The organism is Streptomyces sp. NPDC053560 (genome assembly GCF_044544605.1).
Lineage (GTDB): Bacteria > Actinomycetota > Actinomycetes > Streptomycetales > Streptomycetaceae > Streptomyces.
In genome coordinates this window covers 708,568-789,446 of sequence record NZ_JBITXI010000002.1, presented here as the reverse complement: position 1 = coordinate 789,446, position 80,879 = coordinate 708,568, and the positions used below count along the sequence as shown (strand labels likewise).

At 72.6% G+C, this 80,879-nt stretch carries 69 protein-coding genes, 2 rRNA genes and 3 pseudogenes (1 of these 74 running past the window's edge); 51 read left to right on the top strand and 23 right to left on the bottom strand.

The annotated features are described in order from the left end of the window. From ACIGQF_RS06780 to ACIGQF_RS06765, 4 genes are all read left to right on the top strand, one after another. Nucleotides 1-74 (top strand): 23S ribosomal RNA (locus ACIGQF_RS06780); the annotation flags it as partial. A 120-nt stretch (nt 75-194) separates the two neighbouring features. Further along, nucleotides 195-311 (top strand): 5S ribosomal RNA (gene rrf, locus ACIGQF_RS06775). 178 nt (nt 312-489) lie between these two features. Beyond that, nucleotides 490-1,746 carry a hypothetical protein gene (locus ACIGQF_RS06770; RefSeq protein WP_399706333.1) on the top strand — a complete coding sequence of 419 codons (1,257 nt, stop codon included), beginning with the start codon at nt 490-492 and terminating at the stop codon, nt 1,744-1,746. Next, nucleotides 1,728-2,672 carry a tetratricopeptide repeat protein gene (locus tag ACIGQF_RS06765; RefSeq protein WP_399706331.1) on the top strand — a complete coding sequence of 315 codons (945 nt, stop codon included), beginning with the start codon at nt 1,728-1,730 and terminating at the stop codon, nt 2,670-2,672. The genes ACIGQF_RS06770 and ACIGQF_RS06765 overlap by 19 nt, the downstream gene beginning before the upstream one ends. A 141-nt stretch (nt 2,673-2,813) precedes the next feature. On the opposite strand, the gene ACIGQF_RS06760 is transcribed toward ACIGQF_RS06765, so the two are convergent. The 5 genes from ACIGQF_RS06760 to ACIGQF_RS06740 all read right to left on the bottom strand — a co-directional run bounded on the left by ACIGQF_RS06760 (nt 2,814) and on the right by ACIGQF_RS06740 (nt 9,559). Beyond that, a complete protein-coding gene (locus tag ACIGQF_RS06760; protein WP_399706328.1) occupies nt 2,814-4,646 on the bottom strand; it encodes an IucA/IucC family protein in 1,833 nt (610 codons plus the stop codon). Further along, complete coding sequence (locus tag ACIGQF_RS06755; RefSeq protein WP_399706325.1) at nt 4,643-5,239, bottom strand: GNAT family N-acetyltransferase; 597 nt, start codon at nt 5,237-5,239, stop codon at nt 4,643-4,645. Before ACIGQF_RS06755 ends, ACIGQF_RS06760 begins: the two co-directional genes overlap by 4 nt. Then, nucleotides 5,236-6,558, bottom strand: a complete 1,323-nt coding sequence (locus ACIGQF_RS06750; RefSeq protein ID WP_399706323.1) for a lysine N(6)-hydroxylase/L-ornithine N(5)-oxygenase family protein — start codon at nt 6,556-6,558, stop codon at nt 5,236-5,238. The genes ACIGQF_RS06755 and ACIGQF_RS06750 overlap by 4 nt, the downstream gene beginning before the upstream one ends. Nucleotides 6,559-6,579: 21 nt before the next feature. Beyond that, the gene (locus ACIGQF_RS06745) at nt 6,580-8,133 is read right to left on the bottom strand and encodes a pyridoxal phosphate-dependent decarboxylase family protein (protein ID WP_399706321.1); all 1,554 of its coding nucleotides are present in this window, start codon (nt 8,131-8,133) and stop codon (nt 6,580-6,582) included. Between the two features lie 166 nt (nt 8,134-8,299). After that, nucleotides 8,300-9,559: a DUF1015 family protein gene (locus ACIGQF_RS06740; RefSeq protein WP_399706319.1), complete on the bottom strand. Its 1,260-nt coding sequence runs from the start codon at nt 9,557-9,559 to the stop codon at nt 8,300-8,302. Nucleotides 9,560-9,668: 109 nt separating this feature from the next. On the opposite strand from ACIGQF_RS06740, the gene ACIGQF_RS06735 reads away from it, so the two are divergent. After that, on the top strand, nt 9,669-10,694 hold the full coding sequence (locus ACIGQF_RS06735; RefSeq protein ID WP_399706318.1) for an HAD-IIA family hydrolase: 1,026 nt from the start codon (nt 9,669-9,671) through the stop codon (nt 10,692-10,694). A 50-nt stretch (nt 10,695-10,744) separates the two neighbouring features. On the opposite strand, the gene ACIGQF_RS06730 is transcribed toward ACIGQF_RS06735, so the two are convergent. Beyond that, nucleotides 10,745-11,626, bottom strand: a complete 882-nt coding sequence (locus ACIGQF_RS06730; protein ID WP_399706316.1) for a siderophore-interacting protein — start codon at nt 11,624-11,626, stop codon at nt 10,745-10,747. A 64-nt stretch (nt 11,627-11,690) separates the two neighbouring features. Beyond that, nucleotides 11,691-12,719, bottom strand: a complete 1,029-nt coding sequence (locus ACIGQF_RS06725; RefSeq protein WP_399706315.1) for an ABC transporter substrate-binding protein — start codon at nt 12,717-12,719, stop codon at nt 11,691-11,693. Nucleotides 12,720-12,784: 65 nt separating this feature from the next. On the opposite strand from ACIGQF_RS06725, the gene ACIGQF_RS06720 reads away from it, so the two are divergent. Genes ACIGQF_RS06720 through ACIGQF_RS06710 form a run of 3 tightly spaced genes read left to right on the top strand, consistent with a single transcriptional unit; the run spans nt 12,785 to nt 15,752 of the window. Next, entirely contained in the window at nt 12,785-13,828 is a 1,044-nt protein-coding gene (locus tag ACIGQF_RS06720) for a FecCD family ABC transporter permease (RefSeq protein ID WP_399706312.1), read from the top strand. Then, nucleotides 13,825-14,892 (top strand): FecCD family ABC transporter permease, encoded by a 1,068-nt coding sequence (locus ACIGQF_RS06715; RefSeq protein ID WP_399706309.1) that lies wholly within the window; start codon nt 13,825-13,827, stop codon nt 14,890-14,892. The genes ACIGQF_RS06720 and ACIGQF_RS06715 overlap by 4 nt, the downstream gene beginning before the upstream one ends. Next, nucleotides 14,889-15,752 carry an ABC transporter ATP-binding protein gene (locus tag ACIGQF_RS06710; protein WP_399706306.1) on the top strand — a complete coding sequence of 288 codons (864 nt, stop codon included), beginning with the start codon at nt 14,889-14,891 and terminating at the stop codon, nt 15,750-15,752. Before ACIGQF_RS06715 ends, ACIGQF_RS06710 begins: the two co-directional genes overlap by 4 nt. Nucleotides 15,753-15,783: 31 nt before the next feature. Here the strand turns inward: ACIGQF_RS06710 and ACIGQF_RS06705 are convergent, their stop codons facing one another. Next, the gene (locus ACIGQF_RS06705; RefSeq protein WP_361563183.1) at nt 15,784-16,134 is read right to left on the bottom strand and encodes a sterol-binding protein; all 351 of its coding nucleotides are present in this window, start codon (nt 16,132-16,134) and stop codon (nt 15,784-15,786) included. A gap of 73 nt (nt 16,135-16,207) precedes the next feature. On the opposite strand from ACIGQF_RS06705, the gene ACIGQF_RS06700 reads away from it, so the two are divergent. The 6 genes from ACIGQF_RS06700 to ACIGQF_RS06675 all read left to right on the top strand — a co-directional run bounded on the left by ACIGQF_RS06700 (nt 16,208) and on the right by ACIGQF_RS06675 (nt 22,765). After that, nucleotides 16,208-16,690 carry a hypothetical protein gene (locus ACIGQF_RS06700; protein WP_399706303.1) on the top strand — a complete coding sequence of 161 codons (483 nt, stop codon included), beginning with the start codon at nt 16,208-16,210 and terminating at the stop codon, nt 16,688-16,690. A 7-nt stretch (nt 16,691-16,697) separates the two neighbouring features. Beyond that, nucleotides 16,698-17,513 carry a TlyA family RNA methyltransferase gene (locus tag ACIGQF_RS06695; protein WP_399706301.1) on the top strand — a complete coding sequence of 272 codons (816 nt, stop codon included), beginning with the start codon at nt 16,698-16,700 and terminating at the stop codon, nt 17,511-17,513. A 53-nt stretch (nt 17,514-17,566) separates the two neighbouring features. Then, nucleotides 17,567-18,484, top strand: coding sequence for an NAD kinase (locus ACIGQF_RS06690; RefSeq protein ID WP_361563191.1), 918 nt, complete (start codon nt 17,567-17,569; stop codon nt 18,482-18,484). A 393-nt stretch (nt 18,485-18,877) separates the two neighbouring features. Beyond that, nucleotides 18,878-20,629, top strand: a complete 1,752-nt coding sequence (gene recN, locus ACIGQF_RS06685) for a DNA repair protein RecN (RefSeq protein WP_399706298.1) — start codon at nt 18,878-18,880, stop codon at nt 20,627-20,629. Continuing rightward, nucleotides 20,626-21,420 (top strand): hypothetical protein, encoded by a 795-nt coding sequence (locus ACIGQF_RS06680; protein ID WP_399706295.1) that lies wholly within the window; start codon nt 20,626-20,628, stop codon nt 21,418-21,420. Before recN ends, ACIGQF_RS06680 begins: the two co-directional genes overlap by 4 nt. A 220-nt stretch (nt 21,421-21,640) precedes the next feature. Then, nucleotides 21,641-22,765 (top strand): glycosyltransferase family 4 protein, encoded by a 1,125-nt coding sequence (locus ACIGQF_RS06675; RefSeq protein WP_399706293.1) that lies wholly within the window; start codon nt 21,641-21,643, stop codon nt 22,763-22,765. Nucleotides 22,766-22,865: 100 nt separating this feature from the next. Here the strand turns inward: ACIGQF_RS06675 and ACIGQF_RS06670 are convergent, their stop codons facing one another. From ACIGQF_RS06670 to ACIGQF_RS06660, 3 genes are all read right to left on the bottom strand, one after another. Continuing rightward, nucleotides 22,866-23,324: a DUF6234 family protein gene (locus tag ACIGQF_RS06670; RefSeq protein WP_399706290.1), complete on the bottom strand. Its 459-nt coding sequence runs from the start codon at nt 23,322-23,324 to the stop codon at nt 22,866-22,868. Nucleotides 23,325-23,418: 94 nt separating this feature from the next. Continuing rightward, entirely contained in the window at nt 23,419-25,044 is a 1,626-nt protein-coding gene (locus ACIGQF_RS06665) for a PucR family transcriptional regulator (RefSeq protein ID WP_399706287.1), read from the bottom strand. 75 nt (nt 25,045-25,119) lie between these two features. Beyond that, nucleotides 25,120-26,163, bottom strand: a complete 1,044-nt coding sequence (locus ACIGQF_RS06660; RefSeq protein WP_399706284.1) for a LacI family DNA-binding transcriptional regulator — start codon at nt 26,161-26,163, stop codon at nt 25,120-25,122. A gap of 110 nt (nt 26,164-26,273) precedes the next feature. On the opposite strand from ACIGQF_RS06660, the gene ACIGQF_RS06655 reads away from it, so the two are divergent. Beyond that, the gene (locus ACIGQF_RS06655; protein ID WP_399706282.1) at nt 26,274-27,443 is read left to right on the top strand and encodes a beta-1,3-glucanase family protein; all 1,170 of its coding nucleotides are present in this window, start codon (nt 26,274-26,276) and stop codon (nt 27,441-27,443) included. An 81-nt stretch (nt 27,444-27,524) separates the two neighbouring features. Here the strand turns inward: ACIGQF_RS06655 and ACIGQF_RS06650 are convergent, their stop codons facing one another. Further along, nucleotides 27,525-29,333: a glycoside hydrolase family 15 protein gene (locus ACIGQF_RS06650; protein ID WP_399706279.1), complete on the bottom strand. Its 1,809-nt coding sequence runs from the start codon at nt 29,331-29,333 to the stop codon at nt 27,525-27,527. Nucleotides 29,334-29,761: 428 nt separating this feature from the next. Between ACIGQF_RS06650 and ACIGQF_RS06645 the strand changes: the two genes are divergently transcribed. The 15 genes from ACIGQF_RS06645 to der all read left to right on the top strand — a co-directional run bounded on the left by ACIGQF_RS06645 (nt 29,762) and on the right by der (nt 46,821). Then, on the top strand, nt 29,762-31,438 hold the full coding sequence (locus tag ACIGQF_RS06645) for a CTP synthase (RefSeq protein WP_399706277.1): 1,677 nt from the start codon (nt 29,762-29,764) through the stop codon (nt 31,436-31,438). A gap of 80 nt (nt 31,439-31,518) precedes the next feature. Beyond that, nucleotides 31,519-32,145 carry an NUDIX domain-containing protein gene (locus ACIGQF_RS06640; protein WP_399706275.1) on the top strand — a complete coding sequence of 209 codons (627 nt, stop codon included), beginning with the start codon at nt 31,519-31,521 and terminating at the stop codon, nt 32,143-32,145. A 206-nt stretch (nt 32,146-32,351) separates the two neighbouring features. After that, nucleotides 32,352-34,463 (top strand): tetratricopeptide repeat protein, encoded by a 2,112-nt coding sequence (locus ACIGQF_RS06635; protein ID WP_399706272.1) that lies wholly within the window; start codon nt 32,352-32,354, stop codon nt 34,461-34,463. A 167-nt stretch (nt 34,464-34,630) separates the two neighbouring features. After that, a complete protein-coding gene (ald, locus tag ACIGQF_RS06630) occupies nt 34,631-35,746 on the top strand; it encodes an alanine dehydrogenase (protein WP_361563597.1) in 1,116 nt (371 codons plus the stop codon). A gap of 501 nt (nt 35,747-36,247) precedes the next feature. Next, nucleotides 36,248-37,264 carry a ParA family protein gene (locus ACIGQF_RS06625; RefSeq protein WP_399706418.1) on the top strand — a complete coding sequence of 339 codons (1,017 nt, stop codon included), beginning with the start codon at nt 36,248-36,250 and terminating at the stop codon, nt 37,262-37,264. After that, nucleotides 37,249-37,833 carry a hypothetical protein gene (locus ACIGQF_RS06620; protein WP_399706270.1) on the top strand — a complete coding sequence of 195 codons (585 nt, stop codon included), beginning with the start codon at nt 37,249-37,251 and terminating at the stop codon, nt 37,831-37,833. Before ACIGQF_RS06625 ends, ACIGQF_RS06620 begins: the two co-directional genes overlap by 16 nt. Nucleotides 37,834-37,993: 160 nt before the next feature. After that, nucleotides 37,994-39,148 (top strand): segregation and condensation protein A, encoded by a 1,155-nt coding sequence (locus ACIGQF_RS06615; protein WP_399706267.1) that lies wholly within the window; start codon nt 37,994-37,996, stop codon nt 39,146-39,148. Beyond that, nucleotides 39,145-39,879 (top strand): SMC-Scp complex subunit ScpB, encoded by a 735-nt coding sequence (gene scpB / locus ACIGQF_RS06610; RefSeq protein ID WP_399706265.1) that lies wholly within the window; start codon nt 39,145-39,147, stop codon nt 39,877-39,879. The genes ACIGQF_RS06615 and scpB overlap by 4 nt, the downstream gene beginning before the upstream one ends. Beyond that, on the top strand, nt 39,879-40,976 hold the full coding sequence (locus tag ACIGQF_RS06605; RefSeq protein WP_399706262.1) for a pseudouridine synthase: 1,098 nt from the start codon (nt 39,879-39,881) through the stop codon (nt 40,974-40,976). The genes scpB and ACIGQF_RS06605 overlap by 1 nt, the downstream gene beginning before the upstream one ends. An 89-nt stretch (nt 40,977-41,065) precedes the next feature. After that, nucleotides 41,066-42,082: an ADP-ribosylglycohydrolase family protein gene (locus ACIGQF_RS06600; protein WP_399706259.1), complete on the top strand. Its 1,017-nt coding sequence runs from the start codon at nt 41,066-41,068 to the stop codon at nt 42,080-42,082. A gap of 138 nt (nt 42,083-42,220) precedes the next feature. Further along, the gene (aroH, locus tag ACIGQF_RS06595; protein WP_361563263.1) at nt 42,221-42,583 is read left to right on the top strand and encodes a chorismate mutase; all 363 of its coding nucleotides are present in this window, start codon (nt 42,221-42,223) and stop codon (nt 42,581-42,583) included. Continuing rightward, entirely contained in the window at nt 42,580-43,665 is a 1,086-nt protein-coding gene (locus ACIGQF_RS06590) for a prephenate dehydrogenase (RefSeq protein WP_399706256.1), read from the top strand. Before aroH ends, ACIGQF_RS06590 begins: the two co-directional genes overlap by 4 nt. A 132-nt stretch (nt 43,666-43,797) precedes the next feature. Beyond that, nucleotides 43,798-44,541 carry a (d)CMP kinase gene (gene cmk / locus ACIGQF_RS06585; protein ID WP_399706253.1) on the top strand — a complete coding sequence of 248 codons (744 nt, stop codon included), beginning with the start codon at nt 43,798-43,800 and terminating at the stop codon, nt 44,539-44,541. Between the two features lie 65 nt (nt 44,542-44,606). Next, complete coding sequence (locus ACIGQF_RS06580; RefSeq protein ID WP_399706416.1) at nt 44,607-45,242, top strand: lysophospholipid acyltransferase family protein; 636 nt, start codon at nt 44,607-44,609, stop codon at nt 45,240-45,242. A gap of 109 nt (nt 45,243-45,351) precedes the next feature. After that, nucleotides 45,352-46,821, top strand: coding sequence for a ribosome biogenesis GTPase Der (gene der, locus ACIGQF_RS06575; protein ID WP_399706250.1), 1,470 nt, complete (start codon nt 45,352-45,354; stop codon nt 46,819-46,821). 111 nt (nt 46,822-46,932) lie between these two features. On the opposite strand, the gene ACIGQF_RS06570 is transcribed toward der, so the two are convergent. Then, on the bottom strand, nt 46,933-47,268 hold the full coding sequence (locus tag ACIGQF_RS06570) for a hypothetical protein (protein ID WP_399706248.1): 336 nt from the start codon (nt 47,266-47,268) through the stop codon (nt 46,933-46,935). Nucleotides 47,269-47,476: 208 nt separating this feature from the next. Next, nucleotides 47,477-48,295 carry a hypothetical protein gene (locus ACIGQF_RS06565; RefSeq protein ID WP_399706246.1) on the bottom strand — a complete coding sequence of 273 codons (819 nt, stop codon included), beginning with the start codon at nt 48,293-48,295 and terminating at the stop codon, nt 47,477-47,479. 585 nt (nt 48,296-48,880) lie between these two features. Here ACIGQF_RS06565 and ACIGQF_RS06560 point away from each other — a divergent pair. The 6 genes from ACIGQF_RS06560 (at nt 48,881) to ACIGQF_RS06535 (ending at nt 53,784) form a co-directional block, all read left to right on the top strand. Further along, entirely contained in the window at nt 48,881-49,468 is a 588-nt protein-coding gene (locus ACIGQF_RS06560) for a transglycosylase family protein (RefSeq protein ID WP_399706243.1), read from the top strand. A gap of 152 nt (nt 49,469-49,620) precedes the next feature. Next, nucleotides 49,621-50,214, top strand: a complete 594-nt coding sequence (locus ACIGQF_RS06555) for a transglycosylase family protein (protein ID WP_399706241.1) — start codon at nt 49,621-49,623, stop codon at nt 50,212-50,214. 97 nt (nt 50,215-50,311) lie between these two features. Continuing rightward, nucleotides 50,312-51,571 carry a glycosyltransferase family 4 protein gene (locus tag ACIGQF_RS06550; RefSeq protein ID WP_399706239.1) on the top strand — a complete coding sequence of 420 codons (1,260 nt, stop codon included), beginning with the start codon at nt 50,312-50,314 and terminating at the stop codon, nt 51,569-51,571. Next, complete coding sequence (locus ACIGQF_RS06545) at nt 51,568-52,461, top strand: hypothetical protein (protein ID WP_399706237.1); 894 nt, start codon at nt 51,568-51,570, stop codon at nt 52,459-52,461. The genes ACIGQF_RS06550 and ACIGQF_RS06545 overlap by 4 nt, the downstream gene beginning before the upstream one ends. Before the next feature lie 91 nt (nt 52,462-52,552). After that, on the top strand, nt 52,553-52,723 hold the full coding sequence (locus ACIGQF_RS06540; RefSeq protein ID WP_030624574.1) for a hypothetical protein: 171 nt from the start codon (nt 52,553-52,555) through the stop codon (nt 52,721-52,723). Between the two features lie 83 nt (nt 52,724-52,806). Beyond that, nucleotides 52,807-53,784 (top strand): helix-turn-helix transcriptional regulator, encoded by a 978-nt coding sequence (locus ACIGQF_RS06535; RefSeq protein WP_399706234.1) that lies wholly within the window; start codon nt 52,807-52,809, stop codon nt 53,782-53,784. On the opposite strand, the gene ctaD is transcribed toward ACIGQF_RS06535, so the two are convergent. Further along, nucleotides 53,711-55,429 (bottom strand): cytochrome c oxidase subunit I, encoded by a 1,719-nt coding sequence (ctaD, locus tag ACIGQF_RS06530; protein WP_399706232.1) that lies wholly within the window; start codon nt 55,427-55,429, stop codon nt 53,711-53,713. The genes ACIGQF_RS06535 and ctaD overlap by 74 nt on opposite strands. 529 nt (nt 55,430-55,958) lie before the next feature. Between ctaD and ACIGQF_RS06525 the strand changes: the two genes are divergently transcribed. Next, complete coding sequence (locus ACIGQF_RS06525) at nt 55,959-56,174, top strand: I78 family peptidase inhibitor (RefSeq protein ID WP_361563301.1); 216 nt, start codon at nt 55,959-55,961, stop codon at nt 56,172-56,174. A gap of 123 nt (nt 56,175-56,297) precedes the next feature. Here the strand turns inward: ACIGQF_RS06525 and ACIGQF_RS06520 are convergent, their stop codons facing one another. Together ACIGQF_RS06520 and ACIGQF_RS06515 are read right to left on the bottom strand one after the other, a co-directional pair. Beyond that, nucleotides 56,298-57,323: a phosphatase PAP2 family protein gene (locus ACIGQF_RS06520; RefSeq protein WP_399706229.1), complete on the bottom strand. Its 1,026-nt coding sequence runs from the start codon at nt 57,321-57,323 to the stop codon at nt 56,298-56,300. A gap of 296 nt (nt 57,324-57,619) precedes the next feature. Continuing rightward, nucleotides 57,620-58,804 carry a hypothetical protein gene (locus ACIGQF_RS06515; protein ID WP_399706227.1) on the bottom strand — a complete coding sequence of 395 codons (1,185 nt, stop codon included), beginning with the start codon at nt 58,802-58,804 and terminating at the stop codon, nt 57,620-57,622. Nucleotides 58,805-59,122: 318 nt separating this feature from the next. On the opposite strand from ACIGQF_RS06515, the gene ACIGQF_RS06510 reads away from it, so the two are divergent. Next, the gene (locus ACIGQF_RS06510; RefSeq protein WP_399706226.1) at nt 59,123-60,748 is read left to right on the top strand and encodes an MFS transporter; all 1,626 of its coding nucleotides are present in this window, start codon (nt 59,123-59,125) and stop codon (nt 60,746-60,748) included. Nucleotides 60,749-60,870: 122 nt separating this feature from the next. Next, entirely contained in the window at nt 60,871-62,058 is a 1,188-nt protein-coding gene (locus tag ACIGQF_RS06505) for an acyl-CoA dehydrogenase family protein (RefSeq protein WP_399706223.1), read from the top strand. 51 nt (nt 62,059-62,109) lie between these two features. On the opposite strand, the gene ACIGQF_RS06500 is transcribed toward ACIGQF_RS06505, so the two are convergent. The 4 genes from ACIGQF_RS06500 to ACIGQF_RS06485 form a co-directional block, all read right to left on the bottom strand. Next, the gene (locus ACIGQF_RS06500; protein ID WP_399706220.1) at nt 62,110-62,565 is read right to left on the bottom strand and encodes a cell division protein SepF; all 456 of its coding nucleotides are present in this window, start codon (nt 62,563-62,565) and stop codon (nt 62,110-62,112) included. 311 nt (nt 62,566-62,876) lie between these two features. Beyond that, on the bottom strand, nt 62,877-63,821 hold the full coding sequence (locus tag ACIGQF_RS06495; RefSeq protein WP_399706218.1) for an ABC transporter substrate-binding protein: 945 nt from the start codon (nt 63,819-63,821) through the stop codon (nt 62,877-62,879). Continuing rightward, nucleotides 63,818-64,078 (bottom strand): hypothetical protein, encoded by a 261-nt coding sequence (locus ACIGQF_RS06490; protein ID WP_399706215.1) that lies wholly within the window; start codon nt 64,076-64,078, stop codon nt 63,818-63,820. The genes ACIGQF_RS06495 and ACIGQF_RS06490 overlap by 4 nt, the downstream gene beginning before the upstream one ends. Then, complete coding sequence (locus ACIGQF_RS06485; RefSeq protein ID WP_399706212.1) at nt 64,075-65,121, bottom strand: LLM class flavin-dependent oxidoreductase; 1,047 nt, start codon at nt 65,119-65,121, stop codon at nt 64,075-64,077. The genes ACIGQF_RS06490 and ACIGQF_RS06485 overlap by 4 nt, the downstream gene beginning before the upstream one ends. Nucleotides 65,122-65,562: 441 nt before the next feature. Here ACIGQF_RS06485 and ACIGQF_RS06480 point away from each other — a divergent pair, with 441 nt between their 5' ends. The 8 genes and pseudogenes from ACIGQF_RS06480 (at nt 65,563) to ACIGQF_RS06445 (ending at nt 75,549) form a co-directional block, all read left to right on the top strand. Continuing rightward, on the top strand, nt 65,563-66,441 hold the full coding sequence (locus ACIGQF_RS06480; RefSeq protein WP_399706209.1) for an amino acid ABC transporter permease: 879 nt from the start codon (nt 65,563-65,565) through the stop codon (nt 66,439-66,441). After that, the gene (locus tag ACIGQF_RS06475) at nt 66,438-68,282 is read left to right on the top strand and encodes an FAD/NAD(P)-binding protein (RefSeq protein ID WP_399706208.1); all 1,845 of its coding nucleotides are present in this window, start codon (nt 66,438-66,440) and stop codon (nt 68,280-68,282) included. The genes ACIGQF_RS06480 and ACIGQF_RS06475 overlap by 4 nt, the downstream gene beginning before the upstream one ends. Next, nucleotides 68,266-69,125 (top strand): annotated as a pseudogene (locus ACIGQF_RS06470) (amino acid ABC transporter permease); the annotation flags it as partial. The gene ACIGQF_RS06475 and the pseudogene ACIGQF_RS06470, both read left to right, overlap by 17 nt. Before the next feature lie 386 nt (nt 69,126-69,511). Beyond that, a pseudogene (locus ACIGQF_RS06465) lies at nt 69,512-70,699 on the top strand (LLM class flavin-dependent oxidoreductase). Nucleotides 70,700-70,704: 5 nt separating this feature from the next. Then, complete coding sequence (locus ACIGQF_RS06460; RefSeq protein ID WP_399706206.1) at nt 70,705-71,493, top strand: DUF1684 domain-containing protein; 789 nt, start codon at nt 70,705-70,707, stop codon at nt 71,491-71,493. Nucleotides 71,494-71,766: 273 nt separating this feature from the next. Continuing rightward, nucleotides 71,767-72,666, top strand: a complete 900-nt coding sequence (locus ACIGQF_RS06455; protein ID WP_399706203.1) for a S1 family peptidase — start codon at nt 71,767-71,769, stop codon at nt 72,664-72,666. A 294-nt stretch (nt 72,667-72,960) separates the two neighbouring features. Further along, the gene (locus ACIGQF_RS06450; RefSeq protein ID WP_399706199.1) at nt 72,961-74,016 is read left to right on the top strand and encodes a slipin family protein; all 1,056 of its coding nucleotides are present in this window, start codon (nt 72,961-72,963) and stop codon (nt 74,014-74,016) included. 465 nt (nt 74,017-74,481) lie between these two features. Beyond that, a complete protein-coding gene (locus ACIGQF_RS06445; protein ID WP_399706197.1) occupies nt 74,482-75,549 on the top strand; it encodes a S1 family peptidase in 1,068 nt (355 codons plus the stop codon). 117 nt (nt 75,550-75,666) lie between these two features. Here ACIGQF_RS06445 and ACIGQF_RS06440 read toward each other — a convergent pair whose 3' ends face one another. After that, nucleotides 75,667-76,431 carry a metallophosphoesterase family protein gene (locus ACIGQF_RS06440; protein WP_399706194.1) on the bottom strand — a complete coding sequence of 255 codons (765 nt, stop codon included), beginning with the start codon at nt 76,429-76,431 and terminating at the stop codon, nt 75,667-75,669. A 259-nt stretch (nt 76,432-76,690) separates the two neighbouring features. Here ACIGQF_RS06440 and ACIGQF_RS06435 point away from each other — a divergent pair, with 259 nt between their 5' ends. After that, nucleotides 76,691-77,203, top strand: coding sequence for a hypothetical protein (locus ACIGQF_RS06435; protein ID WP_399706191.1), 513 nt, complete (start codon nt 76,691-76,693; stop codon nt 77,201-77,203). Between the two features lie 148 nt (nt 77,204-77,351). Here ACIGQF_RS06435 and ACIGQF_RS06430 read toward each other — a convergent pair whose 3' ends face one another. Beyond that, entirely contained in the window at nt 77,352-77,945 is a 594-nt protein-coding gene (locus tag ACIGQF_RS06430; RefSeq protein ID WP_399706189.1) for a TetR/AcrR family transcriptional regulator, read from the bottom strand. A gap of 216 nt (nt 77,946-78,161) precedes the next feature. Here ACIGQF_RS06430 and ACIGQF_RS06425 point away from each other — a divergent pair, with 216 nt between their 5' ends. The 3 genes and pseudogenes from ACIGQF_RS06425 to ACIGQF_RS06415 all read left to right on the top strand — a co-directional run. Further along, on the top strand, nt 78,162-79,562 hold the full coding sequence (locus ACIGQF_RS06425) for a purine-cytosine permease family protein (protein ID WP_399706186.1): 1,401 nt from the start codon (nt 78,162-78,164) through the stop codon (nt 79,560-79,562). Nucleotides 79,563-79,646: 84 nt separating this feature from the next. Continuing rightward, nucleotides 79,647-80,693, top strand: a pseudogene (locus tag ACIGQF_RS06420) (amidohydrolase); the annotation flags it as partial. Continuing rightward, nucleotides 80,687-80,879, top strand: partial view of an amidohydrolase family protein gene (locus ACIGQF_RS06415; protein WP_399706414.1) — the beginning only. The gene runs 626 nt beyond the window's last position; 193 of the gene's 819 nt are visible here — the first part of the coding sequence; it begins with the start codon at nt 80,687-80,689; its stop codon lies off the right edge, out of view. The pseudogene ACIGQF_RS06420 and the gene ACIGQF_RS06415, both read left to right, overlap by 7 nt.

The following is an 80,879-nucleotide window of genomic DNA, read 5'->3' as shown; positions in this document are numbered from 1 at the left end:
GGTTGATAGGCCAGATATGGAAGCCCGGTAACGGGTGGAGTTGACTGGTACTAATAGGCCGAGGGCTTGTCCTCAGTTGCTCGCGTCCACTGTGTGGTTCCCGGGTTGCGAACAGTCGCAGCGTCGGTTGAACCAAGTTTCATGCTTCATTACTTAACTGAAGAGTGTGCTTGTTCGCTCGAACCCGATAGGGTTTCGGTGGTCATAGCGTTAGGGAAACGCCCGGTTACATTTCGAACCCGGAAGCTAAGCCTTTCAGCGCCGATGGTACTGCAGGGGGGACCCTGTGGGAGAGTAGGACGCCGCCGAACAATCTTTCAGGACCCCTGGTCCCAGCGACATGCTGGGACCAGGGGTCTTTTTGTTTTTTGCCGAAGCGCGCCGTACTGATCGGTGCGTGAGAATGATGAGCAGTACCGAAGACAGGAGTCACGTCGATGTCCACCAACTCTCCCGACGACCGATCGGAGCGCCGGCCGCGCTGGCGCGATGGTGGCGAGCGGCGCGACGGTGGCGGCTTCCGCCGCGATGACCGACGTGACGACCGTGGTGGGGACCGTCCGCGCGGCCCGCGTCGCGACGATCGTGGCGGTGAGCGCGGCGGCGACCGTGGCGGTTTCCGTCGCGATGACCGCGGCGGTGCGGGCGGCGGTTTCCGCCGTGACGACCGACCCCGTGGCCCGCGTCGAGATGACGACCGCGGCAATGACCGTGGCGGGTTCCGCCGCGATGACCGCGGCAGCGACCGCGGTGGCTTCCGCCGGGACGACCGGCGCGATGACCGCCGGGACGGCAACCGTGGCGGCTTCCGGCGTGATGACCGTGGTGGCGACCGGGGTGGCTTCCGCCGGGATGATCGCGGTGGCGACCGCGGTGGGTTCCGGCGCGACGACCGCCGTGACGGGGACCGTGGTGACTTCCGTCGCGATGACCGTCCTCGCGGTCCGCGTCGTGAGGACGACCGTGGCGGGTTCCGGCGTGACGACCGTCCCCGCGGCCCGCGTCGGGACGACGACCGTGGCAACGACCGCGGTGGCTTCCGCCGTGACGATCGCCGCGATGGTGACCGTGGTGACTTCCGCCGTGATGACCGTCCCCGCGGTCCCCGTCGGGATGACGACCGTGGCAACGACCGCGGCGGGTTCCGCCGTGATGACCGCGGCGGCTTCCGTCGCGATGACCGCGGCAGCGACCGCCGTGACGACCGCGGTGGCGAGCGTCGCGACTTCCGTCGTGACGACCGGGGCGACTTCCGTCGGGACGACCGCCCCCGCGGCCCCCGTCGCGACGACGACCGCGGCAACGACCGCGGCGGGTTCCGCCGTGATGACCGCGGCGGCGACCGCGGCGGCTTCCGTCGTGACGACCGGGGCGACTTCCGTCGGGACGACCGCCCCCGCGGCCCCCGTCGCGACGACGACCGCGGCAACGACCGCGGTGGCTTCCGCCGGGACGACCGCCGGGACGGCGACCGCGGTGGCTTCCGGCGCGATGACCGCGGTGGCGAGCGCCGTGACGACCGGGGTGGTCGTCGGCCGTACGGGCAGGGCGGCGGCCGGGGCCGGGACGACCGTGGCGGCTTCCGGCGTGATGACCGGGGCGGCGACCGTGGCGGCTTCCGGCGTGACGACCGTGGCGGCGACCGTCGGGACGACCGCCGGGACCGGGAGCCGATCAAGCGGCTGCCGATTCCGGACGACGTCACCGGTGACGAGATCGACAAGGACGTGCGGCAGGAGCTGCTGAGCCTGCCGAAGACCCTCGCCGAGGACGTCGCGCGGAACCTCGTGATGGTGGCGAAGCTGCTGGACGAGGACCCCGAGAAGGCGTACGGCTACTCGCGCGTGGCCCTGCGGCTCGCGTCCCGCGTCGCCGCCGTCCGTGAGGCCGCCGGCTTCGCCGCGTACGCCTTCGGCAAGTACAGCGAGGCGCTGGCGGAGTTCCGTGCCGCGCGTCGGATGACCGGCAGCGCCGAGCTGTGGCCGGTCATGGCCGACTGCGAGCGTGGCATCGGGCGTCCGGAGAAGGCCCTGGCCATGGCCGGCGAGCCCGAGGTGCAGCGGCTGGACAAGTCCGGGCAGGTCGAGATGCGGCTGGTCGCGGCGGGTGCCCGGCGCGACATGGGCCAGGCGGACGCCGCCGTCGTGACGCTGCAGAGCCCGGAGCTCGCGTCCCACGCGGTGCACCCGTGGACCGCGCGGCTGCGCTACGCGTACGCCGACGCGCTGCTGGCAGTCGGCCGCGAGGACGAGGCACGCGAGTGGTTCGCCAAGGCGCTGGAGGCCGACCAGGGTGGTACGACGGACGCCTCGGACCGGCTGGCCGAGCTGGACGGCGTCGAGTTCACGGACGCGCTGTCCGAGGACGACGAGGAGCAGGAGCAGGAGCAGGAGCAGGAGCAGGAGCAGGGCCGGGACGACGTCCAGGACCTGACCGAGGCCGAGGTCGAGGACAAGGTCGAGGACAAGGCGGGCGACCAGGTCGAGACCGAGGTCGAGACCGACGCCGATGCCGACGACCAGGTCAACGACCGGGACGCGGCCGAGGTCGGGACCGACGCCGACGAGGCCGAGACCGAGCCCGCCGCCCCCGTCGTGCCGACGTTCTCCGACGCGGGTGAGTCCGCGGGTGGGTCCGCCGGTGAGGCCGGCTCGCCGGAAGCCGGTAAGTAAGGGCTGTAGCAGGTAAAGGAAGAGGGCGGGAACCCATCGGGTTCCCGCCCTCTTCGTGTTCCGTGCCGCCCGCCCCGGACCGTCGGGGCGGGCGGCAGTTCGGCCGGACGCTGTCAGCAGGCGCCCGGCCGTACCGCGGTGTCACGCCACCGCGGTCGTCTCCACCGCGTCGCCCGGGACGGTGCCGGGGGCGAAGCGGGCGATCGGGTTCTTCAGGTTGCCGATGAGCTGGAGGGCGCCCGCCGGGTCCTGGAGGTTGACCATCTCCTTGTTGTTGCGCAGCTGGAGACGGTTCAGGCAGGAGAGCGCGAACTCCCCGGCGAACATGTCGTACTGGGCGAACTTGTCCGCGAGCTGGGGCGTCGCCTCCTGGTACTCGGTCACGCACTCGGCGACCGTGCGCCAGAAGGTCTCCTCGTCGAGGACGCCCTCGGTGACGAGGATGCCGTTGAGGAAGCGGAAGAAGCAGTCGAAGACATCGGTGAAGATCGACAGCAGCTTCTTGTCCTCGGGCACCTCGGCGCGGATGCGCTCGACGGCCGGCGGGAGGACCGCGTCCGGGTCCATCACCGCTATCTCCTCGGCGATGTCCTTGTAGATCGCGCGCTGCACGACGCCGTTCTCGATGACCAGGATGACGTTCTCGCCGTGCGGCATGAACACCAGGTCGTAGGCGTAGAAGCTGTGCAGGAGGGGTGTGAAGTACGCGTTGAGGTACTTGCGCAGCCACTCGACGGCGCTCAGGCCGGACTCGCGGATCAGCGCGCCCACGAAGGAGGCGCCGTCGCGGTCGGTGTGCAGCAGCGAGGCCATGGTGGCGAGGCGCTGGCCGGGGGCCAGGGACGGCACCGGGCTCTCGCGCCACAGCGCGGCGAGCATCTTGCGGTACGGGGAGCCCTTGGTGGTGGCCTCCTCGTACTGGCGGTGGTGGTAGCCGATGGCGGCGCGCTCGCGGATGATCGACAGGCCGGTGCCGCTGAGGACCGGGTCGCTCTCGATGAGGCCGGCCAGCCAGTCGTTGATGGCGGGCGTGGCCTCCATGTACGCGGCGGAGAGGCCGCGCATGAAGCCCATGTTGAGGACGGAGAGCGCCGTCTTGACGTAGTGCCGCTCGGGGTTGCTGTTGTTGAAGAAGGTCCGGATGGACTGCTGCGCGAGGTACTCGTCCTCGCCCTCGCCGAGGCACACCAGGCGCTGCTGGGCGACCTCGGCGGCGAAGGTGACGGCGAGCTTGTTCCACCACTGCCAGGGGTGGACGGGGAGCAGGTGGTAGTCGGCGAGGTCCAGGCCCTGGGCCGACATGGTCTCCGCGAAGCGGGCCAGCGTCTTCTCGCCCAGCTCGGCGCGCATGAGGGAGTCGTAGTCCAGGCCGGCGCCGGAGGTGAAGGTGGCGCGGTCGCGGCGGGCGGCGAGCCAGAGGAGCCGGACGGGGGCCGCGGTCTCCGGGGCGTACGCGCGGTACTCGTGGACGCCGAAGCCGAGGCGGCCGTTGTTGGCCACGAAGCAGGGGTGGCCCTCGGTCATGCCGGTCTCGATGTCCTGGAAGCCGGACTTGGCGAGCTCGTCGGCGGGGACATGCTCCTTGGTGAGCTTGTACGCGGTGCCGGCGAGGGTGGAGCTGATCTCCTCCAGGTAGACCGGGAGGATCTCGTCGCTCAGGCCGAGGGCGTCGCGCAGCTCGATGAAGAACTCGACGGCGTCGAGAGGCAGGTCGGTGTCCTCGCGGTGGCGGGTGATCGAGTCGGGGTCGATCTGCCAGTGGTCGAGGGAGAGGACCTGGGCGTCGAAGCGGTACTCCACGGTGCCGTCGTCGCTGCGGACGGAGTAGCGGCCGTCCAGCAGGGGGCGGGGGGCGAGCAGCCGTTCGTGGGTGAACTCCGCGAGGGCCTTGCGGACGAGGAGGCGGCCCGCCCGGTCCCACAGCTCGGGGGTGAGGTGGGAGACGGCGTCGCGGGGGTCGGTGGCGGCGTTCATCGGGTGGTCACTCCTATCGCCGCAAGGTACTGCTCGCGGGTGCAGGTGCTGAGGTAGGCGTCCTTCTCCGGCTTGGCGATCTTCCGGACGATCTCGAAGCCGACGGCTTCGTTGAGGGCGTGGACGGCCTTGTTGTGCACGTCGGGCTCGACGACGACGCGGGCGGTCGCCGGGTCGTCGAAGAGCATCGCCATGACGGTGGTGATGACGGCTCGGGTGAAGCCGTGGACGGGGGTGTCGCTCGGCGCGGTGAGGAAGTGCATGCCGACGTCGCCGGCCTGCGGCTCGTAGAGGCCGACCAGCTCGACGTGGGCGGGGTTGTAGCGCTCCATGAGGAAGGCGGGACGGCCGTTGTGCAGGCCGATGTACGCCTCGTGGTGCTCGTTCGCCGCGATGGACCTGTACTCCCGCTCCACGTCGGCGAGGGAGGCGTCCTGCATCATCCAGAAGGAGGCTTTGGGGTGGGTGACCCAGCCGTGCAGCAGCTCGATGTCCTGCGTGAGGTCGAGCGGGCGTACGGCGAAGTCGCCGAGCGCGGGGTCGGTACGGGTGAAGAGGGCGCCGGCGGTGGTGCCGGTGTTCGTGTTGCTCATCGGACGATGCCTTCCGGTGCTCCGAATTCCTGGAACGCGATGGTCTTCTCGACCGCGTAGGGCTGGCGGCCGAGCATCTCCGCAATGATGTACGCGTTGCGGTAGGGACCCATGCCCAGGTCGGGCGAGGTGATGCTGTGCGTGTGCACGCCGGCGTTCTGCAGGAAGACGCCCTGTCCGCCGTGGTCGATGCTGTAGTTGCGGGCGACGTCGAAGCGGCCCCGGCCGTCCAGGCGGATGCGGTCCTTGATCCCGGTGAGGAAGTCGGGGATGGCGTAGCGGTAGCCGGTGGCGAGGACCAGGCCCTGGGTCTCCAGGGAGAAGTCCTTCTCCTGCTCCTCGTGGCGCAGGCCGAGGGTGTAGGTGCCGGCGGCCTCGTCGTAGGAGGCGTCGTTCAGCGCGGTGTTGGTGAAGAGCCGGGTGGTGACCGGGCCCTTGAGGTTCTTCTGGTAGAGCAGGTCGAAGATCGCGTCGATCAGCTCCGAGTCGATGCCCTTGAAGAGGCCCTTCTGCTGCGACTCCAGGCGGTAGCGGGTGGCCTCGGGGAGCGAGTGGAAGTAGTCCACGTACTCGGGGGAGGTCATCTCCAGCGTGAGCTTGGTGTACTCCAGCGGGAAGAAGCGCGGGGAGCGGGTGACCCAGTTCAGCTTGTAGCCGTGGACGTCGATCTCGGAGAGCAGGTCGTAGTAGATCTCCGCGGCGCTCTGGCCGCTGCCGACCAGAGTGATGGAGTCCTTGGCCTGGAGCGCTTCCTTGTTCTGCAGGTAGCGCGAGTTGTGGGTGAGGTCGCCGCCGAGGTCCTGGCAGGACTCGGGGAGGTACGGCGGGGTGCCGGTGCCCAGCACGAGGCGGCGGGCGCGGTCGGTGCGCTGCTCGCCGGTGAGCACGTCGGCGCCGTGGACGAGGTAGACCTCGGCGTTCTCGTCGTACTCGACGGAGGTGACCGTGTAGCTGAAGCGGACACTGGTCAGCTTGGCGGCGGCCCAGCGGCAGTAGTCGTTGTACTCCTCGCGCAGCGGATAGAAGTTCTCGCGTATGTAGAAGGAGTACAGCCGGCCGGACTCCTTCAGGTAGTTCAGGAAGGAGAACTCGGAGGTCGGGTCGGCGAGGGTGACCAGGTCGGCCATGAACGGCGTCTGGAGGTGGGCGCCTTCGAGGAACATCCCCGAGTGCCACTCGAAGTCGGGCTTGGACTCCAGGAAGAGGCCGTTCAGTTCGGCGAGGGGCTCGGTCAGGCAGGCCAGACCGAGGTTGAAGGGCCCGAGGCCGATGGCGATGAAGTCGTGTTCGGTCGGGGCGTGCGGGGCGTTGGAAGGCACGGGGGTCTCCGGTGGGGACGGTCAGTGAGCGCTGGTGAGTTCCGGCGTGGCCTCGCGGGCGAGGCGGGAGCCGGCGTGCTCGGCGATCAGATCGAGGACCGTGGCGATGTCGCCGAGGGTCGTCTCGGGGTTGAGCAGGGTGAACTTCAGGTAGTGGCGGCCGTCCACGACGGTGGAGGCGATGACCGCCTCGCCGGAGGCGGCGAGGGCCTCGCGGGCGTAGAGGTTGACGCGGTCGGCGGTCTCGGGGTCGGTGGCGTCGCCCTCGGGGAGGTAGCGGAAGACCAGGGTGGACAGCTGCGGCCGGGTGACGACCTCGTAGCGGTCGTCGGTGTCGAGGAGCTTCCAGCCGTCGTCGGCGCGGTCGACGACGTCGTCGAAGAGCGCGCCGAGCTGGTCGGCGCCCATGATGCGGAGCGTCATCCAGAGCTTGAGCGCGTCGAAGCGGCGGGTGGTCTGGAGCGACTTGTCGACCTGGTTGGGGATGCGCTTCCGCGCCATCCGCTCCGGGTTGAGGTAGTCGGCGTGGTACGTGACGTGCCGCAGGGTGGCGCGGTCGCGGACGATGACGGCGCTGGAGCTGACCGGCTGGAAGAAGGACTTGTGGTAGTCCACGGTGACCGAGTCGGCGTTCTCGATGCCGTCGAGGTAGGAGCGGCGCCGGGATATCAGCAGTCCGCAGCCGTACGCGGCGTCGACGTGCATCCAGACGCCCTCGCGGGCGCAGAGCGCGGCGACCTCGGGGAGGGGGTCGATGGAGCCGAAGTCGGTGGTGCCGGCGGTGGCGACGACGGCCATCGGGATGAGGCCCTCCTCGGCGCAGCGCGTCAGCTCCTTCTCCAGGGCGTCGGTGCGCATCCGCTTGCCGGCGTCGACCGGGATCGCGATGACCGCCTCGGGGGTGAGGCCCAGGAGGGTGGCGGCCTTCTCGATGCTGAAGTGGCTGACCTCGGAGGTGAGGATGCGCAGCCGGGTGCGGATCCCGGTGTCGTCCAGGTGCGGGTGCTGCTCGCGGGCGATGAGGCGGGCCTCGTCCCGGGCGAGCAGCATGGCCTGCAGGTTGGACTGGGTGCCGCCGCTGGTGAAGACGCCGTCGGAGCTGTCGCCGAAGCCGATGCGGCCCGCGGTCCACTCGATGAGGCGCTGCTCGATGAGGGTGCCGCCGGCGCTCTGGTCCCAGGTGTCCAGGGAGGAGTTGACGGCGGAGAGCACGGCCTCGCCGACCACGGCGGGGATGACCACCGGGCAGTTGAGGTGGGCGAGGTAGCGCGGGTGGTGGAAGTAGACGGCGTCGCGGAGGTAGATGTCCTCCAGCTCGTCCAGGGCCGCCGTCGCGTCGCCGAGCGGGGTCTCCAGGTCGATCCCCCGTACGGAGGGGCCGAGCCGGTCCGCGGTCATGCCGGTGAAGGGACGGTCCGTGGCCGCGAGTTTGGCGGCCACGCGGTCGACTCCGTCCCGCACTGCGTCGCGGTAGTACTGAACCGTGGCGTCGTTTAGCAGGTGGTCCTTGGCCTCGGTGGGGACGGAGGCAAGGGCCTGCGACGGGTCCCCGGCGTGCTGCGCGAGGAAAGTCATGAACGTGTCCTCCCTGGTACGGGCGTGGCCCGCGCTGGACGGGTGGGGAAGACCCCCGTCCCGTCGACTTGGTGAGGTAAGCCTAACCTAACCAGAATGTGTCATGGTCAGGGGGTGCCCCAGGGAGGTGCGCGTGAGCTGTGGCGAGGTGGTCGGGAGGGGCGTCTCAGGCGTCGTCGTCGAGCATGCGCAGCACGAGCCCGGTTGCCGGCTTCGGGCCGAAGGAGGTCGACTTCCGCGGCATCGTCACGCCCTGCGCGGCCAGTTGACGGACCGTCTCCTCGTCCACGGCCCGCATCAGGACCGCCGTACCGCCGTGCTTGGCCGCCTGGCCGAGCGCCGCCTCGGTGTCGTGGATGTAGCGGATGCCCTCCGGGTGGTCCGGAATCCGCCACACCTCGTCCAGCAGAACGGAGTGCAGAACGGTGGCATCCAGCCGCCGCCACGCCTCCGGCCGGTCCTTGCGCACCGCCCGCTCCAGCAACTCCGGATCGGGCCGGTCCAGCAGCCGGAAGGCGTCCGGGCCGGAGGCGAGCAGGAACGCGCTGCCTTCCGCTTCCGCCAGCGCCTCCAGCGCCTCCGGAAGCGCCCCGGGCACCTCGCGCACGCGGAACGATCCGTTCAGCTCCGCGACCGCCCGCTCCAGGGGCAGGTGCGGCAGCACCCGGTGAATCGCCCGTACCCGCAAGGGATAGCGGGCGGTGTCGACCAGCAGCACCAGGCCGCTGGACCACGGCGAGCCGGGTACGCTGCCGTGCTCCTCGGCGAGTCGCTGGTAGGTGGCCCAGCGGTGATGCCCGTCGGCGATCAGCGCCTGCCGGGCCGACAGGTCCGTGTGCACCGCAGCCAGCTCGGCCGGGTCGGTCACCGCCCACAGCCGGTGCGCGAAGCCGTCCTCGGTCGTGGTGGCCAGCAGCGGCGGCCGCTGCGTGGCACGCTCGATCACCGCGGTGGCACCGCTCGCCGTGCCCTCGCCGCGGTACGACAGCAAAAGCGGCTCGAAGTTTGCGGCCGCCGCACGCATCAGCGCGGCCCGGTCCTCGACGACCTCGGGGATCACACCCTCGTGCGGCAGCACCGGGCCGTCCAGCGCCAGCGCCCCGATGATGCCCCGCTGGAGCACGTCCTCCTTGCGCTGCTCGTACACGTACAGCGCCGGCCGCGGGTCGGGCGTCAGGACCCCCTCCGCACGCCAGCGGGCGAGCGTGTCGGCGGCCTTGCGGTGCCGGGTCGCCGGGTCGATGGCGTGCGGCAGGATCAACCGGACGATGTTGTACGGATCGGCGGTCTCCAGATGCCGGACCCCGTCGGGCCGGACCACCACGTCGTACGGGGGCGAGGTGACCGCGGTGAGACTGCTCACCCGGTGGGGTGCGTAGCGCAGTCCGCGAAAGGTGTGCAGGCTCAGGCCGTCGGTGCTGGTCATTGCCAAATGCTATGCCGGTCGGGGCGGTGCGGGATGATCGGGGGAGAAGCGCAATGCGGCGGGAAAATGCCTTTTGCGCGCGGTATGGATCGTGAAGGAGCTGGACGGCATGGACGAGCGGGTTCGCACCCGGCCCGAGGGCAGCGCACAGGCGCTGAACGAGGCGTACGACACGGCGCTGCTGGACCTGGACGGCGTCGTGTACGCGGGCGGGTCGGCCATCCCGCACGCCGTGGAGTCGCTGACCACCGTGCGGGACGGCGGGATGCACCTGGCGTATGTGACCAACAACGCCGCGCGCACCCCCGACACGGTCGCGGCGCAGCTGTCCGGGTACGGCCTGCCGACGGATGCCGGCGATGTCGTCACCTCCGCGCAGGCGGTCGCCCGGCTGATCGCCGGACAGGTGCCGGCGGGCGCGAAGGTGCTGGCGATCGGCGGTGAGGGGCTGAAGGTCGCGCTGCGCGAACGGGGCCTGGAACCCGTGGAGTCGGCCGACGACGAGCCCGCCGCCGTGGTGCAGGGGTACGACCCGAAGCAGAACTGGGAGCAGCTGGCGGAGGCGGCGTACGCGGTCGGCCGCGGCGTGCCGTGGTTCGCGTCCAACACCGATCTGACGATCCCGAAGGAGCGCGGCATCGCCCCCGGCAACGGCGCGCTGGTGGAGGTCGTCCGGATCGCCACGGGCGGCACCCCGCAGGTCGCGGGCAAGCCGCAGCCCCCGATGCACCGCGAGACGGTGCTGCGCACGGGGGCGAAGCGGCCGCTGGTGGTCGGCGACCGGCTGGACACCGACATCGAGGGCGCGTTCAACGGCGAGGTGGACTCGCTGCTGGTGCTCACCGGCGTGACCACCGCCGCCGAGCTGCTCGCCGCGCCGCCGCAGCACCGTCCCACGTACGTGGACGCCGATCTGCGCGGCATCCTCGGTCCGCAGCCGGCGGTGACGCCGGCGGACGGCGGCTTCCGGTGCGGTGACTGGGTCGCCTCGGTGACCGAGGACGTTCTCGTACTCGATGGCGAAGGCTCCCCTCTGGACGGGCTGCGGGCGCTGTGCGCGGCCGCCTGGACGGCGGCCGGGGACGGCCGGTGCACCGCCGACGCCGGAAAGGCGCTGGCCCGCGCCGGCCTGTAGCGGACATGCGAAAAAGCCCGCCTGCCGGGAAGCAGGCGGGCTCTCGGCCGTCAGTCCTTCGCGGCGGCAGCGGCGGCGGCGTTGAACTCGGCGAGCAGCTGCTCCTCGCTGGCTCCGCGCCGCCAGTAACCGGTGAACTTCACGGCCCTGCGGTCAAAGCCGCGCTCCTTGACCAGGTGCCGGCGGAGCGCCTTGACCGTGCCGGACTCGCCCGCGATCCAGGCGTACGGCGTGCCCTCGGGCAGCTCGGCCTCGCGGATCGCGTCGACCAGGCGGTCCGTACGGTCGGTGGCGGAGTCCTCGCGCACCAGCCAGGTGATGTCGGCGTCGGCGAACGAGGGCAGCTCCTGGCGGTCCGCCGCGTGCGCCACCTCGATCCAGACCTTGGCCTTGGTGCCCGGCGTCAGCCAGTCCAGGATGTTCGCGATGGCGGGCAGCGCCGTCTCGTCGCCGCTGAGCAGGATCCAGTCGGTGCCCTGCGGCGGGCGGAAGTCGACGCCGCCGTTGTCCTCGACCACCGGGCCCAGGACGCTGACCCGGTCGCCGGGACGGGCCGCCGCTGCCCACCGGCCGGCCGGTCCTGAGGTGCCCTGCTCCGCGCCGTGCAGCGCGAAGTCGACGTCCAGCTCCGGGTCGGGCAGCCGGCGCTGCGCCCGGATCGTGTAGGTGCGCATGATGCTGCGCTCGGCCGGGTCCTGCACGCGCCAGGCGGCGTACCAGCCGTCGCCCTGGTCGTCGAAGACCGGGACGCTCTGGTGGGGCTGGGGGAAGAAGAGTTTCACCCGCTGGTCGCGGCCGCCGGTCAGCAGTTCCGTGAGGCGCGCGCCGCCGAAGGTGATCCGGACCATCGAGGGACCGAGCCGGCGGGTGCGCACGACAGTGAGGTCGAAGAAGCGGAACGGAGCGGTGGTGGGGGCTGCGGTCGTCGTCATGCGGGGGAAACCTCCTCTGAGTGGAGTTGCGCGGGCCCGGCGGAGCGGCGCCGGGCCCGGTGCGTCAGCTGACCTTCTTGGCGTCCTCGACGGCCTTGGCGAGGCTCTCGACGAGGGGGGCCGCGCCCGCGTACGAGAAGCGGGGCTCGCTGGACCAGGGGGTGATCTGGTCCGCCTTGACGGCCGGCAGCTTCGCCCAGGCCGGCTTGGCGGCCAGGTCCTTGGGCTGGAGGGTGGCGGTGCGGTTGTCCAGGAGGAGCACGTCCGCCTTGTACTTGTCGGCGTTCTCCCAGCTCAGCGACTCGAAGTAGCCGCCCTTGTCGAGCTTGTCGGGCACGATCAGGTCCACGCCGAGGGACTTGAAGTACATGAGGTCGGCGTTGATGCCCGGGTTGGACGCGTAGAAGAGGTCGGGGCTGCCGGAGCAGGCCAGCACCTTGACCGGCTTGGACTTGGCGGCGGCGCGCAGCCGTGCCGAGGCCTTCTCGAAGCGGGTCTTGGCGTCGGTGACCTTCTTGGCCTTCAGGTCGGCACCGAGGGACTCCGCCAGCTCGGCGTACCGCTCGATGATTTTGTCGAGCGGGGTGCGGGAGGCGGTGATCGCGACGCTCTTGGCGAGCTTGAGGACCTTGTCCTTGCTCTCCTCCGGCACGAACCACAGGGCGCCCGGCTCGTACATGTTCGTCACGAGCAGGTCCGGGCCGAGCCCGGCGTACTTCTCGACGTTGAACTGGCCGTAGGCGTTGCCGATGATGGTGACCTTGGAGATGTCCAGGTCGCCGGCCTGCGGGTCGGCCTTGCCGTTCTTCAGCTTGGTCGGGCCGAAGACGCCGACGATCTGGTCATCGATACCGAAATCGACCAGTGCCGCGGCGGTACCCGTGAAAGCGACGATGCGCTGTGGCACAGTCTTCAGCGAGACCTTCTTCTTCCGGTCGTCGGTGAAGCTCCAGGGCCCGCCCTCGCTTCCGCCACCGGCCGGTCCCGAGGCCTTCTCGTTGCCACACGCGGCGAGCAGCGCGCCGACGCCGACGGCCCCGCCGGCGGCCAGCAGGCCGCGTCGGGACAGGGAAGGTCTGGGGGTGATGCTCATAGGGACGCACTTCTCTCTGGGGACGCCTGATGAGGGGGCAGCGAGGTTAGGCTAACCTAAACCGCGTGTTGGTCGACAGCCCCCCTGAAGCAACCGCCGCCCCCGTGGTGCCCCGACGACGGCAGGCCACCCGCTCCGCGGGACTCCTCGTCGCGCTCTGCGTCCTCGGAGCCATCGCCGTCCTCGGCATCGCCGTGGGGTCCAAACAGATACCCCTGGCGGACGTCTGGCACGGCCTCACGCAGTATTCCGGCACCGACACCGACGTGATCATTCGCGACGTGCGGCTGCCGCGTACCGTGCTCGGGCTGCTCGCCGGCGCCGCGCTCGGCCTGGCCGGCGCGGTCATGCAGGCCCTCACCCGCAACCCGCTCGCCGACCCCGGCGTCCTCGGCATCAACGCCGGCGCCTCCGCCGCCGTCGTCTCCGGCATCACCTTCTTCGGCGTCACCTCCCTCACGGCCTATGTGTGGTTCGCCTTCGTGGGCGCCGCCGTCGTCTCCGCCGCGGTCTACATCCTCGGCGGCACCCGCAGCGCCACGCCCGTACGGCTCGCGCTCGCCGGTACCGCGCTCACCGCCGTCCTCACCGGCTACCTCAACGCGGTCAACCTCATGAACACCGCGTCGCTGGACAAGATGCGCTTCTGGACGGTCGGCTCGCTGGCCGCCGCCACCATGCCCACCGTCGAGAAGATCGCCCCCTTCATCGCGGCCGGCGTGGTGCTCGCCCTCCTCGTCGCCCGGCCGCTGAACGCCGTCGCGCTCGGCGACGACCAGGCCCGCGCCCTCGGTGCCAAGCTCACCCGCACCCGCGTCGCCGCCATGGCCGCCGTGACCCTGCTGTGCGGCGCGGCCACCGCGGCCTGCGGCCCGATCGTCTACGTCGGCCTGATGGTCCCGCACGCCGTACGCGCCATCACCGGCCCCGACATGCGCTGGATCCTGCCGTACTCCGCGGTCCTCTCGCCGGTGCTGCTGCTCGGCGCCGACATCCTCGGCCGGATCGCGGCCCGCCCCGGCGAGATCCAGGTCGGCATCGTCACGGCCGTCATCGGCGGCCCGGTCTTCATCCATCTCGTACGGCGACGGAAGATGGCACAGCTGTGAGCACTCCCACCACCAAGACCTCCGTGCGCCCGGCCGTGAAGGCGCTGCGCACCGCCGGCGGGCTGTCGGTGCGGCTGCACCTCAGGGCGGTACTCACCGGCGTGCTGCTGCTCGTCGTGGCGCTCGCCGCCGGCGTGCTCCTCATCGGCACCGGCGACTTCCCGATGTCCTTCGGCGACGTCCTCACCACCCTCGGGGGCGGCGGCAACCCGGGGCAGGAGCTGATCGTCAACGACCTGCGGCTGCCCAGGGTCCTGGTCGCGCTGCTGGTCGGCGCGAGCTTCGGACTCTCCGGCGCGGTCTTCCAGACCGTCACCCGCAACCCGCTCGGCAGCCCCGACGTGCTCGGCTTCGCGCAGGGCTCCTCCGTCGGCGCGCTGCTCGTCATCGTGTACATCCAGGGCTCCACCGTCGCCATCGCGATGGGCGCGGTGGCCGGCGGCGTCGTCACCGGCCTCGCGATCTTCCTGCTCGCCTGGAAGCGCGGCGTGCACGGCTACCGCTTCGTCCTCGTCGGCATCGGCGCCGCCGCCATGCTCTACGCCGTCGTCCTGTACCTGATGACCAAGGCGAACATCGTCGAGGCGACCCGCGCCACCACCTGGATGACCGGCTCCCTCAGCGGCCGCGACTGGGACCAGGTCTGGCCGCTGGCCGCGGTCTGCGTGATCCTGATCCCGGTGATCCTGCTCTGCGCCCGGCCGCTGGCCATGCTGGAGATGGGCGACGACTCGGCCGCCGCGCTCGGCGTCAGCACCGGCCGGGTCCGCATCCTCGCGCTGCTGGCCGCCGTCGTCCTGACCGCGTCCGCCACCGCCGCCGCCGGACCCATCGCCTTCGTCGCGCTCACCGCGCCCCAGCTCGCCCGCCGGCTCACCCGCACCACGGGGCCCAACCTGCTGCCCGCCGCGCTCATGGGCTCCCTGCTGCTGGTCCTCGCCGACCTGGCCTCGCAGCGGGTCTTCGGCGCCGACCAGGTCCCGGTCGGCGTCGTCACCGGCGTACTCGGCGGCGGCTACCTGCTGTGGCTGCTGGCCAACGAGCGCAAGGCGGGCCGCGTATGACCCGCCCGACCACCACCCCGCATCCGAACGGCCGTACCACCCCCAGGAGAGCCGAAGTGAGCCGTCTCGCGGCGCAGAACGTCACCCTCGCCTACGACCAGCGGGTCATCGCCGAGAACCTCTCGGTCGACATCCCGGACAATTCCTTCACGGTCATCGTCGGCCCCAACGCCTGCGGCAAGTCCACCCTGCTGCGCGCCCTCTCCCGGATGCTCAAGCCGCAGGCCGGATCGGTCCTGCTGGACGGCTCGGCGATCTCCTCGCAGCCCGCCAAGAAGGTCGCCCGCACCCTCGGCCTGCTGCCGCAGTCCTCGATGGCCCCCGACGGCATCACCGTCGCCGACCTGGTCTCCCGCGGCCGCTACCCGCACCAGGGACTGCTGCGCCAGTGGTCCGAGGAGGACGAGCGGATCGTCCAGGAGTCCATGGACGCCACCGGCGTCGGCGAGCTGGGGGAGCGGTACGTCGACGAGCTCTCCGGCGGCCAGCGCCAGCGCGTCTGGATCGCCATGGCACTCGCCCAGCAGACCCCGCTGCTGCTCCTGGACGAGCCCACCACCTACCTCGACATCCAGCACCAGATCGAGGTGCTGGACCTCTGCGCCCAGCTGCACGAGGAGCAGGGCCGTACGCTCGTCGCCGTCCTGCACGACCTCAACCACGCGGCGCGCTACGCCAGCCACATCATCGCCATGCGCGACGGCGAGGTGGTCGCGGAAGGTGCGCCGGCCGAGGTGGTCACCGCCGACCTGATCGAGCGGGTCTTCCGGCTCAAGTGCCAGATCATCGACGACCCGGAGACCGGCACCCCGCTGATCGTCCCGGCGGCGCGTACGCCCCGCAAGGCGGCCGTACGCTGAGGCTGCGGCGCGCCGGTGCGCGCCCGGACCGCTAGAGCAGCGTCCGGAGGCGCAGCAGGTCGCGGACGCCGGCCTCCAGCTTCACCCGGCCGCTGCCCCAGGCCCGCGCGAAGTGCAGCTCGCCGTCGACCAGGGCGACCAGGTCGTCGCCGGTCATGGTGAGTCTGATCTGCGCCTTCTCACGCGGCGGGCCCGGTACGGCGGTGACGTCCCGGAGTGTGCCGTCCGCGAGCCGGCCCACGAAGGTGACGTCGAGGTCGGTGATGCGGCAGCTCAGCGAGCGGTCCAGCGCGGCGGCATTGCGCACCGAGCCGTCCGCCGTCGTCGACATGTTGTGTGCCAGCCGGTCCAGGGCGGCGCGGCACTGTTCGAGGGAAGCCATCGACAGGGACGATACGCCGCTTCGGGCGGGCTCGTCCGCCGGTGGCCGGCCGGTTCGCGGTAGCGTCGGGGGCATGCACGAGCCGACTTCCGGCGCCGACCGGCCGGAACCGCACCCCGAAGCCGCGCCGGTTCCCGACGGGCCGGATCCTGACGAGCCGGCCGGCCCCGGCCTCTCCGCAGACCCGGATCTTTCCGCAGACCCGGACCTTTCCGCCGGGCCGGACCTCTCCGCCGGGCCGGATCCCTCCGGTGAGTCCGGTCACGCCGAGGAGCACGGCCACTCCGACGAGCCCGGCCACTCCGACGAGCCCGGCGCGGCCGATCCGCCGCCGGAGGAGGCCGCGGGGCCGCAGCCGCTGGGTGTACCGGTCACGCCGACCGGGCACGACGAGGTGGACGACCGGCTGACCCGGCTGGGAGACGTCGACCACCTCGCCGTCGGCGGCCACCTCCCGGTGTACGAGGATGTTCACCGGGGGCTCCGCGACACGCTGGCCTCCTTGGACCAGCAGCCGGGGCCCCGCCCCGCGGCACGGAACGACCTCAGGAGCTGAACCCCAGGTGGCAGGTGTGGCACGACGCCGACTCGACGCGGAGCTGGTGCGCCGCAAGATGGCCCGCTCCCGCGAGCACGCGAGCCAGCTGATCGCCGCGGGCCGGGTGACGGTCGGCGGGCAGCCGGCGAGCAAGGCCGCCACCCAGGTGGAGACCAGCGCCGCGCTGGTCGTCCGCGCGGACGAGAGCGACCCGGACTACGTCTCGCGCGGCGGCCACAAACTCGCCGGCGCGCTGGCCGCCTTCACGCCCCGAGGGCTGAAGGTCGAGGGCCGCCGGGCGCTGGACGCGGGCGCCTCCACCGGCGGCTTCACCGACGTCCTGCTGCGCGCGGGCGCGGGCCACGTCGTCGCCGTGGACGTCGGGTACGGGCAGCTCGCCTGGTCGCTGCAGAGCGACGAGCGGGTCACCGTCAAGGACCGCACCAATGTCCGTGAACTGACCCTGGAGCAGCTCGACGACGTCCCCGCCGACATCATCGTGGGCGACCTTTCCTTCATCCCGTTGGGCCTCGTCCTGCCGGCGCTCGTCCGCTGCGCGGCGCCGGACGCCGACCTCGTCCTGATGGTCAAGCCGCAGTTCGAGGTCGGCAAGGAGCGGCTGGGCAGCGGCGGCGTGGTGCGCAGCGCGGCGCTGCGGGCCGAGGCGGTACGCGCGGTGGGGGAGCGCGCGGCGGAGCTCGGACTCGGTGTGCTCGGCGTCACCGCGAGCCCCCTGCCTGGACCTTCCGGCAATGTCGAGTACTTTCTGTGGCTGCGCGCCGGTGCGCCTGCCCTGGACCCGGCGGATGTCGACCGTGCAGTGGCGGAGGGGCCGAGTTGACCACATCTGGAACATCCGAAGCACCGCAGGACCCGCGGACCGGAACGGTCTCCGTGCCCGCTCCCGTACCGCTCGCCGGCGGGACCCGTACCGTTTTCCTGCTCGCCCACACCGGCCGGGCCGCGGCCGTACGCAGCGCCGAACTGGTCGTCCAGGGGCTGCTGCGCTGCGGCATCGGCGTGCGGGTGCTGGCGGCCGAGGCCGCCGACCTGCCGCTGCCGGACTCCGTCGAGCAGGTGGCCACCGAGCAGTGCGCGGCCGAGGGCTGCGAACTGCTGGTGGTGCTGGGCGGGGACGGGACGCTGCTGCGCGGCGCCGACTTCGCCCGGACGTCCGGCGTCCCGATGCTCGGCGTCAACCTCGGCCGGGTCGGCTTCCTCGCCGAGGCGGAGCGGGACGACCTGGACAAGGTCGTGGACCGGGTGGTGACCCGCTCCTACGAGGTCGAGGAGCGGATGACCCTCGATGTGCTGGTCCGCAACAACGGCACCGTGGTGCACACCGACTGGGCGCTGAACGAGGCGTCGGTGGAGAAGGCCGCGCGCGAGCGGATGCTGGAGGTCGTCACCGAGGTCGACGGGCGCCCGGTGTCCCGCTTCGGCTGCGACGGCGTGGTCTGCGCGACGCCGACCGGCTCGACCGCGTACGCGTTCTCGGCGGGCGGCCCGGTGGTCTGGCCGGAGGTCGAGGCCCTGCTGATGGTCCCGATCAGCGCGCACGCGCTCTTCGCCAAGCCGCTGGTCACCTCCCCGGAGTCGGTCCTCGCGGTGGAGGTCCAGCCCAAGACCCCGCACGGCGTCCTGTGGTGCGACGGCAGCCGCTCGGTCGAACTCCCCGCGGGCGCCCGCGTCGAGGTCCGCCGCGGCGCGGTCCCGGTCCGCCTGGCCCGCCTCCACCACGCCTCCTTCACCGACCGGCTGGTCGCGAAGTTCGCCCTCCCGGTGGCGGGCTGGCGCGGCGCGCCGCACTGACCACTTTCCGGCCGCTCCGCCCTCCCCGGCCCCTGCCGAGGCGGCGGAGCGACCGGTTCCGGTTCAGGGTGCCGTTCTCCTCGGCCGCCCGCCGGTCCGCGGGCGACACGCCGTCCCCGACAGTCGCCATGGTTCTCCCCGTCCCGTCCCGAATTCCGCTCCGTACGGTCGCTTCCCCGTAGGCGTGCACCCGGTGCACGCCTACGGGGAAGCGACCGTACTCATGTGCCCCGTATGCCTGCTCCCGTCAGCCCGGCGTTGCCGTCCGGCCCGGGCCACGGCGTGCGCGCCCGTGTCCGGGGTGGGGTTTTCCCGACCGTTCTGCGCCGGTTCCGGCCCTGTGCGCAGCGATGACGCGGGGGAGGCCGTCGCGGGGCGGCCCCCGGACCTCGTATGGTCGTACCCGTGTTGGAGGAGATGCGGATCCGGTCCCTGGGCGTCATCGACGATGCCGTCATCGAGCTGTCCCCGGGCTTCACGGCGGTGACGGGCGAGACGGGCGCGGGCAAGACCATGGTCGTGACCAGTCTCGGCCTGCTGTTCGGCGGGCGCGCCGACCCCGCCCTGGTACGTGTCGGCGCCAAATCGGCCGTCGTGGAGGGCCGGATCACGGTCGCTCCGGACGCGCCGGCGGCGGTCCGTGCCGAGGAGGCCGGCGCGGAGCTGGACGACGGAGCGCTGCTCATCAGCCGTACCGTCTCCGCCGAGGGCCGGTCACGGGCTCACGTCGGGGGGCGCTCCGTACCGGTCGGGCTGCTCGGTGAGCTGGCGGACGACCTCGTCGCCGTGCACGGCCAGACCGACCAGCAGGGCCTGCTGCGGCCGGCCCGGCAGCGCCAGGCGCTGGACCGTTACGCCGGGGATGCCGTCTCCGTCCCCCTGGAGAAGTACACCGCCGCCTACCGCAGGCTCCGCGACGTGGCCGCCGAGCTGGACGGGCTGACCACCCAGGCCCGCGAGCGGGCCCAGGAGGCGGACCTGCTCCGCTTCGGCCTGGAGGAGATCGCCGCCGTCGAACCGCAGGCGGGCGAGGACACCGAACTGGCCGCCGAGGCCGAGCGGCTCGGCCACGCCGAGGCCCTGGCCGCCGCCGCGAGCGCGGCGCACGGGGCGCTCGCGGGCGATCCGGCGGACCCCGAGGGCGTCGACGCCACCACCCTGGTCGCCGGGGCGCACCGCGCGCTGGAGGCGGTCCGCAGCCACGACCAGGCGCTGGCCGGGCTCACCGACCGGCTCGGCGAGATCGGCATCCTGCTGTCCGACGTGGCGGGCGAGCTGGCCAGCTACGCCGACGGGCTGGACGCCGACCCGCTGCGGCTGGCCGCCGTCGAGGAGCGCCGGGCCGCGCTGACCGGCCTCACCCGCAAGTACGGCGAGGACATCGCGGCCGTGCTCGCCTGGTCCGAGGAGAGCGCCGCGCGCCTCGCCGAGCTGGAGGGCGACGACGACCGGATCGGCGAGCTGACCGCCGAGCGCGACGCGCTCCGCGCCGAACTGGGTGAGCTGGCGCAGGCGCTGACCGACGCGCGCACCGCGTCGGCCGAGCGGTTCGCGGCGGCCGTCACCACCGAGCTGGCCGAACTGGCCATGCCGCACGCCCGGGTGAGCGTGGAGATCCGGCAGACCGAGGTCGCCGAGGACGCGGACGGCGTGGAGGTCGGCGGCCGGAACGTCGCCTACGGGCCGGCCGGCGTCGACGAGGTGGAGCTCTTCCTCGCCCCGCACCCCGGCGCCCAGCCCCGTCCCATCGTCAAGGGCGCCTCCGGCGGTGAGCTCTCCCGGGTGATGCTCGGCATCGAGGTGGTCTTCGCCGGCTCCGACCCCGTACCGACCTACCTCTTCGACGAGGTGGACGCGGGCGTCGGCGGCAAGGCGGCGGTCGAGGTCGGCCGCCGGCTGGCCAGGCTCGCCCGGTCCGCGCAGGTCGTGGTCGTCACCCACCTCCCGCAGGTCGCCGCGTTCGCCGACCGCCAGCTGCTGGTGGAGAAGACCAACGACGGCTCGGTCACCCGAAGCGGCGTCACCGTCCTGGAGGGCGAGGACCGCATCCGCGAACTCTCCCGCATGCTGGCCGGCCAGGAGGACTCCGAGACGGCCCGCGCGCACGCCGAGGAACTGCTGGAGACGGCGAGGTCCGGCCGGTGAGCCGGGGCGGCGCGGTGGCCCGCGTCGCGGGACTGCTGGCGGCGACCGGGGCGGCCCGCGCCGCGTACGAAGGGTTGCGGCGACGGCCGCCGGGCGGCAGCACGCGGTGGCAGCGCACGAATCACGCGGGCCGCGCCGTCGACCTGTTCGGCGGCCCCGCTGCCGCCCTGGGCGCGGCGGCCGCCTTCGCTGCCGCACCAGGACTGTCCGGCCGGACCCGTACGGCGGGCACGCTGGCCGTGCTGGCGGCCGGCGGCTGCGGCGCGTACGACGACGTGGCCGGCGCGGGCGACCCCCGGCGCGGCTTCCGTGCGCACCTGTCCGCACTGCGGCGGGGCGAGGTCACCAGCGGCGCGGTCAAGCTGTTCGGCATCGGCGCCGCCGGCCTCGCGGCGGGCGCGCTCCTCAAGGACCGCCCGGGCGACCGGTTCCTCGCCGGTGCGGTGATCGCGGGCTCTGCCCATCTGGTCAACCTGGTGGACGTGCGTCCCGGCCGGGCCGCCGGTGTGGTCCTCGCGCTCGGCGCCCCCGGCCTGCTGCGCCACGGGACCGGCGGCGTGCTCGCCACCGCCCCGGTGGGCGCGGCGGCGGCGCTGCTCTCCGCCGATCTCGGCGAGCGCACCATGCTCGGTGACACGGGGGCGCACGCCCTGGGCGCCGCGCTCGGCCTCGCGATCGTGGCGTCCAACGGCCGGACGGGCCTCCTCGTCCACGCCGCCGCGCTGACCGCCGCCGCGGCCTCGGGCGACGCCGTCAGCCGCGTCGCAGCGGCGGGCGTCCTCGTCGGATAGCCGGGCGGTCCCGCCGGCCCGGCCACCGCACCACCCCGTCCGGAACGACCGCACGCAGTGGGGTTTGTCCCCCATGTGGGTGGTCCCGGCGGACCGCGTACGCGCCGTCGCACCACAACGGCTTGTCATCAGTGCCGCACGGACGGCACGGACTGGCATTCTGGGCGCGGCGCTCCCGCCCGCCCCACCACCGCACGCCGACCCAGGAGCCCCCGCCCCCGTGAGCAGCACATCCGCCCCGCCGCCCGCGCCCTCCCTGCGCACCGTCCAGGTGCTGGGCCGCGGCAGCGCCGGCAGCGCCGCCCATGTGCACGCGCTGTCGGCGGGGCTCGTCGCGCGCGGGGTGCGGGTGACGGTCTGCGCCGCGCCCGACGCCGAGGACACGTACGACTTCTCCGGCGTGGGGGCCCGCTTCGAAAGGATCCCGCCACGCACGGATCCCGGGAGCATCGCCGCGCTCCGTGCCGCCTGCGCGGACGCCGACGTGGTGCACGCGCACGGGCTGCACGCCGGGCTGCGGGCCTCCCTCGCGCTGCGCGGCCGGCGCGCCCCTCTCGTGGTCACCTGGCACACCAAGGTGCACAGCGAGGGTGCCCGGGCCCGGGTGACGCGCCTGCTGGAACGCCGGGTGGCGCGGGCCTCGGCGGTGGTGCTGGGCTCCTGCGCCGAACTGGTCGGCCGGGCCCGCGAGCGGGGCGCCCGGGACGCGCGGCTGGCACCGCCGGCCGGCCCCCGCCCGCGCACCGACGAGGAGTACGCGCGGGAGCTGGCCAGGCGCGAGAAGCGGCGCGCGGAACTGGGCGCGCTGGGGCGGCCCCTGCTGGTCACCGTCGGCCGGCTGGACGCGCACCAGGGCCACGAGATGCTGCTGGACGCCGCGCACGGCTGGTGCGGGCCGGACCCGCAGCCGCTGGTCGTCGTCGCCGGCGAGGGGCCGCTCCGGCCCGCGCTCCAGCAGCGGATCGACGCGGAGGGACTGCCGGTACTGCTGCTCGGGCGCCGCGACGACGTGCCGGGGCTGCTGGCCGCCGCCGACCTGGTGCTGGCCACGGCGCGCTGGGAGGCCCGGTCGGTACTGGCCCAGGAGGCGCTGCGCGCCGGCGTCCCGCTGGTCGCCACGGACGCCGGCGGCACCCGTGAACTGGTCGGCCGGGCCGCCGAACTGGTCCCGTACGGCGACGCCGCGGCGCTCTCCCGCACGGTCGTGGAACTGCTCGACGACCCGGCCCGGCGAGCGGCCCTCGCCGCCGCCGGCCGCTCCCAGGCCGCCGACTGGCCGACCGAGGACGACACGGTCGCCCAGGTCCTGAGCGTCTACGACGAACTGCAGCAGGCCCGGGACTGAGCGGGGCGGCTACGCAACCTGCACCAGGCCCGGGGCCGAGGGGCGCCGGCGACCGGCCGCGGGCCGGCCCCCGGAAACCAACCGGGAAACCGGCCGCCGGTCAGCCGCCCGTGTCGCGGCATTCCTCGTTGCCGTCGCCGCTGCGGCAGCCGACGGGACCCCGGTACTCGGACGTGGGGACGGTTTCCCGGTGTGCGTCGCGGTACTCAAGTGCGGCAACGGCCAGCGCGCCGAGTGTGAGGAGGGCGGCCGCCAGGGCCTGGGCGACCGCGGCGATCGGTGCCCGGGTGCGGAAGAGGCCGTAGGAGGCGAGGGCCGTGAGCACCGCGAGGACGATGACGGCGATCAGGCCGCCTGCCGTGGCCCGCGCCGTGGCTTCCGTGGCCGCGGCGAAGTCGTCCCCCGTGCCGCCGTGCCCCCAGGCGTACATCCCCGCCGCGAACCAGATGGCCAGCACCAGCCCCGCGTCCACCGCGAGCAGGAGCAGCGCGAGGAGGACGTCGGCGAACGGGTGGAGGCGCCGGGAGCGGGGCGCTGCGGGGGCGGAGGCGGCGGCCATGGCAGCAGTGTCGCGCGAGGGGCCTGCGCCCGCCTGAGTACGGATACTCAAGCCCGCACGCGTCTCCCCGGCCCCGGCCGACGCCCGCGTACCGCTAGCCGCGTTCCGTGTGGCGCCGGGCGTGCAGCGCCAGCCGCAGCCCCAGCACCGTCTGCGGGTCGTCCAGGTCGGTGCCGAGCAGCTGGGAGATCCGGGCGAGCCGGTCGTAGAGGGTCTGGCGGTTGACGTTCAGGTCGCGGGAGGTCTCGGCCTTGCGGCCCGCGCTGGCGAGGTACGCCTCCAGGGTGGGCAGCAGCGGCTGGCGCGCGGTGCGGTCGTGGGCCAGCAGCGGGCCGATCGCCCGCTCCACGAAGTCGCTGAGCATGCCCTCCTCGCCGTGCTCGCGCATCCGCCACAGCAGCAGTTCGATGTCCAGGCGGCGGGCGTCGTACCAGGTCCGCGGCGGCAGCCCCTGGGCCGCGGCGGCTGCCTCGGCCGCGTGTCGCAGACCGGGCCCGGTCGCGGCCCAGTCGCCGGGTACGCCGACCACGACGACGGGGCGCTGTGCCGCGGGCCGGTCCAGGCCGGCCCGTACGACGCCGGCCCGCAGGGCGTCCGCGATCCGGTCGGCCACGCCGTCCCGGTCCTGCCCCTCGCGCACCCCGGCCACCAGCGGCACCCGCCCCTCCACGGGCCGCACGCCGAGCAGCACGGGCGCGCCGAGCGCGGCCAGTTCCTCGCGCAGCGCCTGGGCGAGCAGCGCCCAGCCGGCCGCCGTGGGCAGCCCGGCCGGCAGCCGCATCACCACCGGCAGCAGCGCCGCCTCACCGGACCGGAAGCCCAGCAGCCGGGCCTGGCCGGGCGCTTCGGCCGCGGAGATCCGGCCCTCGGCGAGGTCGGCGAGGAAGTCGCCGCGGCCCCGCGCCGCCAGCCCCTCCTCCTGGCGGGACTGGAGCATGACGACGGCGAGCAGGTCGGCGGCGCGTTCGGCGGCGATGCGGTGGACGGGGGCGAGGGCCGCGTTGACGGGGAGCAGGACGAGCCGGGCCCGTACGGCGTCGGGGCCGTGGCCGCCGCCGGGCACGTCCACCCGCAGGCCCTTCTCGCGCAGCCCCTCCCACGCCTGGAGCGGGTCGGCGTCGGCAGCGCCGCCGTCGTCGGGGCCCGCGGCGTACAGCGGGCTGCCGTCCGGGGCCTCCAGGCAGAGCGGGTTGCCGGTGAAGGCGGCCAGCAGACGCAGCACCTCGGAGGCGCCGCCGCCGCGCAGCAGGACGTCCGTACAGCGGCGCAGCACTTCGTCGGCGCGGCGCATCAGCGTGTAGTGGCTGTTGACGATCTCGGTGTGGATCTCCTCGGTGACCGAGACGTACGGCACCTCGCGGTGCAGCTGGATCAGCGGCAGGCCGCAGGCGCGGGCGCTCTCGACCAGCGCGGTGGGCAGCGACTCGAAACGGGCGCCCAGCTCCACCACGAGCGCGGCGATCCCGCGGTCCGCGAGCTTGCGCACGAAGGCCCGCTGCTCGGAGGGGCGGGCGCCCAGGCCGAGGCCGGTGGTCAGCAGCAGCTCGCCGCCCTTGAGCAACGAGGCGATGTTGGGGACCTCGCCGGCGTGCACCCAGCGGACCGCGCGGTCCAGCCCGTCCTCACCCGTGATCACCTCGGGCAGCCCGCGCCGCAGCGTGGGCAGCTCCAGCGCCCTGCGCACCGTGATCTCGGCTTCGCTCATCACTTCCGGCCCCATGGCGTCGAACGCTACCCGGAGCGGCGGGCGCCCGCCGCCACGGGAGCCCTGGTCGCAGCGGTGCGCCCGGGCCGGTCAGCCCGATTCGCGGACGACCAGCTCGGCCGGGGTGACGACGGGGGAGAGGTCCTCGCCGCCGGAGGCCAGCCGGTGCAGCAGGAGGCCGGCCATCAGGCGGCCCATCTCCTGGACGTCCTGCCGGACCGTGGTCAGCGGCGGGTCCGCCCAGGCCGCCGGGGCGAGGTCGTCGTAGCCGACCACCGCGACGTCCTCCGGGACCCGCCGGCCGCGGCTGCGCAGTGTACGCAGGGCCCCGGTGGCCATCAGGTCCGAGCAGGCGAAAACGGCGTCGAGGTCCGGCTCGGTGTCCAGCAGCGCGGCCATGGCGCGCTCGCCGCCCTCCGCGGTGAAGCCGCCGTCGGCGATCAGCCGCTCGTCCACGCCCGGCGCGCCCGGCCCGCCGAGCGCCTCGCGGTAGCCGTCCAGCCGGTCCTGGGCCGAGGTCTGGTCCAGCGGGCCGGTGATGACGGCGATGCGGCGCCGGCCCCGGGAGAGGAGGTGGCGAACGGCCTGCCGCCCGCCGTCACGGTTGTCGGTGTCGACGTACAGCGGCCGGGCACCGGCGGGTCCGGCGGCCGTCCAGTCAGGGCGGCCGCCGAAGACCGTGGGCAGCCCCGAGGCCTCGGCCATCGCGGGCAGCGGGTCGGCGCTGTGCAGCGAGAACATCAGCGCGCCGTCGACGTGCCCGCCCGAGAGATAGCGGCCGATGCGTTCGTGGTCCCGGTCGCTCTCCACCATCAGCAGCAGCAACTGGGTGTCGGCGGCGGCCAGTTCACGGCCGATGCCGCGCAGCTGCTGGGCGAAGAAAGGGTCGGAGAAGACCCGGGTCTCGGGCTCGGCGATGACCACGGCGACGGCTCCGGTACGCCGGGTGACGAGCGAGCGCGCCGCGCTGTTGGGGACATATCCCAGCTCGGCGACGGCCTGCCGGACCTTCTCGCGGATCTCGGTGCGGACGCCGGGGCCGCCGTTGACGACGCGGGAGACGGTGGCGCGGGAGACGCCGGCCAGCGCGGCCACCGCCTCCAGGGTCGGCCGTGGGCCGCCGGACACGGACATCTCGAACTCCTCTCGTCTCGCGGTGGGTTGACGGTACCGCCAGAAGTGGGCAGGGTGACCCTACTTCATGTGAGAGCGCTCTCACCCCTCCCCCCACAAGGAGCCGTCTCATGATTTCTCGTCGCGCCCTGCTCGGCGGTCTCGCCGCGAGCGCCGCCGCCGGCACCGGTCTCACCCTGGCCGGCCGGGCCATCGGAGCGCCCGCACCGGTCCGCACCAAGGCCGCAGGGCTCCCCCTGGAGATCGTCAACAACTCCGGTGAGTTCGGCAACTCATCGGTGTACGTCTACATCGTCGGCAACGACGGCAGCCAGCAGGTCCGCGTCACGCCCGAGGGCGAACTGAAGCCGGTCGCGGTCTCCGACAACGGCTCGGACGGGTTCACCGACTACGCGATACCGCTCGCCGGGAGCGGCACCACCGCCCTCACGCTGCCGAAGATGTCAGGCCGGATCTACACCTCGCTGGGCGGCAAGCTGAAGTTCAAGGCCGTCGAGGACGGCAACGGCAAGGCCGCGCTCGCCTATCCGGCGGGCTGGGTGGACTCCGACCCCAACTTCGGGGTGCTGCACGACTGCGCGGAGTTCACCTACAACGACGGCGGAATGTACTGCAACACCACGATGGTGGACATGTTCAGCGTGCCGCTGGCGATCAAGCTGACCGGTGCCAAGGACCAGACGGCGGGGCTGCTGAAGGACGGCGCCCGGGACAAGATCTTCTCCGACCTGGCGGGCGTCGAGGGCTTCGGCAAGCTCGTGATCGACGACAAGCGGGTCATCGCCCCCGGACACGGCCTGGGTGCCGGGAGGTTCGACGAGAACTACCTGGCCGCCGCCATCGACGAGGCATGGGCCGCCTACGAGTCCAAGGACCTGAAGATCACCACCAACGCCGGGACGTTCACCGGCCGCACCTCCGGCGGGAAGCTGTCCTTCACCGGCCCGGCGTCCGTCTCCTTCGACAAGCCGAGCACCAAGGACGTGCTCTTCTGCGACGGCAAGCTCGCCGCGCCCAACGACGGTACGACGGGCCCGGTCGCCGCGATCCTCGGCGCCGCGCTCAACCGGGCCACCCTCACCTCGCACGCCGAGCAGCCCACCACCGACCCCGCCGCCTTCTACCAGCAGAAGCTCGCCAACCACTACGCACGGGTGATGCACGACGCCACGCAGGACGGCAAGGCGTACGGCTTCGCCTTCGACGACGTCGCCGGCTTCGCCTCGTACATCGAGGACGGCGCGCCCAGCAAGTTCACGCTCACGCTGACGCCGTTCTGACCGGCGCGGCCCCATGAGCCAGGGCTCCGGCCGTGCCGCAGCGGCACACGGCCGGAGCCCTGTTCGTCGTGCGCGGGCCGCTCAGCCCCCGTACGCCCCGCTGGCCGTCAGGCGCAGGGCCGTGTCGATCAGCGGGACGTGGCTGAACGCCTGCGGGAAGTTGCCCACCTGGCGGCCGGACTCGGAGTCCCACTCCTCGGCCAGCAGCCCCAGATCGTTGCGGAGCGAGAGCAGCTTCTCGAAGAGCTTGCGAGCCTCCTCGACCCGGCCGATCATCGCCAGGTCGTCGGCGAGCCAGAACGAGCAGGCCAGGAACGCGCCCTCGTCGCCCTCCAGGCCGTCCACGTTCTCCTCGCCGGCGTCGGCGGAGGTCGGATAGCGCATGATGAAGCCGTCGGGCGTGGCCAGCTCCCGCTGGATCGCCTCGATCGTGCCGATGACGCGCTTGTCGTCCGGCGGGAGGAAGCCCATCTGCGGGATGAGCAGCAGCGAGGCGTCCAGCTCCTTGGAGCCGTAGGACTGGGTGAAGGTGTTGCGCTCCGGGTCGTAGCCCTTCTCGCACACGTCCCGGTGGATCGTGTCGCGCAGCTCCTTCCAGCGCTCCAGCGGGCCCTCGACGTCCCCGGACTCCATCAGCTTGATGGTGCGGTCCACCGCGACCCAGGTCATGACCTTGGAGTGCACGAAGTGCCGGCGCGGCCCGCGCACCTCCCAGATGCCCTCGTCCGGCTCGTCCCAGTGCTGCTCCACCCAGCGGATCAGCTTCAGCTGGAGCAGTGAGGCGTAGTCGTTGCGGGCCAGGCCCGTCATGTGCGCGAGGTGCAGCGCCTCGATGACCTCGCCGTACACGTCCAGCTGGAGCTGGCCGGCGGCGCCGTTGCCGACCCGGACCGGCCGCGAGTTCTCGTACCCCGGCAGCCAGGTCAGCTCGTTCTCGCCCAGCTCCCGCTCGCCGGCGATGCCGTACATGATCTGCAGGTTCTCCGGGTCGCCCGCCACCGCGCGCAGCAGCCACTCGCGCCAGGCGCGTGCCTCGTCGCGGTAGCCGGTGCGCAGCAGTGAGGAGAGCGTGATCGCGGCGTCCCGGAGCCAGGTGAAGCGGTAGTCCCAGTTGCGGGAGCCGCCGATGTCCTCGGGGAGGGAGGTGGTGGGGGCCGCGACGATGCCGCCGGTGGGCGCGTAGGTCAGCGCCTTCAGCGTGATCAGCGAGCGGATCACCGCGTCCCGGTAGGGGCCGTGGTACGTGCACTGCGCGACCCACTCGCGCCAGAAGTCCTCGGTGGCGGCGAGCGCGTTCTCCGGTTCGGGCAGCGGCGGCTGCTCGTGGTGCGAGGGCTGCCAGCTCATGGTGAACGTGATCCGCTGCCCGGCCTCGACCGCGAAGTCGGAGTATGTGGTCAGGTCCTCGCCGTGGGTCTCGGCCGTGGTGTCGAACCACACCGAGTCCGGGCCCGCGACGGCGGCCGTGCGGCCGTCGACCTGGTGCACCCACGGCACCACCCAGCCGTAGGAGAAGCGCATCCGCAGCGAGGAGCGCATCGGCACCCGGCCGCTGACGCCTTCCACGATGCGGATGAGCTGCGGGGCGCCCTCGCGCGGCGGCATGAAGTCGATCACGCGCACCGTGCCGTCGGGGGTTTCCCACTCCGACTCCAGGATCAGCGAGTCGCCGCGGTACCGGCGGCGGTCGGAGGGCGCCGGAGCGCCTTCCGCTTCCGCGGCCGGCCCCAGCCGCCAGAAGCCGTGCTCCTCGGTGCCGAGGAGGCCCGCGAACACCGCGGGCGAGTCGAACCGGGGGAGGCACAGCCAGTCGACCGTGCCGTCCCGGCAGACGAGTGCGGCGGTCTGCATGTCGCCGATGAGTGCGTAGTCCTCGATGCGCCCGGCCACGTACAACTCCCGTTCGAACTGGGGTGACGCCCCCCGTGGGACGTGTCGGTCTTCCGTCCTGCTCAGTTGAGAACCCCGCCGAGCTGCTGGTCCGGTGTGCGGGTCGGGACGGTGCCGTTCCGGACGGCTCTGCGCGAGTGCCCGAGCAGGATACGACGCGTACGGAAGATCCGCGCGGCCCTCCGCTTTCCGGAGCTGGGCCGAACGGGTGGCCTCCGTCACGTCGGGCCCCGGATACGGGGAGCGATCCATTCCGCCCCGCGCGGGCGGGAGCGACCACGCTCCGTCGCTGATAGCCTGGTACCCCGTGGACCGGTGGGCCGGAAGAAAGACCCGGAACCCCCCGACCGCAGCGACGGCACCCCGTGGAATCCGGGATCGCGCCGCTCCGCTTTTCACTTCGCGACCACGGGAGCTTCCTCTTGGCCATGCCGCCCAAATCATCGACGACCAAGCACATCTTCGTCACCGGGGGCGTCGCGTCCTCGCTCGGCAAGGGGCTCACCGCCTCCAGCCTGGGTGCGCTGCTCAAGGCGCGGGGCCTGCGGGTCACGATGCAGAAGCTGGACCCGTACCTCAACGTCGACCCCGGCACGATGAACCCCTTCCAGCACGGCGAGGTGTTCGTCACCAACGACGGAGCCGAGACCGACCTGGACATCGGCCACTACGAGCGCTTCCTGGACGTCGACCTCGACGGCTCCGCGAACGTCACCACCGGCCAGGTCTACTCCACCGTGATCGCCAAGGAGCGGCGCGGCGAGTACCTGGGCGACACCGTGCAGGTCATCCCGCACATCACCAACGAGATCAAGCACCGCATCCGGCGGATGGCGACCGACGACGTCGACGTCGTCATCACCGAGGTCGGCGGCACGGTCGGCGACATCGAGTCGCTGCCGTTCCTGGAGACCGTGCGCCAGGTCCGCCACGAGGTCGGCCGGGACAACGTCTTCGTCGTGCACATCTCGCTGCTCCCGTACATCGGCCCGTCCGGCGAGCTGAAGACCAAGCCGACCCAGCACTCCGTCGCCGCGCTGCGCAACATCGGCATCCAGCCCGACGCGATCGTGCTGCGCGCCGACCGCGAGGTGCCCGTCTCCATCAAGCGCAAGATCTCGCTGATGTGCGACGTGGACGAGGCCGCCGTCGTGGCCTGCAAGGACGCGCCGTCGATCTACGACATTCCCAAGGTGCTGCACACCGAGGGCCTGGACGCCTACGTCGTCCGCAAGCTGGACCTGCCGTTCCGTGACGTGGCCTGGGCCCAGTGGGAGGACCTGCTGGACCGCGTCCACAACCCGGACCACGAGGTCAAGGTCGCGCTGGTCGGCAAGTACATCGACCTGCCCGACGCCTACCTCTCGGTCTCCGAGGCGATGCGGGCCGGCGGCTTCGCCAACCGCGCCCGCGTGAAGATCAAGTGGGTCACCTCGGACGACTGCCGCACCCCGGCCGGCGCCCAGGCGCAGCTCGGCGACTGCGACGCCATCCTGATCCCCGGCGGGTTCGGCGAGCGCGGCGTGGAGGGCAAGCTGGAGGCCATCACCTACGCCCGCGAGAACAAGGTCCCGCTGCTGGGCATCTGCCTGGGCCTGCAGTGCGTCGTCATCGAGGCGGCGCGCAGCCTGGCGGGTGTCAAGGGCGCGAACTCCACCGAGTTCGACCCGGCCGCGGCCGACCCGGTCATCTCGACCATGGCCGAGCAGCTGGACATCGTCGCCGGCGAGGGCGACATGGGCGGCACGATGCGGCTCGGCATGTACCCGGCCAAGCTCGCCGAGGGCTCCATCGTCCGCGAGGTCTACGGCGACGAGCAGTACGTCGAGGAGCGCCACCGCCACCGCTACGAGGTCAACAACTCCTACCGCGGTGAGCTGGAGAAGAAGGCGGGCCTGCTGTTCTCCGGCGTCTCCCCGGACAACAAGCTGGTGGAGTACGTCGAGTACCCGCGCGAGGTGCACCCCTACCTGGTCGCCACGCAGGCGCACCCGGAGCTGCGCTCCCGCCCGACCCGCCCGCACCCGCTCTTCGCGGGCCTGGTGAAGGCGGCCGTGCAGCGGCAGGAAGAGGCGCGGAAGACCGGCAAGGCCGCCGGTAAGTAGAGAACCGGCCGACCGATACGGTTACCGGGGTGCGGGCTTTGCGGCCCGTACCCCGGTTTCTGCTTGTTTGGGAGGATCGCATGGCCATCAAGGACACCCCCGAGGAGTGGCGGATCACCGCGACGGCGACCCCGTTCACCGGCAACAAGACCAGCGTCCGCACGGACGAGGTCGTCATGCCGGACGGGTCCACCGTGAAGCGGGACTACCAGGTCCACCCCGGATCGGTGGCCGTTCTGGCCCTGGACGGCGAGGGCAGGGTCCTGGTGCTGCGCCAGTACCGGCACCCGGTACGGCACAAGCTCTGGGAGATCCCGGCCGGCCTGCTGGACATCCCGGGCGAGAACCCGCTGCACGCCGCCCAGCGCGAGCTGTACGAGGAGGCGCACGTCAAGGCCGAGGACTGGCGGGTGCTGACCGACGTCTACACCACGCCCGGCGGCTGCGACGAGGCCGTACGGATCTTCCTGGCCCGCAACCTGTCCGAGGCGGAGGGGGAGCGCTTCGAGGTCGAGGAGGAAGAGGCCGACATGGAGCTGGCGCGGGTGCCGGTCGCCGACCTCGCGCGTGGCGTGCTGGCGGGTGAGCTGCACAACAACTGCCTGGTCGTCGGCGTGCTGTCGCTGCTGGCCGCGCAGTCGGGTGACGGCCTGGACGCGCTGCGCCCGGCCGAGGCGCCCTGGCCGGCCCGCCCGTTCCAGCCGTGACGACGGGTCCGTTCCCGGGCCCGTTCCCCGAGTGACGGAAGGTTCCCGGGAGCACCGCGGGACCTTACCGGAATCTTGTCTCCCATTTTTGTCAGATTTACACGGTATGTCCGCCGTGATCCACGCCTCCCGTGAACTACGCTCGACAAATCCCGGCCGTACAGGCGGCCGGCTCGTACGCGCGCAAGTGAACGGGAGCGTGGCCCGTGGCGGAGCAGGCGGTGGACACCGGACGGTCGGTGACGGCGTCGGGGGCCGGACGAAGAGGAGCGGGCCGGACCGGCGCCCCGGCGGCCGCCCCGCCTGCGCCCTTCTTCGCCGGCCGCAGCCGCGAACTGGCGGCCCTGCGCAGCGACATCGAACGCGCCGGACTGGACACCCTCTCCGGCCGCAAGGGCGCCCGCAGCCGGGTGCTGCTGATCGCCGGCCGGCCCGGCTCGGGCCGCAGCGCCCTGGCCGCCGAACTCGCCCGGCAGCTGGCCGGCGACTACCCGGACGGCGTGCTGCGCTGCCGGCTGAGCACCATCGACGGCCGGCCCGTGCCCACCGCGTCCGTCGCCCGCGACCTGCTCACCCAGCTCGGCGAGCGGGTGCCGGCGGGCGCGGAGGAGGACGAGCTGGCCGAGGCGCTGCGCGGCGCGCTGGCCGACCGGCGCGCGCTGCTCCTGCTGGACGACGCGGCCGGCGCCGAGCAGGTCTACCCGCTGCTGCCGGACGCCCCGGGCTGCCTGGTCCTCGGCGTCTCCGAAGGGCCGCTGACCGGCATCACCGACGTCCGGCCCTGCACCCTCGGCGGCCTGGACACCGCGGCCGGGGTGGAGATCCTCACCCGGTACGCGGGCAGCGTCCGGATCACCGTCGACCCGCGCACCGCCGAGCAGGTCGTCCAGGACTGCGGCGGCCAGCCCGCCGCCCTGGTGCTGGCCGGCGGCTGGCTCGCGACCCACCCCAAGTCCTCCCTCTCCGACCTGCGGCGGACGCTGTTCCTGCTGCCGCCCGGCGAGGAGGACGCGGTACCGGTGCCCCGGTCGCTGTCCCGCGCCTTCCGGATGGCGTACGAAGGGCTGCCGGCGCCCGCCGCCCGCATACTGCGGCTGCTCTCCCTCGCCCCGGCCGGCCTCGTCGACGCGCACACGGCGTCCGCGCTGGCCGGCTGCTCGGTGGAGGCCGCCGAATCCACCCTGCGGGACTTCGCGGCCATGGGAGCGCTCCGACCGGTGGCGCCCGAGGGTGCCGCCGGGGACGAGGACACCTCGGCCGACGGGCCCGACCCGATGGCCGCGCTCCCGCCGCAGTACCGGGTGCCCGGCTGCCTCGCACCGCTGCTGCGCGCCCGGCTCCAGGCCCATGAGCGCCCCGCCGAGATCCAGCTCTCCCGCGCCCGGATGCTGGAGCGCACCGTACGGCAGCTGGTGTCCTGCCGGGCGATGGGGGAGCCCGCCGGGTCCCCGGCCCGCGAACGGACCTCCGGGCTGCCGCGGTCGCTGCGCTTCGGGTCCGTCCCCGAGGCCGCGGCCTGGCTGCGCACCCGCCGCCCGGCCCTGCTGGACTCGGCCCGGATCGCCGTCGCGGACGGTGAGCTGGACACGCTGGACCGGCGGCTGATGGCCGCGCTGGTACGGGCGCTGCTCGCCCACGAGAACGCCGAGTCGGCGGCCCCCGACCTGTACGGGCTGCACCTCCTGGTCCTGGAGGTCGCCGAGCGGCGCGCCCTGGCCCGCGAGAAGGCCGCGGCGCTGCTGAACCTCGGCGACCTGGACGCCCAGTCCGGCCGGTCGGAGAAAGCGCTGAGCCGGTACCGGGGCGCGCTGGAGTCGGCCCGCGCGGTGAAGGACGCGGTGGCGACCGGCCGCGCACTGGAGTCGCTGGGCGCCACGTACGCCGAGCTGGCGGACTGGCACCGGGCCGCCGACTGGTACGGGCGGGCGCTGGAGCTGCGGCTCTCCCGCGGCCACACGGCCGAGGCGGCCCGGCTGCACGGCCGGCTGGGCGCGGTGCACACGCAGGCGGGCCGCTGGGCCGAGGCGCTCCGCGAGTGGCGGGCCGCACACGGGGCGTACCGCAGGGCCGGTGACGCCGTGGGGCTGGCGCGCGCGATGGGGGAGACGGCGCGGGTGCAGGAGTACGCCGGGCGGCCCGAGCAGGCGCTGCGGACCTGCTTCGAGGCGCTGGAGCTGGCCAGGAAGGCGTCGGACGGGCGGTTGGAGGCGGCGCTCCAGCTGCGGATTGCGGACACCTTCGAACGGCTCGGCGATCCGGCGGCGGCAAGGCTGCACAGGGGCCTGGGAGAGGGACTCCTCGCAGACCACCCGGCCTGACCTACGAAATCGATGGCGGTTCACGGAAAACTAATTGCTTTGCAAGGCTAGACAACAAGAGCTCCTTCAATAGACTGGCAGAGCCGCGGCTCTCGCGGTCACATCCGTCATGCGTCTGTATGAGCGGATATTTCTCTGCAAGCTCTCATTCAAGGACCGTGATCGACGTGAAGGTCGGCATCCCCCGCGAGGTCAAGAACAACGAGTTCCGGGTGGCTATCACGCCTGCCGGTGTCCACGAGCTCGTCCGCAACGGCCACCAGGTCTTCGTCGAGAAGGACGCCGGGCTCGGCTCCTCCATCACCAACGAGGAGTACGTCGGCGCCGGCGCGAACATCCTCGGGACCGCCGACGAGGTGTGGGCCACCGCCGACCTGCTGCTGAAGGTCAAGGAGCCCATCGCCGAGGAGTACCACCGGCTCCGCAAGGACCAGACGCTCTTCACCTACCTGCACCTGGCGGCCTCCCGCGAGTGCACGGACGCCCTGCTGGAGTCCGGCACCACCGCGATCGCCTACGAGACCGTCGAGACCGCCAACCGCGCGCTGCCGCTGCTGGCCCCGATGTCCGAGGTCGCGGGCCGCATCGCCCCGCAGGTCGGCGCTTACCACCTGATGCGCCAGGCCGGCGGCCGCGGCGTGCTGCCCGGCGGCGTCCCCGGCGTCCACGCGGGCAAGGCCGTCGTCATCGGCGGTGGTGTCTCCGGCTGGAACGCCGTGCAGATCGCCGTGGGTCTCGGCTTTCACGTCACGCTGCTCGACAAGGACATCAACAAGCTCCGCGAGGCCGACAAGATCTTCGGCACCAAGGTGCAGACGATCGTCTCCAACGCCTTCGAGCTGGAGAAGGCCGTCGTCGAGGCCGACCTCGTCGTCGGTGCCGTCCTCATCCCGGGCGCCAAGGCCCCGAAGCTGGTCACCAACGAGCTCGTCGCCAAGATGAAGCCCGGAAGTGTCCTTGTCGACATCGCGATCGACCAGGGCGGCTGCTTCGAGGACTCGCGTCCGACCACGCACGCCGAGCCGACCTTCCAGGTCCACAACTCGGTCTTCTACTGCGTCGCCAACATGCCGGGCGCGGTGCCGAACACCTCCACCCACGCGCTCACCAACGCGACGCTGCCCTACATCGTCGAGCTGGCCAACCGCGGCTGGGTCGAGGCGCTCCGCCGGGACGCCGCGCTGGCCAAGGGTCTCAACACCCACGACGGCAAGGTCGTCTACGCCGAGGTCGCCGAGGCGCACGGCCTGGAGTCCGTCGAGCTGAGCACGCTGCTGGGCTGATTCGTCAACACGGCGCGTCAACACCACGCGCACGGCCGGGCCTTGAGACTTTCGGGCCCGGCCGGTCGCGTTTGCGACAGATTTCCGAACCCGTCCGTGACGGGCCTCCGCCGAGCCCTCCGCAACTCGTAACGAACGTCTCTCTTCGACCCTTTCGCACACCCCCGAAACCTCACGGATGTGTGCCGCGCGCCCTTGACATCGGGGTGTTCCATTGCCGACACATCGTGCCGGGTCCGGTGGATTGTGTTGCTGCGGACGCCCGACACGCCATAGAGTCGCCAACCGTCGGCATGGTGTCACGCTGACCTATCGATAAGTTTCCTGGTCACATCCAAGGAGGTAAGACGACTTGTGAATGAGTCGACATTTACTCCCGGAGGTGGTCGACCAGGAGCGGTTGCACGGGGCCAGGGTCCCTCGGGGCACGAGGCTGTCGGCTCCGTCGCTGTCCACACCTTCGCAGCCCAGAAGAGCATGACGACGACAGCCCACCAGAGCATGGACGGCCATCAAGTGAACGCCATGGCCGGCGACCAGGGCGGCACAGACCCGGCCCGCTTCGCCGACTACGACGACCTGCCCGAGGGGCACTTCTACGATCCGGACGCGGAGTACGAGCCGGACCCCGAGTACGCGGCGACGCTCGCGCCGGACGCCGCGCGCCAGCGCCGCGAGCGCATCGGCCCGACCGGCCGGCCCCTTCCCTACTTCCCGATCCCCGGGCCGCTTTCCGAGCACGGCCCGGCGAAGATCATCGCGATGTGCAACCAGAAGGGCGGGGTCGGCAAGACGACCTCGACCATCAACCTGGGTGCCGCGCTCGCCGAGTACGGCCGCCGGGTGCTGCTGGTCGACTTCGACCCGCAGGGCGCCCTCTCGGTCGGCCTCGGCGTCAACCCCATGGAGCTGGACCTGACGGTCTACAACCTGCTCATGGAGCGGGGCATGTCGGCCGACGAGGTACTGCTGAAGACCGCGGTCCCCAACATGGACCTGCTCCCCAGCAATATCGATTTGTCAGCCGCTGAGGTGCAGCTCGTCAGCGAGGTGGCCCGTGAGTCGACCCTCCAGCGCGCCCTGAAGCCGCTGCTGGCCGACTACGACTACATCGTCATCGACTGCCAGCCCTCGCTCGGTCTGCTGACCGTCAACGCGCTGACGGCGGCTCACAAGGTCATCGTCCCGCTGGAGTGCGAGTTCTTCGCGCTGCGCGGTGTCGCGCTGCTGACCGAGACGATCGAGAAGGTCCAGGAGCGGCTCAACCCCGACCTGGAGCTGGACGGCATCCTCGCCACGATGTACGACTCGCGCACCGTGCACAGCCGCGAGGTCCTGGCGCGTGTGGTGGAGGCCTTCGACGATCACGTGTACCACACCGTGATCGGCCGGACGGTCCGCTTCCCCGAGACCACGGTCGCGGGCGAGCCGATCACCACGTACGCCTCCAACTCCGTGGGTGCCGCCGCTTACCGCCAGCTCGCCAGGGAGGTGCTCGCCCGGTGTCACGCCGAGTGAGTCTGCCCGGCGCCGATGAGCTGTTCCGCACCACCGGGGGGACGGCGCTGCAGTCCTCCTCGCCCCGCCGGCCGGCGAACGGCACCCCCGCGAACGGTGAGGTGCCCCGGGTGCCCGCGCCGGGCGGCGAGGCCGACCCGGCCGCGCCGCAGCAGGGCAGCGCCGCGCAGCGCCGTCCGGAGGGCGAACCCGCTGCCGCGGCTTCCGGGGCCGCGGCGCCCGCGGAGCAGCACAGCGGTCGCGACACGGCCGACGAGGCCGCCAAGGAGCGCCGCCGGCAGGAGGCCGCTGCCGCGGGGGCGCCGGCTTCGGGAAGCCCCGCCCGGCGACGCGGCAGGGGCGCGAACCGCCGGCCCAGCGGCCGGGAACGGCACGACGAGAAGATCACCGTGTACGTCTCCGCCGAGGAGCTGATGGACCTGGAGCACGCGCGCCTGGTCCTGCGCGGCGAACACGGGCTCGCGGTGGACCGCGGCCGGATCGTCCGGGAGGCCGTCGCGGTCGTCCTGGCGGACCTGGAGTCCCGTGGGGACGCCAGCATCCTCGTGCGGCGTCTGAGGGGCCGCTGAGCGGCTCCTGAGGGCCATGCTGCGGAACTCCGGCCGCCGGGGCGGCCGGGTCCGCGCCCGCCGGGCCCCGGCGGGTTAGCCTTCCGGCACCGGCGGGTGCCGCCCGCCGGTGACCAGCCCGGCGCCGTGCGCGGCACGGGACCGCAGCGTATGGACCACGATGCCGACGAGCCACGACGACCCCTCAGCGCCCGCCCCGCGCACCCCGCGCCGCTCCCTGGGCCACGGCCCGGGCACGGCCCCGATCCCGGAGCCGGCCCCGCCCGAGTCTTCGGAGCCCGAGCCCGAGCCGGAGCCGGAGGCTGTCACGGCCGAGGCCCCTGAGGCCGCGCCCGAGGACGAGCCCGGAACGGACGGGCCCGCCGCGCCCGAGGAGGGCGGGTCCGCCGCTTCCGAAGGGGATGAGCCCGCCGAGCCCGAGGGGGACGGGTCCGCCGCTTCCGAAGGGGACGGGCCCGCCGCGCCCTCGGATGCCACCGTGGCCGGGGACGGGAAGTTCACCCTTCACCTGGAGAACTTCGAGGGGCCCTTCGACCTCCTGCTCCAGCTGATCTCCAAGCACAAGCTGGACGTCACCGAGATCGCCCTCTCGCAGGTCACCGACGAGTTCATGGCACACATCCGGGCCATGGGGCCGGACTGGGACCTGGACCAGACGACGGAGTTCCTGGTCGTCGCGGCGACCCTGCTGGACCTGAAGGCCGCCCGGCTGCTGCCCGCCGCCGAGGTCGAGGACGAGGCGGACCTCGCCCTCCTGGAGGCGCGCGACCTGCTCTTCGCCCGGCTGCTCCAGTACCGCGCGTACAAGGAGGTCGCCGACGTCTTCAGCCGCCGGCTGGCGGACGAGGCGCGCCGCTACCCCCGTACCGTCGGCCTCGAACCGCACCACGCCGAGCTGCTGCCCGAGGTCGTCATCAGCATCGGGGCCGAGGGGTTCGCCAAGCTGGCCGTGAAGGCGATGCAGCCCAAGGCCAAGCCCCAGGTGTACGTCGACCACATCCACGCCCCGCTGGTCAGCGTGCGCGAACAGGCCGAGGTGGTGGTGGCGCGGCTTCGCGCGGCGGGCGAGGCGTCCTTCCAGGAGCTGACCGAGGACGCGCCGGACACGCTCACCGTGGTCGCCCGCTTCCTGGCGCTGCTGGAGCTGTACCGGGAGCGCGCTGTGGTCCTGGACCAGCCCGAGGCGCTGGGCGAGCTGATGGTCCGCTGGGCCGGCACGGAGGACGGCGCCGAGCCCGTCGTCACGGATGAGTTCGACCGTCCGGCGGAGCAGCCGGCCGACGAGAAGAACCGGAAGGAGACGGAGACGGCATGAGCGGCCCCGGTACCACCGAAGAGACGTACGCCCTCCCCGAGGGACAGGCCCCCGAGGCCCCCGAAGACACGTACGACCTCCCCGAGGGACAGGCCCCCGGGACCCCCGAAGCGCCGCCCGGCGCCCTCGGGGTCGCGGCGCTGGACCTGAAGCCCGCGCTGGAGGCCGTCCTGATGGTCGTCGACGAGCCCGCCACCGAGGAGCACCTCGCCAAGGTGCTGCAGCGCCGCCGCCGGGACGTGACGCTCGCGCTGCGTGAGCTGTCGGACGACTACGCCCGGCAGGGCCGCGGTTTCGACCTGCGGCTGGTCGCGGGCGGCTGGCGCTTCTACACCCGTCCGGAGTACGCCGACGCCGTGGAGGCCTTCGTCCTGGACGGCCAGCAGGCCCGGCTGACGCAGGCCGCATTGGAGACTCTGGCCGTGGTCGCGTACCGTCAACCGGTCAGCCGGTCCCGGGTCTCGGCCGTGCGTGGTGTCAACTGCGACGGCGTGATGCGCACCCTTCTCCAGCGCGGTCTGGTCGAGGAGGCGGGCACGGAAGGCGAAACAGGTGCGATCCTGTACAGGACGACGAACTACTTTCTGGAGCGGATGGGCCTGCGGGGCCTGGACGAGCTCCCCGAGCTCGCCCCGTTCCTCCCCGAGGCGGACGCGGTCGAGGGCGACTCCCGGGAAGGTGTGCCGTCGTTCGACGTAGACGACAGCGGCGACTCTCAGACGGATCATTGATGCGAAGCAGCGGCAGGAACAGCAGCGGTAGGGGCAACTACCGGGGCGCGGGCAACAAGCGCGACGACAAGCAGCAGCGCTCGGGCCGCCCCCGTCCCGAGGAGCGCCGCTACGACGTCGGCGGATCCGGCTCGGACGGCCCCGGCGACGGGCCCCGCAAGGGGCGCGGCGCGGCGGCCCGCGGTGGCGCCAAGGGCGGTCCGAAGACCGGCGCGAAGAACAGCCCCCGCAGCCAGGAGGGCAAGGGCGCCAAGGGCTCCCGCGGCCGCGGTTCCGGGCCGGCCCGCCCCCGCGAGTACGACGCGAAGATCGAGGAGCGCAACCGCGCCCGGTACGACAAGCCGGAGATCAAGACCCCCAAGACCTTCGGCGACCAGGAGGGCGAGCGGCTCCAGAAGGTGCTGGCCCGCGCGGGCATGGGCTCGCGGCGCGCCTGCGAGGAGCTGATCGACGAGGCCCGGGTCGAGGTGAACGGGCAGATCGTCATGGAGCAGGGCGTCCGTGTCGATCCGCAGAAGGACGAGATCAAGGTGGACGGCCTGACCGTCGCCACCCAGTCCTACCTCTTCTTCGCGCTGAACAAGCCGGCCGGCGTCGTCTCCACCATGGAGGACCCCGACGGCCGCCAGTGCCTGGGCGACTACGTCACCAACCGCGAGACCCGGCTCTTCCACGTCGGCCGGCTTGACACCGAGACCGAGGGCATCATCCTGCTCACCAACCACGGTGAGCTGGCGCACCGCCTGACCCACCCGCGGTACGGCGTGCAGAAGACCTACCTCGCCGCCATCCAGGGCCCGCTGCCGCGCGAGATCGGCAAGATGCTCAAGGACGGCATCCTGCTGGAGGACGGGTACGCCCGCGCCGACCATTTCCGGGTCGTGCAGCAGACCGGCAAGAACTACCTCGTCGAGGTGACGCTGCACGAGGGCCGCAAGCACATCGTGCGCCGGATGCTCTCCGAGGCCGGCTTCCCGGTGGACAAGCTCGTACGGACCTCCTTCGGGCCCATCGCGCTGGGCGACCAGAAGTCCGGCTGGCTGCGCCGCCTGACCAACACCGAGGTCGGCATGCTGATGCGCGAGGTCGACCTGTAGGCCCTCGGCCTCTACGGCCGCCGCCGGCAGTTGCGGCAGCCACTGACCACCCCTTATCGTCACGATGACGACTAAGGGGTGGTTTTTTCATGTCCGCGAAGGATCCCGCGACCGGTTCGATGCTCGGGCTCGCCCTCGGCGACGCGCTCGGATACCCGACCGAGTTCAAGAGCGTCCGCTCGATCGAGGCCGCGTACGGCCCCTGGCGGCAGCTGGAACTGCCCCGGCCGGCCCTCGTCACCGACGACACCCAGATGACGCTCGCCCTCGGGCGCGGCCTGCGCACGGCGATGGAGCGCGGCCCGCTGACCGCCGCCACGCTGGAGCCCCCGGTCCGCCAGGAGTACATCGACTGGTGGCGCTCCCCGGACAACAACCGCGCCCCCGGCAACACCTGCCTCACCGCCTGCCGGGCGCTCAGCGAGCCCGGCCGCCCCTGGGTGGCGGCCAGCCGGACCGACTCCAAGGGCTGCGGCGCCAACATGCGCGTCGCCCCCGTCGGCCTGGCCCCCGGCCTGACCGATCAGCAGCGGGCCGGCGCCGCCCAGCTCCAGTCGGCCCTCACCCACGGCCACCCCACCGCCCTCGCGGCCAGCGACCTCACGACGCGGGCCGTACGCCTCCTCGCCACGGGCGCCGACCCCGCCGAGCTGCCCCGGCTGCTCCGGACGTACGTACACGCCGAACGCACCACCTACCACGGCGACTGGCTCGGCGACCTGTGGCAGCACGCCGGTGCCGCGTCGCCCGAGGCGTTCATGGCGCACGGCTGGGACGAGTGCCGCGGCGTCCTGGACCGGCTGGACGCCGCCCTGCGCGACCCCGACCCGGAGACCGACCCCTGCCTCCTCGTCGGCGAGGGCTGGATCGCGGAGGAGGCCCTGGCCGCCGGACTGCTCTGCTTCCTGCTCTTCCCCGAGGACCCGGTGGCGGCGCTGCGCCGCGGCGCCTGCTCCGGCGGCGACTCCGACTCCCTCGCCTGCCTGGCGGGCGCCTTCGCCGGCGCCCACCTCGGCGCGGACGCCTGGCCGGCGGCCTGGACCGAGCGCATCGAGTACCGCGAGGAGCTGCTGGCGCTCGGCGCGCTCTGGGACGGGCGGGGCTGACCGCCGTCCGGCCGCCGGAACTCCCGTCTCGCAGGACGGGCGCGCTCGGCGGCCGGGCCCGGGGGTCGATACGCTGATCAGGCAGGCAGATACGTACGCCCGGGAGCGGCGCGTACGCGAGGACACGAGGAGCAGGACGTGGCGGTACGTGCGGTCCGAGGGGCCGTCCAGCTGGAGCGGGACGAAGCGGAGCACATGCATGAGCAGGTCGCCGAGCTGCTGACCGCCATCCTGGAGCGGAACAGCCTCGTGCCGGACGACCTGATCAGCGTCTGGTTCACGGCCACGCCCGACCTGCACAGCGACTTCCCCGCCGTCGCCGCGCGCAAGCTCGGCATCACCGACGTGCCGCTGATCTGTGCGCAGGAGCTGGACATCGCCGGGGCCATGCCGCGCGTGGTGCGCATCCTGGCGCACGTCGAGAGCCATCTGGCCAAGACGGAGATGGCGCACGTCTACCTCGGCGCGGCGGGCGCGCTGCGGAAGGACATCGCCCAGTGAGGACCGCGATCGTCATCGGCACGGGCCTGATCGGCACGTCCGCCGCGCTGGCGCTGAGCGCCCGCGGCGTCCGGGTGCACCTCGCCGACCACGACGAGGCGCAGGCCCGTACGGCCGCTGCGCTCGGCGCGGGCACGGTGGAGGAACCCGAGGGCCCCGTCGACCTGGCGATCGTCGCCGTGCCGCCGGCGCACGTCGCGGCGGCGCTGGCGGACGCGATGCGGCGCGGCACGGCCCGCGCCTACCTGGACGTGGCGAGCGTCAAGGGCGGCCCGCGGCGCGAGCTGGCGGAGCGGGGGCTGGACCTCACGCCGTACATCGGTACGCATCCGATGGCCGGCAAGGAGCGGTCCGGGCCGCTCGCCGCGACCGCCGACCTCTTCGAGGGCCGGCCGTGGGTGCTCACCCCGCCCCGGGACGGCGACACCGAGGTGCTGAACCTCGCGCTGGAGCTCGTGGCGCTGTGCCGGGCGGTCCCGGTCGTCATGGACGCCGACGCGCACGACCGGGCCGTGGCCCTGGTCAGCCACACCCCCCAGCTGGTCTCCAGCCTGGTCGCCGCGCGCCTCCGGGGCGCCGACGAGACCGCCGTACGGCTGTGCGGCCAGGGCATCCGGGACGTGACCCGGATCGCCGCCTCCGACCCCGCCATGTGGATCGACATCCTCTCCGCCAACCCGGGGCCGGTCGCGGACGTCCTGTCGGAGATCGCGGCCGACCTGGACGAGACGGTGCAGGCGCTGCGCGCCCTGCAGTCGGCCGACGAGGCCAAGCGCGGCGCGGGCGCCGACGGCATCGAGGACGTGCTGCGGCGCGGCAACGCGGGCCGCGAGCGGGTGCCGGGCAAGCACGGCGCGGCGCCGGCCGCTTACGAGATCGTCGCCGTGCACATCGGCGACCAGCCGGGCGAGCTGGCGCGGATCTTCGCGGACGCCGGGCAGGCGGGCGTCAACATCGAGGACGTCCGTATCGAGCACGCCACCGGCCAGCAGGCGGGCTTCATCCAGCTCACGGTCGAGCCCTCGGCCGTACCGGTGCTGACCGCGGCGCTCCGCGAGCGCGGCTGGTCCATCCGTCAGTAGGCGCCCGGGAAGGCGTCCCGGAAGCGTCACAAATCCCCCACGCCCGTGCGGGGAAAACACGCCTGCGTGTACCCGGTAACCTTGACGGAGGCCCATCGGGCCCCAGCATCCCCGCCCCGTGCACAAGGAAAGGTGTTCGTCACCGTGGAAACCGCCGCCCCGGCAGCAGTGATCGTCGCCATCGACGGCCCCTCCGGCACGGGCAAGTCCAGCACGTCCAAGGCGGTCGCCGCCAAGCTGGCGCTCAGCTACCTGGACACCGGTGCCCAGTACCGCGCGATCACCTGGTGGATGCTGTCCAACGGTGTCGACATCCAGGACCCGACCGCGATCGCCACGGCCGCCGCCAAGCCCGCGATCGTCTCCGGCACCGACCCGGCCGCGCCGACCATCACGGTCGACGGCCAGGACGCCGCCGGCCCGATCCGTACGAAGGAGGTCACCTCCGCGGTCAGCGCCGTCAGCGCCGTCCCCGAGGTGCGCACCCTGATCACGGACCTCCAGCGGACCATCGCCGGCTCCGCCGAGCGCGGCATCGTCGTCGAGGGCCGGGACATCGGTACGACCGTCCTGCCCGACGCCGACCTGAAGATCTTCCTCACCGCTTCGCCCGAGGCGCGTGCCGCCCGGCGCAGCGGCGAGCTGAAGGGCAAGGAGGCCGGGGACCTGGCCGCCACCCGTGAGGCGCTGATCAAGCGGGACGCCGCCGACTCCTCCCGCAAGACCTCGCCGCTGGCCAAGGCCGACGACGCGGTGGAGGTGGACACCACCGAGCTGACGCTGGAGCAGGTCATCGAGTGCGTGGTCACCCTCATCGAGGCGAAGATCGCGGAGAAGGTCGGTCCGGCCGCGGAGGCGGGGCAGGTCGCCCCGTGACCGAGGACGGCGGCCTGCCGAGCGCCGGCGGCGCCGCGGTCGGGCGGCGGATCGGGATCGGCCTGATGTACGGCCTGTGGAAGCCGCGGGTGCTGGGCGCCTGGCGGGTTCCGGCGGCCGGCCCGGTGATCTTCGCGGTGAACCACTCGCACAACGTCGACGGGCCCATGCTCATGGGCACCGCGCCGCGGCCGGTGCACTTCCTGATCAAGAAGGAGGCCTTCGCCGGGCCGCTGGACCCCTTCCTGCGCGGCATCGGCCAGGTGAAGGTCGACCGGACGAGCACCGACCGGACGGCCGTCACGCACGCGCTGGGCATCCTGAAGCGCGGCGGGGTTCTCGGGATCTTCCCGGAGGGCACCCGCGGCGAGGGCGACTTCGCGTCGCTGCGCGCCGGTCTCGCGTACTTCGCCGTACGCTCGGGGGCACCGATCGTGCCGGTCGCGGTCCTGGGCAGCGCGGAGCGCAGCAGCCGGGTGATACCGGGACTGCCGCCGCTGCGGGGCCGCGTCGATGTCGTCTTCGGTGATGCCTTTCAGGCGCAACAAGAAGGGGCGCGAAGCTCCGCCTGGGGCGGTGGCGGGCGACGGGCGGGCGGCTCGGGGCGGCGGACGCGCAAGGCGCTGGACGAGGCGACGGTACGCATCCAGGAGCACCTGACCGCCCATCTGACCGGGGCGCGACGGCTCACCGGCCGCTGACCGGCCGGCGGCGCGTTTCGCCGGGGGAATCCTTGGATCCCCCCTGACACTTGAGCAGTGGGCGCCGGGACGGCGGCCCACCGACCACGCAGAACGAGGAACGGACTTCATGAACGACCAGACCCCCACCGGCGACGAGCACGTCGAGCACGGCGCGCTGGGCGACGCCGAGTACACGGAGTTCATGGAGCTCGCCGCGCAGGAGGGCTTCGACCTGGACGAGGTCGAGGGCGACATCGCGGCGGCCGGTCACGGCCCGCTGCCCCGCCTCGCCGTCGTCGGCCGCCCCAATGTCGGCAAGTCGACCCTCGTCAACCGCTTCATCGGCCGCCGTGAGGCCGTCGTCGAGGACAAGCCGGGCGTCACCCGCGACCGCGTCACCTACGAGGCGGAGTGGAACGGCCGCCGCTTCAAGGTCGTCGACACCGGCGGCTGGGAGCAGGACGTGCTCGGCATCGACGCGTCCGTGGCCGCCCAGGCGGAGTTCGCGATCGAGGCCGCCGACGCCGTGGTCTTCGTCGTGGACGCCAAGGTCGGCGCCACCGACACCGACGAGGCCGTCGTCAAGCTGCTGCGCCGGGCCGGCAAGCCGGTCGTGCTGTGCGCCAACAAGGTCGACGGGCCGTCCGGCGAGGCGGACGCCGCCATGCTGTGGTCGCTCGGCCTCGGCGAGCCGCACCCGGTCTCGGCCCTGCACGGCCGCGGCACGGGCGACCTGCTGGACGCCGCGCTGGAGGCGCTGCCCGAGGCGCCGCAGCAGACCTTCGGGGCGACCGTCGGCGGCCCGCGCCGCATCGCCCTCATCGGCCGTCCCAACGTCGGCAAGTCCTCCCTGCTGAACAAGGTCGCCGGCGAGGAGCGGGTGGTCGTCAACGAGCTGGCCGGCACCACTCGCGACCCGGTCGACGAGCTGATCCAGCTGGGCGGCAAGACCTGGAAGTTCGTGGACACCGCGGGCATCCGCAAGCGCGTCCACCTCCAGGAGGGCGCCGACTACTACGCCTCGCTGCGCACGGCGGCCGCCGTGGAGAAGGCCGAGGTCGCGGTCGTCCTGATCGACGCGAGCGAGTCGATCAGCGTGCAGGACCAGCGGATCATCACCATGGCCGTCGAGGCGGGCCGCGCGCTGGTCATCGCGTACAACAAGTGGGACAACCTCGACGAGGAGCGCCGCTTCTACCTGGAGCGGGAGATCGAGCGCGACCTCGTGCAGATCCCGTGGGCGATGCGGGTCAACGTCTCGGCGCGTACGGGCCGGCACATGGAGAAGCTCGTACCGGCCATCGAGACGGCGCTCGCCGGCTGGGAGACCCGGGTGCCCACCGGGCGGCTGAACGCCTTCCTCGGCGAGATCGTGGCCTCCCACCCGCACCCGGTGCGCGGCGGCAAGCAGCCCCGCATCCTCTTCGGCACCCAGGCGGGCACCAAGCCGCCGCGCTTCGTGCTCTTCGCCTCCGGCTTCCTGGAGGCCGGCTACCGCCGCTTCATCGAGCGCCGGCTGCGCGAGGAGTTCGGCTTCGAGGGCACCCCGATCCACATCTCGGTGCGGGTCCGCGAGAAGCGCAGCAAGAAGAAGTAACCACAGGCGCCACCGCTTCCGGAGCCCCGCCCAGGACCCCCGCCGGGGTCCGGGGCGGGGCTCCTTCGCGCGGCGCCGCGAGGCGGTCCCGGCGGGCGGTGCGGCAGCGGCTCAGTGGTGGTACGGCCGGTGGTCGCGGGGCGCGGGGGGCAGCGCCGCCGGGGTGTGGCTGCGGGAGTGCTGCGGCGGCAGCGGCACCTCGCGGCGGCCGGTCGCCGAGGGGGTGGTGCGCCGCCAGATCCGCCGCAGCACCTCCGGGCTCAGCTCGTCCTCGCCCGTACGGTCCCCGGGGAGAGCCCGGAAGGAGCGGCGGTACTCGGCGTAGAGCGCGTCGTAGATCGGCGTCGCCGACCCACGGTCCAGGTGGTGCGCGGCGGGCTCGTACGACGGGCGCATGCCGGGGATGGAGTGGAACGGGGCGCGGGGGGACGGGTCGTATGGGTGCACGTCTGTGCCAACGACCCGAGGGCCCGCGGGATGCGGCTTTGCGGGCGAATTGGCTGATCGTGGGGCATACGCGGAAGTGCGGAGGGCACGGGGGTGCCGTTGGCGCACCGTTTCCGCCACCTGCGCGTGACGCCCTGGACATCCGTACGTGGCCGGACGGGCGGCCGCCCCGCTCGGGAGGCGGCCGCCCGAAGGCCGGGCCGTCCGCTCAGGTGCCGGCCAGCGGCATCGCCATGGCGACCAGCCGGCCGTGCGCCGCCGCCTTCTCCAGCGCCTCGCGCATCAGATCCTCGCGCGGCTGCTGGCCGATCGAGCCGTGCGGCGCGGCATACACCAGCACCGTCTGCGACTTGTTGACCGCGGCGCGCCAGCCGTCGGAGACCGGGAGCGGCTGGTGCGCCTTCCACCAGGCGTTCTGGCTGCCGGCCTCGCCGCTGTCCTGGAGCACCGCGTGCAGCTGGCCCATGGCGACCAGGACGGACCAGCCGGCGCCGCCGGCGGGCAGCGCCGCCATGTCGGTGACCGGGTGGAAGCCCTGCTCCATCAGCAGCGGCAGGAAGTCGTCGTCCAGGCCGGCCGAACCGGGCCGGGCGATCGGGCTGTTGGGCTCCACCACCAGGGCGGGGCGCAGGTCGTCCTCGACGAGGACCAGGCCGCAGGTCACGCCCAGGGTCGCCTGCCGGGCGGCGGGGGCGGCCGGGGCGGCGGGGGACGCCGGCGCCGGCACGGTGGCCTGCGCCTCGGCCCCGGGCTCGCCGGTGATGGAGCGCACGGCGCCCTTGAGCTGCTCCTCGGCCACCGAGACCACCTGGGAGGGGATGCAGGTGGCGTGGGCGAACGCCAGCACGGCGGTCTCCTCGCCGATGAACAGGACGGTGCTGGTGCGCTCCTGTTCGCTGTCGCCCGGGGTGCGGCAGGAGGTGCAGTCGTAAGCGCCGGGGGCGTTGTCGCCGGCCAGCAGGCGGTCGGCCTCCTCGTCGCCGATCTCGGCGCGAACGTCGTCACTGACGTCGAGCATGCGGGGCACGGCTGACTCCTCGATCTGTGTGCGGCTGCCGGGGGGATCCCGGCGTGTAAAAAGACAACGGGCGATCTGTGGCAGGAGTCACGCGCGGGCGTGAACGGAATCGAACCGATCGGCGCACAGCGTGAACAGGGCCCCGGAAGTCGTCACTCACCGCCATCACGTGTGCGGGCCATGCAGCCGAACGGGGTGAGGTGGCTCACAGGTCCGGAGATCGTCGGGCCGACAAATCCTGAAATCAGGGAATCTAGGGGGTGGCCGGAACTCGTCGGTACCTTTAGTAACGCACGACTGGCCTGCCCCGACAGCACTTTGGTTGTGGCCGTGCCCGGCGGCTCCCTACATTCTCCGGCCGTGTGCACCGAGCACCGCCCGGGGACGCCCGCCGTCCGCAAGCCGGCAGCCCGGCACCACGACATACGAACCAGCGCAGCGCCGCGCCCCACGAGACGCGCGGAGCGGCGCAGCGCAGGACCCTCGGCGGGCGGGGCGGAGCGGCGGACGGGCGTCCTGAGCGCCCGGCGGCGCACCGCCCGGGGGAGGCCCGGGCTCTCCGAAAGGACATCCATGCCTTTTCGAATGGGCTCCATGCGTCGCGAAACCGTCGCCCTCGCCGGGGCGGCACTGGTGGCACCGCTCGCCCTGCTGGCCGCCGCCCCTGGGGCGAGCGCCGCGGACGGCGGCGTCTGGGATCGCATCGCGGCCTGCGAAAGCGGCGGGAACTGGCAGATCAACACCGGCAACGGCTTCTACGGCGGGCTGCAGTTCACCGCCTCCACCTGGCGCGCCTTCGGCGGCCACAAGTACGCCCCCAGCGCCCATCAGGCGGGCCGCGCCGAGCAGATCGCGGTCGCGTCCAAGGTGCAGGCGGTCCAGGGGTGGGGTGCCTGGCCGGTGTGCTCGGCCCGGGCGAACGCCGCCGGCAGCGCGCCATCGGCCGGCGGCGAGGTCTCGGCCTCCCGGAAGAGCGAGCAGCGGGCGGTGCGCGACAGCCGCGCCGACCGGGGCAGCTCCCGGGGCGGCAAGAGCGGCTCGTACACGGTCCGGCAGGGCGACACGCTCGCCTCGATCGCCGCGGCCCGCGGCGTGAGCTGGCGGTCGCTGTACACGGCCAACAGGTCCGCCATCGGCGGCGATCCGCACACGATCATGCCCGGCCAGCACCTCTCGGTCTGATCCGGCCCCGCCGCCACCGTCCGTGCGTCCCCCCGCTTCCCGCGGCGCGGCGGTGGCGGCGTGCCCCGCCCGGTCACCCGACCGGGTGGGGCACGCGGCGTCCGGGCGCGCGCCGCGCGGCCGCTCCGCCGGACCGCCGCTAGCCTGCGGCGGTGCTCGAACCGACGGAGTTCTTCCCGATTGTTCGTACGACGGCCCGCTCGTGGCCGGCCCGTACGGCGCGCCGCGCGCGCACCGCTGTCCGTGCCGTCCGCCGGCCCGCGTTCACCCTGGCGGTGCTCGCGGCCCTGCTCTCCGGCGGCGCCGGGGTCGCCGCCGCCGAGGACCCGGCGGGCGCCGGGGCCGGCCCGCCGGCGGCCGCCCCGCGCACCGTGCCGCAGGGGGTGCCGGGTGCCGCCGAATGCTCCCGCGAGGACTGGCCCTGGGGGTGCCTGGCCGAGTGCGAGAGCGGCGGCGACTGGAACGCCCGTACCGGCAACGGCCTGTACGGCGGGCTCCAGTTCACGCAGCAGACGTGGGAGGCGGCCGGCGGCCTGGCCTTCGCCTCGCGGCCGGACCTGGCCACCCGCGAGGAGCAGATCCAGGTCGCCGAGCGGGTGCAGGAGCAGCAGGGCTGGGGCGCCTGGCCGGCCTGCGCGCGGCGTTACGGGCTGCGGGCGGGGGCACTCGCCACCCTGGATGCGAACCAACGCTCCGGGGTTCCCGTCCGTAGCTACCGATTTGCTCACGTTTCCGGAACAAAATAGCGATAGGAGTCAACCCGAAACCTCCAGCCTCGGTCTAACCGTTTGGTAGGCGGACGCTTGGCTACGTTCGCGCGAAAACCATGGGGTACGGGGACGGATGCATATTTCATTCCTGATTCACAACGCATACGGCATCGGCGGCACGATCCGGACGACGTACAACCTCGCCCGCACGCTGTCGGAGCAGCACGACGTCGAGGTCGTGTCCGTCTTCCGGCACCGTGATGTGCCGGTATTCGAGCCCGGTGCGCGGGTCAGGCTGCGGCATCTCGTCGACCTCCGCAAGGACAGCCCCGGGTACGACGGGGAGGACCCGGCGTTCCTGCGCGAGGCCCGGGTCTTCCCGTCGTCCGAGGGCCGCTTCCGGCAGTACAGCGAGCTCACCGACCGGCGCATCGCCGCCCATCTGCGGTCCCTGGAGGCCGACGTCGTGGTGGGGACGCGGCCCGGACTGAACGTCCACATCGCCCGGCAGGCCAAGCGGGGCGTGGCACGCGTCGGACAGGAGCACCTCACCCTCGACACGCACGGCCGGGCGCTCACCCGCCAGTTGCGCGCGGTCTATCCGCGGCTGGACGCGGTGACCACGGTGACCGAGGCGGACGCCCGGTCCTACCGCAAGCGGCTGCGGCTGCCCGGCGTGCGCATCGAGGCCGTGCCCAACAGCGTCCCCGCGCCCGGCATCCAGCCCGCCGACGGCACCGGCAAATGGGTCGTCGCGGCCGGTCGGCTGGCCAGGGTCAAGCGATACGACCTGCTGATCCGGGCCTTCGCCACGGTGGTCGAGCGGCGCCCGGACTGGCGGCTGCGGATCTACGGCGGCGGCGCCGAGAAGGCCGCGCTGCGCGCCCTGATCGACGAACTGGGCCTGTACAACCACGTCTACCTGATGGGCCCGGCCAACCCGCTGGACCCGGAATGGGCCAAGGGGTCCATCGCGGCCGTCACTTCCAGCCTGGAGTCCTTCGGGATGACGATTGTGGAGGCGATGCGGTGCGGGCTGCCGGTGGTCTCCACCGACTGTCCGCACGGTCCCGGCGAGATCATCGAGGACGGCGTGGACGGCCGGCTGGTACCGGTCGGGAGGAAGAGCGCCGTCGCGGGCGCGCTGCTGGAGCTGATCAACGACGACGAGCGCCGGCAGCGCATGGGCCGGGCCGCGCTGGAGCGATCCGCCCGCTTCGATCCCGCACGGATCGCGGGCCGGTACGAATCGCTCTTCGGCGACCTGACCACCGGCGGCGGCCGGGGCGCGCTGCGCGCCACGGTCCACCGCACCAGAGGAGCTCTGTTGAGCGGCGCCTACGCCACCAAGGACGCGGCGCACGCCGCACTGAGAGGAGTGCGGACGGCATGAGCGCGTCGATGCAACTGCCCGCCACCGGCACCGGGTCAGGCACCCGGCAGCCGCGGCGGACCGCCCTGCGCGCCGACTGCATCGCGGATTCCGCGGGCGGTCTCACCTTCGACATCGCCGTTCCCGAAGCGGCCGGCGGGGAGGCCGGCACGGTCTGGAGCGCGGCGCTGGTGCTCCGGCTGCGCGGCGGCGACAGCCCGGCCGACGAGATCCGGCTGCCGCTCGGGCCGACCGGCTCGGGCCGGCTGCGGGCCGTGCTGCCCAGCACGGTCGCCCTGCCCGAAGGCCGCTGGAACGTCTACGCCGACCTCGGGGACGCCGAGGACCCGCAGCGCCTGCTGCCCGGCCTCAACGACCTGCGGTCGCTGGTGGACCGGCGCCCGCTGGCCGCCATTGGCCGGCTCGGCGTCCGGATACCGTACGCCACCAAGTACGGCAACCTCGCCCTGCGCAGCTGGCTGCGCGGCCCGCACGCGGAGGCCGGCGAGATCCAGGTCGCCCCCGACGGCATCACCGTCGAGGGCCGGCTCTACGGCGCAGCGCTGGCCACTGGCGCTGCCGCCGAGGCCCGGGCCCGGCACGACGAGCACACGGTCACGATCCCGCTGCGGGGCGATGGGCCGGACTTCGCGTTCGTCCTGCCGCACGGCCCGCTGGCCGGTCACTGGCGGTCCGGTACCGAGCGGTGGGACCTGTGGGTGCGGACCGGCGAGGGAGCCGAGCCGGTCCGCATCTCGCGGATCCTGGACGACGTACCGGACAAGAAGCAGATCTTCACGTACCCGGCGATGCCGATCGGCGCTCCGGGCGGACAGGTCCGCGTCGGCCCGTACTTCACGGTCGACAACGATCTCTCCGTCCAGGTCGCGGGGGACCAGGTCCCCTCCTGACCACTCCCGCGGCCACTGCGCCCCCAGTGCCTCACGCGCCCCCGATTGACCCGCGATGAACGGGGCACTCGGAGGACGGAGGTGCAAAATCATGGTTCCTGTCCTGTTGGTCCTGCTGCTCGCATTGATCCTGTTCGGTGCCGGTTTCGCACTCAAGGCGCTGTGGTGGATCGCTGTTGCGGTGCTCGTCGTGTGGCTGCTCGGCTTCCTGTTCCGCTCGACGGGTACAGGAGGCGGCCGGGCGCGCTGGTACCGCTGGTAGCGGCGTGGACACCGCCTGCGGCGGAGCACGGAGACGGCGGTTGCGGACGGTAGTTGTCCGCAACCGCTGGCAGACTCGGCCGCATGTTGGAGACCTCGGCACGACTGCTCCGCCTGCTGTCCCTGTTGCAGGCCCACCGTGAGTGGTCCGGTGCGGACCTCGCCGACCGGCTGGGCGTGACGCCCCGCACGGTCCGGCGTGACATAGAACGGCTGCGGGAGCTCGGCTACCCCGTGCACTCGGCCCCCGGCACCGCCGGGGGCTACCAACTGGGTGCGGGTGCCGAGCTCCCGCCGCTGTTGCTGGACGACGAGGAGGCCGTCGCGGTCGCGGTCGGACTGCGCACCGCGGCCGCCGGCGGCGTCGCCGGCATCGAGGAGACCTCCGTCCGGGCGCTGGCCAAGCTGGAGCAGGTGCTCCCGGCCCGGCTGCGCCGCCGCATCGGCGCCCTGAACGCCTTCACCGTCCCCGTGATGCAGGGCTTCGGCCCGCGGGTGGACGCCGCCGTGCTCACCGAACTGGCCGCCGCCTGCCGGGACGGACAGCAGCTGCGCTTCGAGTACGCCGCGCACGACGGCACCGTCACCCGCCGCACCGTCGAACCGCACCGCCTCGTCAGCGCCCAGCGCCGCTGGTACCTCGTCGCCTGGGACACCGGCCGGGCGGACTGGCGGACCTTCCGCGCCGACCGGATCACCCCCACCCCGCCGCACGGCCCGCGCGTGGCGCCCCGCAAGCCGCCCGCCGAGGACCTGGCGGCCTATGTCTCCGAGGGCGTCTCCACGGGCGTGTACGCGGTCTCCGCGACCGTAGTGCTGCACGTGCCGCTCGCCGAAGCGGCGGACCGCGTCTCGCCGCTGGTCGGCACGCTGGAGGAGGTGGACGACCACAGCTGCCTGCTGCGCACCGGAGCGCAGAGCCTGGACTCGCTGGTGGTGCTGCTGTCGATGACCGGTTTCGAGTTCGAGGTCCGTGAGCCGGCCGAACTCACGGACCGGATCCGGGAGATCGGCCGGCGTCTGTCCCGGGCGGCGGGCCGGGCCGCGGGACCGCCTCCGTGAGGGCGCCGCGCACCGTCGCCGGGTGATGCAGGTCGAAGGCCGGGGACTCGGAGCGGATGCGGGGCATGGTGAGGAAGTTGTGGCGCGGCGGGGGCGAGGAGGTGGCCCACTCCAGCGAACGGCCGTACCCCCAGGGGTCGTCCAGGCCGACCTTGGGCGCGTACTTGCTGGTCTTCCAGACGTTGTAGAGGAACGGCAGCGTCGACAGGCCCAGCAGGAAGGCGCCGACCGAGGAGACGGTGTTCAGGGCGGTGAAGCCGTCGGCCGCGAGGTAGTCGGCGTACCGGCGCGGCATGCCCTCCACGCCCAGCCAGTGCTGGACGAGGAACGTGGTGTGGAAGCCGACGAACAGCGTCCAGAAGTGGATCTTCCCCAGCCGCTCGTCGAGCATCTTGCCGGTGAACTTGGGCCACCAGAAGTAGAAGCCGGCGAACGTCGCGAAGACCACCGTGCCGAAGACGACGTAGTGGAAGTGGGCCACCACGAAGTAGGTGTCGGTGACGTGGAAGTCCAGCGGCGGAGAGGCCAGGATGACGCCGGTCAGCCCGCCGAACAGGAAGCTCACCAGGAAGCCGACCGCCCACAGCATCGGCGTCTCGAAGGACAGCGAGCCCCGCCACATCGTGCCGATCCAGTTGAAGAACTTCACGCCCGTGGGCACCGCGATCAGGAACGACAGCAGCGAGAAGAACGGCAGCAGCACCGCGCCGGTGGCGAACATGTGGTGCGCCCAGACCATCAGCGACAGCGCCGTGATCGCCATGGTGGCGGCGACCAGCATCGTGTAGCCGAAGATCGGCTTCCGTGAGAAGACCGGGATGATCTCGGTGACGATGCCGAAGAACGGCAGCGCGATGATGTAGACCTCGGGGTGCCCGAAGAACCAGAAGAGGTGCTGCCACAGCAGCGCTCCGCCCCACTCCGCCTCGAACACCACCGAGCCGAACCGCCGGTCCGCCTCCAGCACCAGCAGCGACGCAGCGAGCACCGGGAAGGCGAGCAGGACGAGGATCGAGGTGAAGAGCACGTTCCAGGTGAAGACCGGCATCCGGAACATCGTCATGCCCGGCGCCCGCATCCCGATGATCGTGGTCAGGAAGTTCACCGCGCCCAGGATCGTGCCGAAGCCGGACAGCGCCAGCCCCATGATCCACATGTCGGCCCCGATACCGGGGGAGCGGACCATGGAGTTCAGCGGCGCGTAGGCGGTCCAGCCGAAGGCCGCGCCGCCGGTCGGGGTGAGCAGCGAGCCCAGCACGATCAGGCCGCCGAAGAGGAACAGCCAGTACGAGAGCATGTTCAGGCGGGGGAACGCCACGTCGGGCGAGCCGATCTGCAGCGGCATGATCTCGTTGGCGAAGCCCGCGAAGGCCGGGGTGGCGAACAGCAGCAGCATGATCGTGCCGTGCAGCGTGAAGGCCTGGTTGAAGCCCTCGTTGCCGACGATCTGGAGCCCCGGTCTGGCCAGCTCGGCCCGCATCAGCAGGGCCAGCACCCCGCCGGCCAGGAAGAAGCCGAACGAGGTGATGAGATAGAGGTGGCCGATCCTTTTGTGGTCCGTGGTCGTCAGCCAGCTGACGATCACCTTGCCCGGCCGGCGGGCCGCCACCCTCCCGGCAGTCGCCTCCGGTGCCACTGTTCCCATTCGTGCCACCTCGTTCGTCATCAGGACGTACCAGGGCTCGCCACCACGGCGGGACGTACTGGGGCTCGCCTCATCATGCGCGCCGCAACACCCTTTGCGCGAGGGGGCGTCGGGCGTTCCCGCCACCGTGCTCGTGAGTGCTGCCGCGTACCCCCGAAGGCCCGTCGTACGCCTCCCGCCGGCCGGGGTGTTGTGCGGGAAATGTGAGCGGAGTGTGAGCCGTCGGAAGATTACGGGACGCCCGATAACGCGTATCGGGTAAGGGGAATCGGGCGCCTCCCGGCGATTGATTTCCGGCCCGCGACGGCAGTTGCGCGGGTCCGTTCGAAGAATACGATCAAGAAGAAATCGGGCCGGTTTTTCGCGTGGCCGAAGTGATACCGGAGCCGCTCGTCAGGGTGCGGGAAGTGGCGTTAAACCGGCCCCGGCGGGCTGTGACAGAAGTGTGACCAATGCCGGACACCGGGAACACCCGGGTGTGTCAGTGCCGGCCTTCCGCGGGTCGCCGGATGAGGCATACGGTGGCGTCATGGCGCCTGTACCGAACCTTCCGAAAGAACCGGACGACGACGTGGAGACCTATGTCGGCCTGGACCGGCAGCGGGCCGAGGACCGGGCCCGCGAGCGCGGCTGGAGCACCGTCAGGTCGCTGCCCCCGGGCGCGATCATCACCATGGAGTACCTCGCGGGCCGGCTGAACTTCGAAGTGAAGGACGGCACCGTGCACCGCTCCTGGAAGGGCTGACGGCGGCCCCCGGCGGCCCGGCGCGCCCCCGTACGGCAACGGCCCCGGCCGGCTCCTTCACGGAGCCGCCGGGGCCGTCGAGGTGCGGGGGTGTGTGCGTACCGGCCCCGCACGTCTGTCGTGTCAGCTGCCCTGCGAGCGGCCGCGGACGGTCGTGGTGACCGGCGCGGTGCGCGGGACACGGTCGGCGTGCGGCGGTCTTCGGCTGCCCGAGGGGGTGACCGGAGTGCGCTCCGAGCGCGCCGTGTGCGGCCGCGCGGGGTGGTGCGGCCAGGCCTCCGGCGAACGGGACTGCCGGCCGCCGGCCACCGCGGCCTCGCGGACCAGGACGCCGTCCTCGCCGACGGCACGCCGCCCGGCGACACCGGAGGTGACGCCCGCCGGGCTCGCGGGCACCGGGACGGGCCGCGGCGCGCCGCCCAGCTGGGCACGGAGCCGCCAGACCACCGCCATCAGCCGGGCCTCGGCCCAGGCCATGCCCGGCTCGCACCAGGGGAGGGCGAGCAGCACCAGGAGGCCGGCGGCCCAGCCCAGCAGTACGTCGCTGACCCAGTGGGTGCCCAGGTAGACGGTGGTCATGCCGACGCCCAGCGCGCCGAGCGCGGCGATGACCGAAAGGATCCTGCGACGCAGCGGGGTGGTCGCCAGATAGGCCAGAACGCCCCAGGTGACCACGGCGTTCGCCGTGTGGCCGGACGGAAATATATCGCCGCCGAGCCACATCTCGTTGGTGCCGATGGCGGTCGCGTAGTGCGGTCCGAGCCGGCCCATGCCGATCTTCGCGGCGCCCACGGTGACGTTGAGCATCAGCAGGGCGACGCCGAGTACCAGCAGCGGGTGCAGGTTCCGCTGCCGCCAGCAGCGCCAGACCAGCCACGCGGCCACCGCGACCGCGGTGGGGCCGCGCTGGCCCAGCACCACGAAGTAGTCGAGGAAGGCATGGATGTCCGGCCACTGCTTGTACGGCCGGAAGAGCATGACCTGCCAGTCGAGGGTGACCAGCCAGGAAGTCGTGAGCACGCCCAGCACGATCGCCGCGTAGACGGCCACGGTGCCGCCGAACAGCCAGTGGCGTGTTCGTGTCATATACGGCCGGGCCAGCTCGCTCCAGCGCCCTTCCCTCTGGTCGGGCTTCTCATCGGTACGCACTCAATCGACGTTACCGCGTGTGATGTAGGTGCCTGGTCAAACCGTGGGCTTTGTAATGACGATGTGATGTGGAATGCGTCTCAAACAAGCCATTCGCCAGGGCCCTGCCAAGAGAATTCACTAAATCGCTCTTTCTCTCGCGCGGCATCCGAGTGGCCGGCCGTCCACAGATCTAATGTATTTCCCCGCGGCGGTGTTTATCGCGGATTTCCCCGGGCGTCACGGAACGTTTGCCGGTGCATCGGGGTCACGGAGGGAAGTTCCCCGGTCACCCGGCGGAAGGGCCGTGCGAGGGGTCACGGCGGACCCGAGCCGTTCAGCCAGAACGCGCCGTAGACCGCGGAGCCGGCCGCGAGCACGCCGAGGACGGCCGCCGCGTACCGGGGGCGCCACCGGGCCAGCGCGGCGGCGGGCGGCAGCAGCAGCGGGTACGCCGGCAGCATCAGCCGCGGCTTGGAGCCGAAGTACCCCTTGGCGGTCAGCGCCAGCGCCAGTACGAGGCCGCCGTAGACCAGCAGCGGCACCGGCCGGCCCTGCCGCACGCCGAGCACGTACAGCCAGACGACCGCGACGACCCCGGCCGCCAGCGCGAGCCCGGCGGGGAGGGCGGGCCCCGTCAGCAGCCGCCAGGTGAAGGCGGCGAAGGCCAGTCCGCCGTCGAAGCCGTTGTCCCAGCCCGCCTGGACGTCGAGGTAGCCGGTGAGGCTGCCCTGCCGGGCCCCCACCCACAGGAAGAAGGCGCACCAGCCGAGCGGGGCGAGCGCCACGCCGGCCAGCAGCCGCCCGTGCCGCCGCCAGGTCACGCGCCCCTCGCGGGCCCGCTCGCGCCACAGGGCGAGCGCGGCGGCGGCCCAGACGGCCGCGACGACCGCTGCACCCACCGGCCGGGTCAGCCCGGCCAGCGAGGTCAGCACGCCGGCCCACACCCACCGGCCGGACAGCACGGCGTACAGCGCCCAGGCTGCGAGCGCGGTGAACAGCGCCTCCGAGTACGCCATGGACTGCACGACGCCTATCGGGACCGCGGCCCACAGTGCCGCCAGCGTGATCCCGCCGCGCGGGCCGTGCAGCCGCTCGCCCGTGGCGTACAGGGCCCAGGCGGCGGCCAGCGAGGCGGCCCAGCTCACCAGCAGCCCGGCGCCGGCCGCGGAGAGCGGCAGCAGCGCCGACAGGCCCCGCTCCAGCCACGGCAGCAGCGGGAAGAAGGCGAGGTTGGAGTGCACCTCGCCGCCGGGCAGCTGGACGGCGTAGCCGTAGCCGTGCTCGGCGACGCGGGTGTACCAGAGGGAGTCCCAGCGGGCGGCGAGCAGGGTCTGCCAGTCCTTGCCGGCCGCTGCCGACCAGGCGGCGAGGACCACGAGGCCCAGCAGTCGGATCGCCGCGTACGCCGCCAGGGCGGGCGCGGCGCGACGCAGCGCGGCCCCGGCACCTCTGCCTGCCGCAGCCGGACCCGCGGTGGCGGAGAAAGCGAGATCGGTCATCAATCCGATTATCCAGGTGGCCCGGGGGTCGCGTGGTCACGATGGCCGGAACGGGGCGGGTGCGACGCGGGTGGCGGACCGTGCCGGGGGATGCGGGGGTCACCCGAAGGAGTCGGCGGCGAATGGTAGCGAGTGCCCTGCGCAATGGGTATGACACCCACCGGTCCTTGCGATGAGCATCTCATCGTGAGGTGAGCCATGTGTCCCGCCCGGCGACTCGCGTAGGCTTTCTTCACAACTCGCCCGTGCCGCCGGTTCCCCCGGGGTGTTCGTCGTGCCGTCGCGCGCGGCTGCGAGTGCTCGACAGGAGGTGCGTACATGTCCGGGACGACCACGTCCGGCAAAGAGCGGACGGCTGGTGTGACCCGGCATCGCGGCGGCGGCGCGAACCGCTGGACCGTGCTGATCGTGCTCTGCGTCAGCCTGCTGTTCGTCGCCCTCGACACGACGATCCTCTACGTCGCCGTGCCGGCCGTCACCGAGGACCTGCGGCCGGGGCCGGTCGAACTGCTCTGGGTCGTCGACGTCTATCCGCTCATCGCGGCGTCCCTGCTCATCCTCTTCGGGACGCTGGGCGACCGGGTCGGCAGACGCCGGATACTGCTCTTCGGCTACGGACTCTTCGCGATCGCCTCGGCCGGTGCCGCGCTGGCGCCCAATCCGCAGATCCTCATCGTGGCGCGGGCGCTGCTCGGGGTCGGCGGCGCGATGATCATGCCGGCGACGCTGTCGATCCTGCGCCAGGTCTTCCCCGACCGGCGGGAGCGGGCCGTGGCCATCGGCGTGTGGAGCGCGGTCGCCGCGGTCGGCGCGGCCGTCGGCCCGGTGCTCGGCGGCTTCCTGGTCGAGAACTTCTGGTGGGGCTCGGTCTTCCTCATCAACATTCCGATGATGGCCGTGATGCTGCTGGTCGGCCGCTGGCTGCTGCCGGAGTCCCGGGGCGAGCGCAACGGCCCGTGGGACGTGCTCGGCGCGGTCGTCGCGGCGCTCGGCGTGCTCGGCCTGGTCTTCGGCGTGAAGCAGATCGGCAGCGGGGCGCCCGTCCTGGGCTGGACGACGCTCTGCCCGATCCTCGTCGGGGCGCTGCTGCTGGCCCTCTTCGTCCGCCGCCAGCGACGCCGCGAGCACCCGCTGATCGACATGCGGCTCTTCGCCCGCCCGGCGTTCGGCACGTCCGTCGGCTGCATCGTGCTGGCCATGCTGGCGCTGGTCGGCCTTCAGCTCATAGCCGTGCAGTACCTCCAGCTCGTGCTGGGCATGAGCCCGCTGGAGACCGGCCTGCGGATGCTGCCCCTGGTCTTCGCCGCGATGGCGGCCGGCCTCACCGGCTCCCGGATGCTGACCCGGCTCGGCCCGCGGGTGATGGTCTCGGCGGGCTTCGTGCTCACCGCCGTCGCGGTGCTCTGCCTGACCACGATGGGTACGGACGACCGGCCCTGGCAGCTGTCCGCCGGCTTCGTCCTGCTCGGCTTCGGCTTCCAGGCCACGCTCTTCGGGGCGTACGAGTCGATGCTCAGCGAGGCGCCCGCCGAGGCGTCCGGGGGAGCGGCGGCCATCGGCGAGACCTCCTACCAGCTCGGCGCCGGCATCGGCGTGGCCCTGCTCGGCAGCGTGATGAACGCGGTCTACGCGCCCGGCCTGCACCACGTCGCCGGGGTGCCGCACCGTGCGAGCCGCGCCGCGGGGCACTCCCTCGGCGAGGCGTACCAGGTGGCCGGTGACCTCGGCGGACACGCGCGGCGCGCGCTGCGCGAGGCGGCCCGCGCGTCCTTCGTGCACGGCTTGCACGTCACCCTCGTGGCCAGCGCGCTGCTGCTGCTGGTGGGCGCGGCGATAGCGCTGCGGCTGCCCCGGCGCGCCGCTGAGCCCTCGGAGCGCGCCGACGGCGACGCCGCGGGTCCCGGTCACGAGTCCGAGCGTGCCACCGCCTCCTCCGGGCACTGAGCCTTCTTTCTCCCGGGCCCGGACATGGGCCCTCTTGTGGCGCGTCCGCGCGCGTCGTAACGTCTGCCGTGAGCAATAACTACCACTGCTAGTTTTTCGCGCAGCCGCAGGAGGCCCTCGCCATGTCCGCATCCACCCTGCCGCCCTTCGACCCGGCCGACCCGCTGGGCATCGACGACCTCCTCTCCGACGAGGACAAGGCCGTCCGCGACACCGTCCGGCAGTGGGCCGCCGACCGCGTGCTGCCGCACATCGCCGAGTGGTACGAGGCCGGCGAGCTGCCCGGCATCCGCGAACTCGCCCGCGAGCTGGGCTCGATCGGCGCCCTCGGCATGTCCCTCACCGGCTACGGCTGCGCCGGCGCCACCGCCGTCCAGTACGGCCTGGCCTGCCTGGAGCTGGAGGCCGCCGACTCCGGCATCCGCTCGCTGGTCTCCGTGCAGGGCTCGCTCGCCATGTACGCGATCTGGAAGTTCGGCTCCGAGGAGCAGAAGCAGCAGTGGCTGCCGAAGATGGCCGCCGGCGAGGTCATCGGCTGCTTCGGCCTCACCGAGCCGGACCACGGCTCCGACCCCGCGAACATGCGGACCCACGCCAAGCGCGACGGCTCGGACTGGATCCTCAACGGCCGCAAGATGTGGATCACCAACGGCTCGGTGGCCGGCGTCGCGGTGGTCTGGGCCCGCACCGACGACGGCATCCGCGGCTTCGTCGTGCCCACCGACACACCCGGCTTCTCCGCCCCCGAGATCAAGCACAAGTGGTCGCTGCGCGCCTCGGTCACCAGCGAGCTGGTCCTGGACGACGTCCGGCTGCCGGCCGACGCCGTACTGCCCGAGGTCACCGGCCTGCGCGGCCCCCTCAGCTGCCTCGGCCACGCCCGCTACGGCATCGTCTGGGGCGCGATGGGCGCGGCCCGCGCCAGCTTCGACGCGGCACTGGACTACGCGAAGAGCCGCGAACAGTTCGGCAAGCCGATCGGCGGCTTCCAGCTCACCCAGGCCAAGCTCGCCGACATGGCCGTGGAGCTGCACAAGGGCGTCCTGCTCGCGCACCACCTGGGAAGCCGGCTGGACGCGGGGCGGCTCCGCCCGGAGCAGGTCAGCTTCGGCAAGCTCAACAACGTGCGGGAGGCGATCGAGATCTGCCGCACCTCGCGCACCATCATGGGCGCCAACGGGATCTCGCTGGAGTACCCGGTCATGCGGCACGCGACGAACCTGGAATCGGTGCTCACCTACGAGGGCACCGTGGAAATGCACCAGCTGGTGCTGGGCAAGGCGCTCACCGGGCTCGACGCCTTCCGGTGAGCCGAACCGTGTCCCTTTGCGGACCGGCCGGAGCCGATCCGCAAAGGAACACTAGCTCTGATTGAAAAAACCGCCCTCGCGACGGCGGCCCGTGACGTCGCCGCCGCTCACCACCCGGTAGTCGGGCGGTGTGAGGAGGAAGACCCGGGTCGCCACGCGCTCGATCGAGCCGCGCAGTCCGAAGGTCAGCCCCGCCGCGAAGTCGACGACCCGCTTGGCGTCGGCGGACTCCATCGCCGTGAGGTTGACGATGACCGGCACACCGGACCGGAAGAGCTCACCGATCCCACGGGCGTCCCGGAAGCCGTCCGGGGTGACCGTGGCGATCCGGGTGCCCTGCTCCTGCGCCGACTGGTCGGCCACCCGCACCCGAGGGTCGGTCACCCAGGAGTTGCCGCCCGTCTGTTCGGGCTCGGACCCCTCGGCGTAGTCGTCGTCGTAGTAACGCTCGTCATCGTTGTCGTCGACGAGGCCAAGCCACGCACTCGCCTTGCGCACCGATCCCATGGACGCCTCCTCTCTCCCGCGGTGTGCTGTCCGCCCCTCTATGGTCGGCCATGACGCGGATGATGTGCCAAGTGGATAGCCGCCGCATGGGGGGTTCGTGACACATCTGGTGCAATGAGGATGGCACAGCGTCAGCTCCAAGGCGATGACCGCGAACTGACTGTGCGAAGGGTGTCACACGGCGTGCGCGCCCCCTCGGACCCGCCCGGCAGGACAGATCGAAAGATAACGGAAAGAATGCATCCGCACGGATGGGACCTGGGCATATGTCATGCCGGGCGGTGCCGTGCCGTCGGCGGTGGCGGTGCTTCTCAGTCCTGAGCTGGCGGGTTGATGCGGGAGGCGTCGATCGCGGAGCCCTCGGTGCCCCACTTCTTCAGGATGCGGTCGTACGTGCCGTCCTTCTTCAGCCGGTTCACCGCAGCCCGGAAGGCGGGGGTGAGATCGCTGCCCTTCTTGAAGGCGAATCCCACGTCGAGCCGCTGGTACTCGTTGAGGAACCGCAGCCCCTCCTGCTGCCGCACCGCATAGCGCAGCCCGTTGATGGTGCTCATCACCACGTCGCTGCGGCCCTGCTGGAGGGAGATCCACAGCGCGCCCTGCTCGGCGTACGTCTTGACCTCGTACGGCTTCTTCCCGGCCGCGGCGCACCGGGAGCTGTGACGCTCCAGGGTGGCCTCGAAGGTGGTACCCGCCGAGGTGGCCACCGTCTTTCCGCACAGCTGCGTCAGGTCGGTGACCTTCTTCAGCGGGCTGTCGTCGCGTACCGCGAATCCCTGGCCGTCATTGATGTAGGTGACGAAGTCGATGGTCTTCTTGCGCTCCCGGGTGACACCGAAATTGCCGGTGCCCAGGTCGTACTTGCCGCTCCCGAGGGCGGGCAGGATCGCTTCGAAGCTCGCCACCTCACGCTTGAGGCGCAGCCCGAGCACCTTGCCCACGGCGTCGGCGAAGTCGATGTCCTGCCCCGCCACGGTCTTCCCGTCCGGCAGGTAGGCCGCGCCTGGCGGGGAGCCGCCGACGCCGGCCGCGAGGGTGAGCGTGCCGCGCTTGCGCACCTCGGCCGGGAGCAGTTCCGCGGCGGCCGGGTCCTTCTTCACGGCGGTGACGACATCGGCGGTGGGGATCTTCGGTTCGGTCCCGCCCCCGGCCGCCGCCGACCGGGTGCCGCCGCCGTCGGGGGCGGCGCAGGCGGCGGTCAGGGCGAGGGCGGCAGCGGCGAGCAGGGCGGCGGCGCGGATTCTGCGAGGCGTCATGGGGTCGGGGTCTCCAGGTGGTGGCCGGCCGACAGATCCTTCTCGAACGGCAGCGGACCGATCGACAGGAGCAGCAGGAAGGCGCCGCCCGGCGGGCCGAACTCCTCCGGCGGGTACTCCCGGTCCAGGTCCACCGGCTTCTCGTAGCGGGTGCTGTACTCGTACGTCAGCTCCGCGAGCAGCGGGCGGGTCAGCGGGTCGGTCACGGTGGTGTGATGCTCCGTCAGTTCAGTGGGATTCGAGGCCGGCGCGGTCACGGGCGCTCCCAGGGGAGGGCGTCGGGCGCCTCCTTGCGCAGCACCGGCAGCACCTGTTCGGCGGCCAGCCGCAGCACCTCGGCCTTGCGCGCGTACGGCAGGCCCGCGCTCTCCACGCCGAAGAACTGCACCGCGTGGCCGTACGCCGTGTGCTGCTGGAGGATCTTGCCGGTGACCCGGTCCGGCGAGCCGACGAGGACGGGCCCGTGGTCCACGGCGTCGTCGAGGGTGCGGTACGGCGTGTTGTTGCCGGGCACGTCCCGGGCCGCCACCGCCGCTTCGTAGTACGGCGCGAACGCGTCGCGCGCGGTGCGGTCGCCGGGGGCGACGTACAGCGTGCCGCCCGCGCCGACCAGCGCGGCAGAGGGATCGTGCCCGTACTCCGCCCAGCGCTCCCGGTAGTGGCCGATCAGCCGGGCGTAGTCGGCGACCGGCTGGATGACGTTGGCGGTGAACAGCGGGTCGCCCCACAGCGCGGCGAGGTCCGCGGAGCGCTCGCTGGTGGCGCTGCCGTGCCAGACGGTGGGCGGCCGCTGGTACGGGCGGGGGAGGGTGGTCGCCCCGGTCAGCGGCGGGCGGAACCGGCCGGACCAGGTGACCTTCTCCTCGCTCCACAGCCGGCGCAGCAGTTCGTAGTTTTCCTCCTGGAGTTCGTACTGGTCGGCCGGGTCGCGGCCGAACAGGTGCCACGGCTCGGGGGCGTTGCCCTTGCCGGTCATCAGCTCCAGGCGGCCGCCGGAGAGCTGGTCGACGGTGGCGTACTCCTCGGCGACCCGGACCGGGTCGAGGGTGGACAGGACGGTGACGGTGGTGAAGAGCCGGATGCGGCGGGTGCGCACGGCGATCGCGCCCAGGACCGCGGCCGGGGAGCTGGAGAGGAACGGCGGTCCGTGCCGTTCCCCGACACCGAAGGCGTCGTACCCCAATTCCTCTGCCAGTACGGCCAGTTCGACGACCTCCTGGAGGCGCCGGTGCGGCGGGAGCAGCCGCCCGGACACCGCGTCCGGGACGTTGTCGATCAATGTCATGACGCCGAAGCGCATTGTGTTCGCGCCCTTCTTCGAGCAGGCCGAAGGAACGGGGAAGAGCGAGGGGAGGGTGCGCCGAGGGAGGCGCGGAAGTGTGTGAAGGCGCGGCGGGATCAGTAAAAGGCGATCAAAACCGCGAAACGGCCCGGCCGAAGAGGACGGCGGGCGTGGTGCAGGGGGTCAGCTCAACAGGACGACGACCACACTCGACCGAAGTCGATGTGGTCACGGGTGACCAGCCGCTGCCATGAGTACATGCCGCTAAGTGGAACAGGCATCCGTTTCCGCGTCAACTGTGACCGAGACCCAAATCTCAGGATGCGAACAGGCTTGACAGTGGGCCGTGGCGTCGCCATAGCCTCAAGGGCGGCCGTGCTGAGGGGCACGCCCGTTTCTTGAGCCTGTGTGAAGGCGCTCCACTCCCGTGTTCGATCTCTGCATCCACGGAGCCTTCGCATGCCTTCCGTCCAGCCGGTCTCCGGCACCCTCGACACGCCTGCCCCGGCACCGCCGCCCCCGGAAACCGGTGCCGGCGAGGCGCCCCGCATCGTCCCGCGCCGCCGCACCGGCCAACGGGCCGCCGCGGCCCTCGTCCTGGCCCTTCTCGCGCTCGCCGCCACCTCGGTCGTCCGCAACGACGCCTTCCAGTGGGACGTGGTCGCCGGCTACTTCTTCACCACCGCCGTCCTGCGCGGCCTGTGGCTCACCCTCTGGCTCACCGCGCTGGTCATGGTGCTCGGCTTCGCGCTGGGCACCCTGCTCGCCGCGATGCGGCTGTCCGCCAACCCCGTGCTCAGAGGCGTCGGCTGGGGCTACGTCTGGCTGTTCCGCTCGATGCCGGTCCTGGTGCAGCTGCTGTTCTGGTTCAACATCGGGGCGCTGTACCCGTACATCCTCGGCGTGAAGACGGTGAACCTCCTCGGCCCGATCACCGTCGCCCTCATCGGCCTCACCCTGCACGAGGCCGCGTACGCCGCCGAGGTCGTGCGCGGCGGCATCCTCTCCGTCGACCGCGGCCAGCTGGAGGCCGCGCAGTCCCTCGGCCTGAGCCGGTGGCGGCGCGGCCGGCGGATCGTGCTGCCGCAGGCCATGCGCGCGATCGTGCCGCCCGCCGGGAACATGCTGATCGGCACGCTCAAGGGCACCTCGATCGTCTCCGTCATCGCGGTCCAGGACCTGCTCTACTCCGTGCAGCTGGTCTACCACCGCACCTACCAGGTCATCCCGCTGCTGCTGGTCGCCACCATCTGGTACGTCGTCGTCACCTCGGTGCTGAGCGTCGGCCAGTTCTACGTCGAGCGGCACTACGCACGCGGTGCGGAGCACGCCCGATGAGGCCGTCACTGGTGATCGTGGGAGCCGGGCCGCGGGGGACCGGGCTGCTGGAACGCATCGCCGCCAACGCCGCCGAGCTGTACGGCGACCGACCGCTGGACATCCACCTCGTCGACCCGCACCCGCCCGGCGGCGGCCGGATCTGGCGGCACGACCAGTCCCCGCTGCTGTGGATGAACTCCACCGCCGAGGACGTCACCATGTTCACCGACGAGTCGGTGGAGATGGCCGGCCCGGTCCGCACGGGCCCCACCCTCGCCGCCTGGGCCCGGCAGACCGGGAACGGCACCGTGCCGCCCGGCACCGCCGAAGCGGCCGGCGCGCTCGGGCCGCGCGACTTCGCCGACCGCCGGCTCCAGGGCGACTACCTCGGCTGGGTCTACGACCGCACGGTCGCGGCCCTGCCGCCCCTGGTCACCGTGCACGAGCACCGGCACCGCGCCGTCCGCGTCACCGGACCGCGCGACGGCCGCCAGCAGGTCCGGCTCGCCGGCCGCCCCACCCCGCTCGTCGCCGACCTCGTCGTCCTCACCCTCGGCCACCTCGGCTCCGAACCCCCGCCCGAACAGCGGGCGCTGGCCTCCTTCGCCGCCACGCACGGACTGACGTACCTGCCGCCGGACTTCACCGCCGACAGTGACCTGTCCGGACTGCGGCCCGGCGAGCCGGTCCTGGTCCGGGGCATGGGCCTGGCCTTCGTCGACCTGACGATCCTGCTCACCGAGGGCCGCGGCGGCCGCTACCTGACCCGGCCCGACGGGCAGCTCGCCTACCTGCCCTCGGGGGAGGAGCCGGTGCTGCACGTCGGGTCGCGCCGCGGCGTCCCCTACCACTCCAAGATCGGTTACGGCTGGTCGGGCGAACGGCCGCCGCTGCCGCGGTTCTTCGGGCCCGCCGAGGCGGACGAGCTGCTCGCCCGCCCCGGCGGCCCCGACTTCACCCGTGACGTCTGGCCGCTCATCGCCAAGGAGCTGGGGTTCGCCCACTACCACCGGCTGTTCACCGCCCACCCCGAGCGCACGGCCGTCCACTGGACCGACTTCGAGGAGAAGTACGCCGCCGCCGACCCCGGCAGCGCCGCACTCCACGCCCTCGTCGCCGCCTCCGTGCCCGACCCCGCCGACCGCCTCGACCTCGACACGCTCGACCGGCCGCTGACCGGCGTGCGCTTCGGGAGCGAGGCGGCGCTCCAGGACGGCCTGCGCGCGTACATCCAGGCCGACCTGGACCGCCGCCACGACCCCGCGCACAGCCCCGACCAGGCCGTCTTCCTCGCGCTGCTGTCCGTCTACGGGCAGCTGGCCCGGTTCGGCGACCTCGGCCCGTGGTGGCACGGCTTCTTCAGCTACCTCGCCTCCGGCCCGCCCGGGCCCCGGCTGCGGCAGCTACTCGCCCTCTCCCGGGCCGGTGTCGTGAAGTTCCTCGGCGCCGACGTCACCGTCACCGCCGACGAGGCGGCCGGCCTCTTCCGCGCGGGCAGCGCGAGCCTGCCCGGCACCGAGGTCACCGCCCGCGCACTGGTGGAGGCCCGGCTCCCCGCACCCTCCGTCACCCACAGCCGGGACGCGCTGCTGCGCGGCCTGTACGCCGACGGCGCCGCCGCCACGCCCGGCGGGCTGCTGCGCGTCGACGCCGCTGACGGCCGGGTCCTGGACCGCGCGGGCCGGGCCCACCCGCGCCGCTTCGCGCTCGGCCCGCACACCGACGCGCGCGCCTCCGGCGCCTTCACCCGCCCCGGTACCAACGCCCCCTCCTTCCGCCAGAACGACGCGACGGCCCGCACCCTGCTCGCCTTCCTCGCCGGCCGCACGACCAAGGACTCCCATGCCGCTGACCAGTGACGCACCCGCCGCCGACGCCCCGGGGCGCGCCGCGCCGCAGAGCGCCGACCCCCCTGCCCTGAAGGTGGTACCGGTACGCCACCCGGCGCGCTGGGCGGCCATCGCCCTCACCGCCGTCCTGCTCGCCCAGTGCGTCCACGGACTGGTCACCGACCCCGGCTGGGAGTGGGGGGTGTTCGCGCAGTTCTTCACCACGGAGACGATCCTGCGCGCGGTGGGCACCACCCTTCAGCTGACCCTGTACGGCACCGCGCTGGGCTTCCTGCTCGGCCTGGTCCTGGCCTTCATGCCGCTCTCCGACAGCCCGTTCCTGAAGGCGGTGGCGGCCGGAACATCTGGGTGTTCCGCGCGGTCCCGCTCATCGTCCAGCTGCTGTTCTGGTTCAGCCTCGCCTACCTCTACAAGCGGATCGACATCGGCATCCCGTTCGGCCCCGGCTTCCTCTCCTTCGAGACGGTCAACCTGGTCGGCGCCATGAGCGCGGCGGTCCTCGGACTCGCCCTGCACCGGGCCGCCTACGCGGCGGAGATCGTGCGCGGCGGCGTCCTCGTCGTGGACAGCGGCCAGCTCGCGGCCGCCGCCGCGCTCGGCGTCCCCCCGCTGCGCCAGCTGCGGCGCATCGTGCTGCCGCAGGCCATGCGCGCGACCCTGCCGAACGCCGCCAACGAGGCCATCTCCCTCTTCAAGGGCACCTCGATCGTCTCCGTCATGGCGATCGGCGAACTCTTCTACCAGGTCCAGGTCGTCTATGGCCGCAACGGCCGGGTCGTGCCCCTGCTGATGGTCGCGACCGTCTGGTACGTCCTGCTCACCGGCGCCCTCTCCGTACTCCAGCACTACATCGCCGACGTGGCCGACGTGGCCGGGCGGCTGTGGGACAGCCGGGAGGACGACGCGGAGATCCGGGACGCCGCCACCGGCCGGTTCATCGACCGCGACAAGCTGCACTACGTCGACTTCCGCGGCACCTCCTCCACCGGCGAGCCGTTCACCGTACGCGGCCCCTCCATCGTGCCCCGGCCCCCGCAGGGCCGGCCCGTCATCGTCGTCGACGCCACCGAGGACGCCGCCCGGGAGACCGCCGCGGCCCGCGCCGACGGCACGGTCCCCGTCCTCCGCCGGCGCGGCCTGCTGCGCCGCTCGTACGCGGGCATCACCCTCCGCGACCACCTCGGACTGGAGCGCCCGGCCGGCCGCTACGCCGCCGTCCGCACCGGAGAGGCCTCCTGATGACCACTTCCGCCACCCCCGGCCGCAAACAGCTGCACCTGGCCGCGCGCTTCCCGGGTGTGAACAACACAACGGTCTGGACGGACCCGCCCGCCCGTCGCCCGACCACCACCCCGGCAGGAGGGGCTGCGCCCCGCCCCTCTCTCGGCTCGCAGATCGACTTCACTTCCTTCGAGCACCTCGCCCGCACCGCCGAGCGCGGACTCTTCGACTTCTTCTTCCTCGCCGAGGGGCTGCGGCTGCGCGAGCCACAAGGGCCGCATCCACGACCTGGACGTGGTGGGCGGGCCCGAGTCGCTGACCGTGCTGAACGCGCTCGCCGCGGTCACCGAGCGGCTGGGCCTGGCCGCCACCGTCAACGCCGCCTTCAACGAGCCCTACGAACTCGCCAGGCGGCTGGCCACCCTGGACCACCTCAGCGCGGGGCGCGCCGCCTGGAACGCGGTCACTCCTCCGGCGCGTTCACGGGTGAGAACTTCCGGCGCGGCGGCTGCCTCGACCACGCGGACCGGTACACCCGGGCCGCCGAGTTCGTCGCCACCGCGCGCGAACTGTGGGACTCCTGGTCCGACGACGGGACGCCCCGGCCGTTCGCGTACCGGGGGGCAGCACTTCGACATCCGGGGCGAGTTCACCGTCCCGCGCAGCCCGCAGGGCCACCCCGTCGTCATCCAGGCCGGGGACTCCCCGGCGGGCCGGGACTTCGCCGCCTCCAGGTCTCCCCGCAGAACGCCCTGCTCGCCCTGGAACAGATCTGGGGCACGGACCTCTCCCTCCTCGGCCCCGACGGCCCGCTCCCCGCCTTCGACCCCGACCCCGAAGCGCGGCTCACCCAGGGCCGCACCCGGCTCGGCGACGCCCAGGAGATCGCCGACCGCTGGCGGGCGCTGTCCGAGGCCAAGGGGCTGTCGATCCGCGAGACGGTCATCGAGGCGACCGGCCGGCAGTCCTTCATCGGCACCCCGCAGGCGGTCGCCGCCGAGATGGACGCGTTCGTCACCCAGGACGCCGCCGACGGCTTCATCCTCGTACCGCATCTCACCCCCGGCGGCCTGGACGACTTCGTGGACCGGGTCGTGCCGCTGCTGCAGGAACGCGGCGCGTTCCGTACCGAGTACGAGGGGAACACACTCCGTTCGCACCTGGGCCTCCCGGAGCCCGCACGCGGCCCGGTATGGAAGGGTTGACCGCCATGAGCACGGAAGCGGAGAAGGACTGGCGGACCTGGCGCGAGCTGCGCGAACGGACCGTCTCGGGGCCGTACGGGCCGCTGGCGCTGACCGGTACGCACTGGCTCGCCGACCACCCCGAGGGCCGGATCGAGGGCATCCCCGGCCACTGGGCCGAGGACGGCGGGGCGGTCCGGCTGACCGCCGGCGCCGGGGACGGGCTGACGCTGGACGGCGCCCCGTTCACCGGCGAGGTACGGCTCGGCCCGGACCCCGCGCCGGCGGAGGCCCGCGTCGCGCACGGCGACCGGCGCCTGGTCGTCCTGCGCCGCGAGGACCAGGGAGCCGTCCGGGTCTTCGATCCGGACTCCGCCGCGCTGCGCGCCTTCACCGGCATCGACGCGTTCCCGTACGACGAGCGGTGGCGGCTGACCGGCCGGTTCCGCCCGTACGCGCAGGCGCGCAGCGTCCAGGTGCCGAACGCCGACGGCCGGGACCGGGGCCTGGGCCTCGGCGGCGAACTGGCCTTCACCGTCGATGGGGAGGAACACACCCTGCAGGTCGCGGTGGAGGCCGACGGCTCGCTGTGGGCGGTGCTCGCGGACGCCACCAGCGGGACCGACAGCTACCGCTTTCGGTTCCTGCGGCCGCCGGCGCCCGCCGCCGACGGCACCGTGACCGTCGACCTGAACCGCACCCTGCTGCCGCCCTGCGCCTTCGCGGACCACTTCATCTGCCCGTTCCCGCCGCCCGGCAACACCCTCGCGTTCGCCCTGCGCGCCGGAGAACGGCAGCTCAGCGCGGGTCACTGAGCCGCAAACCGGCCCGCGGGGAACCGCCCAGGACCGCCGCGCGTCGAAGATCCGACCGAGGGGACCGGACCCACCGCCCCGGCAGCCAAAACCCCCGCTGCCGGGGCCATGTGGCATGCGCCGGACCGGAAACAGCCTCTTGCGCACCGGGCGCGGACACTCCAGACTCCCGTCCAGCGCTTGTCAGGGGCACGCGGAAAACGGAACCCGTGCTGCCTGGCTGCGCCTCACGGGCCGCCTACAGGCGACCCCCGATTCCCCTCGGAGGAAGAAGTGAGGAACGAGCGCATCACCCCCCGCAGCGGCGTCGTCAGACGCACCCGGCTGATCGCCGTGGCGTCCGGCCTGATCGTCGCGGGCGCCGTCGCCATCCCGAGTGCCAGCGCCGACGTGCGCCCGGCGAGCACGTTCAGCGCGACTCAGCTCTCCGCGGCCGATGACTCGGTCCGCGCGGCGGATGTCGCGGGTACCGCATGGCGGGTCGACAAGGCGACGAACACCGTCGTCGTCACGGTAGACAAAACGGTCTCCCAGGCCGAGATAGCGAAGATCAAGAAGGCGGCGGGCGTCAACGCCGGCGCCCTCAGCTTCGAGCGCACCACCGGGAAGTTCCAGAAGTACATATCGGGCGGCGACGCGATCTACACGTCCGGTTCGCGCTGCTCGCTGGGCTTCAACGTGCGCAACAGCAGCGGCGCCTACTACGCCCTGACCGCCGGTCACTGCACCGAGGGCGGCTCGTCATGGACCACCGGCAGCGGCGCGCTGATCGGCCCGACCGCCGGCTCCAGCTTCCCGACCAACGACTACGGCATCATCAAGTACACCGGCTCCGTGTCCCATGAGGGCACCGTCGGTAGCCAGGACATCACCAGCGCCGGCACGCCCACCGTCGGTCAGACCGTCACCCGCCGCGGCTCCACCACCGGCATCCACAGCGGACGCGTCACCGCCCTGAACGCGACCGTCAACTACGGCGGCGGCGACGTCGTCTACGGCATGATCCAGACCACGGTCTGCGCCGAGCCCGGCGACAGCGGCGGCCCGCTGTACTCCGGCACCAAGGCGCTGGGCCTGACCTCCGGCGGCAGCGGCAACTGCTCCTCCGGCGGCACCACGTTCTTCCAGCCCGTCACGGAGGCGCTGAGCGCCTACGGCGTGAGCGTGTACTGATCCTGAGCGCGTCCGGGCACTTCCGGCACTTCCCTTCGGCCGGATGCGTGTTCTCGGCCCCGGGCACGTACTGAGGAATACTGCGCCACTGGACTGCAGCCAGCAGCAGTAGGCCCCCGCTCGCCGCGGCGAGCGGGGGCCCCTTGGTTTTCCCTCGCCGTCCGGGCTGGAGCCCGTTATGCGTCCCCCGAAAAAGAGGGGGCGCAGCTCCGGGACTCGACCGGTCCGCCAACCGGGCATACGGTGTAACTACGTGCGACTCGGACGGCCGGCAGCCTGTGCGAGGGGGTCGTGATGGTCGAGGAACTGGTGGCGACCGGGGTGGCGCTGGCCTCGGCGGGTGCCGTGTACGCGGCGGCCGCGGCCCGGGTCATCAAACAGTACGAACGCGGCGTCGTCCTGCGGCTCGGACGGCTCACCGCGCCGGTCCGCGGACCCGGCTTCACCATGATCATCCCGTTCGTGGACCGGATGCGCCGGGTCAACATGCAGATCGTGACGATGCCCGTGCCGGCCCAGGAAGGCATCACCCACGACAACGTCACCGTCCGCGTGGACGCGGTGGTCTACTTCAAGGTCGTGGACGCCGCCGACGCGGTCGTCCAGGTCGAGGACTACCGCTTCGCCGTCTCCCAGGTCGCCCAGACCTCGCTGCGCTCCATCATCGGCAAGAGCGACCTGGACGACCTGCTCTCCAACCGGGAGAAGCTCAACCAGGGCCTCGAAGTCATGATCGACAGCCCCGCGCTGGGCTGGGGCGTGCAGATCGACCGGGTGGAGATCAAGGACGTCTCGCTGCCGGAGACCATGAAACGGTCGATGGCCCGGCAGGCGGAGGCGGCCCGCGACCGGCGGGCCCGGGTGATCAATGCCGACGCCGAGCTGCAGGCCTCCAAGAAACTGGCCGAGGCGGCCCAGCAGATGTCCGACCAGCCCGCCGCCCTGCAACTGCGCCTGCTGCAGACCGTCGTGGCGGTCGCCGCCGAGAAGAACTCCACCCTCGTCCTGCCCTTCCCCGTCGAACTGCTGCGCTTCCTGGAGCGCTCCGGCCTCCAGGCCCAGGCGCAGACGGAGGCGTACGAGCGGACGCGGCCCGCGAGCGGCGACGGGAACGGGGACGCGGGTGACCGCGGCGACGACGGCACCGAGGACGTGGGCCGTGCCGAGCTGCGCCGCGACGACCGGGGCGGTGCGGGGCCCGAGGACGTGCGGCGCGAGGAGGTGGCGCTCGACGCGGCGGAGGGCCTGCCGGGTGTCGAGCTGCCGGCGGTGGAGGTCCCCGGCGCCGAGACCCCGGGCCTGACGGCGCCCGAGGACGACGGGACGCCCCGGAGCGGCACCACGAAGTGACAGGGCGGGGGCCCAGGGCGCCGTGACCGGCCCGGGTGGTGGGTGAGCGGAAGCGGATCGTCTGTTTCCGGACAGGTGTAGTCCTCACCGTGGGGTGGCCACCGGCAGCTCACCGTGTTCGCCGGACACCGGAAAGAGGAGGGACATGCGCGGTTATCGGTGTGCAGGACCCGTGGACGATCGGTGAATCGTCGTACGCAAGACCGGAACTCGGTCTTGTGCGCGCCCTTGGGGGTGGGAATACTCGGCGACGCGCATTGGCATGGACGCGACTGTCGAGCCGGACGCGGCTTCTGATGGTGGGCAGCACATGCGGGCCGCGCACGCCCACGGCACCCGGCCGTACGGCAGGCGCGATGACCGTCCGCGACGGATGGCCCGTTCACGTCCGTGTCTCGATCTCCACCCCTCAGGGCCCGCTCTTCCCCCACCCGGCGGGCCCTTCCCCCCACGGGAGGTTTTGAGTTGAAGCACCGCCGCATACCCAAGCGACGCGCCGCCCTGGCCGGCGCCGGCGCCCTCGCCCTGGCCGCCAGCGCCACCTTCGCGCTCAGTGCCAATGCCAGCCCGGCCCCCACGGCCAAGCTCCTGTCGCTGACACCGGCCGCGGCCGGCAAGCTCGCCGCGCAGCTCACCGACGGCACGGCCGGCTCGTACTACGACGCCAAGGCCAAGAAGCTGGTCGTCAACGTGGTGGACGAGGCCGCCGCCGACGCCGTACGGGCCAAGGGAGCCGAGCCCAGAATCGTCCAGCACACGCTGGCCCAGCTGAACGGCGCCCGGCAGACCCTGAAGACCAAGGCCACCATCCCCGGCACGTCCTGGGGCGTCGACCCCAGGACCAACAAGGTCGTCGTCACCGCCGACCGCACCGTCAAGGGCGCGAAGCTGGCGAAGCTCACCAAGGTCGTCGACAGCCTCGGCAGCAAGGTGCAGCTCAACCGCAGCAAGGGAGAGTTCAGGCCCTTCATCGCGGGTGGCGACGCGATCTGGGGGAGCGGCTCGCGCTGCTCGCTCGGCTTCAACGTCGTCAAGGACGGCCAGCCGTACTTCATCACCGCCGGCCACTGCGGCAACGCGGTCAAGAGCTGGTCGGACTCCCAGGGCGGCGGCGAGATCGGCGCCACCGAGGAGTCCAGCTTCCCCGGCAACGACTACGCGCTGGTGAAGTACACCGCCGACACCGACCACCCCAGCGCCGTCGACCTCTACAACGGCAGCAGCCAGGAGATCAGCGGCGCGGCCGAGGCCACCGTCGGCGAGAAGGTCCAGCGCAGCGGCTCCACCACCCAGGTCCACGACGGCACCGTCAAGGCCCTGAACGCCAGCGTCAACTACCAGGAAGGCACCGTCGAGGGTCTGATCCAGACCGACGTCTGTGCCGAGCCCGGCGACAGCGGCGGCGCGCTGTTCGACGGCGACAAGGCGCTCGGCCTGACCTCGGGCGGCAGCGGCGACTGCTCCGGAGGCGGCGAAACCTTCTTCCAGCCGGTCACCGAGGCCCTGGAGGCCTACGGAGCACAGATCGGCTGACCCCCGCACCCCGGCCCACGGCCCGGCCCCCGTACGCGTGCTGCGTACGGGGGCCGGGCCGCGTCGGTGCACGGTTCCGGCCGCGCTTCCCGGGCCGGGCTCATTCCCGGGCCGGGCTCAGCGTCCGTCCAGCGGGCCGAACGCGGCCAGCGCATCCTCGGCGGAGTGGGTGTGCCGTACGTACTCGTCCGCCCACTTCGCCGCCTGCGGGAAGCCGGACTCCGCCACGATCCGGGCGCAGGCCGCCTCCCGGTCGTACGGCGTGCGGCGCAGCGCGACCGCGCCGCCGCCCGGCCCGAGCAGCGCCCAGTGCGCACCGTCCCGCCCGTACGGCATCCCGATGCTTCCGGGATTGACCACCAGCCGGCCGTGCGCGACCCGGACGAACGGCATGTGGGTGTGGCCGCACACCACCGTCCGCACCGCCTCCGGCACTCCGGCCAGCACCTCGGCGAAGCGCTCGGCGCGCGAGTCGGCGAGGACCACCTCGGCATCGTCGCGCGGGGTGGCGTGGCAGAAGAGGACGGGGCCGAGGCCGGGCACGTCCAGCGTCACGGCGGTGGGCAACGCGGCGAGTTCGTCGATGTCGGAGGGGGCGAGCTGCCCGGCGGCCCAGGGAGTGACCCCGTCGGGGGCCGGGGCGCCCGGGTCGTGGTGGCTCGCGACCAGTTCCCGTTCGCCGTTGCCGCGGAGCCATACGGCCCGGTCGCCGAGGTCGCGCAGCAGCGCGAGGGTCTCCCGGGGGAGCGGCCCGGAGAGCAGGTCGCCGGTGAGGACGACGGTCCGCGCGGCCCGGACATCGGGCTCGGCGAGCACGGCCTCCAGCGCGGGGGCGACTCCGTGGACGTCGGACAGGACGGCTACCGCGGCGGTGTCGGTCATGGCGCGAGCCTGGCAGGGCCCCGGCGGCGCGGGCGGCGATTCCGCTCTCGGCCGACGCGTCGACGATCCGACGGGCCGATGGGCTGACGAGCGGGTGCGTCGAAGAACTGGCGCGCCGAAGAGCCGAGGCGGGCCGCGTTAGCGAGACGTTAGCCGGACAATTGTGGATCATCAGCGGCGGTCGACAGTCTTGATCTCACCGGCCCGGAAGGCCGCACCGGGAACACCGGAACATCACAACAAGAGAACGAGGAAAAACGTGTCGAACCGTACCGTTCTGCGCCACGCCCGCAATGCCGCCGCCGCCATGGTGATCGCTGTCGCCGCGTTCGGGCTGACGGCCTGCGACGGCTCCGGTACCGACACGCCGTCGCCCGCCGGCAGCTCGTCCGCCGCCGCTGACCCCTCGCAGTCCGCCGGTTCCTCGGCCGGCAGCGACCAGGGCGGGAGCGGCAAGGGCGCCTCCGACCAGGGCTCCGTCGGCGGCACGTCGGCGGCCACGCCCAAGAAGTCGGACGAGCGCTGCACCGACCGGATCAACTACGCGGGTGACTCCCGGTCCAACGCCGAGATCAACTCGATCGGCGAGGAGACCGGCCACTGCCCGGCGCCGCAGAAGGGCGGCGAGCAGACGGACCCGCCGGCGGGCACCCCCAAGAAGGACGGTGTGAGCTGCACCGACCAGATCAACTACGCGGGGGACGCCCGCTCCAACGCCGTCATCAACACCATCGGCGACAAGACCGGCTACTGCCCGCCCGTCCAGAAGTGAGCCCGCGCTGAGCAGGCACCGAGTTCCCTGCTGAGCAGGCACCGAACTCCGTGCTGAACAGGCATCGAGCCCCCGCCGTCCCGGCCCGCACCAGCGGACCGGGACGGCGGTCGTTCCGGTGCGACCGGGGGCCTGTGCGACGGTCCCCTCAGAGCCGCTCGACCAGCCGCGCCGCAGCCGACCTCGCCGTGGCCAGGGCGGTGGCGCGGTCCGCGCCCGGCTGGCCCAGGACCACGCGCGTGCTGAGTCCGTCCAGCAGGGCGAGCAGTTCGGAGGCGCGGCCCGCGCAGTCCGCTGCGGCGAACCGGCCCTGCGCGACCCCCTTCGCCAGCAGTCCCGCCAGATCCTCGCGCCAGCTCCGGTCCAGCTCCTCCTGTGCCTCCCGCAGCGGTTCGTTGACGGCCGTACGGGCCCACAGCTCGATCCACAGCATCCACCGCGGGTCCCGCGGCCCGCGCGGCAGGTAGAGATCGACGAAGGCGTCCAGCATCCGTACCGCGCCGAGCCGGCGCGCGAGCAGCGCCCGCCGCTCCTCGGCGAGCTTCGCCTCGCTGAAGCGCAGCGCCTCCAGCAGCAGCATGTCCTTGCTGCCGAAGTAGTACAGGATGTGGCCGCCGCTGGTGCCGAGCCGCTTGGCCAGCGCCGACATGGTGAGCGCCGCGAGGCCGCCCTCGGCGATGGCGACCATCGCCTCTTCCAGGATCCGGTCGGCAGCGACCTGCCCGTCCCGCCGTCGTGCCACCGCCCGGCCTGCCTTTCGTCCCGTCCGTTCCGCTGGGTGTGCGGGTGAGCGCGGGGTCTCCGCGTGCCCTCGTCCCGACCTTATCCCGGCGGATCCGCCGCGAACTCTTGACGGGTGGGGAAGGGGCAGGCATTTTGAATGACGTTCAAAAATCTTGAACGTCATTCAAATTCGGGCCCGTAGTCGGGGCCTCCCGAGCCGGAGCGAGGGAAACGCATGACGTCCACCGGAGTAGCCGACGACGAGGTCTTCAGAGTCGAGACGCACGGCATCGACCCCATCCCCGACGAGGACCGGCACGGCGGGGCCAAGGACCTCTTCTGGCTCTGGTTCGGCTCCAACCTCACCTTCACCTACGTCATCAACGGCACCCTCGCCGTCGCCTTCGGCCTCTCCTTCTGGTCCGCCACCGCCGTCGTCGTCCTCGGCGGCCTCGCCTTCTTCGCCGTCAGCGCCGCCGGCCTCAGCGGCATCCGTACCGGCACCGCCACCCTCGTCATCTCCCGCGCCGCCTTCGGCCACCGCGGCAACTGGCCCGCCGGCATGCTGAACTGGATCGTCAGCATCGGCTACACCATCGTCAACACGGTCGTCGGCGCCCTCGCCCTCGAAGCCCTGCTCACCGGCGCCCACCTGCTCGACGGCACCCCGGCCCGCGCCGTCGCCCTGCTGGTCACCCTCGCCCTGACCTTCACCGTCGCGATGTGGGGGCACGCCACCGTGCAGGCCGCCGAACGCTGGATGGCGTACGTCCTCGGCGCCGGCTTCGCCGTCCTGCTCGTCCTCCTGCTGCCCGGCCCCGACCCGTACGCCCCCGCCGCACAGGGTGCCGCCGGCGGCTTCAGCGCCTGGACCCTCGCCCTCGTCGTCATGCTCTCCGGGCCGGTCTCCTACCTCCCGATGCCCGCCGACTACACCCGCTACCTCCCCAAGGACACCTCGCTGCGCGCGATCACCTGGAGCGGCGCCCTCGGCGGCTTCCTCTCCTCCGTCGGCCTCGGCGTCGCGGGCGTCGCCGCCGCCACCCGCGCCGACATGACCGACCCCGTCGCGGGAGTCGAAGGACTGCTGCCCGGCTGGTTCAAACCGCTGTTCCTGCTGCTCGTACTGGGCGGCTCGGTCACCAACTCGATCCTCACCCTGTACTCCTCCAGCCTCAACCTCCAGGTCCTCGGCATCCCCTGGACCCGCGCCCGGACCATCGTCATCAGCGCCGCCGTCACCGTCGCCGGCTCCCTCTGCGCCCTCTTCCTCGCCGACTTCACCGAGTCACTGCTCTCCTTCCTCTCCCTGATGGTCATCGTCTTCGCGCCCTGGGGCGGCGTCTTCCTCGCCGACATGCTGCTGCGCCGCTGCCGGTACGACGCCGACGCGCTCCACGCCGGCCCGGGCGGCCGCTACTGGTACCGCGCCGGCTGGCACGCCGAAGGGCTGGCCGCACTCCTCGCCGGCATGTTCTTCGCCGCGCTGACCTGCGACTCCGAACTGTGGACCGGCCCACTCGTCGCCCCGCTCGGCGGCGGCGACCTCACCCTCCTCGGCTCGGTCGTCGCCGGCCTCACGTACTGGGCGCTCGCACGACGCAAGGCCGTGACGCCACTTCCCGCGGCCCCCTGACCGAAGTCGCCGAACCGGCAAACCGCATCGCCGCCGGAGCCACACCCCGCACCACAACCACTCGCCCCACTCCAGGAGTTGGACATGTCCCCGCACCACCCCGCCGCCGATCTCGTGCTGCGCAACGCCCGTATCCACACCGTGGATCCCGCGCTGCCCGAGGCCGAGGCGCTGGCCGTACGCGACGGCCGCATCGTCTGGCTCGGCGCCGACGACGACGCCGCGGAGTGGATCTCCTCCCGTACCGAAGTCCTCGACGCCCGGGGCAAGCTGGTGCTGCCCGGCTTCATCGACGCGCACAACCACGTACGCCTCGGCTCCGACGACGCCTGCGTCCAGCTCGCCGGCGCCCGCACCCTGGACGAGGTCCACCACCGCATCCGCACCTGGCGGGACGCGCACCCCGACGCCGAGTGGATCGAGGCCGAGGCGCTGGACTACTCCGCGCTCCCCGGCGGCCGCATGCCGCGCGCCGCCGACCTCGACCCGGTCACCGGCGGCACCCCCGCCTTCGTCCTGAGCTACGACGTGCACACCGCCTGGCTCAACACCGCGGCCCTGCGCCGCCTCGGCATCACCAAGGACCGCACCGACCTGCCGTACGGGCGTGCCGAGACCGACCCGGAGACCGGCGAACCCACCGGATTCCTCATGGACTTCGCCGTCCGCGGCCTCTCCCGGGACGGCCACCGCGCGCTGCGCGACCTCGGCGTGCCGTGGGCGTCGCCCGACCGCCAGTACCGCCGCCTCGCCCGCAGCCTGGACGACGCGATCCGCTGTGGCCTCACGACGGTGGTCGAGCCGCAGAACTCCCTGGACGACCTGGCGCTCTTCGAGCGGGCCCGCGCGGAGGGCCGACTGCGCTCACGCATCGTCGCGGCCCTCTTCCACCCGCGCGGCACGACCGGCGCCGACCTCGTCGATTTCGCCGCCGCCGCCGAGAAGTTCGACGACGACCGGCTGAACGTCGGCCCCCTGAAGCTCTACATCGACGACGTCGTCGAGCCGCGCACGGCCGCGCTCCTCGAACCGTACGCGGGCTGCCGGCACCACCGCGGCGAGACGTTCTACCCGCCGGAGGAGTTCGGCGAGCTGCTGACCGAACTGGACTCCCTCGGCTTCCAGTGCTTCGTGCACGCCACGGGAGACCGCGGCATCCGTACGGTGCTGGACGCGGTGGAGCGGGCCCGGGCGGGCCCCCGGGCGCCCGCCCCCCCCCCCCCCGGCCCCCAGCGCGGCCCCCTGGCCCCCCCCGCCACCCCCCCCCGACCCCAACATGGCGTGGTCGCCCGCAGGGCGCCCCCGCACGCCCCCCCC

Excerpts from the sequence above, each read along its gene's own strand:
- ACIGQF_RS06770 (WP_399706333.1), top strand. The coding sequence starts at position 490 with ATGGTGGCGAGCGGCGCGACGGTGGCGGCTTCCGCCGCGATGACCGAC.
- ACIGQF_RS06760 (WP_399706328.1), bottom strand. The coding sequence starts at position 4,646 with ATGAACGCCGCCACCGACCCCCGCGACGCCGTCTCCCACCTCACCCCC.
- ACIGQF_RS06755 (WP_399706325.1), bottom strand. The coding sequence starts at position 5,239 with ATGAGCAACACGAACACCGGCACCACCGCCGGCGCCCTCTTCACCCGT.
- ACIGQF_RS06745 (WP_399706321.1), bottom strand. The coding sequence starts at position 8,133 with ATGACTTTCCTCGCGCAGCACGCCGGGGACCCGTCGCAGGCCCTTGCC.
- ACIGQF_RS06740 (WP_399706319.1), bottom strand. The coding sequence starts at position 9,559 with ATGACCAGCACCGACGGCCTGAGCCTGCACACCTTTCGCGGACTGCGC.
- ACIGQF_RS06735 (WP_399706318.1), top strand. The coding sequence starts at position 9,669 with ATGGACGAGCGGGTTCGCACCCGGCCCGAGGGCAGCGCACAGGCGCTG.
- ACIGQF_RS06730 (WP_399706316.1), bottom strand. The coding sequence starts at position 11,626 with ATGACGACGACCGCAGCCCCCACCACCGCTCCGTTCCGCTTCTTCGAC.
- ACIGQF_RS06725 (WP_399706315.1), bottom strand. The coding sequence starts at position 12,719 with ATGAGCATCACCCCCAGACCTTCCCTGTCCCGACGCGGCCTGCTGGCC.
- ACIGQF_RS06710 (WP_399706306.1), top strand. The coding sequence starts at position 14,889 with ATGACCCGCCCGACCACCACCCCGCATCCGAACGGCCGTACCACCCCC.
- ACIGQF_RS06705 (WP_361563183.1), bottom strand. The coding sequence starts at position 16,134 with ATGGCTTCCCTCGAACAGTGCCGCGCCGCCCTGGACCGGCTGGCACAC.
- ACIGQF_RS06700 (WP_399706303.1), top strand. The coding sequence starts at position 16,208 with ATGCACGAGCCGACTTCCGGCGCCGACCGGCCGGAACCGCACCCCGAA.
- recN (WP_399706298.1), top strand. The coding sequence starts at position 18,878 with ATGGTCGTACCCGTGTTGGAGGAGATGCGGATCCGGTCCCTGGGCGTC.
- ACIGQF_RS06670 (WP_399706290.1), bottom strand. The coding sequence starts at position 23,324 with ATGGCCGCCGCCTCCGCCCCCGCAGCGCCCCGCTCCCGGCGCCTCCAC.
- ACIGQF_RS06665 (WP_399706287.1), bottom strand. The coding sequence starts at position 25,044 with ATGGGGCCGGAAGTGATGAGCGAAGCCGAGATCACGGTGCGCAGGGCG.
- ACIGQF_RS06660 (WP_399706284.1), bottom strand. The coding sequence starts at position 26,163 with ATGTCCGTGTCCGGCGGCCCACGGCCGACCCTGGAGGCGGTGGCCGCG.
- ACIGQF_RS06655 (WP_399706282.1), top strand. The coding sequence starts at position 26,274 with ATGATTTCTCGTCGCGCCCTGCTCGGCGGTCTCGCCGCGAGCGCCGCC.
- ACIGQF_RS06645 (WP_399706277.1), top strand. The coding sequence starts at position 29,762 with ATGCCGCCCAAATCATCGACGACCAAGCACATCTTCGTCACCGGGGGC.
- ACIGQF_RS06640 (WP_399706275.1), top strand. The coding sequence starts at position 31,519 with ATGGCCATCAAGGACACCCCCGAGGAGTGGCGGATCACCGCGACGGCG.
- ACIGQF_RS06625 (WP_399706418.1), top strand. The coding sequence starts at position 36,248 with ATGGACGGCCATCAAGTGAACGCCATGGCCGGCGACCAGGGCGGCACA.
- ACIGQF_RS06615 (WP_399706267.1), top strand. The coding sequence starts at position 37,994 with ATGCCGACGAGCCACGACGACCCCTCAGCGCCCGCCCCGCGCACCCCG.
- scpB (WP_399706265.1), top strand. The coding sequence starts at position 39,145 with ATGAGCGGCCCCGGTACCACCGAAGAGACGTACGCCCTCCCCGAGGGA.
- ACIGQF_RS06605 (WP_399706262.1), top strand. The coding sequence starts at position 39,879 with ATGCGAAGCAGCGGCAGGAACAGCAGCGGTAGGGGCAACTACCGGGGC.
- ACIGQF_RS06600 (WP_399706259.1), top strand. The coding sequence starts at position 41,066 with ATGTCCGCGAAGGATCCCGCGACCGGTTCGATGCTCGGGCTCGCCCTC.
- ACIGQF_RS06580 (WP_399706416.1), top strand. The coding sequence starts at position 44,607 with ATGTACGGCCTGTGGAAGCCGCGGGTGCTGGGCGCCTGGCGGGTTCCG.
- der (WP_399706250.1), top strand. The coding sequence starts at position 45,352 with ATGAACGACCAGACCCCCACCGGCGACGAGCACGTCGAGCACGGCGCG.
- ACIGQF_RS06560 (WP_399706243.1), top strand. The coding sequence starts at position 48,881 with ATGCGTCGCGAAACCGTCGCCCTCGCCGGGGCGGCACTGGTGGCACCG.
- ACIGQF_RS06550 (WP_399706239.1), top strand. The coding sequence starts at position 50,312 with ATGCATATTTCATTCCTGATTCACAACGCATACGGCATCGGCGGCACG.
- ACIGQF_RS06545 (WP_399706237.1), top strand. The coding sequence starts at position 51,568 with ATGAGCGCGTCGATGCAACTGCCCGCCACCGGCACCGGGTCAGGCACC.
- ACIGQF_RS06540 (WP_030624574.1), top strand. The coding sequence starts at position 52,553 with ATGGTTCCTGTCCTGTTGGTCCTGCTGCTCGCATTGATCCTGTTCGGT.
- ACIGQF_RS06535 (WP_399706234.1), top strand. The coding sequence starts at position 52,807 with ATGTTGGAGACCTCGGCACGACTGCTCCGCCTGCTGTCCCTGTTGCAG.
- ctaD (WP_399706232.1), bottom strand. The coding sequence starts at position 55,429 with ATGGGAACAGTGGCACCGGAGGCGACTGCCGGGAGGGTGGCGGCCCGC.
- ACIGQF_RS06525 (WP_361563301.1), top strand. The coding sequence starts at position 55,959 with ATGGCGCCTGTACCGAACCTTCCGAAAGAACCGGACGACGACGTGGAG.
- ACIGQF_RS06515 (WP_399706227.1), bottom strand. The coding sequence starts at position 58,804 with ATGACCGATCTCGCTTTCTCCGCCACCGCGGGTCCGGCTGCGGCAGGC.
- ACIGQF_RS06510 (WP_399706226.1), top strand. The coding sequence starts at position 59,123 with ATGTCCGGGACGACCACGTCCGGCAAAGAGCGGACGGCTGGTGTGACC.
- ACIGQF_RS06505 (WP_399706223.1), top strand. The coding sequence starts at position 60,871 with ATGTCCGCATCCACCCTGCCGCCCTTCGACCCGGCCGACCCGCTGGGC.
- ACIGQF_RS06500 (WP_399706220.1), bottom strand. The coding sequence starts at position 62,565 with ATGGGATCGGTGCGCAAGGCGAGTGCGTGGCTTGGCCTCGTCGACGAC.
- ACIGQF_RS06495 (WP_399706218.1), bottom strand. The coding sequence starts at position 63,821 with ATGACGCCTCGCAGAATCCGCGCCGCCGCCCTGCTCGCCGCTGCCGCC.
- ACIGQF_RS06485 (WP_399706212.1), bottom strand. The coding sequence starts at position 65,121 with ATGCGCTTCGGCGTCATGACATTGATCGACAACGTCCCGGACGCGGTG.
- ACIGQF_RS06480 (WP_399706209.1), top strand. The coding sequence starts at position 65,563 with ATGCCTTCCGTCCAGCCGGTCTCCGGCACCCTCGACACGCCTGCCCCG.
- ACIGQF_RS06475 (WP_399706208.1), top strand. The coding sequence starts at position 66,438 with ATGAGGCCGTCACTGGTGATCGTGGGAGCCGGGCCGCGGGGGACCGGG.
- ACIGQF_RS06460 (WP_399706206.1), top strand. The coding sequence starts at position 70,705 with ATGAGCACGGAAGCGGAGAAGGACTGGCGGACCTGGCGCGAGCTGCGC.
- ACIGQF_RS06450 (WP_399706199.1), top strand. The coding sequence starts at position 72,961 with ATGGTCGAGGAACTGGTGGCGACCGGGGTGGCGCTGGCCTCGGCGGGT.
- ACIGQF_RS06440 (WP_399706194.1), bottom strand. The coding sequence starts at position 76,431 with ATGACCGACACCGCCGCGGTAGCCGTCCTGTCCGACGTCCACGGAGTC.
- ACIGQF_RS06425 (WP_399706186.1), top strand. The coding sequence starts at position 78,162 with ATGACGTCCACCGGAGTAGCCGACGACGAGGTCTTCAGAGTCGAGACG.